Annotated in this window: 80 protein-coding genes and 5 pseudogenes (1 of these 85 cut by a window edge); 39 read left to right on the top strand and 46 right to left on the bottom strand. The window is 65.2% G+C overall.

Annotated features, from left to right (window positions below):
* On the top strand, nt 1-190 hold a 190-nt coding region (locus tag LQ144_RS04245; RefSeq protein WP_230117313.1), incomplete at its 5' end, for a zinc-ribbon domain-containing protein.
* Between the two features lie 90 nt (nt 191-280).
* On the opposite strand, the gene LQ144_RS04240 is transcribed toward LQ144_RS04245, so the two are convergent.
* Together LQ144_RS04240 and LQ144_RS04235 are read right to left on the bottom strand one after the other, a co-directional pair.
* Entirely contained in the window at nt 281-1,375 is a 1,095-nt protein-coding gene (locus LQ144_RS04240) for an SDR family oxidoreductase (protein WP_230117312.1), read from the bottom strand.
* Nucleotides 1,376-2,081: 706 nt separating this feature from the next.
* Nucleotides 2,082-2,962, bottom strand: a pseudogene (locus LQ144_RS04235) (helix-turn-helix transcriptional regulator).
* 101 nt (nt 2,963-3,063) lie between these two features.
* On the opposite strand from LQ144_RS04235, the gene LQ144_RS04230 reads away from it, so the two are divergent.
* Both LQ144_RS04230 and LQ144_RS04225 read left to right on the top strand, forming a co-directional pair.
* Nucleotides 3,064-3,900 carry a cation:proton antiporter gene (locus LQ144_RS04230; protein WP_230117311.1) on the top strand — a complete coding sequence of 279 codons (837 nt, stop codon included), beginning with the start codon at nt 3,064-3,066 and terminating at the stop codon, nt 3,898-3,900.
* Between the two features lie 78 nt (nt 3,901-3,978).
* Nucleotides 3,979-4,041, top strand: a pseudogene (locus LQ144_RS04225) (cupin domain-containing protein); the annotation flags it as partial.
* 89 nt (nt 4,042-4,130) lie between these two features.
* On the opposite strand, the gene LQ144_RS04220 reads toward LQ144_RS04225, so the two are convergent.
* The 3 genes from LQ144_RS04220 to LQ144_RS04210 form a co-directional block, all read right to left on the bottom strand.
* Nucleotides 4,131-4,943 carry an MBL fold metallo-hydrolase gene (locus tag LQ144_RS04220; protein ID WP_230117310.1) on the bottom strand — a complete coding sequence of 271 codons (813 nt, stop codon included), beginning with the start codon at nt 4,941-4,943 and terminating at the stop codon, nt 4,131-4,133.
* Nucleotides 4,944-5,069: 126 nt separating this feature from the next.
* Nucleotides 5,070-6,518, bottom strand: a complete 1,449-nt coding sequence (locus LQ144_RS04215) for an SLC13 family permease (RefSeq protein WP_230117309.1) — start codon at nt 6,516-6,518, stop codon at nt 5,070-5,072.
* A gap of 13 nt (nt 6,519-6,531) precedes the next feature.
* On the bottom strand, nt 6,532-7,650 hold the full coding sequence (locus LQ144_RS04210; protein ID WP_230117308.1) for a PrpF domain-containing protein: 1,119 nt from the start codon (nt 7,648-7,650) through the stop codon (nt 6,532-6,534).
* 239 nt (nt 7,651-7,889) lie between these two features.
* Here LQ144_RS04210 and LQ144_RS04205 point away from each other — a divergent pair, with 239 nt between their 5' ends.
* From LQ144_RS04205 to LQ144_RS04195, 3 genes are all read left to right on the top strand, one after another.
* Entirely contained in the window at nt 7,890-8,828 is a 939-nt protein-coding gene (locus tag LQ144_RS04205) for a LysR family transcriptional regulator (RefSeq protein ID WP_230117307.1), read from the top strand.
* Nucleotides 8,829-9,078: 250 nt separating this feature from the next.
* Entirely contained in the window at nt 9,079-9,729 is a 651-nt protein-coding gene (locus tag LQ144_RS04200; RefSeq protein ID WP_230117306.1) for a hypothetical protein, read from the top strand.
* On the top strand, nt 9,726-10,808 hold the full coding sequence (locus LQ144_RS04195; RefSeq protein WP_230117305.1) for an LLM class flavin-dependent oxidoreductase: 1,083 nt from the start codon (nt 9,726-9,728) through the stop codon (nt 10,806-10,808). The genes LQ144_RS04200 and LQ144_RS04195 overlap by 4 nt, the downstream gene beginning before the upstream one ends.
* A gap of 23 nt (nt 10,809-10,831) precedes the next feature.
* Here the strand turns inward: LQ144_RS04195 and LQ144_RS04190 are convergent, their stop codons facing one another.
* Entirely contained in the window at nt 10,832-11,455 is a 624-nt protein-coding gene (locus LQ144_RS04190; protein WP_230117304.1) for a hypothetical protein, read from the bottom strand.
* A gap of 236 nt (nt 11,456-11,691) precedes the next feature.
* Nucleotides 11,692-12,111, bottom strand: a pseudogene (gene arfB, locus LQ144_RS04185) (alternative ribosome rescue aminoacyl-tRNA hydrolase ArfB); the annotation flags it as partial.
* Between the two features lie 512 nt (nt 12,112-12,623).
* On the opposite strand from arfB, the gene LQ144_RS04180 reads away from it, so the two are divergent.
* Complete coding sequence (locus tag LQ144_RS04180) at nt 12,624-13,259, top strand: dihydrofolate reductase family protein (protein WP_230117303.1); 636 nt, start codon at nt 12,624-12,626, stop codon at nt 13,257-13,259.
* 28 nt (nt 13,260-13,287) lie between these two features.
* On the opposite strand, the gene LQ144_RS04175 is transcribed toward LQ144_RS04180, so the two are convergent.
* Nucleotides 13,288-14,097 carry an Lrp/AsnC family transcriptional regulator gene (locus LQ144_RS04175; RefSeq protein WP_230117302.1) on the bottom strand — a complete coding sequence of 270 codons (810 nt, stop codon included), beginning with the start codon at nt 14,095-14,097 and terminating at the stop codon, nt 13,288-13,290.
* 83 nt (nt 14,098-14,180) lie between these two features.
* Here LQ144_RS04175 and LQ144_RS04170 point away from each other — a divergent pair, with 83 nt between their 5' ends.
* Nucleotides 14,181-15,599, top strand: coding sequence for an MFS transporter (locus tag LQ144_RS04170; protein WP_230117301.1), 1,419 nt, complete (start codon nt 14,181-14,183; stop codon nt 15,597-15,599).
* Nucleotides 15,596-16,804, top strand: a complete 1,209-nt coding sequence (locus tag LQ144_RS04165; RefSeq protein WP_230117300.1) for a M20 family metallopeptidase — start codon at nt 15,596-15,598, stop codon at nt 16,802-16,804. The genes LQ144_RS04170 and LQ144_RS04165 overlap by 4 nt, the downstream gene beginning before the upstream one ends.
* Before the next feature lie 49 nt (nt 16,805-16,853).
* Here the strand turns inward: LQ144_RS04165 and LQ144_RS04160 are convergent, their stop codons facing one another.
* From LQ144_RS04160 to LQ144_RS04150, 3 genes are read right to left on the bottom strand one after another with little or no spacing between them, the layout of a single operon-like run.
* Nucleotides 16,854-17,840: a ribokinase gene (locus LQ144_RS04160; protein WP_230117299.1), complete on the bottom strand. Its 987-nt coding sequence runs from the start codon at nt 17,838-17,840 to the stop codon at nt 16,854-16,856.
* Nucleotides 17,837-19,264 carry an MFS transporter gene (locus tag LQ144_RS04155; RefSeq protein WP_230117298.1) on the bottom strand — a complete coding sequence of 476 codons (1,428 nt, stop codon included), beginning with the start codon at nt 19,262-19,264 and terminating at the stop codon, nt 17,837-17,839. The genes LQ144_RS04160 and LQ144_RS04155 overlap by 4 nt, the downstream gene beginning before the upstream one ends.
* Complete coding sequence (locus LQ144_RS04150; protein WP_230117297.1) at nt 19,265-20,314, bottom strand: nucleoside hydrolase; 1,050 nt, start codon at nt 20,312-20,314, stop codon at nt 19,265-19,267.
* A 236-nt stretch (nt 20,315-20,550) separates the two neighbouring features.
* Between LQ144_RS04150 and LQ144_RS04145 the strand changes: the two genes are divergently transcribed.
* On the top strand, nt 20,551-21,579 hold the full coding sequence (locus LQ144_RS04145; protein WP_230117296.1) for a LacI family DNA-binding transcriptional regulator: 1,029 nt from the start codon (nt 20,551-20,553) through the stop codon (nt 21,577-21,579).
* Nucleotides 21,580-21,684: 105 nt separating this feature from the next.
* On the opposite strand, the gene LQ144_RS04140 is transcribed toward LQ144_RS04145, so the two are convergent.
* The 12 genes and pseudogenes from LQ144_RS04140 to LQ144_RS04085 form a co-directional block, all read right to left on the bottom strand.
* Nucleotides 21,685-22,455: an MBL fold metallo-hydrolase gene (locus tag LQ144_RS04140; RefSeq protein WP_230117295.1), complete on the bottom strand. Its 771-nt coding sequence runs from the start codon at nt 22,453-22,455 to the stop codon at nt 21,685-21,687.
* A gap of 3 nt (nt 22,456-22,458) precedes the next feature.
* Nucleotides 22,459-23,244, bottom strand: a complete 786-nt coding sequence (locus LQ144_RS04135; RefSeq protein ID WP_230117322.1) for a CHAD domain-containing protein — start codon at nt 23,242-23,244, stop codon at nt 22,459-22,461.
* A gap of 168 nt (nt 23,245-23,412) precedes the next feature.
* The gene (locus LQ144_RS04130) at nt 23,413-23,847 is read right to left on the bottom strand and encodes a cupredoxin domain-containing protein (RefSeq protein WP_230117294.1); all 435 of its coding nucleotides are present in this window, start codon (nt 23,845-23,847) and stop codon (nt 23,413-23,415) included.
* Between the two features lie 141 nt (nt 23,848-23,988).
* A pseudogene (gene helR / locus LQ144_RS04125) lies at nt 23,989-26,177 on the bottom strand (RNA polymerase recycling motor ATPase HelR).
* Nucleotides 26,178-26,247: 70 nt separating this feature from the next.
* Complete coding sequence (locus LQ144_RS04120) at nt 26,248-27,159, bottom strand: alpha/beta hydrolase (protein WP_230117293.1); 912 nt, start codon at nt 27,157-27,159, stop codon at nt 26,248-26,250.
* A gap of 80 nt (nt 27,160-27,239) precedes the next feature.
* Complete coding sequence (locus tag LQ144_RS04115) at nt 27,240-28,421, bottom strand: cytochrome P450 (RefSeq protein ID WP_230117292.1); 1,182 nt, start codon at nt 28,419-28,421, stop codon at nt 27,240-27,242.
* Nucleotides 28,397-29,074 carry a dethiobiotin synthase gene (gene bioD / locus LQ144_RS04110; protein ID WP_230117291.1) on the bottom strand — a complete coding sequence of 226 codons (678 nt, stop codon included), beginning with the start codon at nt 29,072-29,074 and terminating at the stop codon, nt 28,397-28,399. The genes LQ144_RS04115 and bioD overlap by 25 nt, the downstream gene beginning before the upstream one ends.
* Nucleotides 29,071-30,240 carry an 8-amino-7-oxononanoate synthase gene (locus LQ144_RS04105; RefSeq protein WP_230117290.1) on the bottom strand — a complete coding sequence of 390 codons (1,170 nt, stop codon included), beginning with the start codon at nt 30,238-30,240 and terminating at the stop codon, nt 29,071-29,073. Before LQ144_RS04105 ends, bioD begins: the two co-directional genes overlap by 4 nt.
* Nucleotides 30,237-31,595: an adenosylmethionine--8-amino-7-oxononanoate transaminase gene (locus LQ144_RS04100; RefSeq protein WP_230117289.1), complete on the bottom strand. Its 1,359-nt coding sequence runs from the start codon at nt 31,593-31,595 to the stop codon at nt 30,237-30,239. Before LQ144_RS04100 ends, LQ144_RS04105 begins: the two co-directional genes overlap by 4 nt.
* On the bottom strand, nt 31,592-31,849 hold the full coding sequence (locus LQ144_RS04095; RefSeq protein ID WP_230117288.1) for a hypothetical protein: 258 nt from the start codon (nt 31,847-31,849) through the stop codon (nt 31,592-31,594). The genes LQ144_RS04100 and LQ144_RS04095 overlap by 4 nt, the downstream gene beginning before the upstream one ends.
* Nucleotides 31,846-32,904: a biotin synthase BioB gene (bioB, locus tag LQ144_RS04090; protein WP_230117287.1), complete on the bottom strand. Its 1,059-nt coding sequence runs from the start codon at nt 32,902-32,904 to the stop codon at nt 31,846-31,848. The genes LQ144_RS04095 and bioB overlap by 4 nt, the downstream gene beginning before the upstream one ends.
* A 152-nt stretch (nt 32,905-33,056) precedes the next feature.
* Complete coding sequence (locus LQ144_RS04085; RefSeq protein ID WP_230117286.1) at nt 33,057-33,968, bottom strand: SDR family oxidoreductase; 912 nt, start codon at nt 33,966-33,968, stop codon at nt 33,057-33,059.
* Between the two features lie 285 nt (nt 33,969-34,253).
* On the opposite strand from LQ144_RS04085, the gene LQ144_RS04080 reads away from it, so the two are divergent.
* The 5 genes from LQ144_RS04080 to LQ144_RS04060 all read left to right on the top strand — a co-directional run bounded on the left by LQ144_RS04080 (nt 34,254) and on the right by LQ144_RS04060 (nt 38,508).
* Nucleotides 34,254-34,535, top strand: a complete 282-nt coding sequence (locus LQ144_RS04080) for a DUF3311 domain-containing protein (protein WP_230117285.1) — start codon at nt 34,254-34,256, stop codon at nt 34,533-34,535.
* Nucleotides 34,532-36,226 carry a monocarboxylate uptake permease MctP gene (gene mctP / locus LQ144_RS04075; RefSeq protein WP_230117284.1) on the top strand — a complete coding sequence of 565 codons (1,695 nt, stop codon included), beginning with the start codon at nt 34,532-34,534 and terminating at the stop codon, nt 36,224-36,226. Before LQ144_RS04080 ends, mctP begins: the two co-directional genes overlap by 4 nt.
* 139 nt (nt 36,227-36,365) lie before the next feature.
* Entirely contained in the window at nt 36,366-37,238 is an 873-nt protein-coding gene (locus LQ144_RS04070; protein WP_230117283.1) for an SAM-dependent methyltransferase, read from the top strand.
* Between the two features lie 154 nt (nt 37,239-37,392).
* Nucleotides 37,393-37,695, top strand: a complete 303-nt coding sequence (locus LQ144_RS04065; RefSeq protein WP_230117282.1) for a DUF4193 domain-containing protein — start codon at nt 37,393-37,395, stop codon at nt 37,693-37,695.
* Nucleotides 37,696-37,752: 57 nt separating this feature from the next.
* A complete protein-coding gene (locus tag LQ144_RS04060) occupies nt 37,753-38,508 on the top strand; it encodes a lytic transglycosylase domain-containing protein (protein WP_230117281.1) in 756 nt (251 codons plus the stop codon).
* 294 nt (nt 38,509-38,802) lie between these two features.
* Here the strand turns inward: LQ144_RS04060 and LQ144_RS04055 are convergent, their stop codons facing one another.
* On the bottom strand, nt 38,803-39,426 hold the full coding sequence (locus tag LQ144_RS04055; protein ID WP_230117280.1) for a PAS and ANTAR domain-containing protein: 624 nt from the start codon (nt 39,424-39,426) through the stop codon (nt 38,803-38,805).
* Between the two features lie 219 nt (nt 39,427-39,645).
* On the opposite strand from LQ144_RS04055, the gene LQ144_RS04050 reads away from it, so the two are divergent.
* The 4 genes from LQ144_RS04050 to ggt all read left to right on the top strand — a co-directional run bounded on the left by LQ144_RS04050 (nt 39,646) and on the right by ggt (nt 44,750).
* Complete coding sequence (locus LQ144_RS04050) at nt 39,646-40,038, top strand: VOC family protein (protein ID WP_230117279.1); 393 nt, start codon at nt 39,646-39,648, stop codon at nt 40,036-40,038.
* A 234-nt stretch (nt 40,039-40,272) separates the two neighbouring features.
* Nucleotides 40,273-41,412, top strand: coding sequence for an acyltransferase (locus LQ144_RS04045; RefSeq protein ID WP_230117278.1), 1,140 nt, complete (start codon nt 40,273-40,275; stop codon nt 41,410-41,412).
* A 127-nt stretch (nt 41,413-41,539) separates the two neighbouring features.
* Entirely contained in the window at nt 41,540-42,814 is a 1,275-nt protein-coding gene (locus tag LQ144_RS04040; protein ID WP_230117321.1) for an MFS transporter, read from the top strand.
* Nucleotides 42,815-42,923: 109 nt separating this feature from the next.
* A complete protein-coding gene (ggt, locus tag LQ144_RS04035) occupies nt 42,924-44,750 on the top strand; it encodes a gamma-glutamyltransferase (protein ID WP_230117277.1) in 1,827 nt (608 codons plus the stop codon).
* Nucleotides 44,751-44,806: 56 nt separating this feature from the next.
* Here ggt and LQ144_RS04030 read toward each other — a convergent pair whose 3' ends face one another.
* Complete coding sequence (locus LQ144_RS04030; RefSeq protein WP_230117276.1) at nt 44,807-45,442, bottom strand: LysE family translocator; 636 nt, start codon at nt 45,440-45,442, stop codon at nt 44,807-44,809.
* Nucleotides 45,443-45,757: 315 nt separating this feature from the next.
* On the opposite strand from LQ144_RS04030, the gene LQ144_RS04025 reads away from it, so the two are divergent.
* Nucleotides 45,758-47,452, top strand: a complete 1,695-nt coding sequence (locus LQ144_RS04025; RefSeq protein WP_230117275.1) for a multicopper oxidase domain-containing protein — start codon at nt 45,758-45,760, stop codon at nt 47,450-47,452.
* 74 nt (nt 47,453-47,526) lie between these two features.
* Here the strand turns inward: LQ144_RS04025 and LQ144_RS04020 are convergent, their stop codons facing one another.
* The 6 genes from LQ144_RS04020 to LQ144_RS03995 form a co-directional block, all read right to left on the bottom strand.
* Nucleotides 47,527-50,739, bottom strand: a complete 3,213-nt coding sequence (locus LQ144_RS04020; RefSeq protein ID WP_290369709.1) for an efflux RND transporter permease subunit — start codon at nt 50,737-50,739, stop codon at nt 47,527-47,529.
* A gap of 1 nt (nt 50,740) precedes the next feature.
* Nucleotides 50,741-51,100 (bottom strand): hypothetical protein, encoded by a 360-nt coding sequence (locus tag LQ144_RS04015; RefSeq protein ID WP_230117274.1) that lies wholly within the window; start codon nt 51,098-51,100, stop codon nt 50,741-50,743.
* A gap of 92 nt (nt 51,101-51,192) precedes the next feature.
* The gene (locus tag LQ144_RS04010; RefSeq protein WP_230117319.1) at nt 51,193-54,348 is read right to left on the bottom strand and encodes an efflux RND transporter permease subunit; all 3,156 of its coding nucleotides are present in this window, start codon (nt 54,346-54,348) and stop codon (nt 51,193-51,195) included.
* 371 nt (nt 54,349-54,719) lie between these two features.
* Nucleotides 54,720-54,860, bottom strand: coding sequence for a hypothetical protein (locus tag LQ144_RS04005; RefSeq protein WP_230117273.1), 141 nt, complete (start codon nt 54,858-54,860; stop codon nt 54,720-54,722).
* Between the two features lie 349 nt (nt 54,861-55,209).
* A complete protein-coding gene (locus LQ144_RS04000; RefSeq protein ID WP_230117272.1) occupies nt 55,210-56,217 on the bottom strand; it encodes a sugar phosphate isomerase/epimerase in 1,008 nt (335 codons plus the stop codon).
* Nucleotides 56,214-57,392 carry a Gfo/Idh/MocA family oxidoreductase gene (locus tag LQ144_RS03995; protein ID WP_230117271.1) on the bottom strand — a complete coding sequence of 393 codons (1,179 nt, stop codon included), beginning with the start codon at nt 57,390-57,392 and terminating at the stop codon, nt 56,214-56,216. Before LQ144_RS03995 ends, LQ144_RS04000 begins: the two co-directional genes overlap by 4 nt.
* A 153-nt stretch (nt 57,393-57,545) precedes the next feature.
* On the opposite strand from LQ144_RS03995, the gene LQ144_RS03990 reads away from it, so the two are divergent.
* Nucleotides 57,546-58,556, top strand: coding sequence for a LacI family DNA-binding transcriptional regulator (locus LQ144_RS03990; protein ID WP_230117270.1), 1,011 nt, complete (start codon nt 57,546-57,548; stop codon nt 58,554-58,556).
* 61 nt (nt 58,557-58,617) lie between these two features.
* Here LQ144_RS03990 and LQ144_RS03985 read toward each other — a convergent pair whose 3' ends face one another.
* Complete coding sequence (locus LQ144_RS03985) at nt 58,618-59,544, bottom strand: AraC family transcriptional regulator (RefSeq protein WP_230117269.1); 927 nt, start codon at nt 59,542-59,544, stop codon at nt 58,618-58,620.
* A 275-nt stretch (nt 59,545-59,819) separates the two neighbouring features.
* Between LQ144_RS03985 and LQ144_RS03980 the strand changes: the two genes are divergently transcribed.
* From LQ144_RS03980 to LQ144_RS03940, 9 genes and pseudogenes are all read left to right on the top strand, one after another.
* Nucleotides 59,820-61,169 (top strand): sugar ABC transporter substrate-binding protein, encoded by a 1,350-nt coding sequence (locus LQ144_RS03980; RefSeq protein ID WP_230117268.1) that lies wholly within the window; start codon nt 59,820-59,822, stop codon nt 61,167-61,169.
* Between the two features lie 79 nt (nt 61,170-61,248).
* Nucleotides 61,249-62,217, top strand: coding sequence for a sugar ABC transporter permease (locus tag LQ144_RS03975; RefSeq protein ID WP_230117267.1), 969 nt, complete (start codon nt 61,249-61,251; stop codon nt 62,215-62,217).
* Nucleotides 62,214-63,155: a carbohydrate ABC transporter permease gene (locus LQ144_RS03970; protein ID WP_230117266.1), complete on the top strand. Its 942-nt coding sequence runs from the start codon at nt 62,214-62,216 to the stop codon at nt 63,153-63,155. The genes LQ144_RS03975 and LQ144_RS03970 overlap by 4 nt, the downstream gene beginning before the upstream one ends.
* A 39-nt stretch (nt 63,156-63,194) precedes the next feature.
* Nucleotides 63,195-64,253 (top strand): NAD(P)-dependent alcohol dehydrogenase, encoded by a 1,059-nt coding sequence (locus LQ144_RS03965; RefSeq protein WP_230117265.1) that lies wholly within the window; start codon nt 63,195-63,197, stop codon nt 64,251-64,253.
* A 127-nt stretch (nt 64,254-64,380) separates the two neighbouring features.
* Nucleotides 64,381-65,382 (top strand): carbohydrate kinase, encoded by a 1,002-nt coding sequence (locus LQ144_RS03960; protein ID WP_230117264.1) that lies wholly within the window; start codon nt 64,381-64,383, stop codon nt 65,380-65,382.
* Between the two features lie 103 nt (nt 65,383-65,485).
* A pseudogene (locus LQ144_RS03955) lies at nt 65,486-66,409 on the top strand (hypothetical protein); the annotation flags it as partial.
* Nucleotides 66,330-67,355: a LacI family DNA-binding transcriptional regulator gene (locus tag LQ144_RS03950; RefSeq protein WP_230117318.1), complete on the top strand. Its 1,026-nt coding sequence runs from the start codon at nt 66,330-66,332 to the stop codon at nt 67,353-67,355. The pseudogene LQ144_RS03955 and the gene LQ144_RS03950, both read left to right, overlap by 80 nt.
* Before the next feature lie 83 nt (nt 67,356-67,438).
* The gene (locus LQ144_RS03945) at nt 67,439-67,870 is read left to right on the top strand and encodes a nuclear transport factor 2 family protein (RefSeq protein ID WP_230117263.1); all 432 of its coding nucleotides are present in this window, start codon (nt 67,439-67,441) and stop codon (nt 67,868-67,870) included.
* Nucleotides 67,871-67,973: 103 nt separating this feature from the next.
* Nucleotides 67,974-68,345, top strand: coding sequence for a VOC family protein (locus LQ144_RS03940; protein ID WP_230117262.1), 372 nt, complete (start codon nt 67,974-67,976; stop codon nt 68,343-68,345).
* 69 nt (nt 68,346-68,414) lie between these two features.
* Here LQ144_RS03940 and LQ144_RS03935 read toward each other — a convergent pair whose 3' ends face one another.
* The 3 genes from LQ144_RS03935 to LQ144_RS03930 form a co-directional block, all read right to left on the bottom strand.
* Nucleotides 68,415-68,579, bottom strand: a complete 165-nt coding sequence (locus LQ144_RS03935) for a hypothetical protein (protein WP_230117261.1) — start codon at nt 68,577-68,579, stop codon at nt 68,415-68,417.
* Nucleotides 68,580-68,719: 140 nt separating this feature from the next.
* Nucleotides 68,720-68,854: a hypothetical protein gene (locus tag LQ144_RS22940; RefSeq protein WP_290369708.1), complete on the bottom strand. Its 135-nt coding sequence runs from the start codon at nt 68,852-68,854 to the stop codon at nt 68,720-68,722.
* Nucleotides 68,855-69,012: 158 nt separating this feature from the next.
* Nucleotides 69,013-69,600, bottom strand: a complete 588-nt coding sequence (locus LQ144_RS03930; RefSeq protein WP_230117260.1) for a hypothetical protein — start codon at nt 69,598-69,600, stop codon at nt 69,013-69,015.
* A gap of 214 nt (nt 69,601-69,814) precedes the next feature.
* Here LQ144_RS03930 and LQ144_RS03925 point away from each other — a divergent pair, with 214 nt between their 5' ends.
* Nucleotides 69,815-70,543, top strand: a complete 729-nt coding sequence (locus LQ144_RS03925; RefSeq protein WP_230117259.1) for a hypothetical protein — start codon at nt 69,815-69,817, stop codon at nt 70,541-70,543.
* Nucleotides 70,544-70,561: 18 nt separating this feature from the next.
* Here the strand turns inward: LQ144_RS03925 and LQ144_RS03920 are convergent, their stop codons facing one another.
* From LQ144_RS03920 to LQ144_RS03885, 8 genes are all read right to left on the bottom strand, one after another.
* On the bottom strand, nt 70,562-71,518 hold the full coding sequence (locus tag LQ144_RS03920; protein WP_230117258.1) for a sugar kinase: 957 nt from the start codon (nt 71,516-71,518) through the stop codon (nt 70,562-70,564).
* A complete protein-coding gene (locus LQ144_RS03915) occupies nt 71,515-72,201 on the bottom strand; it encodes a bifunctional 4-hydroxy-2-oxoglutarate aldolase/2-dehydro-3-deoxy-phosphogluconate aldolase (RefSeq protein ID WP_230117257.1) in 687 nt (228 codons plus the stop codon). Before LQ144_RS03915 ends, LQ144_RS03920 begins: the two co-directional genes overlap by 4 nt.
* A gap of 97 nt (nt 72,202-72,298) precedes the next feature.
* Nucleotides 72,299-73,687, bottom strand: a complete 1,389-nt coding sequence (locus tag LQ144_RS03910) for an MFS transporter (RefSeq protein WP_230117256.1) — start codon at nt 73,685-73,687, stop codon at nt 72,299-72,301.
* Nucleotides 73,688-73,788: 101 nt separating this feature from the next.
* Entirely contained in the window at nt 73,789-74,841 is a 1,053-nt protein-coding gene (locus LQ144_RS03905) for an alcohol dehydrogenase catalytic domain-containing protein (protein ID WP_230117255.1), read from the bottom strand.
* A complete protein-coding gene (locus LQ144_RS03900) occupies nt 74,838-76,355 on the bottom strand; it encodes a mannitol dehydrogenase family protein (RefSeq protein WP_230117254.1) in 1,518 nt (505 codons plus the stop codon). The genes LQ144_RS03905 and LQ144_RS03900 overlap by 4 nt, the downstream gene beginning before the upstream one ends.
* 2 nt (nt 76,356-76,357) lie before the next feature.
* Complete coding sequence (gene manD, locus LQ144_RS03895) at nt 76,358-77,575, bottom strand: D-mannonate dehydratase ManD (RefSeq protein ID WP_230117253.1); 1,218 nt, start codon at nt 77,573-77,575, stop codon at nt 76,358-76,360.
* The gene (locus LQ144_RS03890; protein WP_230117252.1) at nt 77,572-78,552 is read right to left on the bottom strand and encodes a 2-hydroxyacid dehydrogenase; all 981 of its coding nucleotides are present in this window, start codon (nt 78,550-78,552) and stop codon (nt 77,572-77,574) included. The genes manD and LQ144_RS03890 overlap by 4 nt, the downstream gene beginning before the upstream one ends.
* Nucleotides 78,549-79,544 (bottom strand): LacI family DNA-binding transcriptional regulator, encoded by a 996-nt coding sequence (locus LQ144_RS03885; RefSeq protein WP_230117251.1) that lies wholly within the window; start codon nt 79,542-79,544, stop codon nt 78,549-78,551. Before LQ144_RS03885 ends, LQ144_RS03890 begins: the two co-directional genes overlap by 4 nt.
* A 317-nt stretch (nt 79,545-79,861) precedes the next feature.
* Between LQ144_RS03885 and LQ144_RS03880 the strand changes: the two genes are divergently transcribed.
* The 6 genes from LQ144_RS03880 to LQ144_RS03855 all read left to right on the top strand — a co-directional run bounded on the left by LQ144_RS03880 (nt 79,862) and on the right by LQ144_RS03855 (nt 87,773).
* Nucleotides 79,862-80,242: a VOC family protein gene (locus LQ144_RS03880; RefSeq protein ID WP_230117250.1), complete on the top strand. Its 381-nt coding sequence runs from the start codon at nt 79,862-79,864 to the stop codon at nt 80,240-80,242.
* 51 nt (nt 80,243-80,293) lie between these two features.
* The gene (locus LQ144_RS03875) at nt 80,294-81,082 is read left to right on the top strand and encodes a nucleotide disphospho-sugar-binding domain-containing protein (protein WP_230117249.1); all 789 of its coding nucleotides are present in this window, start codon (nt 80,294-80,296) and stop codon (nt 81,080-81,082) included.
* Between the two features lie 138 nt (nt 81,083-81,220).
* Nucleotides 81,221-83,929, top strand: coding sequence for an ATP-dependent helicase C-terminal domain-containing protein (locus LQ144_RS03870; RefSeq protein WP_230117248.1), 2,709 nt, complete (start codon nt 81,221-81,223; stop codon nt 83,927-83,929).
* 135 nt (nt 83,930-84,064) lie between these two features.
* Complete coding sequence (gene moaA, locus LQ144_RS03865; RefSeq protein ID WP_230117247.1) at nt 84,065-85,141, top strand: GTP 3',8-cyclase MoaA; 1,077 nt, start codon at nt 84,065-84,067, stop codon at nt 85,139-85,141.
* A 120-nt stretch (nt 85,142-85,261) separates the two neighbouring features.
* The gene (locus tag LQ144_RS03860) at nt 85,262-85,417 is read left to right on the top strand and encodes a hypothetical protein (RefSeq protein WP_230117246.1); all 156 of its coding nucleotides are present in this window, start codon (nt 85,262-85,264) and stop codon (nt 85,415-85,417) included.
* A 175-nt stretch (nt 85,418-85,592) separates the two neighbouring features.
* A complete protein-coding gene (locus LQ144_RS03855; protein ID WP_230117245.1) occupies nt 85,593-87,773 on the top strand; it encodes an elongation factor G-like protein EF-G2 in 2,181 nt (726 codons plus the stop codon).
* A gap of 8 nt (nt 87,774-87,781) precedes the next feature.
* On the opposite strand, the gene LQ144_RS03850 is transcribed toward LQ144_RS03855, so the two are convergent.
* Nucleotides 87,782-88,450 (bottom strand): alpha/beta family hydrolase, encoded by a 669-nt coding sequence (locus LQ144_RS03850; RefSeq protein WP_230117244.1) that lies wholly within the window; start codon nt 88,448-88,450, stop codon nt 87,782-87,784.
* A 38-nt stretch (nt 88,451-88,488) separates the two neighbouring features.
* On the bottom strand, nt 88,489-90,402 hold the full coding sequence (locus LQ144_RS03845; RefSeq protein WP_230117243.1) for an amylosucrase: 1,914 nt from the start codon (nt 90,400-90,402) through the stop codon (nt 88,489-88,491).
* 158 nt (nt 90,403-90,560) lie between these two features.
* Here LQ144_RS03845 and ligD point away from each other — a divergent pair, with 158 nt between their 5' ends.
* Nucleotides 90,561-91,583, top strand: a complete 1,023-nt coding sequence (ligD, locus tag LQ144_RS03840) for a non-homologous end-joining DNA ligase (protein WP_230117242.1) — start codon at nt 90,561-90,563, stop codon at nt 91,581-91,583.
* A gap of 69 nt (nt 91,584-91,652) precedes the next feature.
* Here the strand turns inward: ligD and LQ144_RS03835 are convergent, their stop codons facing one another.
* Nucleotides 91,653-92,273: an L-threonylcarbamoyladenylate synthase gene (locus tag LQ144_RS03835; protein WP_056626995.1), complete on the bottom strand. Its 621-nt coding sequence runs from the start codon at nt 92,271-92,273 to the stop codon at nt 91,653-91,655.
* A gap of 134 nt (nt 92,274-92,407) precedes the next feature.
* Here LQ144_RS03835 and LQ144_RS03830 point away from each other — a divergent pair, with 134 nt between their 5' ends.
* Nucleotides 92,408-93,216: the beginning of a DUF4118 domain-containing protein gene (locus LQ144_RS03830; protein ID WP_230117241.1), read on the top strand. Its footprint extends 1,177 nt past the window's final position; the window shows 809 of its 1,986 coding nt (coding positions 1-809); it begins with the start codon at nt 92,408-92,410; the stop codon falls past the right edge of the window.

Here is a 93,216-nt window from a genome sequence, read left to right as displayed (position 1 = left end):
GCCTGGCCGGGTTGCCACCTGCCAGTCCTGCGGNCTCTCCGTCCACCACCACCTCGAAGAACGCGCCACCAAATTCACGCTGTTCTTCATACCCCTCTTCACCACGTCCAGGTCCTACCGCATCACCCGCTCGAACTGCGGACAGATGTCAACGATCAACTCCCGCCAGAAAAACGCGCTGACCCGCTGACAGCGGAAGCACCAGTCCGGAATTGCTGGCTATCGGTGGCCAACCACACGTGTGAGAAGGGTCAGCGACCCGGTGGTCTCATGGGGGCGGTCAGGGGATGATTTTTTCGCTGCGGTAGCGGTCAAACAGCTGGCGGAAGGAGTCATCCGTCCTCCGGTATCCGGTGAAACCAGCCACGCGGCTTTTGCCCATGTCCGCGAGCACCTCAAGGTGGCGTCCAAGATCGGCGTCCGTGTGCCACCACGATGCAATCTTTGATAAGTCTGCCTCCGCCAGGCCATGATTGGCGGCAATCTGGGACCACACGGATTCCATGCCTTGCATCTGTTCCTCCAGCGGACGCGGGGAGCCCTCAAAACCTTCTGCTTCGACGCCAAAATAGGCAGCTATTTGCGGCCACATCCAGCGCCATCGGAAGACGTCGCCGTTGACCACGTTGTAGGCCTGATTGTGTGCTTCATCGGTGGTGGCTGCCCATATCATGTGCTCGGCAAGGAGGTCAGCGTCGGTCATGTCCGTGAGGCTGTTCCATTGAGTCTCGGAGCCTGGAAACACGAAGGGGCGGCCCAGCTCTTTGCAGATGGAAGCTTGTGCCGCCAAAGTCAGTCCCATATTCATTGCGTTGCCGACGGCGTGGCCGATTACGGTGTGTGATCGGTGCACGGACCAACGGAATCCCTGCCTTTCTGCTGCCGCCCACAGCTCGTCTTCTTGCGCGTAGTAGAAGTTCGGGGCCGGGAGCCGTGGTGCTTCTTCACGAAAGGGGGTCTCCGGAATCGGGCCCGCTCCGTAGGTCTCAAACGGGCCCAGGTAGTGCTTCAGACCAGTCATCAGAGCCACGTGTTCGACCGGGGCGTGCTCCAGGGCAGCGAGAAGGTCTCGGAGCATGGCCGCATTGACGCGGATATTCTCTTGCTCGGTACTCTGCCTGGACCAGGCGGTGAAGAAGATGTGCGTTGGTTTCTCATCGCTGAGTGCCTGGGCGAGGCTGTCTGTGGATAGGAGATCGGCGGATACGTGTCTAGGCTGCCCACCGGAAACGGGGTTCCGGGACAACGTAAGGACGGTCCAGCCATCGTTTTCACCCAGTTTTTCGACGATTGCTGAACCGGCGATGCCGCTTGCACCTACAACCAGCGCTGTCTTGTTGTGGTTTTTGTCGGCGTTGAGGGCCACGGACGTCACTGTGCCTGACTTTCTTGGTGAGGGCCTCGTACCGGAATGGCCGGGGGCTCACCGGTTCGGCGGGTTTTATTGCCATCCTGCAGCCTATGGCGCCGGACGGGAACGCGCCGGGGAGGCCCCATGGTACTAGTGGGCTTCCTTCCGGAAAATAACGCTGCCTATGAAAGACTACGCCGCCTTAATTCCGGCGATGTGTGACTCTACGACAATAATCACGGTCCAGCTTTACGTAAGTTCAGGGCCAGCCGCCGGAAACCGCCGAGCAGCCGTGCGGACGCAGTCCGTCCGAGGCTTTCCTGCTGAGGGAACTCGATTCGGAGGAGACCACTGCACACCTGCGTTGGACACTTACAGCCTTGACCAGGGAGGAGGCGCTGGCTCCTTGACCTCTCGGCGGATTCTGCGGAACACCGGCCTTCACCTGTTGTGCAAGGCCGGTGCCGTGGCTCCTAGTACTTGCATGCTTGTGAACAGGCATCCGTCGGCAGCCCGGACCCGTCGAAGCTGTCGGGCGCTCAAGTGTTCACGCTCGCGGACGGGTCAGGTCGCCGATCACCAAGTCCACCCCTTCGGGAAGAATGCGGACTGCGGCCTGGTCACCTACGAGTGCCGGACCGCCTATCCCTGCTACCGTGCTTCGGCCACAGCGTAGCGGCCGATGCTGCCGGTGGCTCCGACGACCAGGACAGCGGAGGCACGGTCTCGTCTATTTCTTGTCCATGACTGCGGCCTCTGCGGTGTTCCGCTGGGTAACGGCCCAACTGGCGAGGACTTTCAACGCGTCCTCGGATGGTGTCCCGGGATCTGCTGTGTAGACGTTGATGCGCAGTCCCGGGTCTGCGGGCAGTTCAAGCGCTTCGAAGCTCAAGTCCAAGTCGCCAACAATCGGGTGGTGGAGCCGTTTGCGGCCAGCTCGGTGGTACTTCACGTCGTGACGGGCCTACCGGGTGCGGAACTCCTCGCTGCGGGTTGAGACTTCACCGATCAGGTCCGTGAGGTCCTTGTCGTACGGGTTTTTCCCGGCCGTGGAGCGCAGGACTCCGACGACGTCGTCCGCTGCGCGTTCCCAATCGGCGAAGAACTCCCGCGCTTTCGGATTCAGGAAGGTGAAGCGAGCGCTGTTCGGCGGAGTGGGCCCCTCTGCCATCATGTCCAGATAAAGGGCACGGCCCAGTTCGTTGGCGGCGAGTACATCCCCGCGGTCGTTGCGGACCCAGGCCGGCGCCGTCGTGATCGCATCGATGACGCGTTGCACGCTCGGCCGTACCGTCTGCGGGCTGCGCTTGCGCCGCACCCGGGGGGAGGCGGTGGCGGCGCGGGCAAGGTCAAAAGGTGGGCCGTTTCGGCGTCGTCGAGCTTCAGGGCACGCCCGAGTGCTTCAAGGACGCTGTCCGAGGCGCCGGAGAGGTTTCCCCGCTCAAGGCGTATGTAGTAATCGATGCTCATCCCGGCGAGCATGGCGACTTCCTCGCGGCGCAGCCCGGTAACGCGCCGGTTGCCGCCATAGACCGGCAGGCCGGCCTCCTCGGGCGTGATCCTTGCACGCCGGGAGGTCAGGAATTTCCGCACGTCGTCGCTGTGTGTCATGGCGTCCACGCTACGCGCGGTCGGCGGGACGAGGGAGGCGCTGGCGTTACCCGAAAGGCCGTGACTCCCGGCCCGTAAGGAATCACGGTTGCATTGAAAGCATGAAACCTGAACGCGCAACCGCTCCTCACCCGGCAGCGATCCTGGCGATCATCCTCGTCAGCTACTTCATGATCCTGCTGGACAACTCGGTCATCTTGCAGGCTGCCGTGCACGAAATCAACCCCCAGGACGTGGGACGGCTCCTGCTAACCGCGGTTGCCGTTTGGCTGGTTCTCATCATCATCCGGTTCGTGTTCCAGACCGTGAGCGTCGCCGTCATCCGAATTCTGGACAGGCGCCCCTCCCAACGCCAGCGCCGGACGACCTACCGGGCCCGGGTCGTGAGCTCCATTGCTGGCTTCCGCGGGGCGGTTTCCCTCGCTATCGCGCTGTCCGTGCCATCGGCACTTAATGACGGCACCCCGCTCTCTGGACGCGAGGACATCATCTTCATCAGCGCCGGCGTCATAGTGCTGACCATGCTCGTCCAAGGCCCTCTGCTGCCCGCCGTAGTCCGCTGGGCCAAGCTTCCCGATGAACCTGAAGAGGAGGAACTCCGCCTGGCCGAACTGGCCATTGCTGCCGCCGCCGTCCCCGCCGTTGACGAAGTCGCCCACGAACTCAGGACCAGCGCAGAAGTCCACGGCCGCGTCGCGGACGAATATCGATCCCATCTGTCGGTCATACAGGCTCTGAAAGGTGGTTCCGTTCCCGAGACCACGATGCAATCACATCAGGAAGAAATCACGCTCCGCCGAGCCCTACTCGACAGGAAACGCGAAGCACTTCTGGGGCTCCGCCTCGCTGGCACGGTCGATGACAGCGTCGCCCGGCGACTTCAGACCAGGCTTGATGTCGAAGAACAACGCCTGACCGGCGTCGAAACATACGACTGACAGTCCTCGGAACTGATCGCAGCCTCATCACGGTAGCCGTGCTCACCGCTGGCGGAAACACCAGCAAGTAAGGAAATCATGAACATCGAACCCAATGCGCCGACAACCAAAAACCCGCCGGCCCAATTCGCTGGCGATGTGTGACGGGATCCAATCGCTGTGCCGCACGAGAGATTTGAGTCCTCCGCCGCCTTCGATCCCAAACTAACGCTCAAGGGGAAATGGACGGTTCAGGTCAAATGGTCGAAGTCTCCTCGCGCCCACGCAGCGTGCCGTTGGGCGGAATCGTGCAGAACGGCCTTGGCTACCGACGCGATTACATTGTTGAAGTTGCCGTAGATCCGGTCGAAGTTGAGCTCTTCCAGCTGCGCGGCGATTCGCAACGCCACTGCGCCGGAAAGCGGCAAGCGATTCGGGTAGCTGCGCATGAATGCGATGGAGCGACGGTCTGGGTTCGGAAACACGCTGTCACCGGTCAGCAGAACTCCTCTGCCGCCCGCTCCTGCAGCCCAGTGCACCACCGCGCTGCCCGGGAAGTGCCCTCCGGTTTGGTGCAGTGTCAACCCTTCGGCGATGGTTTGACTGCCGGACCAGTATTCGATGACCGGATCGTAGCGCCCCAGCCATCGCCGGTCTGCGTCCGCCACAAGTACAGGGACGCCACCGAGCCGATGCGACCATTCGACCTGCACACCGAACATGTGCGGATGGCTAGCGGCGATCGCCAGAACCGGGCCGCGCTCGAGCGCTGCCTGCACAGCGTTGTCATCGACATATCCGACCGGATCCCACAGCAGCGAACCCTCCTGTGTCACCACAAGCTGAGCGGTCTGGCCGATCCCAACTTTTGGCTCCGTCTCGATCCCGACAAGTCCCGGCTCATTCTGCTTCAACAATGTCTGCTGGCCCTCCTGCGCCAGCCCGTCCAGCGTGAGCCACTTTTGTCCGTCCTTGGGCACATACTGCCGCTCATCGCTGCAGATCGGGCAGACCCCGGGGGCAGGTTCGTCGCGTTCGACACCGCAGGTTGCGCAGATCAGCATGGTCGATCCCTTCTAAGCGTCGTGTGCTTCCCGCCTTCGGCCGCAGGCTGGCGTGCCCAGACTATGGCACGCGAAAGTGTCCTAGGAAGAGAGGTCGTTGCGGTATCAATTGAGTTGGTGCACGGGTCACATGATTCCAGTCGGAACCAACAGGGCCCATGCCAGCGCGGGGGCAACCAGGACCACTCCACCCGCGTACATCATCAGCTGCTTGTAGACGCGTTGGCGGTCGTTCTCCCGGGCGTTGGCGACAACGAGGGCACCGTCGGTGGAGAAGGGAGAGACATCCACCACTGTCGCGGCGATTGCGAGCGCGGCGACGGTTCCCGAAGCGCTCAGCGAACTGGACGCCAAGAGGGGACCGGCCAGGGGGATGAATGCGGTCAGCAATGCCGTGGAGGAGGCGAAGGCTGAGCCGACGCCAATCACGTAGCAAAGGACCAGAGCGATCAGCAGGGGCGCACCCAGGGCGAGGGCTTGTTGGGCGAGGGTGTCGATGACGCCGACGTGCTGGAGCAGTGAGACGTAGGTGATCATGCCGGCCACCAGCAGGACGGTAGACCAGGAGATGCCGCTGATGAAGGTCCGGTGTTCTTTGATGTTGATCAGTGCCAGGAGGAGGCCGGCGGAGAGGGCGACAAAGCCGATCGGCATGTGGAAGCCCAGGGTGCAGACGAGCATCGCAGCGATCAGCACCAGCGTGAGGATTTGCTGGCCGTGCGGACGCGTGGTGCGGGGCGCGTCAGCGTCGACATGCTGGGTGCCTTCACCGTCGCGCAGTTTGCCCAGGAGGGCAAACAGTACGACCGTCAGGGCCGAAAGGATGAGATTGAGGGCGAAGCTGGCGGCAAAGAGTCCGCCCTGGGAGATGGGGAAGCCGTTTTTCAGCGCGATGTCGTGTACCAGCACGCCGGCAACGGACAGTGGGGAGAACCCGCCCGCGTGGGCTCCGTTGATAATGAACGCGCCCATGAGTACGGGGTGGATGCGCGATTCGTAGGCGAAGCCGATGGCTGCAGGTGCGAGAAGTGCGACGGCGGCGGGGGAGAAGGTGCCTAAAGAGGTCAGCGCAGCAGCCATAAGAAAGAACACCCATGGGAGCAGCAGTGTCTTGCCCCTGACGAGGCGCACACAGGTCTGCACGATGATGTCGATGGTCCCGTTCCGCTGGGCCATGCTGAAGAAGTAGGTGACGCCGATGATCGTCAGAACGATGCTGGCCGGGAATTCCTGAAGGATCTCCTTGTCGCTCATTCCGAGCATGAAGTAGCCGACGCCGAACGACGCCACCAGCCCCATCACCCCGATGTTCAGTGGCCATTTCGTGGCGACGACGAACATCACGACAAGTATGACGAGCGGGATGATCTGGGTAGCGGTCATGGGCGACTCCGATTCCGGGGTGGCCGCGGGGTTGAAAATGGCTCCCCCGAACACGAGGGCAACCAGACCGAGGATCGCGATCGCGGCTACCGATATCAGCAGGATACGGCGGCGACGGTTGGGGCGCTTGGGACGGTCTTCCCGGATTCTGCTCTCTGCCTCGGGAGCAGGCTGGTAAATAGTCTTAGTCATGATCGGTGGCTCCTCATTGAGTGGCTGATGCTAGTGAGGCTTCGGCAGCGCTGCCGAGAGCCTCCGGGAGGTGGATGATGGTGGTGGCAATGGTGCGGGCCGTTCGGTCGACGCCGACCAGCAGGGTCCCGTCGCGCTCCTCGCTCCAGGTCTCGATCACCCCTGCAGGAGTGCGTAGTCTCAGCGTGGGCCGCGGAGTGTCGCCCGTGATGCTGTTTAGTACGGTGCCCGGGGTGCCGGCGGCGAGGGTCAAGGCGATGCTGCCGGTGATGGCCAGCGCCGGGTGGGGCTTGCCCATCGAGAGCATCATGACGTTGACGTCGCTGTCCGCGTCCGGCTGGGTAGGGGAGGCGACAATCGCGAGCTTGGGGATGGCTCGGGCAGCTTCTGCCGTTGTTTGTACCAGCCCCATCCGGACGGCGGCCTGTCGACGGATATGCTCCAAAGTTTCCAGCTGCAATTCCACCCCGGCGACCCAGCTGTCGTACCGGGCGGGGTCCAGGCCGAGCTCTTCAGCACGGACCATCACAACCGGCGCTCCGGCGTCGACCATTGAAACAGTCCAGCGTGTTCCACCAGCGGTTATCGTGTCTGTCACTGCACCGGTGGGCAGCAATTCTCCTGTGGTCTTGCCCGCTGGATCCTGGAAGCCGAGACCGACCCGGTAGCCGGGAAACGCAACCCCGGGCATCTGAGCTTCCGGAACGATGGGCAGGGCCCCTGCGGGAGTGGCGACCCGCTGGACGATGATCTGGCCGGTGTTGGTGTTGCGGGTGACGATCCGGGTGACGTCTCCGTGGGGAATCACCCATCCCTTTTCGATCGCGTAAAGGCCGACAACCGCGGAGCAGTTCCCGCAGTTGCTCCCCCAGTCCACTGCCGCCTCTTCGATGCCGACCTGAGCGAAGGTGAACTCGACGTCAACATCCTTGTCGGACGGTCGACGAAGGATCATCGCTTTGCTGGTTGTCGAAGTTGCTCCGCCGACACCGTCAATCTGTCTGGGGTCGGGACTTCCGAACAGCCGGGGAAGCAGATCGTCCAAGCTGGTGCGGGTTTCGTCCAGGTGCTCCGTTTCGAAGACCCAGCACTTGCTGGTGCCTCCGCGCATCCATTCAGCTTCTATCTTCATCGTGTTTCCTACATCTCTCCGTGCCGCGCTTTGGTCAGGGGCCTGATAAAAGAATGAGCCGGATCACAAATGAAGACAATGTTCAATTTTTTAGGGGGGATGTAGAGATACTTAACTCATTGGCATTCAACGCCCAAAGTTCCATTTTCCGGCCCTTCTTGGACGAGATGTGTCCCCGCTGTCACGCAGATTTCCTCGTGATTGCATAGAATGAACTAAACGAACAGAAGGGTGAACCATTGCTTAACGATGAAGGACACAATTTGTTCGACATCCGTCGTTTGGCCCTGCTGGTGGAGGTCGTCGAGCAGGGATCGATTACTGCTGCGGCTGAGTTGATGATGTACACCCCGTCGGCAGTTTCCCAGCAGCTGCGGAAACTCGAACAGGAGGTGGGGCAGCCGCTGCTCAACCGCCGCTCCCGTGGGGTTGTGCCTACCGAGGCTGGCCAGGTGCTGGCTGGGCACGCCCGCAAGATCGTTGGGCAGATGCGGGCGGCACAGTCCGACCTGGACCAGATCGCCGGTCTCAGACGCGGCTCTTTGACCGTCGGTACGTTTCCGACGTTGGCAGGGTCTTTCCTGCCCGTTGTTATCCGCGCCTTTAAGAAGAGATACCCGGCAATCGGACTCTCGGTGCGCAGCGCGCGCTTTGACGAACTTGTGTCGGACCTCGAGGCAGGAGTCACCGGACTGTGCCTGCTCTGGGACTATTCCTGGAATCGGTTCCAAGACGATTCCATCCGGGTAACAGAAGTCTTCCAGGAAAGCACTGTAATCCTGGTATCCCGCGGGCACCCACTCGCCGACCGGGATGAGGTGAAGATGGAGGACCTGCGAAAGGAGTCGTGGATAGTTCGCGCGGAGGCCCACCCGGTGGTGGAGGTCCTTCAACGTTCCGCCCACGATGCCGGGTTCGAGCCGACCATTGGCTTCCTGGCCAACGATTACCAAGAGGCACAGGCCATGGTCAGCGTTGGAATGGGCGTGGCCATGGTGCCCAAAACTGCCGTGGCCCTCCAGCACCCTGACGTCAAGGTGCTCAGTCTCGGTCCTGCCGCCCCCCTGCGACGGGTATTGCTGGCCCAACGCCAAGACAAGGTCTACGCCCCGTCAGAGGTCGCATTCCACACCACGCTCCTGGAAATTGCCCGCGAGCGAGCCAGCGATTATCTCTAATCGCATGGCATGGGGCTCAATGCCGGCAGACTGCTTACCCCGTGGTTGCGGACAACCTGGACAGCCGTCCGATCCGATTCATTTAGTTGAAGCTGCAAGTAATCGGGTGTATCGTTGAAGGCGGTCAACTGCCCGGTACCGTGCCTGTGGCCGGTGATGGCCGTTCGTTCCATACCTCCCGCGGATCCGGGCGGCGCCCGAGCCGCACGCCGATTCCGGATCCCCTTAGCCCCAGGAGCTGATCCTCAGAATGAACACCACACTGCGCGACGTGCGCTCGCACGGCTGGACCACCAATCCGGTTCCCGAAGCGGTCGCACTCTTTCTGCATGGATTCGGCTCCAACGAGCACGATTTGGGCTCGCTGGCGCCGGTGCTTGGGCTGAACCTGCCCTGGGCATCCCTGCGGGCACCGATTGAGCTCGGCAACGGCGGGGCGGCATGGTTCTCGATCACCACGCCCGGAAACCCCGAGTCCGGGCCGGTGGAGAAAGCAACAGACGCCATCTGGGCCTGGGTCGAGACAAACGTGGACCCCGGCACCCGCCTCGTGCCCATCGGGTTCTCGCAGGGAGGGCTCATGGCAAGCCAGCTGCTGCGCGCGCGGCCCGAACGGGTGGTGGCCCCCGTCGTGCTGGGCGGATTCGTGCTGGGCGCACCACAGCCGGGCGACGAGACGCTGCGCGGCATTCGCCCGAGCCTGTTCTGGGGCCGAGGCTCCGAAGACAGGGTCATCGCCCCCGTGGCGATCACGCGCAGCAGCGAGTACCTTCCACAGCACACCTCGCTGATCGAGCGGGTCTATCCGGGACTGGCTCATGGCATCAACGCAACCGAGCTTGACGACGTGCGTGACTTCCTCGCCGCCGAGGTCGGTCCCCAGGCGGTGGCCCGAGCATGAGCGCCGCCACCCCGTTCGAGATCGGCATCTTCACCTTCGGCGAGCTCACCCGCAACGCCGAGGGAAAGCCGATGGATGCCGGTGCGCGCACCCGCGACATCCTTGAATGGGCGCGGGTCGCCGACGAGGCCGGGCTGGATGTCTTCGGCGTCGGCGAGCACCACCGGGAGGATTTCGCGGTGTCCTCGCCCCCGGTCCTGCTGGCCGCAGCGGCCGCGCAGACCACGCGAATCCGCCTGACCAGCACAGTCACCGTACTCTCAAGCGCCGATCCCGTCCGCGTCTTCGAAGACTTCGCGACGCTCGATCTCATCAGCGCCGGACGCGCCGAAATCACCGCCGGACGCGGCGCCTATCTGGAATCCTTCCCGCTCTTCGGCCAGCCGCTGGAGCGCTACGACGAGTACTTCGAGGACCGGCTCGAGCTGCTGCTGCGGATCCGCGACGAAAACCCCGTCACCTGGAACGGAACCACCCGTCCGCCGCTGAAAGATGCAGGAATCTGGCCGCGACCGGCCCAGGCAGCTCTGCCGATCTGGGCTGCGGTCGGCGGGACGCCTGCCTCGGCGGTGCGTGCCGGAAAGCTGGGGCTGCCGTTGTACCTGGCGATCCTCGGCGGACCGGAGCGGTTCGCACCCCTGGCCGAACTGTATCGGCGCTCCGCCGCAGAGGCAGGCCAGATGCCTGGTCAGATCGGAGTGACCTCGCACTTCTACGTCGAGGAGACCTCGCAGGGAGCGAAGGACACGTTCTTCCCGCACTATTCGTCATACATCGGCCAGAACATGCCGCGCAGGGGGCGGCTCGATCGTGCAGGCTTCGAGGCCTGGGCGGGCCCGCGCGGCGCGCTATTCGCTGGCAGCCCGGCCGAAATCATCGACAAGATCCTTTGGGAGCACGAGATTCTGGGCCATACTCGCTTCCTCGCGCAGGTCGGTCTGGGCGGCTTGTCGCAGGCGGCGACCCTGCGCTCCATCGGGCTGCTGGCGACCGAGGTGCTGCCCGCTGTCCGGGCGGCGCTGAAGCCCAAACCGTTAAGCAACGTTAAGCAGGGAATCCAGCCCTGTCCCCAGACATAGACCAGGCTGGCCAGTCACGGCGCTCAATTTACCAATTGGAGCTTCGATGTGAGATGTTCTTCTGCCTCCGGCGATAGGTCGGTGCTAACAATCACGTATAGGGCACGCGCCTTGTTCTCCGGTGAGATAAAAGCCATCACCTTAATGACGTCCGAGTCCAAAGTCGGAGGCCAGGTGATGACGAGCTTCCCGTTCTCGAAATCCAGCTTGCCCGATACAGCCCACGCGTCATTCCGTTGGAGCGAGACTGGCCCAGGGTTGTCCCAGTGGAAAACTCCGAAATGCTTGTCGCCCCCGACTTCAGTTGTGTAGTGGAGCTTTCCCTTTGTGCCAGTCAGTAGGCCGGAATCCTTTGTCAAACATCCGGCCAGCTGCCACGCGTCAATCTGGGCAGGGGGTAGGACATTGTGCCCGAGACCTGGGTCGTCCGCCCATTTGCCTTGCTTGTGCGCTTCTTTCGTCAGTAGGAACGAGTAGTTCGTCAAGTTCGCCATGCGTATCGCGACCGTGTCATCGGTGTCGACCGCCTCGTAGACCGCCTTCAATGTCTTTTCAACCTCTTGCGCGGCCGAAGCAACCTTCTTTGCGGTTTCATCGACGGCAGCAGCGATGTCTCCGACGTACTCAATTGCCTGAACGATTGCCATTGGGGATTCCTATCGAAGAGCTCAGGGGAGAGCTTGGCCAACAAGCAGGTGTGTGCGTATTGGCGGTCCGCATATCACCTCCGCGGGCCCGCCGGCTCGGCTCCTCAGGTGCGGTGACTCAATATTGGACTCAGGCCGGTGGCCGGTCAAGGTGCTTGCGGTCCCGTAAGGCTTAGGGCTCCTGGTAACACGCTCCCGCTGCCCCCGTGGCCGAAATTGTGAACTGGACGGTGCGATTCGGCGGACGGCCGCTGTCGTTGCCGTTTCGTCGCCGCACGCTGTTCCTTTGCAGCGAGGCGCCGACGGTTCGAGCCCCGGGTGGGTTTTGTTGCCCGGCGGATGGCCGCTCCTGGAGCAAGACCCTCTGCCACGAGGTCTGAGAGCTTGGCCAGGGCGATCTCGCGATTGCGCAGCTGAGAGCGCTGCTCGGATGCGGTCACGGTGATCACGCCGGCGATGAGTCGTCGCCCGAGACGTGTGACCAGCAGCTGCCGTTTGTCGTCAGACAGCGCCACAGAGTTGCCGACGTCCCACGAGAGCTCGACGCGGCTGTCCGAGGTGTTGACATGTTGACCGCCTGGCCCGGACGAACGCGAGAACCGCCAGCGCAGTTCCGACGCGGGAATCATAAGCGCGGGCGACACTTCCAGATCCATGCAACCAGCGTTGCACAACTTGGGCGAATACACCGCCGTAGGGGTGTCCGTTGCGACGGCAAACCGGGGGAGCGGCACCCGCGATTTGGAAACTAAGCCTGCTGACGATAATTTGGTTGCAGTGTCTCCGCGTTCCCCCATTCGCAGAGGCATTGACCTAGAAGGACCCCGCATCGCTGACTCGTGCTGCGGGGTCCTTCGCCGTCCGGGCCCGGTTCCTGCGGAAGCCGCAGTCCTGACTCGTCAGTTCCGCCCGAGGATGGTGCTCTTGGGCGGGGATCGCGTGGGCAGCCTGTCCGTGGCGCTCCACGGACCTTCCCTGGGTCAACGCGGTCTCTTGAACGTCTGATCGCTGCAGGGATAGCATTACCGGCACGGGCGCGTCGAGGACGCACCTGGACAGCGTGGTGTCCGTGAGGGACTCGGCCTGGCTTGGTTAGACCCGGACGGGAACCGGCCGTCCTGGCCGGGGCCCAGCGGACATTGACGTCGATCAGATCGAGGAGCCGGCCATGGGCGAGACAACTGCGGAGGCGCCATCAGCGGAACTGATGGTCGACCTGATCATTTCCCTGGATGGGTATGCCTCGGCCGAGGGGTGGCCCGGCTGGTGGGGCCTGGAGGGGCCGGAATACCTGGCTTGGCTCGAGCAGGAGGGGGAGAAGGACTACACCTTCCTTCTCGGGGCGAACACATATCGGCTGATGTCCGGCATGTCACAGGAGGCGGCGGCCGGGGGCTCCGGGTTCTCCAAGGATGAGGGCACCGCCTTGACTGGCCTTGCCGCCGTGCCGAAGGTCGTCTTCTCTTCCACCTTGCAGGGTCCCCTGACGTGGCCGAACTCGAAGCTGGTCACCGGTGACGCGGTGGAGGCCGTGACGGAGATGAAACGGGCCGGTGCCGGGCCCTTGAGCACCCTCGGCAGCCTCAGCCTCTCCCGGTCGATGCTGGCCGCTGGCCTCGTGGACAGGTTCCGGGTGGTCGTCTTCCCGGTGATCACGGGGCGCACCGGGCGGGAGCGGATCTACGACGGCTATCCGGACATTTCGCTCGAGATGGTGGACAGCCGGACCTTCGACGGCCGGCTCCAGCTGCTCGAGTACGTCCCCACCGTGCTCAGCGGTCCGCCGGGCGGCGGCAGCAAGTGACGGGGGAATCAACTCGAGTTGGTCCGCCTTAAAGACCTTCCGTCCGCAGCGGCAGCGGCACCACGCTGCGGCTGCAGCCTGATTCATCCAGGACGTGGCCCATGCGCTTGAATGTCCGCACGACGGCCTGTCGGGAGATGACTGCACTTCCTGGAGCCCGATCGGCCAGTTCGCGCTCGTAGGCCTGGACCTCCAGGTAGTCACGGACCCACAGGGTAACCAGCAGATTCTGCGCGCCGAGAACTTGAGCGCTGAGGCGGCAGTTGCTGAGTGCCGCGAAGTAGCGGCCGACGTCGTCAACGTGGTGCGCGGGGACGTTCAGAACCAAGGTGACTTCCCGCAGTCCCTGTTGGGCCGCCGTCGACGTATCGCAGCGCAGCGCTATGTAACCTGTGGCCAGGAACCGTTCCACGCGTCGTCGTGCAGTTTGGGGCGAGACGCCGCATGCGGCACCCAGCTCCGCCCAACTGGCCCGCCCGTCATTGGCGAGCTCTTCCAACGGTGCCGCATCCAGCCGGTCCGGAGAGTACGCGGGCTGCTCAGGCAGTGGTTCCGCCGACACGAGCCGGGCGCGTGCAGGTTCCAGCGTCCCGCTGCGCCATTCTGATGCTTGCCGGTACAGCTTTGTGACGAAAACAACCTTGCGATGCGTGACGCCAGGCAACCCCGGAAACGAACCGGTGACTATGTCCATCAGTTCGTCGTGGCTGGACGCAAAGCAGTCCACAAAGAGGTCGTGCGAGGCAGTGACCAGCGAGACAGTGCCGAACGCCGGCTGGGCGCACAGGCGCTCGATGAGCGCCTCACCCTCGCTGGGCCTCAAGTGGGTTTCGAACAATCTCAAAGTCAGTGTAAACGGGAGGCATCGCGTTGTGACTCGCATCACCACTGGCGAATACGCCCTGGACCACAAGGAATCATATGGCAAGCAAGACAGCACCTCCTGCGGTGGCAGTCACAACGCGCAGGACCATTGCGGGAGTGATCCTGGCAATGGCACTCATTGAGTCGCTCAGCGGGGTCACACAGGGATACCTGAATCCCATCCTGCCCGCGCTGGGACCCGTCTTCGAAATTGACGACCCCACCATCAACGGCATCTTCCTCATCTCCAATGTCAGCTTTGCCGTCCTCACGCCGATCATTTCAAGGCTCGGCGACAGCTACGGATACCGGCTGGTGCTGCGCTGGTCCACCGGTGTTGTGACGGTCGGCGTGCTTCAAATGGCGCTCTGGCCGTCGCTGTGGACTGTGACGGCGGGCGTGGTCATGCTCACCTGTGTGGTGGGCTTCATTCCACTCATGATGGGAATCCTGCGGGTCAGCGCCCCGGCCCACACGCGTACCGGCGTGAGCGTCATGATCGGCATGCTGATGATCATGGTGGGAGCCGGCGGGCTGTTCGGCGGCATCATCGGTGTCACCGACCCGACGCTCGGCTTCTGGGTGGCGGTACCGTTCGCCGTGGTCGCCTTCGCGTGCTCGTTCGTACTGCCCGACGCCGGGATCCCGACGCGTGAGGGCATCGCCCTGGCGCCGCTCGCGGCTTGCTCGCTCGGGCTGATTGGTTTTGTCGTTGCGCTCTCGATGGCGCCTGAATGGGGTTGGCTCGACGCCAGGACTCTGGCGGCCGGCGTGGCAGGGATTGCCCTGCTGGCGTACTGGGCCAAGCGGGACTTCAGCGCCACCGAGGGCCGCAGGTTTATGGACCTGCGGATGCTGGTGAATCCGCGGATCCGCACCGTCTCGCTCGCCACATTTTTCTTCGGCTTCGCGTCCATCAGCTACTTCGGTACCAACGGCATTTTCCTGCATTCCAACCCGGACAAGACCGGTTACGGATTCGGCCTGAGCCCGCTGATGATAGCGATTGTCCTTGCATTGGCCTCGGTTCTTTCCCTGGCTTCCTCACTGCTGACGGCCAAGGCGCACAGGAAGTTCGGCGAACGCGCCACCCTCGTCTTCGCCGGTGTCCTGCTGGCCGGCGGCTTCCTGGTGATGGTGGTGGCCCACGGATCGCTCCCGGGCTACTGCGTCGGCTTCGCCATGTTCAACCTGAGCCTGGGGATGTACCAGGCGGGAACCCGTGCGCTGTCCGTCGAAGGCGTCCCTGTGGGGGAGACCTCGACGGCGGCCGGGCTCAATGAGTTGGCATTGTCCGTCGGCATCGCGGTGGGGGCTGCGGTGGTCAAGCTGATCTCCTCAGCCTCGGCCGAGTCCGGGCACATCACAGAAACCGGACTATTGTCCATCTGGGGTGCCCTGGCAGCGGCGGCTTTGATCGCCGCCGCCGCGAGTGCACGCTACCCCAAGCGCCAGCCTGCCGGGGTGGCGTCATGACCACTGGACTTAACAGCGACTGGCGAGGGGCCGCCGTCGTTCCCGTATCCCGGGGCGACATCGAAACCGCCCTCGAGGCCGCCGTGAAGCGCCGGAAGCCGGAGATCCTGGATCTGAGCCACGCCATCCATGCGGATCCGGAGCTTGGTGCCCACGAATTCCGTGCTGCCAAGCGCGTGAGGCGTGTACTGCGGATGGCCGGGTTCAGCTTCGATGCCCCGCAGCCTGCGCAGCCCACGGCATTCAGCGCGCGTTTCGGATCCGGCGAGCTTGTGGTGGCACTCTGCGTTGAGTACGACGCGTTGCCCGCCATCGGTCATGCCTGCGGGCACAACGTGAACGCGGCCAGCGCGGTGGGGGCAGCGCTGGCGCTGGCGGCCGTGGCCGACGAACTGGGCCTCACCGTCAAAGTGCTCGGAACGCCCGCGGAAGAGACCACCGGCGGCAAAGTGGACTTGATAGACGAGGGCTTCTATGGCGACGTATCGCTGGCCATGATGGCGCACGCTGCGGCAACGGACGTGGTGGGTGGTTCGTCCTTGGCCATGTGCATGTGGGACGTGCTTTTCGAGGGTCGTCCCGCCCATGCCGCCGCGGCTCCTTCGGAAGGTGTCAATGCCCTCGATGCGCTCGTAGTCGCGCAGACCGCCATTGCCCTGGCCCGGCAGCAACTCCCTTATGGTTCGATCGTTTCGCTGATCGTGACGGAAGGCGGGAGCGCCGTCAATGTCATCCCAGAGCGGGCCCGGGCCAACATTGAAATGCGGGCCGCCAGCATCGACAACCTGCGGCTGATCCAGGACAAGGTGAGGCGCTGCCTTGAAGCCGGTGCCCATGCGAGCGGCAGCACCCTTCAGGTCACACCCACGGGCAACGACTACGCAGAACTCCGTCAGGACGCGTTCCTGTCAGAGGCCTACCGGGCGGCTATGACGGTCAAGGGCAGGGAAGTTGCATTCAACGCCCAGCCAGTGGCCTCCACGGACATGGGAAACGTGTCGCAGCTCGTGCCGAGCATTCACCCCATGATCCGCTACGACGTGCGGGGCGCCGCACACCACACCGCAGAGTTCGCCGCCTTCGGCGCTTCGGCGGGTGCGGATAAGGCTGTCATTGACGGCGCGTTCGGCCTGGCCGCTGCTGCGTGTGCTGCGGCCCTGGACCCGGAGCAGAGGGAGCGGCTGCTCCGACGAACGGAGGTGTAGGGATCTCTGGTCCAGTCACGGCCCAGGCCATTTGTACAGAGGCGGAGCATCAGCTCCTGCGGGCGTGGCTGCCGCGCCGGAGCTCTACCTCAGCGGTGTCCGGATAGGCGGCCTGGGTGCCCTTCTTGGTGGCGGCCAAGGCCGCAGCAACGGAGGCAAACGCGGCCGCCTCGGCCAATGATTCCCCGCCTGCCAGCCGCGCTGCTACTGCGCCCGTGAAAGCGTCGCCGGCTCCGGTGGTGTCAACGGCTACGACCTTGGTAGGCGGGATGAGCGTGATTTGTTGTGTGCAGGCGGCTAGGGAATCCAGCACGACGGAACCGTGGGCACCCAGCGTCACCAGTACCCGCTGCAAGCCACGGTCAGCAAACTGCTTGCGAACCGGCTCCCATTCAGCCGCGTCCAGGTTGGAACCGGGCATAGCCTCCTTCCCCAGGAACAAGGAAGCCTCATGCGCATTCACCAGCAACACATCGGTCAACCCGACAAGGGCTCCCGGTACCTCGGCATAGGGAGAGAGGTTCAGCAGAACCGTTGCGCCGGCGTCGTGACCTGCCTGGGCGGCGGCCGCAACAGTGTCGAGGCCGACCTCCAGGCAGAGGCAGACCACTGCGGCGTCGTTGAAAACGTCCGCGGCGCCCTGGACGTCTGCCGAGGTCAGGGTGCCGTTGGCGCCGGCCGAGATGATGATGCTGTTCTCGCCGACGGCATCGACCGAGATGACGGCGACGCCGGTGGCGGCATCGGCCGCGCGGCGGACGCGCGAGACGTCCACCCCGGCTCGTGCCGTCGACTCAAGGAGCATGGCGCCGTTCGGGTCGTCGCCAATGGCGCCCACCAGGCTGACCTGGCCGCCCAGTTTGCTGGCAGCCACCGCCTGGTTGGCGCTTTTGCCGCCCGGATTGACGGCGAAGCTGTTCCCGTGGACCGTCTCGCCCGGCTGGGGGAGACGGTCGCAGTAGATGGTGAGGTCGGCGTTGAGGGAACCAACGACGACGATCCTGGACGCCGCGCGCCCGCTGGCTTGTGTGCTCATTCGGTGACCTCGGCGTCGGCGGGCTTGGGGATCAGAAGGGACGCGGAGAAGGCTGCCGTGGTGATGGCAAGGCCCACGACCACAACGGTCAGGTATGACGCCCTCGCGTCCCCCACGGACGATGTCGCGACCAGGACTGCCGGGAGGACCAGGAAGCTCAGCCCCGCGCCGAGGTTGAAGGCGCCGGCGTTCATGCCAGGCAGGAAGCCGGGATTGCCGTGCGGCGAGAGAACCACGCCAAGCCCGTTCAGCATGATGTTGGCCGTACCGGCGTACATGATCCCCAGCAAAGCCGTGCCCAGCATCATCATCGGCAGGTTGTTCAGGCCGAGGAACGCGATGATCGCCAGGGCAGCGAGGCTGCCCAGCAGCCCGATGCGCAGGACCTTCGTGTAGCCCAGGACGGGAGCCAGACGGCCGCTGATCGGACCGAAGATCCAGCCCAGGAGGGCGTACGGCGTGAGGATGAGCAGGGCCATTTCGGTGGGGCCGACGCCGAAGCCCGGGTCGGCTGCCTGAACGTATGCCGGGACGATGCCGTTGATGACGGCGAAAATTCCGGTCATGGTGAGCGTGGTGGTGAGCAGCGGTGCCCAGGTTGAGCGCTGGCGAAGGTGCGCAGTTTCCACCATGGGCGACTTGGCACGTTTCTCCACCATCCAGAACGCGAAGAACGCGACGGCGGCCACCACGACCAGGCCGATGGCGAGTATCAAGGTACCCGCAGAGAAGGCCGCAGCGAGCCTGGAGCCTTCGTTCAGTGCAGTCAGGAGTGCTCCCACCGCGATCACGATGAAGAATACGCCCAGCCAGTCCATGGTGGTGCCTGCAGCCGGCTTGCTCTCGCCGGCCAGGACGGCAATCAGAACCGTCGCGGCAACAGCCAGGACAACCATGAGCCAGAAAATGCTGCGGAAACCGAAGTGCTCGGCAAAGTAGCCGCCAACAAACGAGTCAACGCCGGCCACGCCGCCGTTGACCGCAGTGATGAGGCCCATGAGGGCACCGTATTTACGCGGGTTGCTGACCGCAGAGCGGAGCATGATGAGGCAAAGGGGGACGGTCGGGCCACTGACGCCCTGGATGATGCGGCCCACGAAGAGCCACGTGACGTCGGGAGCGAGGGCGGCGATGACCGAGCCCGCGGCCATCAGCAGCATCATGCCCAGAAGGATCTTCTTTCGCCCCACGATGTCACTGAGGCGCGGCAGGAAGAGCGAGAACAAGGCCGCGGCCGTGAAGAACCAGGTTTGGGACAGCCCGATGACGGCCTGATCCGTGTGAAGCTCGTTGCCCATCGTGACCAGTGCCGGGCTGAGCATGGAGGCGTTGAGCTGGAAGGCCACGCAGGCGGCCAGCAATGCGACCACGAGCGCGGTGACGTTGCCGCGGGTGGACTTGGTGTCGGAGATGAGGGTGGTCATTTACTTGGCCCCTCCTGCAATGACACCTGCGGTAACGGCACCTGAAGCGGTGACGTCGCCTGCCAGGGTGGCCGGAGCGCCGCCGTCGGGCTCTCCGATCCGGACGATCGCGTCTGTGACGAGATCCCAGAACTTCTTATGGTCAAGGTCCACGGCAACGGACGTGTGGCAGTCGTCCGGGGCCGGCACGCGGAAGTCGGCGACGGTCATGCCGAGCGTCAGCTTGCCCTGCAACTCAATGTCCACCGGGACCTTGCGGGTGGACATCACGGTGGGGTCAATGACGTAGGCCACTGCGCACGGATCGTGGACGGGCGGGTAGTCGAAGCCCTGCGCGTCCTTGTAGGCCTTGGTGAAGAACTCCATCAGTTCCATGACGAACCTGGCCGGCTTGGTGCCGATGGCTGCGATCCGGTCGACAATCTCCGGGGTGGCCAACGCCTGGTGCGTGAGGTCGAGGCCAACCATCACCACCGGCCACTTTTCGTTGAACACGATGTGTGCGGCTTCGGGGTCGATGATGATGTTGAATTCAGCCACGGCACTCCAATTGCCCACGTGGTAACCGCCGCCCATGAGGACAACTTCCTTGACGCGCTCCACGATGCGCGGTTCCTTCCGGACCGCCATGGCGATGTTGGTCAGTCCGGCGGTGGGGACTAGGGTGACCGTGCCCGGCTCATGCGCCATCACGGTTTCGATGATCAGGTCGACGGCGTGGCGCGGGTCCAGGTCGATGGTGGACTGGGGCTGGTCGGGGCCGTCCATGCCGGTCTCGCCGTGGATGCTGGGGGCGGTTTCGATGGTGCGGACCAAGGGGCGGTCGCAGCCTGCGGCGAACGGAACGCCGGTGATGCCCGCAATCGTGCCTATCGAGAGTGCGTTGCGGGTGACCTTTTCCAGGGTCTGATTGCCCACCACGGTGGTGACGGCGAGCAGTTCGATATCCGGGTTGCCGTGAGCCAGCAGCAATGCCACGGCGTCGTCATGTCCAGGGTCGCAGTCAAGAATGATCTTCTTGCGCGCCGGTGTTATGGGCTGGGTTTCCATTGTTGTCTCCACGTCATTGGGGCCTGCCGGTGCCGGGCAACCGAGTCCGACGGCGGGCTGAACCTTCTTGGTGCTTTGCCGCGTGGGGATTGGGTGCCTCGCCCAAGCAGGGCGCTAAGCATTCACAGGAATTCTGACATCGTTCACTGCCATACGTCAAGCGCTTAACGTGAATTTCGTCAAGCGCTTGATGCCAAGTGATGCCTGAACCGTGAAACCTTGGCTACGATCGATACATGGACACCATCGACCGGCCCAGCGGCAGGGCACCCCGCGTCACGGCGGCGATGGTGGCCCAGCGCGCCGGCGTTTCCACCGCCACGGTGTCCCTGGTGGCCAACGGGAAAACCCGGGGGCGCGTGTCCGAGGACAACATTTCGCGCGTGCGGGAGGCCATCTCCGAGCTGGGCTATGTGGTGGACGGCATTGGGAGCTCGCTGGCCAAAGGCGTGAGTTCGATCGTCATCCTGGTGGCGCCGGACATCTCCAACCCCTTTTTCGCCAAGGTGATCGCCGGGGTCCGGGAGACCCTTGGCGCCGACTACCAGCTGCTGCTGTCCGTCACCGACGCCGGCGAGTTTCCCCATGCCGAGGACGTCCGGAAGCTCATGGCGCTCCGGCCCGCCGGCCTCCTGGTGGATGCCCCCAACGCCGGCTTCCTCGAAGAACTGTCTGCAGCCGGGCCCCTGGTGCTGCTTGATGCACCCGGACTGGAGGCCTACGCCGCCTCCGTAAACCTGGACGTCGCGCACGGCGCACGTGAGCTGGCGGCGCACCTGGCCGATTCAGGGCACACGCGTGCGGCATACGTCGACAGCGTGACAGGCACGGCCACCTTCGATGTGCGGCGCAACGCATTCCTCGAGGAGGCCAAGGCGCGCGGAATATCGGTGCCGCCCGACTGCATCATCAGCACCACGATCGATGTCGGCGCGGCCGCCGAGGCGTTCGCCCTGGCCTGGCCGCAGTGGCAGCGTTCCGGAGTCACCGCCGTCGTGTGCGGTACCGACACGCACGCCTACGGTGTTCTGCAGGAAGCGCGTGTGGCCGGAGTCCTCATTCCGCAGGAACTGGCCGTGGCAGGCTTCGACGACCTGCCTTATTCGGCAACCAGCAACCCCGGCCTGACCAGTGTGCATCTGCCGGCCATGCCGCTTGGGCGCAAAGCGGGCCAGCAGCTCCGCGGGCTCATGGCAGGACTGGAGCTCGAGGAACCGCATGTGACGCTTGACAGCTCGTTGGTGGTCCGGGGTTCGACCGGCTGACCGGCTTGCCCCTTCTGGACGCCTTCCACGCGTTCGCTTGACCAGCCTCTCGCGAAGGGTGCCGGGACCGGTTTTTTGCCCTGTCCCTGAGCCGGGAGTGGGAGCTCAGCTTCGGCTTCGCAACGCCGCCAAGGCCTCAGCCAAGGGCATGCGCAATGCGGGGCCATGGCCGGGAAGTATCACTGCGGCGTTAATCCCGTCCAGGCGGTGCGTTGCCGCCAGCGCCGCAGCGGGGTCGGTGTGATACATCCGGTGGAGCATCTGCGGCCCCGTCTTCCGGCTTAGCGGATGGCCACTGACAAACGAGTCCCCGACGGCGATTGCGCCGGCTTGGGGAAGAAGGATCGAGACGCTGCCTGGCGTGTGGCCCGGAATCAGGATGGCTTCCGGATGGCCGGGAAGTCCCAAGAGTTTCTCGGTGCTCCATGCTTGAGCTTGCGTCGCGGGCTTCGCCGTAAGGGACCCTGCCTTGATCACGTGAATCATCCAGCGGAGGACGCGGGGGCGCCATGCCCGGACGATGACCTGTCCGAAGGTGACTTGGTGCTTTTCTTTGCCCTGGACGTGGGCCAGCTCTTCCGGGGCGCACAGGACCGGCGTTCCGAAGGTGCTGGAGAAGTAGGCGGCGGAGCCGGTGTGATCGACATGGCCGTGCGTGATGAGCAGGGCCCGTGCGTCGGCTGGACGCAAGCACAAATGGCGGATGGACTCGAGGACAAGGGCACGGTCAGAGGGATAACCGCTGTCAATGAGCATGTAACCAGACTCGTCGCGGACCACGATCCAGTTGGAGGCCGGTCCTTGGACGAAAAAGACGCCCGGCGCCTGCTCTGATACAGCGGACCAGGGATGCCATTCATTGGATCGGGGGTGCACCCGCTACATAGTAGCCCTCGGCCCAGCGTCCACTCCCCACGTCGGGACGACACCGGGTCGTCCGTTGCTGCCGGGGCTCCTACGCCGTGCCTTTCTCACCGGCGGAGCGGAACAAAACAGTTGGAGATCGGCGATCAACCGGTAGTACCGGTCGGATTCGAGGGCAATAAGTGCCGTGTTGTACGCCGCAACGTAGGCGGTTTCCGGTGCGGTGCCCCGGCGTCCGTAGGCCTGGGCGGTTTCATTGGGCCACGGCTCTTGGACGTTCGGCCGGGCCTGTTCCTGCGCAGGCGTGGAGTGGCTGAGTGGGGTCATGGCCTCGGTGAGCCATGCTAGCTCTGCACGGAGCTCCTTCACGGCGGTCTTGTTGAACAGACGGCGGTGATTGCCGAGGGCTGAGTCGACCCGATGCGCTGCGGTTGTCATGGCGCGTGAGGCATCCTGTGCACCGGATCGGACGGCGGGGTCGTAACGGAGTAGCGCCGCCACCTGATCGAAAAGGAAGGATGACGGTATCGGCTCGAATTGGTGCTGCTGCAGCTTCCAGCTGCTGGACCGGTATCCCGGCAGTTGAGGGCTTCCGTGCTGAGCGTAGGGCCCAGGTTCCCGCCCTGAGCGGCCGGCGCCGTCGAAAATGTGGTGAGTTTTCTCTAGGGTTTTCAAGGTTACATCTCCCGCTGATGGACTGCAGGGTCGAGGGTGCTTGAAGCGCCGGTAGGGGCGGGAGTCATCAGCATCTCCTCTTCCGCTTGTCCTGATGCCGGGGTCCCTAAGAAGGGCCCGGATCATTTCGTCGTCTCGGACACCTTCCATGCTGGACTGCGGACCTGAGGCAGCCATGAGAAGCCTGTGAGGGTCTTCTCATGCGCGCTTTCGCTCCGGTTGAAGCTCAATTGAGGTTCAGGCGGATGAAGCATGACCACCATCGTGGCACGTCCACGGAGCGGGTCCCTTCGCTCATTTGACGGTCAGCGTCCCATGCATGTTCACGTGGTAGGTGCAGTGGAAGGGATAGGTGCCGGGTTTGGACGGCGCGGTGAACGTGGCGGTTCCGGAGCTCGTCACCTCGACATCGAACGCCGATCCTTCGTCGGCAGTCACGGTGTGTTCGGCGGTATCCGTGTTCGTCACCGTCACCGTGGCACCGGGGGACACGGACGGGGGCGTCTGATAGGCGAAATCCTTGATCGTGATCGCCGCAGGTGATGCCGCCGGAGCGGAGCCGGTGGCCGTGCCGGCTGAAGTCGTCGACGTCGGCGACGGTCCAACGGACGTAGTCGAAGCCGTCGGGTTCCCCGTCGCTGGGGGAGTGCTGCTGCCGGCGCCGCACCCCGCCGTTCCGGACAGAATCACCGCCAGTGCGAGAATGCCCAGCGTTGTACCTGTCCTCATGGGGGCACCATCCTCAACAGCACACGAATTCGTTGTGATCCATTGTGCTCCCGCACGGGAGCAAAAGCACCGCCCTGGTCAGCACCGAGCGAGCGCGCAAAAAGGACGCGTCCACTTGAACCAGCTATCGTCGAGTGGCGATCATGGTCTTTGGTCGACGTCAGGGGTTGCGAGGATGGCCAGTTGCTGGGTCGCTCGGGTCATGGCGACATAGCGGTGGACCGCTCCCTCAATGCCCGTGCCGAAAGCCTCCGGGTCGACGAGGACAGCCAGGTCGAACTCGAGCCCCTTCGACTGCTCCGGGGTCAGCGACCTGACGCGGGTCCCCTCCCGGAACGAGCCGTGCACCGTCTCAATCCTGCCGATGACGCAGGCGACTCCCTCGGCATGCGCGGCCAGCCAGGTGTCGAGGATCGAGCTCACCTCCGACGTGGATCCGTGGACGACGGGCATGCCGCTGCTCCGGATGGAGGTCGGGACGTTGGCGTCCGGGAGCACGGCCCTGATGACCGGTTCGGCTTCCGCCATGACCTCCTCCGGCGTTCGGTAATTGATGCTTAGGGTCGCCAAGTTCACGTTGCTCAATCCGACCCGCTCGAGCCGTTCCAGCCAGGACTCCGCGAACCCGTGCCTGGCCTGGGCGCGGTCCCCGGCGATAGTGAAGCTCCGGGACGGGCAACGGAGCAGCAGCATCTGCCACTCGGCGTTGGTCAGCTCTTGCGCCTCGTCCACGACGACGTGGGCGAACGGGCCGGCAAGGTAGTCCTGGTCGGCGTCGGCGCGGCACCCTCGTCACCCAACTTTTCCTGCAGGTCTTGCCCGCGCAGCATCGACATCACCAGCAGTTCGGAGTCGTCGGCCGCGATCAGATCGTCGACTACCCGGTCCATGAGCTCTCGCGCGGCGGCCAGCGCGGCGTCCTGCCTACGCTTGCGGCGTGACGTCTCGGGGTCGCCGAGGCGTTGCCGGGCCGCGTCCAGGAGCGGCAGGTCGGACACGGTCCAGGCCCGGGGATCCTGGCGCTGCAGCTTTTTGACGCCGTCAGGGTTGAGCCAGGGGGCGCACATGCGCAGGTAGGCGGGCACCGTCCAAAGGTCGCCGACAAGGTCGGTGTAATCGAGCAGCGGCCACGCTCGGCCGAACGCGTCCACCAACTCCGCGTTCCGCGCCAACGCCCTGTGGAGCAACTCCTCCGGGACGTCATCGCCGTCGAACTTGTCTACGAGAATTGTGAGCAGCTCCTCCCAGACCTCGTCCCGCGCCTCGTTGTGCGGAGTGCCAAGGCTCGGTGACTCGAACGCCTCGGCCCAGGCGTCGGCGCTCAGCCAGATATCGGCCCAGGGCGTCTCGACCTCCATCCCATTGGTGGGCGGCTGTTCGTAGAACCTGATTGCGGGCTCGATCGCTTTCACCATGGCCGCTGACGACTTCAGGAGGGCCACGTTCGGGTCGCTCTCAATCGCTCCTGTGGCTCCCTCGGGGAGGAGGTTCCGCAGGGTGCATGTTTGCACGCCTCCTCACCGAGGCTGGGGAGGACGTCGGCGATGTAGTTCAGGTATGGCTGATGTGGGCCGATGAACAGCACACTGCTTTTGCTGGGCACCACGGTGACCAAGGCGGGGGTCGGAGTAGAGGAGGTAGGCGGAGCGGTGCAGTGCGACAACGGTCTTCCCCGTCCCTGGACCGCCGTCGACGACAAGAGCGCCGCGGGATCCCGCGCGGATGATTGCGTCCTGGTCGGCCTGGATGGTGCCGAGCACGTCCTGCATCCGGGCAGACCGGCTGCTGCCCAGACTGGCGATAAAGGCAGAAAGGTCCTCGAGGGCGGCGTGCCCTTCGTACGCGTCCGACGTGAACACCTCGTCCCAGTAGTCGCTAATCCGACCGCGGGTCCACCGATACCTGCGGCGGCTTGCCAGGCCCATCGGGTTGGCGTAGGTCGCCCCGAAGAACGGCTCAGCCGCAGGGGAACGCCAGTCAATGAGCAGGCGGCGCCCCTCGCTGTCCGTGAGGCCAAGCCGTCCGACGTACACCGGCTCGGAGTTGTCTGCGCGGACCATCTGTCCGAGGCACACGTCCAAACCGAAGCGACGCAGGGCGCGCAGGCGGGCGGTCAGCCTGCGGATCTCCACATCCTTCTCCAGCGCCTCCTGGCCTAAGCGGCCGGGTGCCCTGCGCGTAGCGTCGAGCCGGTCGGACAAATCGGTGATCGACTGCTCGAGGCTTTCCGCGATGGCCGCGAAGTGCAGCTCGTCGCCGGCGAGACGCGCCGGGTCGGCCTTGGGCGTGAGGTGGCCGGGAAGTTTAAACGCGCTGGTGGTCAAGGGCACGTCATCACCTCCTTTCCGGCCAGACCGTACTTCCCAACCCAGACCGTACTGGCCAACCGCCGTGGATACTTCACGGGCACCGCAGGTCATCGAGGAGCCCGTGCAATTGCTCCGGCCGCTCGATGTTGGCGAAGTGGCCGCAGCGCGGGATCGTCACCATCTGGACGTGCGGGACTATGCCAGCCAACCGGATCAGGTCCGACGGTGGCGTGAACACATCGTTGTCCCCGCGGATTGCCAGCACCGGGCAGAGGATGCCGCGCCACCGGTCAAAATCGTAGTGCGACGCCGCCCGGGCAGCAGCGGAGAAGCTGGCCGGCCGGGCGTCATTGCCGAGCCTGCGGACCTCACTCGGGGAAATGACTGCGGGTTCTGCGAAGAACGGGGACATCAGCGGTCCCATCACAGGGGTGGTCCCGATTGCTCGGATCAGCGCTGACCCCGCGGGACCGAGGGCCGCCATGGAGCGCATTACGAGCAGCATCCCCACGAACGCCGGGAACCTGAACAGCCGGCGCAGTGGCTGCCTGGTCGCCTCGGACACGCCGAATGTGGTGGCCGAAATGGCGGCTACGCTGGCGGTCCGCTCCGGCCACGCGGCGGCAATGTGCAATGCCAGGAAGCCCCCCATGGAGTGGCCCACCAGGTTCCACCGCCGGTAGCCGAGCGAGAGCAGTACACCAGTGACGGCCCGTGCCATCGCGTCGATGCTGAAATGTTCCAGCCGGGCATCCGTGGTGGATTCACCCCAGCCGGGCAGGTCAATCAGCACTCGGTCGTGGGCCGGCACCCCGGAAAGCAGCGTCTGGAAGGTAGTCCAGGTTCCCGCGGCGCCGTGAAGGTAGACATCCGGTGTGCCGGAGTCGGGAGACCGGCCTACGGTGCCTTTCTGGACACGCACCGTGCAGGCACCCAGCTCCGTGGGAAGCACCACCCGCCCCAGCGTGGCCCCTCCCGAGTTGGTTTCCTGCTGAACACTCATGGTCATCCTCTGCTCATGATCTCTGAAACTGATTCGGAGCCGCAGGGGTGCCGGATGGGCCACTGGAACAATCCGGAGTGTCAGCTGGGCCCAGGCATCACCATGACCGTTCCTGGGGTCTGGAAAGATAGAAGCCTGATCCATTCGGTCCCGTGGTCCAGCAGCTTGACTCGAGGAAGCGCCGCGGCGGTTTCCTGGACGGTGACGGCCGCCTCGAGTTCTGCGAGTTTGGCTCCGAGGCAGCGGTGGATGCCGGAGCCGAACACCAGGCCATGGCCGGTGGGTTGACCGTCCCGGGCCGGCTGCGCAGGTGCCGCCCGCGCAGGCAGGCTCTCGGGTCCGGCCGGTGACGTGATGCGGTTGCCGCTCAGTTCGAGGAGGATTTCGGTGCCGGCGGGGATCAGGCCGCCGGCGAGGTTTGTGTCGTACGCTGCGATGCGGCGCCAGGTGGGGACGGATGATTCGTTGGCAAGTACGTGCCGGACCACCTTCCTGGAGCCTGCTTCGGAGGCCGCGTCGTTCCAGCCCACGGGCGCGGACCTCTCCAGGAGGCGGAAGAGGGTGGTGCTGATTAGCTGGGTGGTTGTTTCCTGCCCGGCGATCAGCAGGAAGTAGCCGAGAGAGCATATTTCTGGCGTGGACAGGCCGTGTTCGGCAAGGGATTTGAACAGGTTGCGTCCGGGGGCCGTCCTGGAATCCGCCACGAGCTTGCGCAGCCAGACGTAGAAATCGGCGGCGCTGTGGGCCAGTTCGAGTTGCCGTTCCTCGTCCGGCCACCCCCAGAACAGTTCCATGGAGTCAAGGCCCCACCGCTTCAGGGCCGCAAGATCCCGGACGGGCAGCCCAAGGAGTTCGAGCATCACGACTGCCGGTGGAAACGCCGCCACGCACTGCACGAGGTCCGCTTGGCCGGATAAATCGAGCTGCTCCGCGGCGTTCCGTGCCGCTTCACGCGCCAGTTCCCGGATCCGCGGCTCCATGGCGGCGACCGTGGCGGGTGTGAAGAAGCCTGCCACGACCTTGCGGATCCCGGCGTGCGTGGCCGTGTCGTTGCTGGCCAGAACGGGAGGCAACGCGAAGCCCACGCGCTGCAGCACGCGCAGCGCTGGCCCCGCCAGGGTGGTCACGGCGACGAGCGCGTTCGCGGGGCTGAAGTCGGCAGGCCGGTGCAGGACATCACGGACCACGTCCGGGTCCCGCACCACAAGGTACGGGCAGCGCGCCGTCAACGCCGGGTTCATGCGGGCAAGCCGTTCAGCCATGCAGCTGCTTCGGCGCGGAAGGCAGCCGGGGACAGTTCCGATGCTTGCTCGGGCAGGGCGCCAAGGAAGGGCGCCGGCAGTGTTCCGAGCACCTGCCGGTTGCTGCGGTGCACCAATTCAGGGTTGCCGGGCCAGCTTCCCAGCACCACACCAAGAACCTGGAGATCCCGCGCAGCCAGCGCCTCGAGGGTCAGGGCGGTGTGGTTCAGCGTGCCGAGGGCCGGCCGGGCGACGAGCACGAATGCCGCCGCCAGGAGCGATCCGAGGTCCGCCAGGGTGCAGCCGGCGGAATCGAGCTCCACCAGCAGGCCTCCTGCACCCTCCACCAGGACGTGGTCGTGGGAGGCGGCGAGCTCGCGGACGCGGCCGGCGTGCGCCGCCACGCCGGGCAGCGGCGTTCCGTCGACGGCGGCAGCGGCGACGGGCGCCAGTGGCTCCTGCAGAACGACTCCGGTTGCTGCCGTCACGGGGCCGGCGAGACGGACAATCTCCGCCGCGTCGGAATCGCCGTCGGCGGCGCCTGACTGGCAGGGCTTGTACACCGCGACGCTGCGTCCCGTTCCGTGGAGGACGGCGGCGAAGGCCGCCGTCGTCATGGTTTTGCCGACGCCGGTGTCCGTTCCGGTGATCAGGATGATGCCGGGCAGGTTCATGGAAGTTCCTCCAAAATGCCGCGCAGCACTGCGCAGCTGTCTTCGATTTCCTTGGTGGTCAGGGTGGCGCGGGCGGTGAGCCGCAGCCGCGAAATCCCGTCTGGAACGGACGGCGGGCGGAAGCAGCCGATCCGGACGCCGGCGGTGCGCGCGGCCCCGGCGGCCGCCAGGGCCGATTCGGCGGAAGGCATGGCAATGGACTGCACGGCCCCCGCTGCCCGGTCGACGGCGGCGCCGCGGGCTGCAAGGGCCGGGGCGAGCCCGGCGGCCAGCGCCGCACCGTTGCTTTGGACGGATCCGGCCCGCCAGGGTTCGTCGCGGATGATCCGCACCCCGGCGAGGGCTGCCGCTGCGGACGCAGGTGCCAGACCGGTGTCGAAGATGAAGCTGCGGGCCCGGTTGATGAGGTGGTCGCGCAGCAGGGGGGACCCCAGGACGGCTCCGCCCTGGCTGCCCAGGGCCTTTGACAGCGTCGCGGTCACGATCACGTTGGGATGCCCGGCAAGGGCTGTCCCGGCCACCGAGCCGCGGCCCTGAAAGTCTCCGGTGCCGGTTACTCCGAGGCTGTGGGCCTCGTCGATGAGCAGCACGGCGTCGTATTCCTCGGCCAGGGCCAGCAGGCCAGCGAGCGGTGCCTCGTCGCCCAGGACGCTGTAGAGGGATTCGACGGCGATCAGCGCGCGCGGCTCCGGCCGGTCAGCGAGCAGCCGGCCGGCGTGCTCCACGCTGTTGTGGGGGAACGATTCGGTGCGGGAGCGGCTGAGCCGGAATCCGTCGATCATCGATGCGTGGCAGTGTTCATCCGCGACGATCAGGGTCCCGGGGCCGCCGAGCGCGGCGATCACGCCGATGTTGGCCAGGTAGCCGGAGGAGAACACCAGTGCCGTTTCCATGCCGGCCAGTCTGGCCAGTTCCTGCTCGAGGTCCAGGTGCAGCCTGGTGGTTCCGGCCACCAGGCGTGAGGACGTGGCACCCGCGCCCCACAGCGACGTCGCCGCCGCGGCTGCCTCGGCAACGCGCGGGTCCGCCGCGAGGCCCAGATAGTCGTTGCTGGCCAGGTCGATGAACTGTTCGTCCGCGGTGCGGGGGAGCGGGCGGCGGACCAATCCACGGCGGTCCCGGACGGCGGCCTGCCGCTCGAGCCACTGGGTTATGGAGTTGCTCATACCGCGCCTCCGGACCGTGCCGGGACTCGCTCGTGGACTTCGGCGACCGCAGCGATCATGCCCGCGGTGATCTGGTCAACATCCGCTGCCGTACTGATGTACGGGGGCATGGTGTAGACGAGGTTCCGGAATGGCCGGACCCAGACCCCGTGCCGGATGGCAGCGGTGGTAACGGCGGTGACGTCGACGGGGCCCTTCAGCTCGATGACTCCGACGGCGCCGATGGTGCGGACATCCCGGACGGCCTCCAATTCCAGGGCGGGCGTCAGCCCCGATTCCAGGCCCAGGCCGATCCGGGCGACGTCGGCCCGCCAGCAGCCGTCGGCGATGATGCCCAGGCTGGCATTGGCCACCGCACACGCCAGCGGGTTGCCCATGAAGGTGGGTCCGTGCAGCAGCGCCCCGGCCTGACCGCCCGAAACCGTCGACGCAATCTCCCCGGTGCAGAGCATGGCGGCGAGGGTCACGTATCCGCCGGTCAGGGCCTTGCCCACACACATGATGTCCGGCACGACGCCGGCGTGATCGGCTGCGAACAGTTCGCCGGTCCGCCCAAAACCGGTGGCGATCTCATCGAAGATGAGCAGCAGACCGTGCCGGTCAGCCACCTGCCGCAGCGCGGTCAGGCATTCGGCCGGGTAGGCGTGCATGCCGCCGGCACCCTGGAGGACCGGCTCGACGATGATCGCTGCCAGCTCCCCGGAATGATTGGCCGCAATGTCCTGGAGCTCCAATGCCCACGCCTGCACGGATTCGGGGGTGGCTGACGCCGCCGCCGGGGGACGGGGCGCAAACACGTTGCCGGCCAGCAGGCCCGGGAAGGCGGAGTGCATGCCGTCGACGGGATCGCAGACCCCCATCGCCGCGAAGGTGTCGCCGTGGTATCCGCCGCGGATGCTCAGGAACCGCTGCCTCGATGGCCTGCCGGAAGCGGTCTGGAACTGCACCGCCAGCTTCAGCGCAACCTCCACGGCCACCGAACCCGAGTCCGCGAGGAACACCCGCTCCAAACCCGGCCGCCCGGGCGCGGTGGGGGCCATCCCCACCAGCCACTCGGCCAGTTCCACGGCCGGGGCATGCGTGAGGCCGCCGAACATCACATGGCTGAAACTCTCCAACTGCCGCCTTGCAGCGGCGTCCAGCACCGGGTGCCGGTAGCCATGGATCGCTGACCACCACGAGGACATCGCATCAACTACCTCATGGCAGGTGCCGTCCTCGTCCCGGAGCCGCAGCCGCACGCCGTCGGCCGCCCCGACCTCCCACAGCGGAAGGTCCGGGGACGCCGGTGCGTACGGGTGCCACAACCGCGCGCGGTCCCGTTCGATCAGGCCCGTCGGCGCCACACCTGTCATGGAACAAGCACCCCGTGGCGGGAGCATTCAGCCGACCAGCCCAGCGGTGTGACCTGGACTTTCATCCGGCGCCGGCAGGCGGCGCAGTACCGCGGCGGTTCCATCGCGAGGCGTTCGCCGCAGCGGCGGTGAACGTCCGACGTCGGGCGGGCGCCGCCGTCGGACGGCTCACCGCAGTGCCCGCAGAACTCAGCGGTGGTTGAGCCCGTCGAAACCCCGGTGGTTGAGCGGTTGGGGAAAGAAACACCGTTCATAGCGTCTTCTGGAGTTCCTTGATGGGCATGTTCAGCTCGACCAGCAGGTTGAGGTCGGCCGTCGCGGGCCGGCCCAGGGTGGTGAGGTAGTTGCCGACGATGACGGCGTTGATGCCGCCGAGCAGGCCCTCGCGGGTGCCGAGGTCGCCGAGGGTCAGTTCGCGGCCGCCGGCGTAGCGCAGCACCGTGCGGGGCATGGCGAGCCGGAACGCGGCGATCGCGCGGAGGGCGTCTTTGCCGTCCATGATGCCCTGGTTTTCCAGCGGTGTGCCGGGGCGGGGGTTGAGGAAGTTCAGCGGGACCTCGTGGGGTTCGAGGGCTGCGAGCTGGGCGGCGAGCTCGGCCCGCTGTTCGAGGGATTCGCCCATGCCGATCAGGGCGCCGCAGCACAGCTCCATGCCCGCGGCCTTGACCATGTTGCAGGTGTCCAGGCGTTCCTCGTAGCTGTGCGTGGTGACCACTTCGGGGAAGTAGCTGCGGGCCGTTTCAAGGTTGTGGTTGTACCGGTGCACGCCCCATTCGGCGAGCTGGTCGACCTGGCGCTGGGTGAGCATGCCCAGGGAGCAGGCGATATTGATGTCGACGGCTTCGTTGATGCGGTCGATCGCGAACTTGATCTGGTTCATCAGCTTGATGTCCGGACCGCGGACCGCGGCGACGATGCAGAACTCCGTGGCGCCGGTGGCCGCGGTTTCCTTCGCGGCCTTGACGAGCTCCGGGATGTCCAGCCACACGCCGCGCACAGGGGAGTCGAACAGTCCTGACTGGCTGCAGAAGTGGCAGTCCTCGGGGCACCCGCCGGTCTTGATGGAGATGATGCCTTCCACCTCGACGTCCTCGCCGCAGTGCCGCAGCCGGACCTCGTGGGAGAGCTGCAGGGCTGCTGGAAGTGCTTCATCCGGGAGCTCAAGAACCTCCACCAACTGGCTTTCGGTCAGGCCGATGCCGTCTTCGAGGACCTGCCGGCGGGCGGTTTCCAGGATTTCGTATTTTGTGCCGGGGATGATTGCGTCGTTTGCTTTGTCGCCCGTGGCGACGTTTGCCTGAATCGTCATTGATGGGTCCTTTGCGCTTGCTGGCTGCGGATATGCCTCACAGCAGACGCTAGTTTCCTGCCGACGACAGGATTTTGTCGGGTATCTACAAGCAGGCGCCCTGGACTTTGGTTCTGCCTGGCTGGTCCTGGAAGGTGATGCGTTCAGTGCGCCTAATGTTTGACCGTGTGTCCGAGGCTCGTGACGAGGCGGGCTATGGCGTTCTCGGCGGTTGGCGCCGCGCCGAAGACTTCGCGTTGCCGGGTGGTGTCGGCGACGTATTGGCCGGACTGAAACCAGCCGGCCATCGCGCCCATGTCCTTGACCATGGGGTTAATGGGTCCGAGCACAGTGCCCACGGCTTGGATCAGTCCGCTGGGGATGGTTCGGACCCGGATCCGGTTGCCGAGGATCCTGCCGGAAATCTCAGCGACTTCCTGCATGCTGACAGGTCGATCCCAGCCGATGTCGATGCGCTGCCCGTCGATGCCCTCTGTGTCTGTCGCGGCAGCCAGGTAGACAGCCAGGTCGGCTGTGAGGACGAACGTCAACGGAATGTGCGAGGACCCGAGCCACGTGATGCGCCCTTTGCTGAAGGGGTCGCCACCGAAACGGGTCACCTGGTCCAGGAATGCCCCCGGGCGCAGCGCCACGAACGGGACGCCGAGTTCCTCGAGCCGGTCCTCGGCCAGCTTCTTGTGCCAGAAGTGGGGAACTTCCGGGGTCTGGTCGCAGGTGAGGATGCTTGTCAGCACGAATCTGCGAACGTGGGTGCGGCTGGCGGCTTCGGCGAGGTTGCTGTTGCCTACGGTGTCGATTTGAGGAGTGTCGCCTTTGCTGTGCCGCGTATAGCCTGCCGCCGTGGTGATCACGCTGTCGGCGCCGTCCATCGCGCGGACCAACGAGCCAAGGTCCATCATGTCGCCACGGGCGATGGTGGCCCCGGCGGCTTCCAGCCGCGTGGCGTCGGAACCCGGGCGCACCAGTGCACGCACGTGTTTTCCTCGCGCTAGGAGCCCGGCCACCACCTGGCTTCCCAGCATGCCGGTGCCGCCCACAACCAGGACGGTGCCATCGCCAGACATCGTCGCCTCCAGTGCAGTCGAACGCGTGGACACCCTGCGTTAAGCAAATCTACTCATCCGGGCGGAAGCCGCAAGCCGCTGCCATCGCCACGTGGTCAAAGCTTTGATTTCTAAACAGACTCCTCCAGAACCGCCACTAAACACGGGGCGCATTTGCCCTGTCGGAGAATAAATCCGGTGTCTATCCTGTTTGTAAAGACCGTTGCGACACGCGGTCCACAGGCCGCCGGCATGTCCCGGGGAAGCCTTCCCGCTCCGGGGGCCCGTCTCGATGAGGAGGCGTCGATGTCCAGTCCTGATGTGCCAACGCGAGCGCCGGCAAGATACGGTCCATACATCATCTCCGGAATTCTGTTGGCTATCGCCGTTGTGGTTCCGTTGTTTGTTCCTGCGTATTCCGTCGATGAGCCGCGCTTGGGCGGTATGCCGTTCTTCTACTGGTACCAGATGTCGTGGATTCCGGTCACCGCGTGCCTAGTGGGGATCTCCTACTGGCTGGTTAGCAAGGAGGATCGCCGCCGTCGCGAATCGGCGCGCGGCATGACCACCGCCGAGGGGGAGCCATGATCGGGGCCAGCGTGCCGTTGGCGGTTGGGGACCGGCCCATTAACGGCGTTGCACTCACCATTGTCATCATTCTCTTCGTCGTGGTGGCGGCCTTGGGGTTCGTTGCTGCGCGGTGGCGGCGGGAAGAAGCGACAGGGCTGCACAGCCTGGACGAGTGGGGCCTCGGGGGCCGCGGTTTTGGAACGTGGGTGACCTGGTTCCTGCTCGGCGGCGACCTGTATACGGCCTACACTTTTGTGGCCGTTCCGGCTGCAATGTGGGCCACCGGAGCCGTAAGCGGTTTCTTCGCGGTGCCGTACACGATCGTTCTGTACCCGATCGTGTTCCTCCTGATGAGCCGGTTGTGGTCCGTCTCGCACCGGCATGGGTTCGTCACGCCGGCCGACTTCGTTGGCGGCCGCTATGGCAGCAAGGCGCTAACCGTCGCCGTGGCGGTCACCGGCATCGTCGCGACCATGCCTTACATCGCGCTGCAGCTAGTCGGCATAAAGGCCGTGCTCACCGTGCTGGGTCTCGGTAGTGCGGAGAACGTGCTGCTGACGGACCTGCCGCTGATCATCGCGTTCGTGGTCCTGGCCGCCTATACGTACACGTCGGGCCTGCGGGCTCCGGCCCTGATCGCCGTTGTGAAGGATCTGCTGATCTATCTGGCGGTGATCGTTGCGGTAATCTACCTGCCGATCAAGTTCGGCGGGTGGGGAACCATCTTCGACGCCGCTGAGGCGAAACTCGGTGCGGTCAACCCGGCCACGGGTAAACCCGCTGGAGTTTTCATTCCGGGCGCGGGCAGTTACTCCGCATACTGGACGCTGGCTCTGGGCTCGGCGTTGGCGCTGTTCATGTACCCGCACTCGATCACGGGCGTCCTGGCGACGAAGAGCAGGAATACGATCCGTAAGAATGCGGCGGTACTGCCGCTGTACTCGTTGATGCTGGGGTTCCTGGCGCTGCTGGGCTATGCGGCTATCTACGCCGGCACTAAGCCCATCGACTTGAACGGCGCCGTCAACCCGCAACTGGTAGTGCCGCAGCTGTTTTTGGATCACTTCCCGGACTGGTTTGCCGGCATTGCCCTGGCCGCCATCGCCATCGGTGCTCTGGTCCCGGCGGCGATCATGTCAATCGCCGCGGCGAACCTGTTCACGCGTAACATTTACCGCGACCTGATCAGGCCCGACGCCAAACCCCGGCAGGAAGCGAAGGTCTCCAAGATCGCATCGCTTGTGGTGAAATTCGGCGCACTGATTTTCGTCATTGCCATGGACCAGTCGGCGGCCATCAATATGCAGCTCCTCGGCGGTATCTGGATCCTGCAGACCTTCCCGGCGATCGTGGCAGGCCTTTATACCCGCTGGTTCCACCGGTGGGCGCTTTTCGGCGGCTGGGCAGCCGGCATCATCTACGGCACTGTAGCGGCCTACAACGTGGTCAACCCCGTCACGAAAGCGAATTTTGGCGGCTCAATCGCGGCGATCCCCGGCACCGACTTGCAGGTCTACATCGCTGTCGTGGCGTTTGCCATAAACCTTATTGTTGCCGCGGTCCTGTCTCTGGCCTTCCGCGCGATGAAGCTCCCTGACGGGAAGGACATCACCCGGAGCTCAGATTACGGCGCCGACGAGGACGATCCGAAGGTCGCCGAGATCCAGCGCGAGTATCCGCTCGGCGAACCCGGAGCCCCCGCGTTCTGAGTCCCTGGGGCCGCGACAGAGAACGCCACGTTGGTCCTGAGGGGGTTGATGGCACGATCCACGCCGGCGCGCATGCGACGATGGCTTCCTGACGGGGGAGGCTGAACAATTGACAGGTCTTGAAGGTGAAGGGCTGCCCATGACGGCTCTTGCCGTTGCCGCCGGCCGCGCTGTCGAGACGACCCGGCCGGATGCACTTGCTGCCGATCCTTTTGCTGCTGCTCTCGTGGCCGGTGCCCGGTCGAACCTGGACCTGCCCACGGTGTGGCCTGCAGACCCGACGGCTGCCCCTGCACTGCAGCAGCCGCTCCTGCTTGCTTCCACCTACATCGGGCTGCGGACCCGCTTCATCGACGACTTTCTCCAGTCGGAGCCTCAAGACCTCCAGACCGTGATCCTCGGCGCGGGACTGGACACCCGCGTCTACCGGCTCAAGTGGCCACCCGGCTCGCGGGTTCTGGAACTCGACCACGCCAACGTCCTCGAGTTCAAAGCCGCCGTGATGGAAGGGCTGTCCGCCAAACCGGCCTGCCACCTGATCACGGTGCCCACCGACCTGGCCCAGCCTTGGGAAAATGCTCTCCTCACCGCCGGCTATGACCGACAGCAGCCGACCACCTGGATCATCGAGGGCCTGCTGCCGTACCTGAGCGCCGACGCCCAGCTAGCGACGCTGCAAGAAGTGGCGGCGTTATCGCCGTCGGGCTCACGGGCGGTGATCGAGCGGGCCGTCCCCCTGCCGGCCACCGAAGAAGTGGAAGCGAAGCTGCGCGAGTTCAGCGCCCAGACCGGCCTGCCGATGAGCGAACTGCTGGCACGGGCGAATCCGCCTGATCCGGTCCGGTTGCTCGAAGCAGCCGGCTGGGAGTGCAGGGAACATCCGATCCCGGAGCTGTGCGCGCGCTACGGCCGCGCTATCTCGCTCACGACCCCAGACGGGCTCGCGAGCGACGGCAGCCATGATCGCTCCCGCGGCGGATTCGTGACCGCGTGGCTGCCGCGCCGCGCCTGACTGGCGCGCACGACGGACTTCTCGGGCAGGGAATTGGTGGGACTTCCTGAGCCTCAGCCACACACCCATCTGCCGTCGTGACAGGGGAATGCCGGTGAAATGGTGTAAGTTGCATTCCCGTCAGACAAGAACGTCAGAGAAGAGAATGAACCAAGTGGCAACCGATTACGACGAAGTACGATCCGACGTCAAAGAATCTCAGGACAACTCCCTGGAGGCGCTTCAGTCCGCGAACGCCCCGGACGCCCGCAGCGTCGTCCGCGAGCTGGACGAGGCTGACGCCTTGGACGACGCCGTCACCCCGGGCGGAGAGTTCGTCGCCGAGGAACTGGTCGTCCAAGTCGTACCCCAGGCGCAGGACGAATTCACCTGCTACTCCTGTTTCCTGGTCCGGCACCGCTCCCAAATCGCACGCGAGAAGGACGGCCACGCTTACTGCACCGAATGTGAAGGCTAGGCAATGCCGCGGATCGGGCTGCCGGCGCGGTCTTCAGCACTCCGGTATGGGTAGCCCGTGCTCCGTCTGAAGCGACTTGCAGTTTTCAGCGTTTTCGCATTCTGCCTCGCTTCCGGATTCTCCTTCTGGGCGCTCCGCGTGTTCGGCGGGGAGACCGCCCAGGCACAGCCCGCACCGCCACAATCAGAGGCGAAACTCGAGGTGCTGTCCACGAACAGCACTCCTGCCGTCAACATCACCAAGAGCACGATTGACGCCCAGTGGCTCGCCCGGACTGCGGCGGAAACCGGAATACCGGCCCGGGCCCTTCAGGCCTATGCGGCTGCCGCCAGCGGTGCCAACACCACTGCCCCGACGTGCGGGATCGGCTGGAATACGGTGGCAGCCATCGGATTCGTCGAGTCCGCGCACGGAAGTCACGGAGGCGGACGTTTGACGACCACCGGGCAGGCGAGCCGGCCCATTATTGGTCCCAGCCTCAACGGCGATGGTTTCGCCGCCATCGCCGACACAGACGCCGGCGTCCTGGACGGCGACGCTCTCTGGGACCATGCCGTCGGACCGATGCAGTTCATTCCCTCCACCTGGCAGCTGGCAGGGCGCGACGGGAACGGAGACGGCGAAGCCGACCCCCTGAACATCGACGACGCCGCCCTGACTGCCGCTTCGTACCTCTGCGCCGGCGGCCGTGACCTCACCACCGGCCAAGGCTGGACAGACGCCGTCCTCTCTTACAACCAGTCGGATGCCTACGTGCGCCAAGTGAGGGAGCAGGCCAACGCATACGCCACACGGTCGGACCCCCCTAGATGAACCTTGGAGTCATCCCCTCCATTCGGGGCAGTACCGAGACCACCCTCCGTGCTCGGCTCCGCGCTTATCCCAAGATGCACCCGTAAGACTGTGAGTGTCCTGGAGTTGAAGGTACCGCGACCGGAGAACCCCAGAACAGCCGGGTCCGGCGCACTCCCCCCAGTTGCACCGGACCCGGCATCCAAGGACCCGCGCCAGGCTGGGTGGCATGGCGGGCAGCTGGATCGCAGTGGCCGAGAAGATGCCGGTCCTTTCAGTGAGACGTGGTCATCGACGGGCGGTAGGGCTTTCCATCTACGACGGGATGCCCCACCGACGCAGTGTCCGCAGCAGAGCTCCGTGGCCGGCGGCTTGGGTGAGTTCGGATGCGACGGCAGCGAGCTTGGTGTTGGTGTGCTGGCTTCGGGTCGCAAGGATGGAGAAGGCCTTGTCCGACTGGACGTCCAGCAGGCCCATGATGATTCCTTTCGCCTGTTCTATGACAGCCCTGCTGGCGTAGGCGCCGGCGACAGCTGCGCTGGCTGCACGTCCTGCTTCCGCATCCACCGACCTGGTCAGGTCGATCGTGACTCCGTGAATCGGCGTGATCGGCTCACGGCCTTCATATGCTTGTGCCACGGTGAGAACACGGTGCTCGTTCCCCGTGCTGTCGAGGATCCGGTGGAAGGTCGCGCCCTGACCGCCGTAGGAAGAGATGTCCGAGATCAGCCGGCGGACAGGCTCGCGGTCCTCCGCATGTGTGTGCGCCAGGGCCAGCTCGACGGTGGGGACAATCTCCCCGCGCGTGTAGCCGTGGATGGCATACAGGCCGTCAGTCCAGTCGCAGCGCCCGGTGGACACGTCCAGGACGAACGTTCCCGACGGGCATTCGCTCCCTGGTCCGAGTGAAAAGGAGTAGGTCTCCCGTTTGTGCTCCATGCCGACTCTCCAATAGGTGATGGAACCGCCGGGCCCCTGCAGAGGACGGAGGGCCCGGCGCCTGGTCGATCAGTTCATGGGGTGCGCTTCCCGACCAGATACTGAGAGTCTGGTGGGAGGAACCTAGAGATAACCGGTAAACCTTGGAGGCCGCCCTGCCGACAGTTCCCGCCGCGTGATCATCGCCCCTGCGTGGCAGTCTCGGGTACTGTGAGGCTCATGGAGATGAGCCTCGAGGTCGTACAAGTACCGGTTACTGACGTGGACAAAGCTAAGTCGTTCTACACAGACCAGCTCGGTTTCGCCCTGGACCACGATGTTGAATACATACCCGGCATCAGGGTTGTCCAGCTCACGCCACCCGGCTCCGCCACGTCCATAGTCATCGGCACGGGAATGACCAGCATGGCCGCAGGCAGCCTGGAAGGCCTGCAGCTCGTGGTCGCCGATATGGAATCGACACGGGCTGAGCTACTCCGGCGGGGAGCGGTAATCAGCGACGTTCAGGACATGGGCGGTATCGCCTTCGCGTTCTTCAGTGACCCTGATGGCAACCGCTGGGTCATTCAGGAAAAGACGCCGCCGGACGTTAAGGAAGCCTTCCAGCGCTAGGCGCAGGGTTCTTACGTGGCGACGACGGCCGCCTTGGACTCCACCGAAGACCGCTGCGTGCGCAGCCATGGTCGATGACTTGACGGGGGTCAGGGTTCGTCCAGCGACATCGGGGATACTTGGAAGAGGCGCGGGACTGGCGTCTTCAATCACAGTCACGTCAGGAGACAGGGTCGGATGGTGCCTCGGTCCGGCTGAAGGTGGAACCGGCAGGCTAGAGGCTCCGGAGGTTATATGACGTTGCTACGTGGAGGAACGGCCGCGGCGGCCACCCAGCGAGGTGCAGAGCGCCCGAGGCTGGAGGGCCTGGACGTTCTTCGCGGTGCCGCAGTTGGTGCCGTTCTGTTTGGACATTCGTGGCCCGGTGTGTTTGAAGGTGCCGGCATCGTCGGTGTCATTGTCTTCTTCGTGCTGAGCGGCTACCTGATCACGGGCGTGCTGGTCAGGGATGTCGAACGGCATCGCAAAATCCGTTACGGCCGCTTTTACGCACACCGGGCCTTCCGCCTGTTGCCGGCGCTCATAGCCTTCCTGAGCGTCTACGCCATCGTGGAACTCACGGCAGACGTGCTTGGGGACCGGTCCAAAGGAATCATCGGCTATACCCTCCTCACCGGTTTCGGCTATCTCAAGGACTTACCGCTGCCCTTCGATGTCAGCATGGCCATCGGACCGCTTTGGACGCTGGCCGTGGAAGAACAGTTCTATCTGGTCTGGCCGGCTCTGCTGGTGTTCGCCCTGCGGCGTAACCGCCAGGGCCGGCTGATCGGCTGGTCTGCCGCCGTCGTCGTTTCCGTCATGACGGCGAGTGTGCTGGCGATGCTGGTCCTGGCTCCGCAGCTTCACTCCTTGGTCTACGCGCTGCCGACGACGTGGGGTCTCGGGCTTATCGTTGGTTCGGCGCTGCGCCTGTACAGGGTGCATGTCTTTCGCTGGTTCTCCGGCCGCAGGCTCAGGCTGGCGGCCCTGCTCGTCGCGGTCCTTGTCCTGGCGCTGCTGATGTTCTTCTCCAAGGCCAACGAAACGCCAGCCTTCTTCTTCGTCGGGGGCCCGCTGGCCATGGCCGGCGCGGCCGTCCTCGTGGTGCTGGCCGCCTCCCGTACCCGTGCGATGCCGACGTGGACGCGCGCATTGCAAGGGCTGGGCACAGTTTCCTACGCCGCGTACCTGTGGAACTATGTCGTCATTCTCTGGCTCAATGGCGGATCGACAGCCAACCTCCCGCCGTTGGTGGCTGTGTCGGCGATCCTGCTGACCCTGCTGCTCGCGGTCGTCAGCTGGCACACCGTCGAAAGGCTGGGACGCATCGCGCGAGATCGCTTCGACAGCCACTATCCGGACAGCTGCGGCGGCGTCGAGGACCGACTCGGCTAGGACCGAGGCCTTGGACTGGACGAGCACCACCATCGCCCCTGCGCTTGCATCCGCTCTGGCGGGCTCCGACAATCGAGACGAGAATGGATTCGTGCTCCCCCCTCGCCCTGGCGGGGACGGCGACGCGATGAACGCCGGCGCCCGCAAGACTCAGCGCGTCTACCTCACGCTGACGCTGGGCAACACCCTTGCGGCCTCCTTCATCTGGGGAATCAACACGCTTTTCCTGCTGGATGCAGGACTTAGCAACCTCGAAGCCTTTGCCGCCAACGCCTTTTTCACAGCTGGCATGGTGCTGTTCGAGGTGCCCACCGGCGTGGTTGCCGATGGGTGGGGGCGACGCGTTTCATTCCTGCTCGGCACGGTGACACTGGCCATCTCGACCTACCTGTACTACCTGCTCTGGCAGGTCTCCGCCCCATTCTGGTGGTGGGCTGTGGTGTCGGTCCTGCTAGGCCTGGGCTTCACGTTCTTTTCGGGTGCGGTCGAGGCCTGGCTCGTCGACGCGTTGCGCTTCTCAGGGTACGAAGGCGGGCTGGAGACGGTGCTTGGGCGCGGGCAGATGGTGTCGGGGGTCGCGATGCTCGCCGGTTCGGTGGCAGGCGGTGTGATCGCGCAGGCCACCAACCTGGGCGTGCCGTTTCTGCTGCGCGTGGGGGTGCTGGCGGCCATGTTCGCCGTGGCCTTTTGGCTCATGCACGATATCGGGTTCACGCCCGAACGCTCGACCCATCCTCTCCAGGCCACCCGTGCCGTGCTCTCCGCCTCGATTGAAAGCGGTCTAAAGAATCCCCCGGTGCGTTACGTGATGCTGGCCGCGCCGTTCAGCGCCGGCGTCGGTATCTACGTGTTCTACGCCCTCCAGCCGTTCCTGCTTGAGCTCTTCGGCGACCCGCACGCGTACTCCGTGGCGGGTCTGGCGGCGGCAATCGTGGCTGGAGGGCAGGTACTAGGCGGTTGGATGGCGCCCCACATCCGCCGCCTCGTGCGCAAACGCACGACCGTTCTGATTCTGAGCAGCATCCTTGGCGCATTGATTCTGGTCGTGCTCGGGTTCACCCAGGTGTTCTGGGTCGCCCTGGCGCTGTTGGCACTTTGGGCTGTGGTCGCCTCGGCGGGTACGCCGGTGCGGCAGGCCTACCTGAACGACATGATCGCCTCGAAGCAGCGGGCAACGGTACTTAGCTTCGACTCGCTCATGGGATCAAGCGGCGGCGTGGTGGTGCAGCCGCTGCTCGGCCGGGCGGCAGATGTGTACGGCTACGCCGCCTCGTTGGCGATCGGCGGCGTTGTCGAGTTGATCGCGGTGCCGTTCCTGCTGGCGAGCCGTCAGCAGCATCCCCAGGCCGACCAGTCCGCAGACTCGACCAGCGCGTCGACAGCGGAATCCCCGCCGTCGTAGAACCTCGGAAGTTGCCAGTTCCGCGGCCCACCGCGGTGTTGAGTGTCACTCCCCGGCGGAGTAGCGTTGCAGTACCGTCAACTCGCATCACCCTGACTTGGGAGCCACCATGCCCTATGTGAGCCGTCGACTGGCTGCCCTCACGGCGGCCCTGGCAATGACAGTGACAAGCGGCGCCGTCACCAGCCCCGCGTTCGCCGATCCGCGGCAGACCGACAAGACCGCGACCGCCACCGGGTACGGCGGCGCGGTGAGCACCGTGGACCCGGAGGCATCTGCCGCGGCGATCGATGTCCTCCGCGAGGGCGGCAACGCGGCGGACGCCGCCGTCGCAGCCGCCGCGACGCTTGGCGTGACCGAGCCCTACAGCGCTGGGATCGGCGGGGGCGGCTACTTCGTGTTCTACAACGCCAAGACCGGCCGTGTGGGCACGATTGACGGCCGCGAGACCGCACCGGCAGCGATGCCGCACAACGCGTTCATCGACCCCAAGACCGGCAAGCCGTACAATTTCACGCCCGAACTCGTCACGAGTGGCGTCTCTGTCGGCGTCCCCGGCACACCGGCCACGTGGGAGCGCGCACTCGACCGCTGGGGCACTTTGGACCTGGACGATGCCCTCAAGCCCGCCATCAAGGTCGCGACCCGCGGCTTCGTCGTCGACGACACGTTCCGCCAGCAGACTCTCGACAACAAGCTCCGCTTCAACGCGTTCACCTCGACGCGCAGCCTCTTCCTCCCCGGCGGCGACGCGCCCGCCGTCGGCAGTGTCTTCAAGAACCCCGACCTCGCCCGGACGTACCGGTTCCTCGCGGACAAGGGGATGCGGGGCTTCTACCGCGGCCCGCTCGCCGCGGAAATCGCGGCCACAGTGCAGGCTCCGCCGAAGACGGCGGCCACGAAGCTGCCCATCCCGGCCGGCCACATGACGACGGCGGATCTCGCAGCCTACCGCGCCCTAGACCAGGCGCCCACGCACGTGGAATACCGCGACCTGGACGTCTACGGCATGGCGCCGTCGAGCAGCGGAGGCACGACGGTCGGCGAGGCGCTGAACATCCTGGAGCCCTTCAACCTTGCGGGGATGTCCACGCCCGACGCCCTCCACCACTATCTCGAGGCGAGTGCACTCGCCTTCGCGGACCGCGGCAAGTATGTGGGGGACCCGGCGTTTACCGACGTTCCTACTGCCGCCCTCACTGACCCGCTTTTCGGCAAGGAGCGCGCGTGCCGGATCAACCCGAAGAAAGCGGCCGCGAAGCCCGTCGCGGCAGGTGACGTGTCCACGTACGACGGCGTGTGCCCGGCTGCCGCCGCGGCCCTCGCTGACGATAAGGACACCGAGAACATCTCGACAACCAACATGACGGTCGCCGACAAGTGGGGCAACGTGGTCGAGTACACCCTCACGATCGAGCAGACCGGCGGGTCCGGGATCGTGGTGCCCGGCCGCGGATTCCTGCTCAACAACGAGCTGACCGACTTCTCGACCGTGTATGACCCGAAGGACCCGAACCGGATTGAGGCGGGAAAGCGTCCTCGCTCTTCGATGTCCCCGACCATCATCCTCGAGGACGGCGAGCCATTCCTCGCGCTCGGCTCGCCCGGCGGATCGACGATCATCACTACGGTCCTTCAGACCATCCTGAACAGGGTTGATCTGCACATGAGCATCGCCGGGGCCATCGCGGCACCGCGCGCCTCGCAGCGGAACACGGCCCAGGTTACGGCCGAGCCGCAGTTCATCACCGCCTACGGAAAGCAGCTGAAACCCTACGGTCATCAGCTCACAAAGTCTGGTGACGCGTTCACCTCGGCAGCAGAGATCGGCGCGGCGACCGCCATCGAATTCAAACCCGACGGGAGAATGGTCGCCGCGGCTGAGCCCGTTAGGCGCGGGGGCGGCTCGGCGATGGTGCTCAAACCCTCGAGGTGAGGTCCGCGCGGTACCAAGGTGAAGCCCGGACCACTCGGCGGGTTCTGGGGTCGGAGCTATCCCTTGGTGCCGGTCAGGGCCAGGGTGCCCCCGAGGCCGATCATGATCACTCCGCCGGTAGTGCTGACCGCGGCGACTCGGCGCGGCGAGCGCGCGAACCATTGCCTGGCCGTGCCGGCGGCGACGGCCCAGATGCTGTCCGAGACGAGGGCGATCGCCAGGAACGTGGCGCCGAGCATGGCGAGCTGGAGCGGGATGGCGCCCGCGGCATGGTCCACGAACTGAGGGAGTACCGCGACGAAGAACACGACCGATTTGGGGTTGGTGGCTCCCACGAGGAAGCCTTCCCGAAGGATTCGCCGGGTGGAGGCGGAACGTAATGGATCCGGCCCGGCCGACCGTCCCCGGCGTTTCCTGACCGCTTGGATGCCGAGGTAAACGAGGTATGCAGCTCCGGCCAATCTGATGACCGTGAAAAGGACCAGCGACTGCGCCAGCACCACGCCGAGGCCCAGCGCCACGGTTGCGACCTGCAGAAGTTCACCGGCGGCGTTGCCCAGGACGCTGAGCAGGCCGCCGCGCCTACCCAAAGCAAGCGACCGTCCAATGACAAACAGGACACTCGGGCCGGGGACGGCAATCAGCAGCGCGGCGACAACGGCAAAGGCCAGCAGATTCGTCACAGGGACCATGCCTGATCTTAACTCCGGGTGGCGTCACGCAACCAGCCACCATCCCTGGCGGGTGCGGGCATCAGGCGCGGAGGCCGCGACACTCTCCGTCCCGTGCCCACATGGATGCTGCCGTGCCGGTTCGTCAACGCCTCATTTGGGTTGACGCGCAGTCACGAACGCCAACGCTTCCATGGTTTTCCCAACGTGTCCGGCGAACACTTGAGTCGTTGCAACTCAGGTCTCTGCACCTCCAGGGGGGAAGGCGGACTCGTGGCTTTCGGTCGCGGGCCCGCTGTATGTCAAGATACACAATCCCAATGTCTGGAGGAGACGATGACGTCTCGCAGGGAAGTACTGAGGCTGGGGGTGGTGGGCGCTGCGGCCATGACCGGGGCAGCGTCGGCTGGCGGGGCTGAGCCGGCGGCGACCACACAGGATATCAACCGGAGCCAGCTCGCACCGCAGAACACGCCAGTCCCGTATAGGGCAACCTTCCGGCGGCCGCCCGAGCTCGTGCCTTTTCAGCGGGGCTTCGACGGCGGCGACCCCAAGCGACCTTTCGAGCGCTACGCTCTCACCCAGAAGCTCGGACAGGCTCACATGCTGCCGGGCCTCACCAGCACTGTGGCCGGGTACAACGGAATCTTCCCGGGTCCCACCATCCGGGCCAAGCAGGGCACCCGGATCGAGGTGCGGATCCGCAATGCGTTCCCGCAGCAGGGGCTGCTCCAACCGGGGACATTCAGCACCTCCACGCACCTGCACGGCTCGGCTTCCCTGCCCCAGTACGACGGCTATGCGAATGACATCACCGTTCCCGGCTTCTTCAAGAATTACCACTATCCCAACAGGCAGGCGGCCCGCACGCTTTGGTACCACGACCACAAGCACCACATCACTGCCCAGAATGTGTATTCAGGACTGGCCGCGTTCTACCCGCTGACGGACCGTTTTGAGCGGGCGCAGCTGCCGCAAGGTGAGTTCGACGTGCCGCTGATGCTTTCCGACGCACTGTTCCAGTCGGACGGCTCGCTCGGGTACAACGACAACGGCCAAAAGGGGCTGTGGGGTGACGTAATCCTGGTCAACGGGGTGCCGTGGCCGACCATGAAGGTCAAGCCGCGCATTTACCGTTTCCGCGTGCTCGACGCATCGATCTCACGCTCCTACCGGCCGACCCTCTCCAACGGTGAACCCGTCCACATCGTTGCCACCGATGCCGGCATGACGCCGGTGGTCCAGGCCGTTGCGTCATGGCGAATGGGTACTGCGGAGCGCACCGAAATCCTGATCGACTTCCGCAAGTACAGGCCCGGGCAGACGGTTGACCTGCGCAACCTCAGCAACAAGAACAACATCGACTTTGCCAACACGGGCAAGATCATGCGGTTCCAGGTGGTGGCCGATTCGGGCTCCCGGGCAGGGTCCATCTCGTCCATCCCGTCGAGGCTCGACGGCGGGGGGTCACCCACCGCGTCCCGGGGCGGCATCGACACGATGAGCCTGACCCCGCAGATGGCCACGGTGAAGAGGCAGCTCAGGTTCGAGCGCCAGAACGGCCAGTGGAGCATCAACGGGGTCCTGTGGGACGACGTGGAAAGGTCCGGATTCACCAAGTTGTTCGGCAACCCGCAGCCCTTCGCCGTCGAGCAATGGACCATCATTAACCAATCCGGAGGATGGTTCCACCCGGTACACATCCATCTGATTGACGCCAAAATCATCGCCCGCAACACCAACGGCGGCAAACCCTTCGCCTGGGAAGGCGGCCCCAAGGACGTCTTCTACGCCGGCGAGAACGAGTCCATCACCACGCTGATGCAGTTCGACGCCACCGCGCAGGAGGGAGGGCGGTACATGATCCACTGCCACAACCTGGTACACGAGGACCACGACATGATGTTTCAGTACGCGGTGGCTAATTTGCGGACCAACGACCCAATCACCGCTGACCCGCCCAAGCATGACCCCCTGCCCGCGAACGCCTTCCCACCGGTGTACCGGCCGCTTTTTCCTGCAGGGACATGAGTTAAATCCATGACTGGGAGTTCGCTCCCGCGTCCGGAGTGGTCTGAGTTGACCACTCCGTACGCCGGGATGCACTAACCGGACGTGCCGGGTTGATCTGGATTCTCCACACCGACAGTAGCTACGCGTCGGGACCTCAGGAAGGGCAGCGCCGACACCTTCGTTCCGTCCCGCCGGGTGCCACCGTGGCTTGGCCGTGCCTTGGCGAAGCGGAGATAAAGGGATGGAACGATGAACAGGTTGAGGAGGGTGGAGGTAAGGAGGCCGCCAAGGATGACGACGGCCATGGGATGTTCGATTTCGTGGCCGGGGATGTTGCCCATGACGACCAGGGGCACCAGTGCCAACCCGGTGGCGAGGGTGGTCATGAGGATCGGTGAGAGTCTTTCTCCTGCGCCGCGCAGCACGAGCGCCCGGCTGAATGCTTCGCCCTCGTTCCGTTCCAGATGCTGGCAGTGGCTGATGAGCAGGATGCCGTTTCGCGCTGCGATGCCCATCACGGTAAGGAAGCCAACGAGCGATCCGAGTGAGAGGACACCGCCCGTGAAGTATGCGGCGAACACTCCGCCGACGAGCGCTATTGGAAGGGTCAGAAGGGCGAGTACGGCCAGCCGCCAGCTCCGGAAGGAGGTCTGCAGAAACAGGAGGATCAGCAGGATCGCGGCGATGGCGAAAATCGTCAGTCGTTCGGTGGCCGCCTGTCGTTCAGTGTATTCACCGAGCAGCTGGATGCTGTAGCCGGCCGGCAGGTCAAGGCCCTGCAGGCGGTCCTGCAACTGGGTGACGACCTGTCCCAGGTCTGCTCCGCTGTCGATGAATGATCCGACCTCGACCCGGCGGGATCCGTTGGTGCGGTCGATGAGGTTCGGGGTCGGCTGCACGCTGACCGCTGCGACGTCGGCCAGTCGGACGTGCGACCCGGCAGGTGTATCGATCGGGAGGTCCTGAATGCTGGTGACGCTGGCGCGGGTTTCGGGGGTGCTCCAGACCTGGACGTCGTAGGCCCTGCCATCCCGGAAGACGTCGCCGACTTCCTCTCCGGCTACGAGGGTCGCGGCCGCGCGTCTGACGTCGCCGGGTTTCAGGCCGTACTTCTTGGCTGCTTCGAGATTTACCTTGACGGTAATCTGCGGAACTTCGACTTCCAGGGAGACATGGGGTTCGTCGGTTCCCTGAATTCCGTCCATCAGCTCCTTGATTTTTTGGGCTTGTTCACGCAGCACGTTGAGGTCATCGCCATAGACACGGACGAGGATGGGTTCGCTGGCGCCGGTGATGACCTCTTCGATTCTCTCCTTCAGATATGTCTGCACGTCACGGTGAAGGCCAGGGTAACCGTCAACAACTTCTTGGACTGCTGCAACCGTCTTTTCATAGTCGGCGTGGCGGTCGATGCTGATCCAGTTTTCACCGGCGTTGACGCCGACTATTTCGTCTGCCTGGAATGCCTGTCCAATGTGTGATCCACAATTAAGCACCCCGGGTACTTTAAGCAATGCATCGCAGCCCCTTTGAGCGATCCGGTATTCCTCTGCCACCGAGGTGCCGGGCTCGGCGACCCAGTGCATCAGGAAGTCCCGTTCCTTGAATGTGGGGAACAAGGACTGGCCCAGCAAGGGAGCGATCGCCAGTCCCGTGAGCGCCAGGGCACCGAAACCCGCATAGCCGTAGCGGGGCCGGTTCATGATCCGGGACAGGACCGTGTGGTATCCGCGCTTGAGTACGCGGACCAGCGGCGGTTCGCGCTCCTCTAGTTTGGCCCTGCCCAACAGAATCAGGGCCAGCGCCGGGGTGACAGTCAGCGCGACCAGCATTGAAGCCAGGACCGCGAGTGTGTAGGAGACGGCCAGCGGCCTGAAGAAGACGCCGGTCAGTCCGTTCAGGAAGAAGATGGGTAGGGAAGCCACAACAATGATCAAGGTTGCGTAGACAATGGGACTGCGCATTTCAAGCGAGGCTTTCAGGACCACGGAAGCCGTTGGTTCGTCGCTGCCGCGGGCGCGGTGCTGTCGTAGCCGGCGCATGATGTTTTCGACGTCGATGATCGCGTCGTCGACGACAACTCCGACGGCGATGACCAGCCCGGCGAGGACCATGGTGTTGATCGCACTGGCTGTGAAGTAGAGGACGAGTGCCGCCGTCAGCAAGGAGAGGGGAATGGCGACAAGGCTGATCAGGGCGGTGCGCCATTGGAAGAGGAACGCGCTGAGAATCATCACCACCAACAGACAGCCAAGGAGCAGGGCGAGGCTGAGGTTGGAAATAGCCTCCTCGATAAAGCTCGCCGGCCGGAAGATGGTGGTGTCAAAGCTGATGCCGCTCATGCCTGGTTGGAGCTCGTGAAGGGCTTCCTCGACTCCCTTGGTCACATCCAGGGTGTTCCCCCAGGGAAGCTTTTCGACGATGAGCATGAGTCCGTGGCCGTTGTTGATGACGGCGTCACCGATAAGCGGCTGGTGATCTTCGACGACCCGGGCAACATCACTCAGGTGCAGCGCGACGCCGTCCTTCTCGCGGATGGTGATCCGGGCCAGATCAGCGGGGCTGGTGATCGGCTGGACATGCCGGACGCTCATCCGCTGATTTGGGGTGCCGACGAAGCCGCCCGTCCCGATGAATTTCCCGGGGGAGTATTGGAGCAGCCCCGCGTCCACGGCCCCCGCAGTGACTTCCATGACTTGGTTGAGAGTGACTTTTTCGGCCTTGAGCCGCTCCGGTTGGACCTGGACCTGGAGCATCTGGAGTCGTTCGCCCCAGATGGCGACGTTGGCTACGCCCGGGACCCGGAGTATCCGCGCCCGGATGTCCCAGTAAGAGAGCATGGACATTTCGATCAAGGACCGGCTGGAGGAGGTCATGCCGATTTTCATGACGCGGCTCGTCGAAGAAAGCGGCTGCAGCATTACCGGGGGGGCGGCCCATGTCGGCAGCGCTGAGGTCACCGCGGCCATGCGCTCGGCTACCAGTTGGCGCGCGTTGAGCAGGTCGGTGCCCTGTTTGAAGACCAGCAGAATCGAGGACAGCTGGGGCACGGATTTCGACCGCAGTTCGTCCAGGCCGGGCATGCCGCTGAGGGAGGCCTCGATGGGCACGCTGACCAGTTCTTCAACTTCTTGCGCGGTCAAACCCAGGCAGGCAGTCTGAATTTCGACACGTGGAGGCGCGAATTCAGGAAAGACATCTATGGACGCTCCGCTTAGCTGGAGGGAACCCAGCAGCATGATGACGCTGGCCAAGGCAACGACTATTGTCCTGAATTTGAGGCTGATTCCTATGATCCACCTCATGCTAGTGGGCCGTATCCAACTCTGCGCCGAGCAGTTCCTCGGCTCCCAAGGTGACTACGGTAGTGCCGGGCGCCGGGCCGTCAGCCAGCCGGGCGATCTGCCCGTCGATGCGCTCGACGGTCACGGAGCCGCGAACGTAGACCAGGGGCTCGGGATTCGTGTAGACCCAGGTCTTTCCCTGGCTGTCATACAGGATCGCCTCGTAGGGGACACTGAGCTTCTTGCTCTTCGGGTCGGCACTCACCGTGCTCGTCTCCAGCCCGATGTTCCTGACGGCTTGCTCAGTCAGAGTGACCTTGCTGAGGTCTGTTCCCGGCACAGTTTCCAGGCGCGCAGCGGCGTCCCCGGTCGCAGTCTCCACCGGCGGCTGGCTGCAGCCCGGCAAACATAATGCCACGAGGACCAAGATGATCAGAACGAAAAGGCTGCGCTCACGAGGAGCATTTAATGGACTCATGATGCATTCCGGCTTTCAGGCCTCGACAGGGGGTTGCCGTTGATCCGGCGGCTCACTGCGCGATCAGGCGCGAAGCGTAGCAGCACGGCGGGCAGGACAAAGAGAACGAAGAGCGTCGTTGTCAGCAGCCCGCCCCAGATGATGACGGCTAGCGGCAGCATGATCTCCGCGCCGGTCGTACCACCGAACAGAACCAGCGGAAGGACAGCCAGACCCGTCATCAAGGCAGACCCGAGGGTCGGCCGTAGCCGGTCCCGCGCTGCCCGGACGACCAGTTCAGCCCCCGTGGCGGTCTCGCGCCCGGACTGAAGTTGTCGGACCCTGGCTGCGAGAAGAAGAGAGCTCCGGGCCGCAATTCCGAGGACTGCCGAGAATGCGACGAGCGAAATCAAGGAGTTGATCCCGCCGGCAGCGAAGGCCGCAAGGACGCCTCCGGAGAGGGAAACGATCAGTCCCAGGAAGACAGCAGCTGCGAGCCGCCACCCTCCCAGAGCTGTCTGGAGCAGGACCAGGATGCCGAAGGCAGCGATTGCCGCCAGCAGCCCCAGCCAACGGAAATTGTTTTGCTGCTGTTCGTACTGGGTGAGGATCTCGGCATGGTAGGACAGCGGGAACTGGATCTGCTGCAAGCTCCTGTTAATGTCCTGTTGCACGTCATTCAACCCGCGCCCCTGAATGTCAGCCTTCACGTCTACGCGCCGGGACGTGCCGTCGTGGAGTATCACCGCTTCGTTTCCCACAACACTGACCTTGGCTACGTCGCCCAGACGCACATGTCCGCCCTTGGGGGTATCGATCAGCAGCTCGCGGACGCTCGTCAGGCTGTTCCGGGTCGACGGCGTTCCTTTCACCACTACAGAGAAGACCTTCTGCTGTTCATAGACGTTGCCCACGTCGATGCCCTGAAGCAAAGCGGCAGCCGCACGTCGCACTTCCCCGGGTATCACGCCCGCCTTCTGTGCTGCGGCAAGATCAACCTTGACCTCGACGATTGGCTGTTCGTTGGGGGCGTCGATATGCGGATTCACTACACCAGCGGTGCGCGCGAGGATCTGCCGCACCTCCTCTGCCTTCTGACGGATGGTAGTTATGTCCACCCCGTACACCCGGACCGCGAAGCCGGAATCAGCGGCTTCCCGGATCTGGTCAATTTTCTGCTGGGTGTAGGTCGAGACTTTGGCCGTAAGACCCGGATACCCCTCGACAATCTTCTGGACCGTGTCTGCCGTGTCACGGTAGGACGCGTCCGGAGCCACCGTCACCCAAAGTTCCCCGGAACCGACGTCCCCCACCTGGTCTGAAGTAATAGCCCGTCCGACCTCTGCTCCGACGTTTGAGACTCCAGGCAGCGCCCTGAGTTCACGCACGGCCGTCTCAGTGATCCGGCTCATTTCCTGGTCCGATGTGCCCGACAAAGCGTTCCACTGAACCACCAGTGTCTTGTCCGCGAGCACCGGCACCACAGGCTGGTTCGAGGCCAGCTGCGGGGCTAGTGCAAGCCCCGCCACAGCAATCACCGCGGCAGCTACGAACACCCACCCGGTTTTGCCCGCCCCTCGCGACAGAAGACGGCCGTACCGAATACGAAGACGCTTCATCGCCGGCCCTTCCCGTCTCGGGGAGGAGCCGATCGGCAGGACGAACACCAGTGCAGCGGTAACAGTCAGCGCCAACACCATGGCGACCGCCAGAGCGAGCAGATAGGAAAGGACAAGGGGTCCGAACATCGCACCGTTCTCGCCTGGCACAAAGAGCGCCGGGATGACACTCAGTACCATAATCAACAACGAGTAGAGTAGAGGCGTGCGAACTGCCTGCAATGAACCTGCCACCAAGGCGTCACGCGCTTCTCCGGCATCGGCTCCACCGGACATCCGGTAGGCCTGGATGGTGCCACTAAGGTCTTCAGCGATATCTCCCACAATGACCACCAAGGCGAGGATCATGCCGGCCAGGACCATGGTGTTCAACCCGGCGCCGCGCAGGGAGAGCAGCAGAGCCGCGGCGGTCAGTGACACTGGAATAGTGATCAGGCTGATGAGCGCTGTGCGCCAGGATCGGAAGAACGCGCCAAACATTGCAGCTATCAGCACTAGCGTGATCAATAGCGCGACGCCGAGGGTGCCGACCTCCTCCTGGATAAATGAAGCCTGCCGGTACACTGTGGTGTCGATCGTAACGCCGGGCAAACCGGGCTGGAGTGCGTGCAGTGTCTCATCGACGCCGCGGGTGACGTCCATCGTGTTCGTTTCCGGGAACTTCTCGATCACCAGCAGAAGTTCGGCATCCTGGCCAGGCTCCGCGTCACCGATCAACGGTTGATGATCCGTCTCGACCCGGGCGACATCCCCAAGAAGCAGTTTTCCGGACGGGCCCTGGAGACTGACTTTCCCCAGGTCCAAGGGAGTCGTTATGGGCAGGACATGCTGGACTCCGAGGCGCTGGTGCCCCGTCTCCAGGAAACCGCCTGTGCCCGGTGTCGAAGCTTCCAGGAAGGTTAAAGGGGACACCCACACGGAGTTACCGGTGGTCCGGATCACTTGGTCGAGTGTCACGCCCTTGGCCTGAAGCTTCTCGGGATCCACCAGGACCTGCAACTGCTGGTCGCGCAGGCCCCAGATGGAGACGTTTGCAACCCCGGGTACGGCCAGGAGCCCGGGCTTCATCGTCCACCGGGCCAGGACGGACATCTCGATGGCAGACATCTGCTTAGACGTGAGACGAACCATCATGACACGGCTAGTGGATGACAGTGGCTGCATCAGGACAGGAGCCGCCGAGACGTTCGGCAGGGCCCGCGCTTGGGTTAAACGCTCCGCGACAAGCTGACGCGCCCTGAAGATGTCGGTCCCGGGCTGGAAGACCATTTGGATCGAGGAAAGACCCGGAACCGACTTGGACCGGATTGCCTCCACCCAGGCCACACCGTTCAGCAAGTCGGCCTCCATGGGGGAGGTGATCAGCTGCTCAACCTCGGCAGCAGACAACCCCAGGGCTTCCGTCTGAATCTCAACCTGCGGTGGGGCGAATTCCGGGAATGCATCCACCGACATGGCTGGCAAACTTGTGAATCCAAAACCCAGGATTCCCGCTGCCAGAACGAGGACCAATAGCCGGAACTGCAGTACCCAACGGAGCACGGCGGCCATCATGACCGGCACGCTGCTGACTCTGGGGCCGGACCTTGGACAGACTTGCGGCGGCGTCTATGGTGTCGTCGGCAATCAGGCTGAACCGGACCTATGAATCGTCGTGTTTGAGCATTCAGAATTCCGCTCAAACCGGATGTGGGGAAATCCCCGCAGACTGGTGCTGTGAAACTGTAGCTGGCCACGGCGCGGCTCCTTTGCCTAAATGCCTAGCGCCCCCAGCCGTCGTCTAGGAGAATAATGGCCCTGTAGCACGCCGGCGTCAATCCCTTGGCGAGCTTGCCGATACCACAAGCGGTGAACCTTGGTCCGAGGCCCCGTGATGCCAGCAATTACTGCGGCAGTTGACGTGCCGAAGGGCTCCAGCCGATCGGCTAAGGCTCGTTGCCGCTGATCGAAAAGCCGCTGTCCCCTTCGCCGTCATCCTTGGAGACATAGGCAGTGAAGTCCGCAAGCGACATGAAGCAGTAAAAGTCACTGTAGCGGTACTTCGATTTCTCTGCTGTCGTGGCCACTTTGGCTACCTTCACTTTCACAGTCCGTTGGTTAGCTGCCTCTTTGTGCCAATATTCCGTTGCCCCGATCAAGGTTTGCGGCAGATATCTGCAATGTTTGGGCAGAACTTCGATGCTAAAAAGTGAGAAAGGAACTGACCCCCGCGGCGCGGCAGCAGTTATCGGCGCCGGCGTATTCACTGCTCGAGTTTTTTGGAGTCAACGATCGGGCGAATGACTATGCGGAACTTGATCTTGGGGATCGAAAGATCAAGCTGATCCCGACGCGATGACGCCGCCTCCGTGGACTGGTCACCCCACTGCCGAGGAGCGTTCCGCGTTAGGCCGCCGTGACGGCGGCCCAACGTTCCTACGCCGAGATGCTCAGAGCGGAGTCAGCCTCCTTCAGAACCTTGGCTGCGACTTCGAGGCCTTCGATGCGGCCGAGCTCGACGTCTTCGTGTTCGATGTTGACAAGCATGTCCGGGTCCACCTCGTGGAGGGCGCGGAGGAATTCGGTCCAATAGGCGACGTCGTGTCCCTTGCCGAGGGCAACGAAGTCCCACGCGGCCGGCTTGGGCCATTCGTTGGCCCACTCGTCGCCGCCGAGGTTGGTGCGGTTCTCTGCGGGGGACAGGCGGCGGAAGCGGTTGTCGAGGACGCCGTAGACGGCCGCTGTTGCGGTGTTGACGCGCACGTCCTTTGCCGCTGCCTGGAACACCAGGGGGCCGAGTTCGCGGATCACGGCCACGGGGTCCATTTGCTGCCAGAAAAGGTGTGAGGCGTCGAGCTCAACGCCCACGTGGGTGGCTCCGGTGAGGTCCACGAGCCTGTACACGTCAGCCGGGTTGAACACGAGGTTCTGGGGGTGCAGCTCCAAGGCGACCTTGACGTCCAGGTCGCGGGCAAGCCGGTCAGTTTCTCTCCAGAACTCTGCGGCGACGCCCCACTGGTAGTCGAGGACATCCAGCGCCGCTGAGTTCCAGGCGTTCACGATCCAGTTCGGCACGGTTGCCCCGGGCTCGCCACCCGGGAGACCGGACATCGTGACCACCCGGTCCTGTCCGAGGCGGTGGGCGAGGCGGATGGAGCGGCGGATGTCTTCGGCGTGCTTGTCCCCGATGATGCGGTTGGGGTGCAGGGGATTGCCGTTGCAGTTCAGCCCGGCGATCGCCACGCCTGTGCCTTCGAAGATGGCGAGGTAGTCATCGCGCGCTGCGTCGCTTTCGAGGATCTCGTCGAAGGTGGGGATGTGAACCGGGGGCAGGAACCCGCCAGAATTGACTTCGATACCCGTCAGTCCCAGGTCAGCGATGACTTTCAGGGCTTCGGGGAGCGGACGGTCGTGCAGGACTGCGTTGTAGACGCCGAGTTTCACAGGGTTACCTTCTTTCCGGAGCCGAGCGCCGACTCTGCGACTGCGCCGAGCAGTTCCATGTTGTGCACGCCTTCATCGAAAGTGGCGCAGCGCGGAAGGGACGAAGCCTCGTCGAGGCCTGCGACTTCATCGAGGAAGGCTCTGGCCTGGTAGCCGAAGGCATCGTTCTGGCCGAAGCCGACGCTGGGGGCGTCCATGGCGAGGCCGCCGGCGAGGTAGGGGTGTTCGGGGCCGAGGATGACCTGGCGGTAGCCGTTTTGGGATGAGGGGCCGGAGTTGAGGAAGAGTTCGATTTCAGCCGGGCGGCGCTGGTCGAACCTGGCGGCTCCGTTTTCACAGAAGACTTCGAAGATGAGGCTGTTTGCGTGCCCGGCGGCGACACGCGAGACCTCGAAACCGCCGGAGCCGTGGTCGAACTCGGCGGAGAAGGCTGCATAGTCGTCGTTTTCGACGGCCTCGTAGGTGTCGCTGACAGCGGCGTGGTCGTGTCCCATGACGGCGCCGAGGGGGAGGGGACGCTTGCCGATGGCGGTGCTGAAGCGTCCGCCGCTGATCGAGCGGATGTCGCCGCAGAGGAATTCGGCGACGTACGCCAGGTGGGAGCCGACGTCGGCCAGGGCGCCGGAACCCGGGCCGCCCTTGTAGCGCCAGCTCATCGGTGCATCGGGGCTGAAGCCGTAGTCCGTCCAGTAGCGGCCGCTGAAGTGCAGCACGTTGCCGAGGGTTCCGTTCCGTATCAGGTCGCGGATGTACGCGATACCGGGAGTGCGGCGGAAGGTGAATCCGATCCGGGCAATGGACGAAGCGTTGCGGGCCGCTTCGGCCATTGCCCGGGCATCTTCCAGGGTGTCGCTCAGCGGCTTCTCGCAGAGCACGTGCTTTCCGGCGGCGAGGAGGCCCTCGACGACTTCGCGGTGCAGCGAGTTGGCGATGACGACGCTGACGACGTCGATATCATCGGCTTCTGCGATGGCCTGCCACGACGTGTCGTTGCGTTCGTAGCCGAACCGCTGTGCTGCGATTGACCCAATCTCGGGATTGACGTCACCGATGGAGACCAGCCGGACGGGCGGAAGGACGGGGTTGTAGAGCGTGGAGGCGGTGCGGAAGGCGGCGGCGTGAGCCTTGCCGGCCATGCCTGCACCTATGACGGCGATGCCGAGATCTTTGGGCATTAACTTCTCCTTCGAAACTTAGCCGGGGCGTTGCCCGGCTCAGCCGCTACGACAGTATGGAATCAAAAATGGAGCGCTCCAGAAACACGATAGGACCGGAACTTTGTCCTGTCAATCTATCGAATGTCCTGTGTCATGGGTGACAATGGCAGGGTGACGCAGGAAACCGGTGCCAGACGCCCGAACATTTACGACGTGGCCTCCGCGGCCGGGGTATCAAAGTCCCTGGTCTCCTTGGTGCTGCGCGGTGCGCCTGGTGTCTCCCCTGCGCGGCGGGCTGCGGTTGAGGAGGCTATCGAACGGCTGAACTACCGTCCGAATCGCGCTGCCGCGACGCTGGCCGGTAACAGATCGCGCACCATTGGTGTTGTCCTTGATGATTACCGGAACCTCTGGTTCGTAGGGCTGTTGTCAGGTCTGCACGAGCAATTTGCGCCGCTGGGGTTCCGCGTTGCCGTCGCCGATCCCTCCTTCAATGCCCACCTGGACCGGACACCCGTGGATGGTCTCATGTCACTGCGTGTGGATGGCATCGTGATCGCAACCGAACCATCGGAGGAGATGTTCGCGGCTCTCGACGTTCCTGCGGTTGTCGCCGGCAACCGTGACATTCCCGTTCCGGGGGCCGACGTCGTGGCCAATGACGATCTGGTGGGGAGCCGGCTCGCCGTCGAGCACCTGGTCGGACTGGGCCACAGGGAAATCGGGCACGTCACCGGCGGCGGAGGCGCCGCCCGTTTACGCGCGCAAGGGTACGAAGCCGCCATGCGTGAAAACGGACTGCGGCCTCATATCAAGGAGGGCCAAGGACTCACAATGGAGTCCGATGGCTACCAGGCATCGCTGAAGCTGCTGGATCAGAACCCATCGCTCACAGCAATTTTTGCGGCCAACGACACCATGGCGCTCGGTGCAGCCGGCGCCGCCCGCGACAGGGGTCGGCGTATACCCGAGGACCTGTCCCTCATCGGTTACGACAATTCGCCTTTGGCGTCGGCCAACCTGCTGCGGCTCACCACGGTCGACGGCCGCAACGAGGAGGTCGGGGCCGGGGCTGCAAAGGCACTGCTGGACCGCATGAAGGATCCGTCGGCGCCGTTAAGAACAATGCTGGTGGAGCCGGAACTGGTCATTAGGGCCTCGACGGCGGCAGTTACGGTGTGACTGATAAGTTCCGCACCGGGACCGTCAGGGCTCGGTATCTCGCAGGCTCCCGTGCGGCGGCTCAGCCACTCTGGACTCGTTGGCGGTAGTGCCGGGGAGTTTCACCGGCATCGTTGAGGAAATGCCGGTTGAAATTGGACAGGTTCGAGAAGCCCACTTCGTAGCAGATGTCGGAGATGGCTTGGTCGCTGCGCTCAAGGAGCCTCCGTGCATGGGCCAGACGGAGTTTGCGGACGAGGCCACTGAAGTTCTGGCCGGTGGCACGTTTGAAGTATTTCGAGAACGTCGGCTCGGACATTCCCACCAGCGCCGCCGCTTCGGACATCTTGACGCTGCCGGCATGATTGCTGAAAACGTATTCGAGGACTATGTCCACCACGGCCGCTGCCTGGCCATCCAGCTGGGGCCGGAACCATTCGTCGGCAAGGTAGCGTCGTTCCTCCTGCGGTGCCTGAGCAAGAATTGCAAAGAGTTCCAGGAGGTGATGAAGCCGCTCCAATCCGGAGGAGGCACCCATCGCCTCGATGGATGTCGCTGCCCTGCGGGCTGACTTCCCCAGGAATTCGATCCCGCGTGCGGACTGTTCCAGCAGGGGTTTGATCTCGGCCATTTCCGGAACAATCGAAGCTGCTTGCTCGACCCATTTTCCGTCAAACTGGATCACGGCATCGCGCCCATGGAGGACTTCTCCGGGCTCAAGGTCGCTGACCCAGTCGTGTGGCAGCCCCGCTCCCACCAGGGACACCTGACCGGCCTCAAACGTGCCGATGTGGTCTCCCACAATGAATTTTCCGGTGCCTTTCCGGATCAGGTGGATCTCGTATTCGGGATGGTAGTTCCAGCGTGCCAGCGGACTGGGATAGTCATGCTCGTGCCACCGGACCGAATGGTTCGGATCGGCCGGAATGACTTCCCGGTTGGCGCGCATGCCCAGCAGTCGTTCGGCAAGCCTTGCGGCTGCGCCGTCGCTCGGATCTGCAGCGCTCATGGTCGTTCCCCGTGCCTTCACTCTATGAAATAAGGACAGCGCCACGGGCGCCTTCCCCAAGGTTAGCCCCTACATCGAGCATCGTCTTGGGAAAATTAGTATCAGAAAGTGGCAACCAAGACGCTAGTTGTGCCCTGTCCCACAAGCCTAATGTTGAGGAACATCAGCGCGGCACATCGGATTCCCGGTCCCAGGCCTCGCTCCAGTCCGATCCTTCGACACAGCAGTTGGAGTGTGGTGACTGTGCACCCCCATGAAGAACAAAGGAGTCCTTAATGCGCTCAAAAATGCGCGCTGCCTCACTGGCCGCCGGAGCAGTTTGCCTGGTCCTGTCCGCTTCGGCCTGCTCCGGTGCCGGTGGCGGCACGGCTGCCGGTGATCAGAACAGCATTAACGTCCTGATGGTGAACAATCCGCAGATGGAGGACCTGCAGCGGCTGACGGCGGATAACTTCACCAAGGACACCGGCATCAAGGTGAACTACACGGTGTTGCCGGAAAATGATGTCCGGGCCAAGATCAGCCAGGAGTTCTCCAGCCAGGCCGGCCAGTACGATGTTGCGTCCCTCTCGAACTACGAGATCCCCTTCTATTCCGCGAACAACTGGCTGGCGCCGCTGGACAATGTCGCGAAGGATGCCCAGTTCAACCAGGGCGACATCCTTCCGGCCTACACCGCCTCCCTCACGGGCAAGGACGGCAAGCTGTACGGGGAGCCGTTTTACGGGGAGTCTTCCTTCCTGATGTACCGCAAGGACATCTTCGACGCCAAGGGCCTGACCATGCCCGAGAAGCCCACGTGGGACCAGGTTGCTGACCTCGCGGCGAAGGCGGACGGTGCGGCTGCGGGGATGAAGGGCATCTGCCTGCGCGGGCAGCCGGGCTGGGGCCAGGTCTTCGCGCCGTTGACCACGGTGGTGAACACGTTCGGCGGGACCTGGTTCGATAAGGACTGGAACGCGAAGGTCAACGCCCCCGAATTCACCGCGGCGACCGAGTTTTACACGAAGCTGGTGCGGGAGCACGGTGAGGCGGGGGCCGCGCAGGCCGGGTTCACCGAGTGCCTGAACAACATGAGCCAGTCCAAGGTCGCCATGTGGTACGACGCGACGTCCGCCGCCGGTGCCCTGGAAGCGGACGCGTCCCCGGTGAAGGGCAAGATCGGTTACGCCCAGGCCCCGGTGAAGAACACGAAGTCCTCCGGCTGGCTGTGGACCTGGTCCTGGGGTGTCCAGGCTGCGTCGAAGAAGCAGGACGCTGCCGGCAAGTTCATCGCCTGGGCCAGTTCGAAGAAGTACGAGGAACTGGTCGCCTCCAAGCTCGGCTGGGCGAAGGTCCCATCCGGCAAGCGCATCTCCACCTACGAGAACGCCGAGTTCCAAAAGGCGGCCCCGTTCTTCAAGGCCGAACGCTCAGCGATTGAGAACGCGGACCCGAAGAACCCCGGAGTGCAGGAACGCCCCGTCGTGGGCATCCAGTTCGTCGGGATCCCCGAATTCGCTGATCTGGGCACCACGGTCTCCCAGGGTGTCAGCTCCGCCATCGCCGGCCAGGGCAGTGTCTCAGACGCTCTGGCCAAGGGCCAGGACGCCGCACAAAAAATCGGCGACAAGTACAAGAAGTAACCAGTACACGAAGTAATCATCCACCAACCGGTTCCGTGGCCCGCCTGACGGGCGGGCCGCGGGACCGCAGGAGAGCATCATGACTACCGAAACAGCGCGCCTTCCCCGTTCCGGGCACAGCGCACCCAAACCATCCAAGACCGCCAGATCACGTGAACGCGCTCTGGCCTGGGCACGGCGTGCGCCGCTGCTGCCGGCCCTGATCTTCCTCATCATCGTCACCCAGCTGCCGTTTGTGGTGACGCTGGTCATCTCGTTCCTGAACTGGAACAGCCTCCGCCCGGACCAGACCGGATTCGCCGGCCTGGAAAACTACCTCCAGGTCCTGACCAACGCGGACCTGCGCCAGGCGATCTTCACCACCATCCTCCTGACCGTCTCGGTGGTCCTGGCCAGCCTGGTCATCGGCCTCGGACTGGCGCTGCTGCTGGATAAGAAGTTCATCGGCCGCGGCCTGGCCCGGACCCTGCTGATCGCCCCGTTCCTGGTGGTCCCGGTGGCCGCTGCCCTGATCTGGAAGCACGCCCTGCTGAACCCGACGTACGGGCTGATCAACGGCGCCCTGACCTGGATCTGGTCCCTGTTCGGCTCCGACACCCCGCCGCAGCCGGACCTCCTGTCCCAGGCACCGCTGGCCGCCGTGATCGTCTCCCTGGTCTGGCAGTGGACCCCGTTCATGATGCTGATCCTGCTCGCCGGGCTGCAGTCCCGGCCGATGGACACCGTCGAAGCCGCGCAGATGGACGGCGCCACCTCCTGGGCTATTTTCCGGCACCTGACCCTCCCGCACCTGCGCCAGTACCTGGAACTCGGCGGGCTGCTCGGCGCAATCTACATCGTGCAGAACTTCGACGCCGTCTTCACCCTCACCTCCGGCGGCCTGGGCACCGCGAACCTGCCCTACGCGATCTACCAGACGTTCTACTTCGCCAACGAATACGGCCTGGCCTCCGCCGCCGGCGTCGTGGTGGTCATCGGCACCATCATCGTGGCCACCTTCGCCCTGCGCACCGTATTCTCGCTCTTCAAGAAGGAGGCAGCACGATGAGCACCCTCACCCCCGCCACATCCCAAAGCACACCCCGCAGCCCTGTAACAGGCCCGAACGCCACCGGCACCCGCCGCGGATTCGGAAAGTCCGGCCGGGGCAAGTCCCGGATGGACCCGACCCGGAACAACACCGCCGCCGGCATCGCGGCCTGGCTGCTGGCGCTGCTCTTCGCCACCCCGGTCCTGTGGATGATCCTGACGTCCTTCCACTCCGAAACCGACGCCGCCACCAACCCGCCCTCGATCGCGGCCAACCTCACCCTGGACGCGTACAAGGAGTTCTTCGGCGCCAGCTCCGGCGTGAGCCCCTGGCCGCCGCTGATCAACTCCGCCACCGCCTCGATCCTCTCCACCGTCCTGGTCCTGGTCCTGGCCATCCCGGCCGCCTACGCCCTCTCGATCCGGCCGGTGAAAAAGTGGACGGACGTGATGTTCTTCTTCCTCTCCACCAAGATGATGCCGGTCGTCGCCGCGATCCTGCCGCTCTACCTGTTCGCCAAAAGCACCGGCGCCCTGGACAACATCTGGTTCCTGGTCCTGATGTACACCTCGATGAACCTGCCCATCGCGGTCTGGATGATGCGCTCCTTCCTCGCCGAAGTACCGGTGGAAATGCTCGAGGCCGCCGAGATCGACGGCGCCGGCCTGCTGCTGATACTCCGCACGATCATCGCCCCCGTGGCCATGCCCGGCATCGCCGCGACCGCCCTGATCTGCTTCATCTTCAGCTGGAACGAACTGCTCCTGGCCCGCGTCCTCACCGGCGTCATCGCCGGCACCGCCCCGGTCTTCCTCACCGGCTTCGTCTCCAGCCAGGGACTGTTCCTCGCCAAAGTCTGCGCCGCCGCCGTCGTCATCTCCCTCCCGGTACTCTTCGCCGGCTTCGCCGCCCAGGACAAACTCGTCCAGGGCCTCTCACTCGGCGCCGTCAAATAACCGGCCACCCCCACTTTCGATTCGCAGAGGATTACTTCGATGACAACACCCACCGCCCAGACCGTCACCCCTAGCACGGACGTGCCCGCCACGATGCGCGCTTCCGTCCTGAAGCGCCAGGGAGACATGGCCATGGAAACCTTGCCCGTTCCGCAACTGGAGGCCGATCAGGTCCTGGTCCAGGTAGCCGCCGTCGGCGTCTGCGGCAGCGACGTGCACTACTACGAGCACGGCCGGATCGGCGATTACGTGGTGGACCACCCGCTCATCCTCGGCCACGAACTCTCCGGTCGGATCGCCGCCGTCGGAAGCGCCGTCGACGCTGCCCGCATCGGCAAGCGGGTCGCCGTCGAACCCCAGCGGCCCTGCCGGACATGCAAGCAGTGCAAGGCCGGCCGGTACAACCTCTGCCCGGACATCGAGTTTTACGCCACCCCGCCGATCGACGGCGCGTTCGCCGAATACGTGACCATCCAGAGCGACTTCGCCTACGACATCCCGGTCAGCGTCAGCGATGAGGCAGCCGCCCTTATCGAACCGCTCTCCGTCGGACTCTGGGCCTGCGAACGGGCCGGCATCAAGCCCGGCAGCCGGGTCCTGATCGCCGGCGCCGGCCCGATCGGCATCATCGCCGCCCAGGCCGCCCGCGCCTACGGCGCCACCGAAATCCACATCACCGACGTCGCCGAAGACCGCCTGGCCTTCGCCCTGGAACACGGCGCCACCCACGCCCTTAACGCCAAAACCTACACGGTCGAAGGCCTGGACGTCGATGCCTTCATCGACGCCTCCGGCGCCCCGCAGGCCGTCCGCTCCGGCATCAAGGCTGTCGGACCCGCCGGGAAGGTCATCCTCGTGGGGCTCGGGGCGGACGACGTTGAACTCCCCGTTTCGTACATCCAGAACCGGGAGATCTGGCTCTCCGGCGTCTTCCGCTACACCAACACCTGGCCCTTGGCGATCCAGCTGATTGCCGACGGCACAGTGGATCTGGACATCCTCGTCACCGGCAAGTTCGCCTTGTCCGAATCCGAAGAGGCGCTCAAAGCGGGCAAGCAGCCCGGCCAGCTCAAAGCCGTCGTCTACCCTGGCCGCTGAAACGCGTCATCGGTGCCGGCCAGCCGGGCAGGAAGGCCCCGCTGGCCGGCATCGCGGCCGGAAAGTCCACGGCGGCCAGGCTCATCCCTGGTCCTGAGCGAAGAATTAACACTGCAAGGAAGCAGCCATGCCATCACATGACACCTCATCCGCCTCTATCCCGGCTGCCGGGAACACCGTCCTGACGGTCATAGGCGAATCCCTCGTCGACATCATCAGTGACCCCCGCCGGCCGGCGGCAAGCCAGGCGCACGCCGGCGGGAGCCCCTTCAATGTGGCTGTGGGGGCTGCCCGCCTGGGCCTGCAGACGAGTCTGGTGACCCATTACGCCGACGACCGCTACGGGCTCATGATCGGCGAACATCTGCGGTCCAACGGTGTCGATGTGATCAACGGTGGGACTACGCCGACATCCACGGCTCTCGCCACACTGGGCCCCGACGGTGCTGCCGACTACACCTTCTCCATCACCTGGGAAATCAACGGGGCGTCGCTGCCCGCTCTGGCCGCCGTCGAAGGTTCCACCCACGTCCACACGGGATCGATCGCCACCGTGCTCCCGCCAGGGGAGCAGGCCACCCTGGTCCTCGCGGAGGCAGCCCGTGAACACGCGACCATCAGCTACGACCCCAACTGCCGGCCCGCAATCAGCCCTAATGCGGCCGCTGCCCGCCGGCAGGCGGAAAAATTTGTGGCTGCCAGCGACATCGTCAAAGCCAGCGACGAAGACCTGAGCTGGCTCTACCCGGACCGGACACCGGACGAAAGCCTGGAAGCGTGGCTCGAACTCGGGCCCGCGATCGTAGCCCTGACGCGAGGAGCCTCCGGCCCGGTCATCCTCGCCCGCCAGGGGCGGGTGGAGATGGCAGCCGAACCCATAACCGTGGCAGATACCGTGGGCGCCGGCGATTCCTTCATGGCCGGGCTCATCTTCGGACTCGCCCAGCTTCAGGCGCTCGGCGCCGGCGGCAGGCAGCGGCTGCAATCGCTTACGCCGGAACAGCTGCACACCGTCGCCGCTTACGCCAACCGCGCCGCGGCGATCACCTGCTCCCGGCAAGGTGCAAATCCGCCCCGCTCCGCGGAACTCGGCCCGTTGCCCGTGCCGTCAATGGCCCAGGAGCGCTGACAGCATGAGGACCCTCAACAGCACCACAGCAACCACGGCCCACGCCTCCCTGGCCACACCGGGCTACGACCGCTCCGGGCTGACCGCCGGGATCGTCCACTTCGGCGTCGGAGATGTGGCCCGGAAGATGTTCACCGCCTTTGCAAAGCTCAGGGACGCGGAGCTTAGCGCCTGGGTCGCGGAGAACGTGCCTTTTCCGAACAGCATGGTGCACCGGATCACCCCGGTCACCACGGATACGGACCGTGCCGTCATAGCCGAGGAGTTCGGGGTCGAGGACGTCTGGCCGGTGGTGTGCGAGCCGTTCGAGCAGTGGGTGCTCGAAGACCATTTCAGCCTCGGGCGTCCTCCGTTCGAAGCCGCCGGCGTCCAGATCGTGAAGGACGTCGAACCCTACGAGTTGATGAAGCTCTGCTCAATGCCGGCCATCAGGGGATGTGCTATTTCGGCTACCGCTACGCCCACGAGGTGGCCCAGGACCCCCTGTTCGCCGGGTTCCTTCTCGACTATATGGACAACGAAGCCACCCCACCCTCCAGCCCGTGCCCGGCATCGACCCAGAGGCTTTAAGCACACCCTCATCGAGCGGTTCTCCCACGAGCACGTCCGGGACACCCTGGCCCGACTCTGCACCGAAAGCTCGGACCGGATCCCCCAATGGATGCTGCCCGTCGTCCGCATCAACCTGGAACAGGGCGGGGAAATCCGCCGCTCCGCGGCCATCGTCGCCAGCTGGGCCTTGGACGACCTTCACCGCGGCGGTGCCCGGGCTGCCCTGGAATCCCTGAAATCCCGTTCCCAGGCTGCACGAAGCCCCGATCTCAACGAAGGCAACGGAAAATTATATGCTCGACACAGCCCACATCACCGGTTCGGGCCGGTCGCGTCCAACGATGCGCCACGTCGCCGCTCTCGCAGGCGTGGGAATCAAGACGGTCTCCAGGGTCGTGAACGCCGAACCCAACGTTTCCCAAGAGACGGTTCATCGCGTCCGGGAAGCGATCGAGCGACTGGACTATCAGCCTGACCTGAACGCCGGCAACCTCAAGCGGGCAAACGGAAAGACGCTCACCATCGGGCTGGTCGTGGAAAGCGTTGCCAACCCGATCTCGAGCGCAATTCACCGCGCCATTGAGCAGAAGGCCTGGGAACGGGATACCGCCGTGTTCGCGTCCAGCCACGGGGATGACCCGATCCGGGAGCACGCCATTATGCAGGCCTTACAGCGTCGCCGTGTCGACGGGATGATCCTCACGACGGCCGGCGGGAGCTGCGCGTACCATGCCGAAGGCGCCGCCCGGCGCACCCCGCTCGTGTTCGTTGACCGGGCATCCGGTGGAGTGGGCGCGGACGCGGTCATCTCGGGCGATTTCACCGGTGCCGCACATGCCGCTCGTCATCTCCTCGGTCACGGACACCGTCGCATCGCGTACTGCGGCCCGGGGGACCACCTGGGGTTTCGGAGCGCCCGCGAACGAGAGCGGGGATTCATGGAGGAACTCGGCCGTTGGGGCGTCCCTACTACCGATGTACCCGTCCTCCAGGACCTGGATGATGCGGAGACTGCACAGAACGCGGTCGCAACAATGGTGCGGTCCGGCTCGCGACCGACGGCGATTTTCACCAGTCACGGTCCCTCAACCATCGGCGCCATCAGGGCGTTGCGCGAAGCCGGCCTCCACAATTCGGTCGCCCTCGTCGGATTTGATGACTTCGCCCTCACGGAAATCCTGGAACCCGGTGTTACGGTCGTCGCCCCCGACCCGGAAAGAATCGGACAAATGGCGGCCGAAAGACTGTTCGCGCGAATCGACGGTTCCCGGGCCGAACCGAACACCTATGTCGTGCCGACAACATTGATAGCACGTGGCTCCGGCGAGTTGTGGCCCAAGATTGACGCCCCCCATCGGAAGGGCCGCCGACTCAGCCCGCATGGGCAAGCGGCCGCCGTCGAACGCCAGCGGAACCGGTAGACATCCCTGATGAACGGTGCGACCATGGCCGAACACCGCAGCCACACGGAGGCGTCCGCTCGCAAGCGAGGCTGGAGGAACGAATGACAGGGTCCGATCTCGATCTGATCGTGGAGCAATATCATCGAGCGCTTGATGCATTCGTAAGGGGAGACCCCGCGCCGAACAAGCAGCTGTTTTCCAGGCTGGATGATGTCACGCTCGCCAATCCCCTCGGGCCGCCTGCACGGGGCTGGAGCCAGGTCGAAAACACCATGGAGCGGGCGTCGTCCCAGCTCGCGGAGGGCGAGCCCACCCGATTCGAGCGAATCTCCGGGCATACTGGCACAGACCTGGCCTACATCCTCGAGATCGAACGAACGCGTGCGAAGGTCGGCGGAGCCGCCGAGCCGTCGCCGATATCACTTCGGGTGACGACGATCTTCCGATTGGAAGAGGGAAAATGGAAGATTCTCCACCGCCATGCCGATCCAATAACTTCCCCGAAGCCGATCGAGTCCATCGTACAGACGTAGATTGTCTGGGGAGCAGGACGGGATTCGGGGTAGCATCCGGACAGTTTCGACACAACACAGAGCGGCCGCACCCATGGTTCGGGCCTGCACAAGGAGGCAGTGAATGATCACGGCAACCATGGTGGTAGCAACGGTCCCGGTCACGGACCTCGAGCGTGCGAAGAAGTTCTATGGCGATACCCTCGGCCTCACATTCCTGTGGGAGACCGCCGTCGCCGTCCGGTACCGCTGCGGGACCGCCAGCGAGATTTCCGTGTTCAGGCGCCCGCCCGTCACGACGGAGCATACGCTTGCCCACTTCGAAGTGGACGATATCGAGGCCGTGATCCAGGACCTGGTTGCCAAGGGTGTCGAGTTCCTGGACTACGCTGAAGGGCCGCTTGCCACAACCGGCCACATCGCCCAGCTCGGTCCCGCCCGTGGTGCATGGTTCCGCGATCCCGACGGCAACACCCTAGGGCTCCGCCAAGCATAGGACCAGAGATAGGGGCGAGGCCCGTGGGCAATTTCCCGTCCGGCCCGGTTCGCCGAGCGAACGTCCCGGCTAGGCCCAGGTGTCGGCGCGGGCGGCAATGCGGTCCACGAAGTCCAGGACCGCCGGATGGGCGGGGTTGATGAGGCGGCCGCTGGCCGGAATACCGTCTCCGGGAGCAGTCCGGGCGGACCGGCCGATCGCTCCGGCACCCTGAGCCGAAGGCCGCGGGCCCACGCCTCAGCATCCGGATCGATGGTGAACAGGGCCGGCTCCAAGAGGACCAGTGCCTTAACCTTGTCGGGGAACCGGCAGGCAAGTTCGATGGCGATAAGACCGTCCGCGCGGCGCCCGATCACCACGGCCGGCCCGGCGTGCTACCCGGCCAGGGCGGCCGCGGCGTCGTCGACGTGGTCCACCAGGTCCAGTGTCTCGAACGGCACCGGCGGGGCGCTGCGGTGGAAGCCCCGGCGGCCATAGATGATGCACCGGCCGTGCCGGGCGAGTTCCATGGCGGCACCGTCCACGTCACGGCCGAATCGGGCGTCCTATGAACGCCCAGGACGGGGATTCCTTCGCCCTGCTCCCAGTAGTAGAGATCCACGCCGTTGACGCTGAGTCTGGGCATACCACCAGCGTAGGCGGAGGCCTCATCCCGTGGAAGGCCGCCCTACCCGGCCCCCGCGGACGGCAGGAACCGGCGGTTCCTTATCCGTGATTCGCCGAATTCGACCGCCAGCGGTGCAATTTCCCAAGAGCCGCCGCGCCGGGTCCGTGGGCGGCCCACGGCAATATGGGGTGTCCAACGGGGGTACCTGAAGCCAAGGGCGCGTGAGCCAAGGATAAAGTCATCAACATTGTCCACGAGCAGCTCGTCCAGCAGTTCGTGCAGTGCCTGCACGAGGGAGACCTGATAGTCACGTACCCTCTCGGGCACGTCCACCTCAAGTCCACACACGCTTCCGCCGCCGAGCACGATCAGCTGTTCGGCGCTTCCGGAGAAGCCCCCCAGGGTCGGTAGCCCCTGCAACCAGTCAACCGTCCGGCGGCTGGCGTCCGCGGAACTGGTGACGTCTTTTGTCCACTCCGCGACGTCCAGGGAAAAGTCCTCCAGGACACCGAGGTGAAGCAGGGTCAGGTGCAGCCCCTGCTGCCTCCGCAGCCCCTCGACGTAGCTGCCCAGTTGCTCATAGTCGGAGGGGCCGGAGCCGATGCTGAGAACCGGGACCTCCACCGTGATACGCGGGACTGTATGCATCCGGGCCCCCTGGTGTCCGTGCTGGCCGTTGTCTCTCGGCGCAATTATCCTCTGCGTTCATGGGCCTGTGGAGAGGCCGCCGGCAGGTGTTCACCCCCCGAATTGGGGGACACGGAGAGGGGGGTGTCCCAAGGAAACTCCAAGGTTTTTCCAAGCTCACGGATCAAGCATTAGCCCGAGTGGAACTGCCGGATCAACACAGTGAGGATGTGCCATGAGCAATCTACGGAAACTGGGGGCGGTCGGAAGCCTCGGGCTGCTGATGTCGGGCAGCCTGATCTTCGGTTCAGCACACGCCGCTGTTGCGGCCACCTGCCGCCCGGGAACGGCTGCCCCCACCAGCACATCGTCGGGCAAGATATTGACTGCCACCAACTTCGAGGGCAACACCCTCTCCCCGTTCATCGCCACGAGGTCGGGCAACGGATCGGTGAGTGTTGCCAGCCCGAAGGCCCACTCCGGAACGTGTTCGGCCAGACTCCGCGCGACAGCGGATATCGGATCTGTGGCCAACATCGGCTTGGCGCTGCCCTCGGGAACCAAGAGGGCCAGCGCAGACGCGTGGGTCAACATCACCACAGCCGGCCTTCGGGGGAACAACGTGCCCTATGTGCGGTTCTTCTCCGGGGCTACCCGGACTGCGGATGTGTTCCGCGACAACGGCACCGGACAGCTGTGGCTGAGGGTCACGAATCCCAACGGGACGTTTTCGTACACGAATCTCAAGCCCTCAATCGTCCCGCTGAACACATGGCACCGCGTCCAGATGCAGGTCAGGACGAATGGCGCCAAGTCCTCGATCCAGGTCCTGTTTGACGGCGCCTCCGTGTTTTCCAAGAACGTGGGCTTCGGTGCCACTAGCCTGAGCAAGGTTCAATTCGGAGCCGAGCATCCCCGCCAGATGGGAGACAGCTACATCGATGACGTCGTCGTCAGGCGGTAGTCCTGTCCGCCAGGGATGCTAGCGGGAGACGGGTTCCTTGGCGTCGAGCAACATGAGTTCGCTGCGGCGCGGGAAGCCTTCCCAGTCCCCGGGCACAAGGCAGGCAAAGGCGCCGGTTGCTGCTGCGGTTTGAAGCCTGTCCTCGGGGCCGCGGTCTCCGATGAGTTCGGCCAGGTAGCCGGCGACGAATGCATCGCCGGCGCCGACGGTGTCCACCACCACGACGGTGACTGCCGCCTGTCGGTACACTCGGCCGTTGATCAGCGCAAGGGCTCCTTCCGCACCGAGTTTGATGACAGCCTGGCTGGGCCCGAGTGCGGCTATCCGCCGGGCCAGTTCCTCCGGCTCGGCGGCGCCGACCGCTATCGCTGCTTCGTCGTCTCCTGCGAAGACGATGTCTGCGAGCGGAATGATGTCCCGAAAGACGCTGCTGGCACCTTCGGGTGACCAAAGGTTGCCGCGGAAGTTGAGGTCAAAGGACACCGGCACGCCCGCGGCGCGTGCCGCCAAGATGGCGTATCTGAGGGTTGCTTCGGCTTGCCCGGAAAGGGCCGGCGTGATTCCGCTGACATGCAGCAGGCTGGCGCCGGAAATAAGCTCTGCGTCGATGTCCTCCGGCGTGATCCGGGATCCGGCGCTGCCGGCGCGGTAATAACTGACGCGCTGTGTGGCGGGGGTTCGGCGTTCCTTGATCATCAGGCCCGTAGGGGCGGAAGGGTCGACGGCGACGCGGACGTCGACGCCTTCCGCGCGGATTTCGCGCTCAACGAGCTGGCCGAGCGAGTCCGCCCCCACGCGTCCGCACCACACACTCTGTACGCCGAGGCGTTGAAGACCGATCGCCACGTTGGATTCAGAGCCTCCGATGCCCAGGCTCATGGTTGACGCGTGGGCCAGCGGGCCGACCTGCTCAGCGCGCATCAGGGCCATCGTTTCGCCGAAGGTGAGCACGTACGGTGCCGGGATGGCGCTCATGGGTTCACACCCATCAGCTCTGCGGTCTGCGCGACGAGGTCACGCACGCGCCGCGCCCTAGCTGTGAGCTCCTTGAGGTCCCCTCCCTGGAAGGCGTCTCCGAGGAGGGGGCCGCCGACGCTGACGGCGAGGGCTCCTGCCTTGATCCAACCCGGAACGTCCTCGATATTCACGCCGCCGGAGGGAATCACCTGGATATCGGGGAATGGCCCGCGCAGTTGGGAGACGTAGCCGGCGCCTACCGTGGAGGCAGGGAAGACCTTGACGGCGGTGGCGCCCAGCTTCCAGCCGGCGTGCAGTTCCGTCGGAGTCAGGCCTCCGGGATACACGGGGACACCGCGTCGGACGCATGCTGCGATGACATCGGGATCGGTGACTGGCGTGACGATGTAGGCGGCGCCCAGGTCCAGGGCCGTTTCTGCGTCCGTTGCTTCGGTCACTGTCCCCACACCGATCTCCAACCTTTCGCCGAAACGCTCCTGAAGGCGGGGAAGTTCAGCCCATACTCCCGGGGTGCTCAGCGTCAGCTCGATGCTGAGGACGCCGCCACGCTGCAGCGCCTCGATGACAGGGGCGTAATCGGAGGCGTGACGGGCCCGCAGTACGGCCACCACACGGGTGTCGCTGAGGATGGTGGACGGGGCCGGGCGGGTGAGGATGCCTTGATCGTCGGGGCGCTGCATGGGAATTCCTTTTGCTGTGGTCGGCTGACTCTTGCAGTGGCGGGCTGAAGGCCTGCCCGACGGCGGCTGGTGCCGCCGTCGGGATTTTGCCGTGGTGCTACTTAGCGGTCCGGGTGACGGCTAAGTCAGCCACGACGGCGGTCGCCGGGGCGGCGAGGCCGTCACGGCCGGCGTCGTTGGGGTCCGTCAGGTCGCGGTTGAGGGTCTCGGGGGAGAGCCTGGTGGCAATAAAGCTGACCGCCATGACCAGCGACATGTAGATGGCCACCGGAACCCATGAGTTGCTGAAGACCGCGAGGAGGCCGGCGCAGACCATGGGGGCGATGCCGCCGCCGATGATCGACGAGAACTCACGACCCAGCGTGACGCCTGCGTAGCGGTAGCGGCTGCCGAAGATCTCCGGGAAGTAGCTCATGTGGACGCCCACCACTCCCTGGCAGGCCAGCATGAAGCCGATGATCATCACCAGCATGATCGCGACCGGCGAGCCGGTGGTGAGAAGCATAAAGGCCGGGGCCGGGAAGAGGATGAGCGCCCCGGTGATGATGGAAACCACGCGGCGGCGCCCGATCTTGTCTGAAAGCATGCCGAAGGCCACGGCGGCGCAGCCTCCGCAGAGTGACCCGATGAGAAGGACCTGTGGGATGAATTTGGGATCCGTTCCCACCACGGTGATCAGGTAGGACGCCATGAAGACCTGGATCGTGTACGACTGGGTGCTGACGCCGAAGTTCATGAGAATGACGCGCAGGACGTTCGCCTTGCCGTTCTTCATGACCTCCTTGAGCGGTGCGGGCGGTTCTGTCTGCTGCTGCTTGATTTCCTTGAAGACAGGGGATTCGTCCAGCTTGCGCCGGATGACGAGGGCTGCGATGGTCACGAAGATGCTCGAAAGGAAGACGAGACGCCATCCCCACGTCATCATGTCGTTGGGGGCCAGCGCCTGGGCTGCGATCCAGACAAGGGCGCCCAACGCTGTGCCGGCGGCAGCGCCGACCATGATGAGGGAGGCGAGCTTTCCACGGGTTCCCGCTGTTGCTGATTCGGTCAGCAGTGTGGCACCGCCGGACTGCTCCGCGCCTGCCCCGAAGCCTTGGGCTGCGCGGCAGACGCACAGCAGGATGGGTGCGAGGATGCCAACCTGCTCGAAGGTCGGCAGAAGGCCGATCACCAGGGTTGCTCCGCCCATCAGCAGCAGGGTGACCACAAGAATCCATTTGCGGCCCAGCCGGTCTCCGAAGTGGGAGAAGAAGATCCCGCCGAGCGGCCGGAACAGGAAGCCGACGGCGAACGTGCTGAAGCTGGCGAGCAGGGCGGCCGCGGGCGAAATGTTCGGGAAGAACAGCTTGCTGAAGACCAGCGCTGAGGCCGTGCCGTAGATGACGAAGTCGTAGAGCTCAAGGGTGGTGCCGATCAGGCCTGCCAGAGCCGCCTTGCGCACCTTCCTCTGATCGATTGCAGAGGGTTGGGGATTTCCTGTGGTCATTTCCATACTCCTTTGAATGGATGTCCTGCGGTGATCGAGCCTGGCGAGATGCGGTTTCTTGGTTTCGACAGGCTCAACCAGCGGGACTCGTGCTGGTGAGCTCAGTAAGTGATGATGATTTTGAGGTTGGTGGGGTCGGTGACCGGGGCCGTCAGGGCTTCCGCTGCCGCCGCGAGGGGATATTTGCCGGTGATGATGGACCGGAGGTCCACCGTGCCGGCGGAGGCGAGCGCGATCGCGGCAGGGAAAGCGTTGGCGTAGCGGAAGGCAGTCACCAGATCGATTTCGTAGCGCTGGAGGAACCCGAGCGGTATGCCGTCCACCGTGGGGCGGCCCTGTCCGACGACTGTGGCCCGGGCTGCCGGCGCCAGTGTCAGGATACCGTCGTGAAGGGCGTGGGCGTTGCCGGAGCACTCGATCAGTCGGTCCATGCCTTTCAGGTCCAGTGGGGTTGCCACGGTGTTCACCGTGCGCGTGGCCCCGAACTTCGCGGCTGCGGCCAGTCGGTCGTCGTTGACGTCCGTCACCACGATCTCCGAAGCGCCTCTGGCCGCCGCGACCTGGGCAACCATCAGCCCGATGGGACCGGCTCCCGTGATCAGCACCCGGTGGCCGGCTTGAACCTGGGCCCGCTGGACCGCCCACACGGCAACGGCGAGCGGCTCGATGGCGGCCCCGATTTCTGCGGGGATGGAGCCGGGCAGTTCGTGCAGGGCGGCTTCGGGCACAACCACGTGGCGGGCAAAGAGCCCGTCCGTGGGCGGCGAGCCGAAGCACGTGCCGGCCGGGCAGAGGTTGTACCGGCCCGAGAGACAGGTGGGGCACGTCCGGCAGGGAAGGGCCGGTTCAATGACGACGGCGGTGCCCGCGGCGATGCTTGCGGCCGTTCCTGCCGCGATGACTACGCCTGCGCCTTCATGACCCAGGACCGTCGGCTGGCGGAGTTCATTGGTGCCGTTGCGCCCGTCGGCGTAGTAGTGCATGTCTGAGCCGCAGATGCCGCCGGAGCGCATCTCGACCAGGACGTCGTTGGCGCCGAGCGACTTCAGGGGTCTGTGCTCGATCCGCAGGTCGCGGGCCCCGTGCAGCACAGCTGCTTCGGTGCCGGCAGGCAAGCCGGCGGCGTGGCTGGTGTTGAGGGTCTGGGTGGTCATTGGGTGCTCCCGATGGCTGCGTGGGGGGATGGATCGCTGGCGTCGGCAATGGCGGCGAGCGGTCCGGAGGAGTGGATGATGTCGATCAGCTGACCTGTGCGTTCGATGAAGTCGGTACGTTGGGCCAGTTCTTCCCCGAGGAGGTGGTGGTCCCCGAGGACCATCCCGGCGAGCTCCCGGCCGGAGCGGGAGCGGGCAGCGAGTCCGGCCAGAAGTGGGCGTGCCGGATCCTCCATGGCTTCCGCGTGCGTACCGGGGTTGAAGCCGCCCAGCGGTGCGATGCATGACAGGTAGGCTGCCGTGGTGAGTGCCAGGAGTTGCGGAATACGCCCGTCGTCGAGCATTTGCAGTGCCGGGAGCGGGATCCGCTGGCGGAGCTTGACGGATCCGTCTGAGCCCACCTGGCTGGTGCGGTGGCCCAGGGCCGTGTTCCGCCAGCGGGAGAACAGCTGTTCCTCGTAGGCATCTACGTCCACCCCGGCCGGTACTGAAACGCTGGGGAGGTATTCGTTTTTAAGAACGGAACGGGCGGCCAGTTCAATGTGGGTTTGAGTGACGGACTCCGGAATGGTGGCGGCACCGGACAGGGCACCGAGGTACGCGATGAGGGAATGGGTGCCATTCAGCAGTCGGACCTTGAGCTGTTCGTAGCTGGCCACATCGCTGGAGAAGACGGCGCCGCCCGCTTCCCAGGCGGGACGGCCGGCGATGAAGTTGTCCTCCACGATCCACATGGTGAAGGGTTCGGCCGGGACCGGGATGAGGTCGGCGTAGCCGCGCTGTTCGGCCACGAGCATGCGGTACTGATCGGTGGTGGCCGGCACGATCCTGTCCACCATGGATGACGGGAAGCTGACGTGGGAGTCGATCCAGGCGAGGGTTTCGGCGGCCTCCGCCGCAGGCAGCATGGACGCGAATTCGCGGACGAGACGCTGCGTATGGTGGCCGTTGTCGGCAAGGTTGTCGCAGCTGAGGACGGTGACAGGCTCGGCGTGTGTGCGGGCGCGGCGCTGCAGCCCGCGGACGATCTGGCCGATGGGCGTCCCCGGAGAGATGCAGTTGGCGAGGTCATGCTGAACGGCCGGGTCCTGCAGGTTAAGCGACCCGGTGGCGGGAGTGTAGTTGTAGCCGTTTTCCGTCACCGTCAGTGAAACGATGCGGGTGGCGGCATCCCCGATGGCGGCGATGACACGGTCCGGGTTGCGGGCTGCGACGAACGCGTCCGTGTGGACCTGTGGGACGCTGAACGTGGAGCCTTCGGGCGAGATCTCCACCACTGTGTAGAGCATGTCCTGGGCGTGCATGGCGTCCGGTAGGGCGGAGGAACGGCTGGAGACTCCGATGATGCCCCAGTCGCCTCCCCTCGAGGTGATGGCTGCGTCGGTGTATACGGCCTGGTGGGCACGGTGGAAGTTGCCGAGCCCCAGATGCACGATCCCGGGTGCGGGAGTGGCAGCACGCCGCAGAATGCCGGGCGTTTTGGCGGACAGCGGGGGCGTTGACGAGGAAGCCACGGTTACCAGTCCTTCATGGAGCCGTCGAGTTCCCGGGCGATGGGCAGATACGCCTGTTTGTACGGGAAGCGCGCCGCGGCTTCTTCGTCCACCTGAACCCCCAGGCCGGGTTCGTCGCCGGGATGGAGGTAGCCGTCCTCGAAGCGGAAGCTGGACCGGAATACTTCCGAGACCAGGGGGTCGTAGCCCATGTATTCCTGGATCGCGAAGTTGCTGGTGGCCAGGCCCAGGTGCAGCGAAGCCGAAAGGTTGATCGGAGAGACATCCGAGGGACCATGCGGGGCACCCTTGATCTGGTAGACCTCCGCCAGGGCGAGGATCTTGCGGACGTGGGAGATGCCTCCGGCGTGGACGACGGCGGTGCGGATGAAGTCGATGAGCCGTTCGGTGATGAGCTGTTCACAGTCCCAGACAGTGTTGAACACCTCGCCGATGGCGAGCGGGATGGTGGTCTGCTGGCGCAGGGTCCGGAGCAGGCGCTGGTTTTCGGCCGGGGTCACGTCCTCGAGCCAGAACAGGTCCACATCTTCCAGCGACCTGGCCAGGCGGGCCGCCTCGGTGGGGTTGAGCCGGTGGTGGACATCGTGGAGCAGCTTCAGTTCCGGGCCAACGTGCTCGCGCACCGCGCCGAGGATCTTGGGTGCGTGGCGCAGGTAGGCGGAGGTGTCCCAGTCTTCCTCAACCGGTCCGGCGCCGCGGCCGGCCGGTTCATAGCCGGCGGCACCCTTGGTGACGCCGTAGACCTTGTCCAGGCCCGGAACGCCGGACTGGGCGCGGACTGCCCGGAAGCCCTGTTCGCGGCGCTGCTCCACGGAGTCGAGGAGCTCGGGAAGGTCCCAGCCGGTTGCGTGCGTGTAGGTGAGGATCTTGTCGCGGGCGGCACCGCCGAGCAGTTGGTAGACCGGGACATCCAGGGCTTTGCCCTTGATGTCCCACAGGGCCAGGTCGATGGCGCCGATGGCGGCCATCGTCACCGGCCCGCGCCGCCAGTAAGCGCCACGGTAAAAGTACTGCCACGTATCTTCGATGCGGTCGGCATCCCTGCCGAGGAGTGCGGGGGCGAGATGGTCGCGGAGGTAGCTGGCCACGGAGAGCTCGCGGCCGTTGAGGGTGGCGTCACCCCAGCCGACGATGCCATCGTCGGTGGTGATTTTCAGGGTGACGAAGTTGCGGCTGGGACTGGTGACAAGGACGTCGACGTCGACGATTTTTCGGGTCATCGGGAAATCACTACATTCTTCAGTGGCTGGTTCAGGGACAGGCGGGTGATGTTGTCGGCGATCTCACGGGCACGGCCGCGGAAGGTTTCCGCTGTGACGCCGGAGGCGTGCGGCGTCATGATGATGTTGTCGAGACGGCTGAACGGCATGGCGGAGGGTTCGCCGCGCCCGTCGGTGTCCGGGTATTGGTACCAGACGTCGACGGCGGCACCCGCGATCCGCCGGTCCTTCAGGGCATCGTAGAGCGCGGTTTCGTCGACCACGGGGCCGCGTGCGACATTGACGAGCTGCCCGTCCGGGCCGAGTTCATCGAGCTCGGCGGCGCCGATCAGAGAGGTCGTTTCGGCGGTCAGCGGGATACTGACGACGAGAATGTCGGACTCGCTGAGTGCTTCGTTGAGGCGGTCTGTGTTGCCTGCCCACCGCAGGGAGTCTTCCTGCGCGTTCACCGAACCGCTTCGGGTGATCGCAATACCTTCGGCGCCGAAGGCCCGGAGGAGGTTCCAGGCGGCACTACCGATGTGGCCGAATCCCAGGAAGGTCACCACCGCGCCCCGCAGCGTCTCTGGCTGCCGGATGTCCGGTGAGTAGACCGAGGAGGCCCAGAGTCCGGAACGGAGGGCAGCGTCCTGGCCGAGAAGGTTCCGGCGGAGGGCTACCAGGACGGCGGCGATGTGCTCGGCGATGGAGCCTTCATGGTGGAACGTGTTGGCGCAGACCACGCCGGCGGGCAGTGCATCTGCGTCGATGCCGTCGTATCCAGCGCCGGCGACGTGAACCAGGCGAAGGTTGCGGGCCTCGGCGCCCATGGCCTCGGTGAACTTGGGTCCGACGTAAACGTCCGCGTCTTTCAGGTCGGTCAGGACGGCGTGTTCATTCCAGCTGTCGTGCCAGGACGTGACTGTGCCTTGCGGCAGCGCGGCCTCAAAGGTGGCCCTCTGGGGCATCAGGTTGGGGTCGGCGATGACGATTCTCATGATTGTTTTCCTTGGAGCGCTTGGTCTGCGGTGCGTGCAGCGAAGGTGGAGCCGCGAACGATGAGCTGTGAATTGAGGTGGACCGCCTCGGTGGCCGTCGGCTTCCCGGCAATCTGTTCGAGGAGGAGTTCGAGTGCGAGGGAACCGCTGCGGTGAATGGGAACGCGGACAGATGTCAGGCCGGGTTCGGCGGCGGCGGCAATGTCGAGGTCATCGATGCCCACCACGCTGATGTCTTCGGGGCAGTGGTAGCCGAGTGTGCGGGCGCCGGCGAGCATGCCGATAGCGACGAGGTCGTTGTAGGCAATGACGGCGGTGGCGCTGCTGGCGACGACCGAAGCGGCGGCGGCCAGGCCGCCGTCGACCGTGGCGTTCTGGTTGCCCACAGTGACCAGCTCGACGCCCCACTCGGTGCAGAGGCGTGTGATGGCCGCCATGCGCTGTCCGTTCGCCCAGGAGGATGCGGGACCGGGAATGTAGGCGAGCTTGCGGTGCCCCAGCGCATAAAGGTGCTCCACTGCCTGGCGGAGGCCTTCGCCGGCTTCCATGAGCACCCGTGCCGCGTGGTCCGCTTCACCGTTGATCACCACGAGGGGTGCGTTGCCGGCCAGTTGGTGGATCTGGTCCGAGGGAAGCCTGGGCGAGCAGAGGATGATGCCGTCCACGCCGGCGGCGAACGACCCGAGGTGCTCACGCTCCCGGGCCGAGGACTCGGCGGTGTCGGCCAGTATCATGCGGTGCCGGCCGTGCCAGGCCTGGTCCTGTATGGACTTGATCAGCGCTGCGAACACTGCGTTGGAAATGTCCGGAACAATCACGCCGAAGGTCCGGGCGCCGGTGAGTCCCGGCACGTCGTACCCGAGTTGAACGGCGGCATCCACCACCTTTTGGCGTGTCTCGGCAGCAAGCCGGCTCGGGTCACCGAACGCCCGTGACGCTGTGGCCAGCGAGACTCCCGCCAGCTTTGCGACGTCCGTGAGTTTTGCCGACATCAGTCCTCCAGTTGCTTCATTGAAACTCTTGCTTCTCCAGTATGGAAAGAGTTGTACAAGTTTGTCAAGGGTTTTCCATGACGTGCACCACAATTGGCGCCGGCCACCGCTGAGGGGCCGGAAACGGGCGGTGCCAGGCCCGGCCATCGACGTGGACGACCGCAACGGGCGACGTTTCTGCGAGCCATTGACTCTCAGCGCCCGAGGCCTAGCATGGTGCGCATCAGGACCTTTCTTGGCGCGCGTCCGCATGTCGCCGCGCTTCCCGGGCAGCGCGGACTGCTCCCCGGGGACCTGTGTAAAAAGGAGAATTCATCATGCTCAAGGAACGTGACATCATCGCTGTCCTTCCCGCGAAGGACCTTGCCAGGGCGCAAGGTTTTTACCGGGATGTGCTTGGACTCGAGCCCTCGGAAGTGCTTGACGATGAGAACCTGATTTACCGCTGCGGGAACGGAACGTCCTTCCTGCTATATATGACTGACAACGCGGGCACCGCGAAGAACACGCAAATGGGGTGGGGTAGCGACAACATCGAGAAGGACGTTGACGATCTGCGCGCCCGCGGGGTTACCTTCGAGGACTACGATTTCCCGGGACTGAAGACCGAGAACGGCATCGCCACCACCACTGCGGGCAAAGCTGCCTGGTTCCTAGACAGCGAGGGCAACTTCCTCAATCTGTTCCAGCGGCTGTAGCCCCACTTCGAGTTGAGGGAGGACAAGCCTGACGCAGTCTGCTTTGACGCCATGACGATCAGCGGCGCCATGGCGGCTGAAAAACTAGGCGTACCAGCCGTCGCCATGATGCCCACGTACGCCACGAATGAGCATTTCTCCTTCAGGACTCTGATGCCTGCGGCACCGTCTCCCAAGATGGCAGAAGTCTGGAAGGCGATGGGCCACGCCATGGCGGAATTCGCCGCGGAACAGGGACTTTCAACTCCCCGCATGTTCGACGGCCCGCCGGCGCCGTTCAACATCGTTTTCATCCCCCGCGAGTTTCAGCCCATGGCGGAGACATTTGATGAACGGTTCACGTTCGTGGGCCCCAGCGTGAGCCGACGCGATGCGGAGGGTGAATGGACCCGCGACGGAACGAATCCCGTGTTGTTCATTTCGTTGGGAACCACCCCCTTGAACCGGCGGCCCGACTTCTTCCGGTCGTGTCTGGACGCCTTCGGCCACACCGACTGGGATGTGTCGATGGCCATCGGAGAGCAGACTGACCCCGCCTCGCTGGGAACGGTTCCCCCCAACGTCCGGCTACGGCCGTTCTTTCCGCAGCTCCTGGTCCTGCGCCAGGCGGATGTTTTCCTCACCCACGCGGGAATGAATTCGACCATGGAAGCACTCTATTTCGGCGTCCCCATGGTGGCCGTCCCGCAACAGCCTGAGCAGGAAGCCACAGCCCGCAGGCTCGAGGAACTTGGCCTGGGCTGGCGGCTGGCGCCGAGGACCTCGCTGCGGCGACGCTTCTCAGCGCGGTTTCAGAGGTCAGCGCCAGCAGCGAGATCCGCCGGAATGTGGCGGCAATGAGCTCGACCGTCCGCAACGCGGGAGGCGCCTCCTCCGCCGCCACCGCAATCGAATCCCACCTGCGGGACCGGATTGGACGCAATACGTAGCGGTATCCGGAACAGCGCCGAGGGCAGTGTTTGTGGGCACAATGGACGGATGACTTCTCCGCCCTTCCCCTTGGATCCTGCGCTCGCCCACGGGGTCTTCGACCTGGGCTCCATCGGGGCCGGTCTGGCCTTTGCGGACTCGCTCGGGGAGTTGGCCGGTGCCCTGCGTGCGGGAGGTGCAGCGGGAACCGCGGTGGTTCAGGCGCCGCCCGGCACAGGCAAAACCACGCTGGTTCCGCCGCTGCTGGCCAACCTCGCGGCCGGCCGTCCCTCTCGGGCGAATGGGGAGGCTGGTGCGAAGGTCCCGCGCGTCGTCGTCACCCAGCCACGGCGCGTCGCGGCGCGCTCGGCGGCACGGCGTCTTGCCGCTCTGGACGGCAGCCGGCTCGGCGACCGCGTCGGCTACACCGTCCGCGGCGAGCGTCAGACGGGACCCGGGACCCTGATCGAGTTTGTCACCCCAGGAATCCTGTTGCGGCGCCTGCTCACAGACCCGGGGCTGGAGGGAACGGACGCCGTGATCCTCGATGAGGTCCATGAACGCGGCCTGGAAACCGACCTCCTGCTCGGTATGCTCAGCGAGGTCCGCCAGCTGCGCGGCGACCTTCCACTGGTGGCCATGTCCGCCACCCTGGACGCGCCGCGGTTCGCCGCCCTGATCGGGTCCCCGCCAGGCGGTTCCGCACAGGCCGGCGCCACCCCGACAGGAGAGCCCGACGGCGGCGGCCCGGCTCCCGTCGTCGACTGTCCGTCCGCGCTGTACCCCCTCACTGTGGACTGGGCACCCGCGGCTGTGCCGCGGTTGGACACGAGGGGAGTGGCGCGCGCCTTCCTGGACCACGTGGCGGACATATCCGCGGCGTCGCATGCCGAAGCGCTCGCAGCCGACCCGGGCACTGACGCCCTGGTGTTCCTCCCCGGTGCATGGGAGGTGTCCTACGTTGCTGCCCGGCTGCGCGGCAGGGTGGCCGCTGAGGTGCTGGAACTTCACGGCCGGGCCAGTGCGGCCGAGCAGGACCGCGCCGTCTCCGGACGGGAACCGGGTGGCCCTCCGCGGATCATTGTCTCCACGGCGCTCGCCGAATCTTCCCTTACCGTTCCGGGAGTCCGGCTGGCCATTGATGCCGGACTGTCCCGCGAACCCCGGCGTGACTCCAACCGCGGCATGTCAGGACTGGTGACAGTGTCCTGTTCCCGCGCATCCGCAGACCAGCGCGCCGGGCGGGCGGCCCGCCAGGGACCCGGGCGGGTGGTCCGGTGCTACGACCAGAAGACCTACGGCGCCGCGCCGGCCCACCGGACCCCGGAGATCGCGGCGGCAGACCTGACGGGTGCCGCACTGATCCTGGCGTGCTGGGGTTCCCCCGGCGGCCGGGGGCTGGCCCTGCCGGACGCCCCGCCGCGGGCTGCCATGGACGAGGCCGTCGAGGTGCTGCGGGAACTCGGCGCAGTGGGACCGGACGGCCACGCCACCGGGCTGGGCAAGATCCTGGCCGGGATCCCCGCCGACCCTCGGCTGGCACGTGCCCTGCTCGACGGCGCCGCCGCCGTGGGCCACCGTACGGCGGCCGAGGCCGTCGCCGTCGTTTCCGGGGACCAGCGCGCCCCAGGCGCGGACCTCCACCGCCTACTGGCCATGGTGCGGACCGGAAGCGACCCGGCGGCGCGCCGGTGGGCTGAGGACGTCCGGCGGATGGAGGCAATCGCACGCCAGGAGACGGCCGGCGTCGTGCCCCCATCACTGCCCGCACCCGCAACCGCTGCGGAGGCCGTCGGTTTCGTCGTCGCCCTCGCGTTCCCGGACCGTGTCGCGCACCGCGTCCCCGGCACTGGGCCGGAGCGCTACCTGCTGACGTCCGGGACGAGGGCTGGGCTGCCGGCCGGCAGCCCCCTGACCGGGCATGAGTGGCTGGCCGTCGCCGAGGTGTCCCGCGCTGACGGGCGCGACGCGGCGGGGACCGGCGCCGTCATCCGCTCCGCGGCGCCGCTCACGGCCGACACCGCCGAGGCCGCCGCCCTGCACCTCCTCAGCGAAAACGTGGAGGCACAGTTCAGCCAGGGCAAGGTCACTGCCCGGCGGGAACGCCGGCTGGGTGCGATCGTGCTTTCCTCCACGCCGGTGCGGCCGTCAGCGGAGGAGGGGCGCACCGCGGTTGCCCGCGCCCTGGAGCATGAGGGCCTCGGCACCATCGGATGGTCGACGGCGGCTGACACCCTGCGCCGACGCCTCGCCCTGCTGCACCGGGAACTGGGCGCCCCCTGGCCGGACGTCTCCGAGCAGGCTTTGCTGGCCGGGCTGGACACCTGGCTCCGGCCCGAGCTGGATGCCCTGGCCGGCGGAGCCTCGACGAACCGGATCGACCTGGCCGATCCGCTGCGGCGCCTGCTGCCCTGGCCCGACGCCGCCAGGCTGGCCGAACTGGCGCCTGAGACGCTCGAAGTGCCCAGCGGTTCGCGGGTGAAAATCGACTACCCGGAGATGGGCGACGACGGCGGCCGGCCGGTGGTGGCGGTCAAGCTCCAGGAATGCTTCGGCTGGGATCAGACGCCGCGGCTGGCCGGCGGGAGGGTTCCGGTGCTGTTCCACCTGCTGTCGCCGGCCAGGCGCCCGTTGGCTGTGACGGATGACCTGGCCTCCTTCTGGTCCGGGCCCTACGCCCAGGTCCGGTCGGAGATGCGGGGCCGTTATCCGAAGCATCCCTGGCCGGAGGACCCGTGGACAGCGCCGGCGACGGCAAGGACCAAAGGCAGGAGCTGACGGCGGCCCGCGGCGGGGCAAGCCGCCCCGGGAGATTCGCCGGGACGTTCGCCGGAACGGCCATTGTCGGAGCCCCGGGCCGGGCATACGCTGGGATAACAAGCGGTGGCTTCCGCCGCTTTGAAAGGGCGCTGAATGGACGCCAATTCCATCACGGACACTTTCCACCGGCCCCTGCGGGACCTGCGGATCTCCGTCACGGACCGGTGCAATTTCCGTTGCGTCTACTGCATGCCCAGGGAAATTTTCGGCAGGGACTATGTTTTTATGCCCAGGGAACAGTTGCTGACGTTTGAGGAAATCACCCGGCTGGCGTCGATCGCCGTCGCACACGGGGTGCTGAAGATCCGGTTGACCGGCGGGGAGCCCCTGTTGCGGAAGGACATTGAAGGGCTGGTCCGGATGCTGGCCCGGCTGCGGACCCCCGACGGGCGGGTGCCGGACCTGGCCATGACGACCAACGGCACGGTTCTGGCCCAGAAGGCGCAGTTCCTCAAGGACGCCGGCCTGAAACGGGTGACGGTGTCCCTGGACTCCGTCCGGGAGGAGACGTTCCAGGCCATGAACGACGTCGGCTATCCCGTGGCGAAGGTTCTGCACGCGGTGGAGGTCGCCCAGGCGGCAGGACTTGGCCCGGTGAAAATCAACATGGTGGTGAAGCGGGGGAAGAATGACCAGGACATCGTTGCGATGGCCAGCCACTTCAAGGGGACCGGGCTCATCCTCCGGTTCATTGAGTACATGGACGTGGGCGCCTCCAACGGCTGGAAAATGGATGAGGTGGTGCCCTCCGACGAGGTCCTGGCCCGCATCGGCGCGGTCTTCCCGCTGGAGCCCGCGGCGCCGAACTATCCCGGTGAGACGTCGGAGCGATGGCGTTACCGGGACGGCAGCGGCGAGATCGGCGTCATCTCCAGTGTGACGCAGGCCTTTTGCCGCGGCTGTACGCGTGCCCGGCTCTCCGCCGACGGCAAGCTGTTCACCTGCCTGTTTGCCACCGCCGGCACCGACCTGCGGGCACTCCTGCGCGCAGGAGCCTCCGACGCCGAGCTGTCCGGGGCGCTGTCGGCGCTGTGGGGCGGCCGTGCGGACCGTTACTCGGCGCTGCGCAGCGCGGACACCCCCGAAGGCACTGTCACTCGCGAAGGCACTGTCACCCCCGAAGCTACTGTGGCGGCCCACAAGATTGAGATGTCGTACATCGGCGGATAACGCCCCGATAGATTCCGGATACAACCCGGAAACGTGGTGTCGTAGCCACGAAACATTGCGCAGCTACGCTGATGCGTGTTGGGACACCGTGGTCTCAGCGACGTATGAAAGGACACAACTATGTTGCTATGGAGCAGCCTGACGCTCTTTCTCGATTCCCGCCGGAACGACGACGATTCCTCTTCCGGTGGCGGCAAGGCCAGCAGTGATTTCCCCCGCGGCCAACTGACGTCCACCGCCTGGGAAGGATGGTGGCACGACGACGTCGCGTCCTGACGCCGGCGGAAGCCGGCAGGGCTGACCGGAGATCCTCCTCGCCGGCCGGCAATATCTCGCTGCTCGCGTCCCGGGCCGCACGCTCTCCGCCCTCTTGCTCAAACGCCGTCCCAGGGTGTCGAATCTCTAACAAGGGTCGGCTGCGGACCGACGACTACGACGCCAGGAGACGGTCATGTCGGTGAAAGGCACAAATGGCCGGGGCAAGAGCCCCGGCCGCGGCAGTTCGGATCTCCGGCGTGCCGATGCGTCGGCGGGGGCGCCGGCCGATGCGCCGGAGAAGGTCCGCAACGTGGCACTCGTGGGCCACTCGGGCGCTGGAAAGACCATGCTCGTCGAGTCCCTGCTGGCAGCCACCGGCGTCATATCCCGGATGGGCTCGATCGAGGACGGCAACACGGTCAGCGATGCGGAGCCCTCTGAAATCCACCAGCAGCGCTCGGTTGTGCTCTCAGTGGCGCCACTGGTGTTCGACGGCGTCAAGGTGAACCTGCTCGACACGCCCGGGTACGGCGATTTCACCGGGGAGCTGCGAGCCGGACTGCGCGCCGCCGATGCTGCGCTCTTCGTGGTGTCGGCCTCGGACGGAATCGATGCGGCGACCACGGCGCTGTGGGCCGAGTGCGACCAGGTCGGAATGCCGCGGGCAGTGGTCATCAGCCGGCTAGACCATCCGCGGGCAAATTTCGAAGCGACCGTCGCCGCCTGCCAGCGTGCCTTCGGCGACTCGGTGGTCCCGGCGTACCTTCCCCTGGGCACAGGGACCACGGGCACCGGACTGCTGGGAATGCTCTCCGGCACCGTTTCGGAGTACACCGCCGGCGAACCGGTCCCGGCCGTGAGGGACGCCACCGCTGAGGAGCTGGCCGCGTCGGAGACCGCCCGCGGCGCGCTGATAGAGGGGATCATCTCGGAGAGCGAGGACGAGTCGCTGATGGACCGCTATCTCGGCGGCGAGCAGATCGACGTCGACGTCCTGGTGGGCGACCTCGAGACCGCCGTTGCCCGGGGGTCCTTCTTTCCCGTACTCGCCACGTCGGCGGAGACGGGACTGGGCATAACGGAACTCCTGGAGACGCTGACCCGTGCGTTCCCGTCGCCGGCAGAGCGTGACCTGCCCGCGGTGACGGATCTCGCCGGCATTCCCGCCGGGCCGCTGGCGTGTGATCCTGCCGGGCCGCTGGCCGGCGAGGTGGTGCGCACCACCATCGACCCCTTCCTGGGGCGGGTCTGCCTGGTGCGCGTGTTCTCCGGCACGCTGCGGGAGGACTCGGCGGTGCACGTCGGGGGACGCGGGTTGTCAGAGCGGGGCCACGAGGACCATGACAGCGACGAACGCCTCACGCACCTGTACTCGCCGGCCGGAGCCAGCCTGAAGCCCGTGCCCTACTGCGTGGCCGGAGATATCTGCGCCATCGCAAAGTTGGCGAACGCCGAGACGGGCGACACCGTCTCAGCCAAGGACCATCCGCTGCTGGTGAAGTCGTGGAACATGCCTGAGCCGCTGATGCCTGTCGCCGTTGAAGCGGCCACGCGCAGTGACGAAGACGCTCTCGCCAAGAGCCTCGGGAAGGTTGCCGCCGGCGATCCGACCCTGAGGGTGGAACGCAATTCCGAGACCCACCAGCTGATCCTGTGGTGCATGGGGGAAGCCCACGGCGAGGTGGTGCTTGACCGGCTGCGCGACCAGGGCGTGAAATTGCAGACCGTCCCGGTGGTGACGCCCCTGCGCGAAACGTTCGTCGCACGCGCGGCCGGCCATGGACGCCATGTCAAGCAATCCGGCGGTCATGGGCAGTACGCGATTTGCGACATCGAAGTGGAGCCCCTTGAGCGCGGCGCAGGGTTTGAGTTTGTCGACAAGACCGTGGGCGGGGTGGTTCCCGGGCAATATATACCGTCCGTTGAGAAGGGCGTCCGTGCCCAGATGCAGCGAGGCGTGTCGGCCGGTTTCCCGGTGGTCGACATCAGGGTGACGCTCATCGGGGGCAAGGCACACAGTGTGGACTCGTCGGATGCTGCGTTCCAGTCCGCCGGCGCGCTGGCGCTGCGTGAGGCCGCCGCCGCAGGACGGATCCAGCTGCTCGAGCCTGTCTCGTCGGTGACCATCAGTACCCCCGACGAGTTCGTCGGGCCGGTGATGAGTGATCTGTCCTCCCGCCGCGGGCGGCTGACAGGAACGACGTCGGCAGGCGGGGAACGCACGGAAGTCACCGCAGAGGTGCCGGACGGCGAGCTGCTGCGTTACGCCGTCCAGTTGCGCGCGATCACAGCAGGAACCGGCCGCTTCCGGCGCAGCTACCTGCGGCACGAGCCGGTGCCGGCGAGCGCGACGTCGGCCGCCGCGAACGCGTGATGCCCGGGTCAGCCGTTGGCGCGCATGAAGGCCGCGACAGTGGAAGCCAGCGAGGCGCCGACGTCTTCTGCGCTGCGCTTCTTGCCGGCCACAGCGAAGGAGTGGTCGCCGCCCTCGCACCATTCCAGGATCGCGGCCTGGCCGATGCGGGCAACCACACCCTCGAGTAGCTCGGCCGTCGCGAAGGTGTCCCGCGTGCCCTGCAGGAACAGCATGGGCAGTTCCAGGCCGTAGAGGTGCTCATCGCGCAGTTTCTCCGGTTTGCCCGGCGGATGCAGCGGGTAACCGAGATACACGAGCCCCGTGGCCCGCATCCCGTCGGCCACAGCCATCGAGGCCATGCGGCCGCCGAAGGACTTGCCCGCCGCCCACACCGGCTCTCCGTTGGATGCGGCCGCCCTGGCCGCATCCATGGCCGCCCGCCATGCGGCGATGGCCACCGGCGGACGGTCGGGGAACTTCCTGCCTGCCTCACGGTAGGGGAAGTTGAAGCGCAAGGTGGCGACGCCGTCGTCGTTCAGGGCGTGCGTGAAGCCCTGCAGGAACGGATGTTCCATGCCCGCCCCAGCACCGTGGGCCACCACAAGCGTTGAGAAGGGGTTCTCGGGCCGGGCATAAACGCCGGAAACCTGGACGTCGCCCACAGTGATGGTGAGGGGGGATTCAGCAACAGGCATGAGTCCATCATGCCGGATCGCCGCCGAAACACGCCTGCTCAGCCGGCCGGCACCACCCTGAGCCAGACGTAATCCTGCGGGCGAAGTACAAATCCCTGATCGATGCGGACAGGAGCATCCGCAAGGACGTCCACTGCCTCAGCCTCAAAGCCGGACAGGGTTTCCGCCGAAATCACCTGCGGCTGGTCACTGAAGTTGGCCAGGGCAAGGATCCGCGTCCCTTCACCCGGCCGCTGGTAGCCCAGCACCCCCGGGTTGTTGGTGGCGAAGGGAATGAGACGGGTCCCTGCCAATTCAGGGGCGCTGCCGCGGACGGCTATCATCCGCCGCAGCCCGGCAAAGATGGCACCTTCGGGAGTGGACGGTTCGGTGCGGTGCGCGTAGCGCTCGGCGGGAAACTGCGGCCGGTGCACCCAGCGGCTATCCGCTTCGTGGCCGTCCTCGAGCGCATACTGGTCGTCATTGAGTTGGCCCACCTCGTCACCGAGATACAGCAGGGGGATGCCGCCGGTGCTGAACGCGACCGAATGGGCGAGCAGGATCCTGCGGATCGCTTCGGCCGAACCGTCCTCCAGCCCGCACAGGGAGGCCGTGGTCCCGGAGATGCGGCAGTCACCCGTGCGCGGGTTGTCCTGGAAGGGCACACCCCGGGCGAAGCTGCCCGGGAATCGGTTGACGTAGAACGAATTCAGGAAGCGTCGGTGGTCGAAGCCGTTGATGCCCAGCTCGGCCGCATCCTCATCGGCAAACGTCCAGCCGATATCGTCGTGGCTGCGGACGTAATTAACCCAGGAGGTTCCGGGCGGCATGTTGTGCCGGCGCTCCAGCGCCTGCGCCAACAGGGAAACGTCGCGGGTGGCCAGCGCCTCCCAGATGAGCGCCATTTGCAGGGGGTTATAGGAGAGCTGGCACTCGGCCGCATCGATGTACAGCGCCACCTCGTCCGGGTGCACGATGGCCTCGGACTTGAAGAGCAGTGACGGGGCGGCGATCCGGCAGACGGCGTTGAAGGCCTGCAACAGCGTGTGGGCCTCCGGCAGGTTCTCGCACGGAGTTCCGAGCTGCTTCCAGACGAACGCCACGGCATCCATCCGCAGGATATCCACGCCCTGATTGGCCAGAAAGAGCATCTCCGCGGCCATGGCCCGGAAGACTTCCGGGTTGGAGTAGTTCAGATCCCACTGGAAGCTGTGGAACGTCGCCCACACCCACCGGCCGTCAGGCAGCTGCACGAAAGAGCCTTGATGGTCTTCCGGGAAGATCTCCCGCACGTGCTGCTCGAAGGCGTCAGGCATGGTCCGTTCGGGGAACATCCAGTAGTAGCCGCTGTAGTGCGGATCGCCTTGGGCTGCCTTGCGGGCCCATTCGTGCTCATTGGAGGTGTGGTTGAAAATGAAGTCGACCACCAGGCTGATGCCGTTCGCGCGGAGATGGGCGGCCAGGTCGCGCAGCTGGTCCATGGTGCCGAGCCTGGGGTTGACCTCCCGGTAGCTGGACACGGCGTATCCGCCGTCGGACAGCGGTTCGGGCGCCAGGAACAGCGGCATCAGGTGCAGGTATGTCAGGCCGAGTTCCTTGAAATAGGGGATCCGTGCGCGGACGCCGTCCAGGTCGGCGGCGTACCGGTCCACATAGCAGACGCCGCCAAGCATGCGGTTGGACTGGAACCAGTCGCTGCTGCCCTCCCGCTCGGTGTCGAGGACCTTCAGGTCTGCCGGCCTTGCCTTCCATGAGCGGGCAGTCTCGATGACCAGGGAAGTCAGCTGGTCCTGAAAGTCCGGCCGTGAGCCGTAGAGCGAGTGGAACAGCCTGGACAGATCTGGGAAATGGCGGTCGAAGCGCCGCTCGAAGTCCGCCCAGTCCGGGTCGCCGGGCCGGATTCCGGCTTGCCCGGCGACGACGCTCAGCATATGCCGGCCCGATATCTGGTCCAGACTATCGGATTCAACCATAGAGAGGTCCCCTTCGACTATTCCCGGCCCCCGACGGCGCCCCAATCAGTTCACATCCTTACAGATGCGCCCGCGGCTGCCCAGAGAGAAGGCACGTGTTTCTTCCCTGGGCCCGCCAAGGTGCTGACGCAGCGGGTCACGCGGGGTAGGTTGTCCCCATGGCCAGCGAACAGACCATCCTTACCGTTGACGGACCGAACGGGTCCCGGGACATGCGGATCTCGAGTCCCAGCAGAGTCCTGTGGCCGGAGTTGGGACTGACGAAACTCGACCTCGCCCGCTACATCGTGGACGTCGGGGAGGCCTTCATCGCGGCAAACGGTGACCGGCCGGTGTCACTCCAGCGGTTTTCGGAGAACGTCGACGGCGAGCAGTTCTTCTCCAAGAATCCTCCCAAGGGGACCCCGGACTTCATCCGGTCCGTCAAGGTGATCTATCCGAGCGCGCGCTCGCATCCCCAGCTGGTACTGGACGAACCCGCGGCCGCGGTGTGGGCGGTGCAGATGAACACCGTCGTCTTCCACCCGTGGCCGTCCCGTGCGGAAAACGCGGACAACCCGGACCAGCTGCGCATCGACCTTGACCCCCAGCCCGGCACCGACTTTGACGATGCCGTCCCCGCCGCCCTGGCGCTGAGGGACGTGCTGTCGGAGGTGGGCCTGACCGCCTTCATCAAGACGTCGGGCAACCGCGGCCTGCATGTCTATGCCCCCATCGAGCCGACTCGCGAATTCCAGGACGTGCGCCACGCCGTCATTGCTGCGGCAAGGGAGCTCGAGCGGCGGATGCCGGAGAAGGTCACCACGAACTGGTGGAAGGAAGAGCGCGGCGAACGGGTCTTCCTGGACTTCAACCAGGCCAACCGCGACCGCACCATCGCCGGGGCGTACAGTCCCCGCGCGCTCCCGCACGCCCCTGTTTCCTGTCCGATCACCTGGGACGAACTGGAGAGCGTCAATCCCAAGGACTTCACTATCCTCACGGTGCCGGAACGGCTGAAAACCGTGGGGGATCCCTGGGCGGACATGAACGCGAAGCCCGGGACCATCGACGACCTGCTGGCGTGGTGGGATCGGGACCTCAAGAACGGACTGGGCGAGCTGCCCTTTCCGCCGGACTACCCGAAGATGCCCGGCGAGCCGCCGCGCGTCCAGCCGAGCCGGGCCAAGAAGCCGGAGTAAGCCCGCAAGCCGCATGGGCGGCAGCGGGCGCCGGCGCGCACCGTCCGCGCGGTCAGGCGATCGGGTGTCCTACTCGAAGCGCGAGGGATCGCCGGTTCCCCGGCGCACCACCTCGGCCACGCCGCTCGAGAAGTCGACGACGGTGGTCGGCTCCGCGCCGCAGTCGCCGGAGTCGACCACGGCGTCCACCACGTGATCGAGCCGCTCCTTGATTTCCCAGCCCTGCGTCAGCGGATCCTCCTCGTCCGGCAGCAGCAGCGTGCTGGACAGCAGCGGTTCCCCCAGCTCGGCCAGGAGGGCCTGCACAAAGTTGTGGTCCGGAATGCGCACGCCCACGGTCTTTTTCTTCGGGTGCAGCAACCTGCGGGGCACCTCCTTCGTGGCGGGCAGGATAAAGGTGTAGCTGCCCGGCGTGACAGATTTGATGCTGCGGAACACGTCATTGCCGATGTTCACGAACTGACCCAGCTGTGCGAAGTCCCGGCAGACCAGCGTGAAGTGGTGCTTGCTGTCGAGCTGGCGGATGGTGCGGATCCTGTCCAGCGCCTCTTTGTTGCCCAGCTGCGCCCCGAGGGCGTAGCACGAGTCTGTGGGATAGGCGATCAGGCCGCCCGAATGAAGGAGATCCACGATCTGGGAAATTGCGCGCGGCTGTGGGTCCTCGGGGTGAACATCAAAGTATCTCGCCATGCCAAGAGCCTACGGCCCGCACGAGGTTCACGCACTCATCCCATCTGCGCCCAGGAAACAGCCGCTGGCGCACGCCTATTGATCCCGCCCGCACGGGCGCTTCAACGACGCCGGCCAAGTGAAAGAATGGCGGCATGGCACGGGAACGGATTGTCATTGGCCTGGCCGGCGGCGATGAGGGGGAGACCCTGATCCGCCGCGCCGCCAGGATCCTCGACGGAGCACAGGGCGGAGAGCTGCTTGCTGTGCACATCCGCTCTTCCGACGACGTCACGGGCGAGTCGCCCCGGGCCCTTGAATCCCAGCGCCGGATGGCGATTGAGCTCGGTGGCAGCTACCACACGGTCGCCGCATCCGACCCCGCCCGGGCCCTCCTCGATTTCGCCGCCAACGCCGGCGCCACCCGGGTGGTCATCGGGCAGTCGCGCCGCCGGCGGATGGCAGGGTTCCTGCGGGGTGCCAGCGTGGATACGCGGGTGGTGCGTGGCGCCGGCGACATCGACGTCCAGGTCGTTTCCCGCCCCCTCGCTGGACGTCCCGGCAACCGTGCACGGCAATGGGAGCTCGGCCGCGTGCGGGTCGGCATCGGATTTGGGCTGGCGGCCACTGTTCCGGTTGTTGTGCAGTCGCTGCTCGCCATGGCTGACCACAGTGTGGCTACCGCCGCGCTGCTTCAGCTGGCGGGCGCCGTGGCGGTCGCGCTGGTCGGCGGGCTGTGGCCCGCCGTCGCCGGAGCGCTCTGGAGCAGCCTGCTGGTCAATTATTTCTCCACGCCGCCGCTGGGCGACCTCGCCATCAGCGACCCCCAGGACCTGCTGTCCCTGGGCGTGTTCGTCGGAGTATCCGTGGCGGTGGCAGGCGTGGTGGACAGGTCGGCCCGGCGCTCCAAGGAGGCTGCGCGGGCCCGTGCAGAGGCGACAACGCTCGGCGATCTCGCCCTTGG

This window comes from Arthrobacter sp. Bi83 (assembly GCF_918698095.1).
In the GTDB taxonomy this organism is placed as follows: domain Bacteria; phylum Actinomycetota; class Actinomycetes; order Actinomycetales; family Micrococcaceae; genus Arthrobacter.
This window is presented reverse-complemented; position numbering and strand designations above follow the sequence as displayed.

Coding starts and splice junctions, on each gene's coding strand:
- LQ144_RS03845 (WP_230117243.1), bottom strand. CDS start 90,402: ATGGTTGAATCCGATAGTCTGGACCAGATATCGGGCCGGCATATGCTG.
- LQ144_RS03850 (WP_230117244.1), bottom strand. CDS start 88,450: ATGCCTGTTGCTGAATCCCCCCTCACCATCACTGTGGGCGACGTCCAG.
- LQ144_RS04190 (WP_230117304.1), bottom strand. CDS start 11,455: ATGGCAATCGTTCAGGCAATTGAGTACGTCGGAGACATCGCTGCTGCC.
- LQ144_RS04045 (WP_230117278.1), top strand. CDS start 40,273: ATGACGTTGCTACGTGGAGGAACGGCCGCGGCGGCCACCCAGCGAGGT.
- LQ144_RS04155 (WP_230117298.1), bottom strand. CDS start 19,264: ATGACCACCCTCATCTCCGACACCAAGTCCACCCGCGGCAACGTCACC.
- LQ144_RS03945 (WP_230117263.1), top strand. CDS start 67,439: ATGACAGGGTCCGATCTCGATCTGATCGTGGAGCAATATCATCGAGCG.
- LQ144_RS04180 (WP_230117303.1), top strand. CDS start 12,624: ATGGGCGAGACAACTGCGGAGGCGCCATCAGCGGAACTGATGGTCGAC.
- LQ144_RS04085 (WP_230117286.1), bottom strand. CDS start 33,968: ATGTCTGGCGATGGCACCGTCCTGGTTGTGGGCGGCACCGGCATGCTG.
- LQ144_RS03915 (WP_230117257.1), bottom strand. CDS start 72,201: ATGCAGCGCCCCGACGATCAAGGCATCCTCACCCGCCCGGCCCCGTCC.
- LQ144_RS03885 (WP_230117251.1), bottom strand. CDS start 79,544: ATGTCGGCAAAACTCACGGACGTCGCAAAGCTGGCGGGAGTCTCGCTG.
- LQ144_RS04055 (WP_230117280.1), bottom strand. CDS start 39,426: ATGGAGCACAAACGGGAGACCTACTCCTTTTCACTCGGACCAGGGAGC.
- LQ144_RS03835 (WP_056626995.1), bottom strand. CDS start 92,273: ATGGCGAGATACTTTGATGTTCACCCCGAGGACCCACAGCCGCGCGCA.
- LQ144_RS04215 (WP_230117309.1), bottom strand. CDS start 6,518: ATGACTAAGACTATTTACCAGCCTGCTCCCGAGGCAGAGAGCAGAATC.
- LQ144_RS03920 (WP_230117258.1), bottom strand. CDS start 71,518: ATGAGCGCCATCCCGGCACCGTACGTGCTCACCTTCGGCGAAACGATG.
- LQ144_RS03975 (WP_230117267.1), top strand. CDS start 61,249: ATGACTACCGAAACAGCGCGCCTTCCCCGTTCCGGGCACAGCGCACCC.
- LQ144_RS03960 (WP_230117264.1), top strand. CDS start 64,381: ATGCCATCACATGACACCTCATCCGCCTCTATCCCGGCTGCCGGGAAC.
- LQ144_RS04230 (WP_230117311.1), top strand. CDS start 3,064: ATGAAACCTGAACGCGCAACCGCTCCTCACCCGGCAGCGATCCTGGCG.
- bioD (WP_230117291.1), bottom strand. CDS start 29,074: ATGAACCTGCCCGGCATCATCCTGATCACCGGAACGGACACCGGCGTC.
- LQ144_RS04010 (WP_230117319.1), bottom strand. CDS start 54,348: ATGATGGCCGCCGTGCTCCGTTGGGTACTGCAGTTCCGGCTATTGGTC.
- LQ144_RS04020 (WP_290369709.1), bottom strand. CDS start 50,739: ATGAGGTGGATCATAGGAATCAGCCTCAAATTCAGGACAATAGTCGTT.
- LQ144_RS04145 (WP_230117296.1), top strand. CDS start 20,551: ATGGACACCATCGACCGGCCCAGCGGCAGGGCACCCCGCGTCACGGCG.
- ggt (WP_230117277.1), top strand. CDS start 42,924: ATGCCCTATGTGAGCCGTCGACTGGCTGCCCTCACGGCGGCCCTGGCA.
- LQ144_RS04130 (WP_230117294.1), bottom strand. CDS start 23,847: ATGAGGACAGGTACAACGCTGGGCATTCTCGCACTGGCGGTGATTCTG.
- LQ144_RS03860 (WP_230117246.1), top strand. CDS start 85,262: ATGTTGCTATGGAGCAGCCTGACGCTCTTTCTCGATTCCCGCCGGAAC.
- LQ144_RS04170 (WP_230117301.1), top strand. CDS start 14,181: ATGGCAAGCAAGACAGCACCTCCTGCGGTGGCAGTCACAACGCGCAGG.
- LQ144_RS03940 (WP_230117262.1), top strand. CDS start 67,974: ATGATCACGGCAACCATGGTGGTAGCAACGGTCCCGGTCACGGACCTC.
- LQ144_RS03875 (WP_230117249.1), top strand. CDS start 80,294: ATGACGATCAGCGGCGCCATGGCGGCTGAAAAACTAGGCGTACCAGCC.
- mctP (WP_230117284.1), top strand. CDS start 34,532: ATGATCGGGGCCAGCGTGCCGTTGGCGGTTGGGGACCGGCCCATTAAC.
- LQ144_RS04160 (WP_230117299.1), bottom strand. CDS start 17,840: ATGAGCACACAAGCCAGCGGGCGCGCGGCGTCCAGGATCGTCGTCGTT.
- LQ144_RS03985 (WP_230117269.1), bottom strand. CDS start 59,544: ATGAGCGCTGCAGATCCGAGCGACGGCGCAGCCGCAAGGCTTGCCGAA.
- LQ144_RS04115 (WP_230117292.1), bottom strand. CDS start 28,421: ATGGCTGAACGGCTTGCCCGCATGAACCCGGCGTTGACGGCGCGCTGC.
- LQ144_RS03880 (WP_230117250.1), top strand. CDS start 79,862: ATGCTCAAGGAACGTGACATCATCGCTGTCCTTCCCGCGAAGGACCTT.
- LQ144_RS04220 (WP_230117310.1), bottom strand. CDS start 4,943: ATGCTGATCTGCGCAACCTGCGGTGTCGAACGCGACGAACCTGCCCCC.
- LQ144_RS03890 (WP_230117252.1), bottom strand. CDS start 78,552: ATGAGAATCGTCATCGCCGACCCCAACCTGATGCCCCAGAGGGCCACC.
- LQ144_RS22940 (WP_290369708.1), bottom strand. CDS start 68,854: ATGGAACTCGCCCGGCACGGCCGGTGCATCATCTATGGCCGCCGGGGC.
- LQ144_RS04030 (WP_230117276.1), bottom strand. CDS start 45,442: ATGGTCCCTGTGACGAATCTGCTGGCCTTTGCCGTTGTCGCCGCGCTG.
- manD (WP_230117253.1), bottom strand. CDS start 77,575: ATGACCCGAAAAATCGTCGACGTCGACGTCCTTGTCACCAGTCCCAGC.
- LQ144_RS04080 (WP_230117285.1), top strand. CDS start 34,254: ATGTCCAGTCCTGATGTGCCAACGCGAGCGCCGGCAAGATACGGTCCA.
- LQ144_RS04200 (WP_230117306.1), top strand. CDS start 9,079: ATGAACACCACACTGCGCGACGTGCGCTCGCACGGCTGGACCACCAAT.
- bioB (WP_230117287.1), bottom strand. CDS start 32,904: ATGACGATTCAGGCAAACGTCGCCACGGGCGACAAAGCAAACGACGCA.
- LQ144_RS04100 (WP_230117289.1), bottom strand. CDS start 31,595: ATGACAGGTGTGGCGCCGACGGGCCTGATCGAACGGGACCGCGCGCGG.
- LQ144_RS03965 (WP_230117265.1), top strand. CDS start 63,195: ATGACAACACCCACCGCCCAGACCGTCACCCCTAGCACGGACGTGCCC.
- LQ144_RS03910 (WP_230117256.1), bottom strand. CDS start 73,687: ATGACCACAGGAAATCCCCAACCCTCTGCAATCGATCAGAGGAAGGTG.
- LQ144_RS04120 (WP_230117293.1), bottom strand. CDS start 27,159: ATGAGTGTTCAGCAGGAAACCAACTCGGGAGGGGCCACGCTGGGGCGG.
- LQ144_RS04135 (WP_230117322.1), bottom strand. CDS start 23,244: ATGATCCGGGCCCTTCTTAGGGACCCCGGCATCAGGACAAGCGGAAGA.
- LQ144_RS04210 (WP_230117308.1), bottom strand. CDS start 7,650: ATGAAGATAGAAGCTGAATGGATGCGCGGAGGCACCAGCAAGTGCTGG.
- LQ144_RS03925 (WP_230117259.1), top strand. CDS start 69,815: ATGAGCAATCTACGGAAACTGGGGGCGGTCGGAAGCCTCGGGCTGCTG.
- LQ144_RS04150 (WP_230117297.1), bottom strand. CDS start 20,314: ATGGAAACCCAGCCCATAACACCGGCGCGCAAGAAGATCATTCTTGAC.
- LQ144_RS03995 (WP_230117271.1), bottom strand. CDS start 57,392: ATGCCCAAAGATCTCGGCATCGCCGTCATAGGTGCAGGCATGGCCGGC.
- LQ144_RS04040 (WP_230117321.1), top strand. CDS start 41,540: ATGAACGCCGGCGCCCGCAAGACTCAGCGCGTCTACCTCACGCTGACG.
- LQ144_RS04025 (WP_230117275.1), top strand. CDS start 45,758: ATGACGTCTCGCAGGGAAGTACTGAGGCTGGGGGTGGTGGGCGCTGCG.
- LQ144_RS04070 (WP_230117283.1), top strand. CDS start 36,366: ATGACGGCTCTTGCCGTTGCCGCCGGCCGCGCTGTCGAGACGACCCGG.
- LQ144_RS03930 (WP_230117260.1), bottom strand. CDS start 69,600: ATGCATACAGTCCCGCGTATCACGGTGGAGGTCCCGGTTCTCAGCATC.
- LQ144_RS04195 (WP_230117305.1), top strand. CDS start 9,726: ATGAGCGCCGCCACCCCGTTCGAGATCGGCATCTTCACCTTCGGCGAG.
- LQ144_RS03870 (WP_230117248.1), top strand. CDS start 81,221: ATGACTTCTCCGCCCTTCCCCTTGGATCCTGCGCTCGCCCACGGGGTC.
- ligD (WP_230117242.1), top strand. CDS start 90,561: ATGGCCAGCGAACAGACCATCCTTACCGTTGACGGACCGAACGGGTCC.
- LQ144_RS03905 (WP_230117255.1), bottom strand. CDS start 74,841: ATGACCACCCAGACCCTCAACACCAGCCACGCCGCCGGCTTGCCTGCC.
- LQ144_RS04050 (WP_230117279.1), top strand. CDS start 39,646: ATGGAGATGAGCCTCGAGGTCGTACAAGTACCGGTTACTGACGTGGAC.
- LQ144_RS03855 (WP_230117245.1), top strand. CDS start 85,593: ATGTCGGTGAAAGGCACAAATGGCCGGGGCAAGAGCCCCGGCCGCGGC.
- LQ144_RS03970 (WP_230117266.1), top strand. CDS start 62,214: ATGAGCACCCTCACCCCCGCCACATCCCAAAGCACACCCCGCAGCCCT.
- moaA (WP_230117247.1), top strand. CDS start 84,065: ATGGACGCCAATTCCATCACGGACACTTTCCACCGGCCCCTGCGGGAC.
- LQ144_RS04165 (WP_230117300.1), top strand. CDS start 15,596: ATGACCACTGGACTTAACAGCGACTGGCGAGGGGCCGCCGTCGTTCCC.
- LQ144_RS03980 (WP_230117268.1), top strand. CDS start 59,820: ATGCGCTCAAAAATGCGCGCTGCCTCACTGGCCGCCGGAGCAGTTTGC.
- LQ144_RS04095 (WP_230117288.1), bottom strand. CDS start 31,849: ATGAACGGTGTTTCTTTCCCCAACCGCTCAACCACCGGGGTTTCGACG.
- LQ144_RS04105 (WP_230117290.1), bottom strand. CDS start 30,240: ATGAGCAACTCCATAACCCAGTGGCTCGAGCGGCAGGCCGCCGTCCGG.